90 protein-coding genes, 3 tRNA genes and 2 pseudogenes (1 of these 95 running past the window's edge) are annotated in these 115,343 nt (G+C 61.1%); 33 read left to right on the top strand and 62 right to left on the bottom strand.

Annotated features, from left to right (window positions below; all coding sequences use genetic code 11):
* Positions 1-2,284, bottom strand: partial view of a ribonuclease R gene (rnr, locus tag ABEA58_RS04530; RefSeq protein WP_345549260.1) — the 5' portion only. The gene continues 716 nt to the left of window position 1, outside the view; only the first 2,284 of its 3,000 coding nucleotides appear in the window; the start codon lies at positions 2,282-2,284; its stop codon lies off the left edge, out of view.
* 259 nt (positions 2,285-2,543) lie between these two features.
* Between rnr and ABEA58_RS04525 the strand changes: the two genes are divergently transcribed.
* Positions 2,544-2,630: transfer RNA gene (locus tag ABEA58_RS04525), tRNA-Leu, on the top strand.
* A gap of 239 nt (positions 2,631-2,869) precedes the next feature.
* Positions 2,870-2,956: transfer RNA gene (locus tag ABEA58_RS04520), tRNA-Leu, on the top strand.
* A 150-nt stretch (positions 2,957-3,106) separates the two neighbouring features.
* On the opposite strand, the gene ppc is transcribed toward ABEA58_RS04520, so the two are convergent.
* Both ppc and ABEA58_RS04510 read right to left on the bottom strand, forming a co-directional pair.
* A complete protein-coding gene (gene ppc, locus ABEA58_RS04515) occupies positions 3,107-5,803 on the bottom strand; it encodes a phosphoenolpyruvate carboxylase (protein WP_345549258.1) in 2,697 nt (898 codons plus the stop codon).
* Between the two features lie 168 nt (positions 5,804-5,971).
* On the bottom strand, positions 5,972-6,400 hold the full coding sequence (locus ABEA58_RS04510; RefSeq protein WP_345549256.1) for a YqaA family protein: 429 nt from the start codon (positions 6,398-6,400) through the stop codon (positions 5,972-5,974).
* Between the two features lie 425 nt (positions 6,401-6,825).
* Between ABEA58_RS04510 and ABEA58_RS04505 the strand changes: the two genes are divergently transcribed.
* Entirely contained in the window at positions 6,826-7,842 is a 1,017-nt protein-coding gene (locus tag ABEA58_RS04505) for a succinylglutamate desuccinylase/aspartoacylase family protein (protein WP_345549254.1), read from the top strand.
* 98 nt (positions 7,843-7,940) lie between these two features.
* Here the strand turns inward: ABEA58_RS04505 and ABEA58_RS04500 are convergent, their stop codons facing one another.
* From ABEA58_RS04500 to ABEA58_RS04440, 13 genes are all read right to left on the bottom strand, one after another.
* Positions 7,941-9,146, bottom strand: coding sequence for a lytic murein transglycosylase (locus tag ABEA58_RS04500; RefSeq protein WP_345549252.1), 1,206 nt, complete (start codon positions 9,144-9,146; stop codon positions 7,941-7,943).
* Positions 9,147-9,318: 172 nt separating this feature from the next.
* Positions 9,319-9,996, bottom strand: coding sequence for a PAQR family membrane homeostasis protein TrhA (gene trhA, locus ABEA58_RS04495; protein WP_345549251.1), 678 nt, complete (start codon positions 9,994-9,996; stop codon positions 9,319-9,321).
* Positions 9,997-10,150: 154 nt separating this feature from the next.
* Complete coding sequence (locus tag ABEA58_RS04490) at positions 10,151-11,473, bottom strand: adenylosuccinate synthase (protein ID WP_345549249.1); 1,323 nt, start codon at positions 11,471-11,473, stop codon at positions 10,151-10,153.
* Between the two features lie 205 nt (positions 11,474-11,678).
* Positions 11,679-12,863 carry an ATP phosphoribosyltransferase regulatory subunit gene (locus ABEA58_RS04485; RefSeq protein ID WP_345549247.1) on the bottom strand — a complete coding sequence of 395 codons (1,185 nt, stop codon included), beginning with the start codon at positions 12,861-12,863 and terminating at the stop codon, positions 11,679-11,681.
* A 230-nt stretch (positions 12,864-13,093) separates the two neighbouring features.
* Positions 13,094-13,969 carry a protease modulator HflC gene (hflC, locus tag ABEA58_RS04480; RefSeq protein ID WP_345549245.1) on the bottom strand — a complete coding sequence of 292 codons (876 nt, stop codon included), beginning with the start codon at positions 13,967-13,969 and terminating at the stop codon, positions 13,094-13,096.
* A gap of 10 nt (positions 13,970-13,979) precedes the next feature.
* On the bottom strand, positions 13,980-15,131 hold the full coding sequence (gene hflK / locus ABEA58_RS04475) for an FtsH protease activity modulator HflK (RefSeq protein WP_345549244.1): 1,152 nt from the start codon (positions 15,129-15,131) through the stop codon (positions 13,980-13,982).
* An 85-nt stretch (positions 15,132-15,216) separates the two neighbouring features.
* Positions 15,217-16,530 (bottom strand): ribosome rescue GTPase HflX, encoded by a 1,314-nt coding sequence (gene hflX, locus ABEA58_RS04470; RefSeq protein WP_345549243.1) that lies wholly within the window; start codon positions 16,528-16,530, stop codon positions 15,217-15,219.
* Positions 16,531-16,803: 273 nt separating this feature from the next.
* The gene (gene hfq / locus ABEA58_RS04465) at positions 16,804-17,088 is read right to left on the bottom strand and encodes an RNA chaperone Hfq (protein ID WP_345549241.1); all 285 of its coding nucleotides are present in this window, start codon (positions 17,086-17,088) and stop codon (positions 16,804-16,806) included.
* A 184-nt stretch (positions 17,089-17,272) separates the two neighbouring features.
* Positions 17,273-18,196 (bottom strand): tRNA (adenosine(37)-N6)-dimethylallyltransferase MiaA, encoded by a 924-nt coding sequence (miaA, locus tag ABEA58_RS04460; RefSeq protein ID WP_345549366.1) that lies wholly within the window; start codon positions 18,194-18,196, stop codon positions 17,273-17,275.
* A gap of 115 nt (positions 18,197-18,311) precedes the next feature.
* On the bottom strand, positions 18,312-20,219 hold the full coding sequence (gene mutL, locus ABEA58_RS04455; RefSeq protein ID WP_345549240.1) for a DNA mismatch repair endonuclease MutL: 1,908 nt from the start codon (positions 20,217-20,219) through the stop codon (positions 18,312-18,314).
* A gap of 59 nt (positions 20,220-20,278) precedes the next feature.
* Positions 20,279-21,589, bottom strand: coding sequence for an N-acetylmuramoyl-L-alanine amidase (locus tag ABEA58_RS04450; protein WP_345549238.1), 1,311 nt, complete (start codon positions 21,587-21,589; stop codon positions 20,279-20,281).
* Positions 21,590-21,729: 140 nt separating this feature from the next.
* Entirely contained in the window at positions 21,730-22,215 is a 486-nt protein-coding gene (gene tsaE / locus ABEA58_RS04445; RefSeq protein ID WP_345549236.1) for a tRNA (adenosine(37)-N6)-threonylcarbamoyltransferase complex ATPase subunit type 1 TsaE, read from the bottom strand.
* Between the two features lie 69 nt (positions 22,216-22,284).
* Positions 22,285-23,766, bottom strand: a complete 1,482-nt coding sequence (locus ABEA58_RS04440) for an NAD(P)H-hydrate dehydratase (protein WP_345549235.1) — start codon at positions 23,764-23,766, stop codon at positions 22,285-22,287.
* Between the two features lie 124 nt (positions 23,767-23,890).
* Between ABEA58_RS04440 and queG the strand changes: the two genes are divergently transcribed.
* Entirely contained in the window at positions 23,891-25,003 is a 1,113-nt protein-coding gene (gene queG / locus ABEA58_RS04435) for a tRNA epoxyqueuosine(34) reductase QueG (protein ID WP_345549233.1), read from the top strand.
* A 25-nt stretch (positions 25,004-25,028) separates the two neighbouring features.
* Here the strand turns inward: queG and orn are convergent, their stop codons facing one another.
* Positions 25,029-25,571 carry an oligoribonuclease gene (gene orn / locus ABEA58_RS04430; RefSeq protein ID WP_345549232.1) on the bottom strand — a complete coding sequence of 181 codons (543 nt, stop codon included), beginning with the start codon at positions 25,569-25,571 and terminating at the stop codon, positions 25,029-25,031.
* Between the two features lie 157 nt (positions 25,572-25,728).
* On the opposite strand from orn, the gene rsgA reads away from it, so the two are divergent.
* The 3 genes from rsgA (at position 25,729) to asd (ending at position 28,505) form a co-directional block, all read left to right on the top strand.
* Positions 25,729-26,760 carry a small ribosomal subunit biogenesis GTPase RsgA gene (rsgA, locus tag ABEA58_RS04425; protein ID WP_345549231.1) on the top strand — a complete coding sequence of 344 codons (1,032 nt, stop codon included), beginning with the start codon at positions 25,729-25,731 and terminating at the stop codon, positions 26,758-26,760.
* A gap of 69 nt (positions 26,761-26,829) precedes the next feature.
* Complete coding sequence (locus tag ABEA58_RS04420) at positions 26,830-27,636, top strand: sulfurtransferase (protein ID WP_345549229.1); 807 nt, start codon at positions 26,830-26,832, stop codon at positions 27,634-27,636.
* Positions 27,637-27,650: 14 nt separating this feature from the next.
* On the top strand, positions 27,651-28,505 hold the full coding sequence (asd, locus tag ABEA58_RS04415; RefSeq protein ID WP_345549227.1) for an archaetidylserine decarboxylase: 855 nt from the start codon (positions 27,651-27,653) through the stop codon (positions 28,503-28,505).
* A gap of 148 nt (positions 28,506-28,653) precedes the next feature.
* Here asd and ABEA58_RS04410 read toward each other — a convergent pair whose 3' ends face one another.
* The 11 genes from ABEA58_RS04410 to ABEA58_RS04360 form a co-directional block, all read right to left on the bottom strand.
* Positions 28,654-30,075 (bottom strand): HD-GYP domain-containing protein, encoded by a 1,422-nt coding sequence (locus tag ABEA58_RS04410; protein ID WP_345549225.1) that lies wholly within the window; start codon positions 30,073-30,075, stop codon positions 28,654-28,656.
* 190 nt (positions 30,076-30,265) lie between these two features.
* On the bottom strand, positions 30,266-31,345 hold the full coding sequence (gene hemE / locus ABEA58_RS04405; RefSeq protein WP_345549223.1) for a uroporphyrinogen decarboxylase: 1,080 nt from the start codon (positions 31,343-31,345) through the stop codon (positions 30,266-30,268).
* Between the two features lie 378 nt (positions 31,346-31,723).
* Positions 31,724-33,142, bottom strand: a complete 1,419-nt coding sequence (locus ABEA58_RS04400) for an FAD-dependent oxidoreductase (protein ID WP_345549221.1) — start codon at positions 33,140-33,142, stop codon at positions 31,724-31,726.
* Between the two features lie 12 nt (positions 33,143-33,154).
* On the bottom strand, positions 33,155-37,603 hold the full coding sequence (gltB, locus tag ABEA58_RS04395) for a glutamate synthase large subunit (protein WP_345549220.1): 4,449 nt from the start codon (positions 37,601-37,603) through the stop codon (positions 33,155-33,157).
* Between the two features lie 380 nt (positions 37,604-37,983).
* Entirely contained in the window at positions 37,984-39,075 is a 1,092-nt protein-coding gene (aroB, locus tag ABEA58_RS04390; protein ID WP_345549218.1) for a 3-dehydroquinate synthase, read from the bottom strand.
* Between the two features lie 103 nt (positions 39,076-39,178).
* Positions 39,179-39,703: a shikimate kinase AroK gene (gene aroK, locus ABEA58_RS04385; protein ID WP_345549364.1), complete on the bottom strand. Its 525-nt coding sequence runs from the start codon at positions 39,701-39,703 to the stop codon at positions 39,179-39,181.
* On the bottom strand, positions 39,703-41,877 hold the full coding sequence (locus ABEA58_RS04380; RefSeq protein WP_345549216.1) for a type IV pilus secretin PilQ: 2,175 nt from the start codon (positions 41,875-41,877) through the stop codon (positions 39,703-39,705). The genes aroK and ABEA58_RS04380 overlap by 1 nt, the downstream gene beginning before the upstream one ends.
* Positions 41,877-42,407, bottom strand: a complete 531-nt coding sequence (locus ABEA58_RS04375; RefSeq protein ID WP_345549214.1) for a pilus assembly protein PilP — start codon at positions 42,405-42,407, stop codon at positions 41,877-41,879. The genes ABEA58_RS04380 and ABEA58_RS04375 overlap by 1 nt, the downstream gene beginning before the upstream one ends.
* Entirely contained in the window at positions 42,404-43,024 is a 621-nt protein-coding gene (locus ABEA58_RS04370; protein WP_345549212.1) for a type IV pilus inner membrane component PilO, read from the bottom strand. Before ABEA58_RS04370 ends, ABEA58_RS04375 begins: the two co-directional genes overlap by 4 nt.
* A gap of 33 nt (positions 43,025-43,057) precedes the next feature.
* Complete coding sequence (locus tag ABEA58_RS04365; RefSeq protein WP_345549210.1) at positions 43,058-43,627, bottom strand: PilN domain-containing protein; 570 nt, start codon at positions 43,625-43,627, stop codon at positions 43,058-43,060.
* Positions 43,628-43,629: 2 nt separating this feature from the next.
* Positions 43,630-44,706: a pilus assembly protein PilM gene (locus ABEA58_RS04360; protein WP_345549208.1), complete on the bottom strand. Its 1,077-nt coding sequence runs from the start codon at positions 44,704-44,706 to the stop codon at positions 43,630-43,632.
* A gap of 149 nt (positions 44,707-44,855) precedes the next feature.
* Between ABEA58_RS04360 and ABEA58_RS04355 the strand changes: the two genes are divergently transcribed.
* Positions 44,856-47,513 (top strand): penicillin-binding protein 1A, encoded by a 2,658-nt coding sequence (locus ABEA58_RS04355; RefSeq protein ID WP_345549207.1) that lies wholly within the window; start codon positions 44,856-44,858, stop codon positions 47,511-47,513.
* Between the two features lie 101 nt (positions 47,514-47,614).
* Here the strand turns inward: ABEA58_RS04355 and ABEA58_RS04350 are convergent, their stop codons facing one another.
* From ABEA58_RS04350 to pilG, 6 genes are all read right to left on the bottom strand, one after another.
* Positions 47,615-48,097, bottom strand: a complete 483-nt coding sequence (locus tag ABEA58_RS04350) for a chemotaxis protein CheW (RefSeq protein ID WP_345549205.1) — start codon at positions 48,095-48,097, stop codon at positions 47,615-47,617.
* Positions 48,098-48,116: 19 nt separating this feature from the next.
* Positions 48,117-54,461 carry an Hpt domain-containing protein gene (locus tag ABEA58_RS04345; protein ID WP_345549203.1) on the bottom strand — a complete coding sequence of 2,115 codons (6,345 nt, stop codon included), beginning with the start codon at positions 54,459-54,461 and terminating at the stop codon, positions 48,117-48,119.
* Between the two features lie 136 nt (positions 54,462-54,597).
* Positions 54,598-56,745 carry a methyl-accepting chemotaxis protein gene (locus ABEA58_RS04340; RefSeq protein WP_345549201.1) on the bottom strand — a complete coding sequence of 716 codons (2,148 nt, stop codon included), beginning with the start codon at positions 56,743-56,745 and terminating at the stop codon, positions 54,598-54,600.
* A gap of 163 nt (positions 56,746-56,908) precedes the next feature.
* Complete coding sequence (locus ABEA58_RS04335; protein ID WP_345549199.1) at positions 56,909-57,451, bottom strand: chemotaxis protein CheW; 543 nt, start codon at positions 57,449-57,451, stop codon at positions 56,909-56,911.
* A gap of 17 nt (positions 57,452-57,468) precedes the next feature.
* Positions 57,469-57,831, bottom strand: coding sequence for a twitching motility response regulator PilH (pilH, locus tag ABEA58_RS04330; protein ID WP_345549197.1), 363 nt, complete (start codon positions 57,829-57,831; stop codon positions 57,469-57,471).
* Between the two features lie 252 nt (positions 57,832-58,083).
* Complete coding sequence (gene pilG / locus ABEA58_RS04325) at positions 58,084-58,479, bottom strand: twitching motility response regulator PilG (RefSeq protein ID WP_345549195.1); 396 nt, start codon at positions 58,477-58,479, stop codon at positions 58,084-58,086.
* Positions 58,480-58,845: 366 nt separating this feature from the next.
* Between pilG and gshB the strand changes: the two genes are divergently transcribed.
* The 11 genes from gshB (at position 58,846) to ABEA58_RS04270 (ending at position 71,820) form a co-directional block, all read left to right on the top strand.
* A complete protein-coding gene (gene gshB, locus ABEA58_RS04320) occupies positions 58,846-59,802 on the top strand; it encodes a glutathione synthase (RefSeq protein WP_345549194.1) in 957 nt (318 codons plus the stop codon).
* Positions 59,803-59,866: 64 nt separating this feature from the next.
* Positions 59,867-60,775, top strand: a complete 909-nt coding sequence (locus ABEA58_RS04315) for an energy transducer TonB (protein ID WP_345549191.1) — start codon at positions 59,867-59,869, stop codon at positions 60,773-60,775.
* Between the two features lie 34 nt (positions 60,776-60,809).
* On the top strand, positions 60,810-61,394 hold the full coding sequence (locus ABEA58_RS04310) for a YqgE/AlgH family protein (protein ID WP_345549189.1): 585 nt from the start codon (positions 60,810-60,812) through the stop codon (positions 61,392-61,394).
* 98 nt (positions 61,395-61,492) lie between these two features.
* Positions 61,493-61,915: a Holliday junction resolvase RuvX gene (gene ruvX / locus ABEA58_RS04305; RefSeq protein ID WP_345549188.1), complete on the top strand. Its 423-nt coding sequence runs from the start codon at positions 61,493-61,495 to the stop codon at positions 61,913-61,915.
* An 87-nt stretch (positions 61,916-62,002) separates the two neighbouring features.
* Positions 62,003-62,920, top strand: coding sequence for a hydroxymethylbilane synthase (gene hemC, locus ABEA58_RS04300; RefSeq protein WP_345549187.1), 918 nt, complete (start codon positions 62,003-62,005; stop codon positions 62,918-62,920).
* Between the two features lie 5 nt (positions 62,921-62,925).
* Complete coding sequence (locus tag ABEA58_RS04295) at positions 62,926-63,747, top strand: uroporphyrinogen-III synthase (RefSeq protein WP_345549185.1); 822 nt, start codon at positions 62,926-62,928, stop codon at positions 63,745-63,747.
* A gap of 113 nt (positions 63,748-63,860) precedes the next feature.
* Complete coding sequence (locus ABEA58_RS04290; protein WP_345549184.1) at positions 63,861-65,216, top strand: uroporphyrinogen-III C-methyltransferase; 1,356 nt, start codon at positions 63,861-63,863, stop codon at positions 65,214-65,216.
* Positions 65,213-66,454 carry a heme biosynthesis HemY N-terminal domain-containing protein gene (locus ABEA58_RS04285; protein WP_345549183.1) on the top strand — a complete coding sequence of 414 codons (1,242 nt, stop codon included), beginning with the start codon at positions 65,213-65,215 and terminating at the stop codon, positions 66,452-66,454. The genes ABEA58_RS04290 and ABEA58_RS04285 overlap by 4 nt, the downstream gene beginning before the upstream one ends.
* A 691-nt stretch (positions 66,455-67,145) precedes the next feature.
* Positions 67,146-69,383 carry a TonB-dependent receptor gene (locus tag ABEA58_RS04280; protein ID WP_345549181.1) on the top strand — a complete coding sequence of 746 codons (2,238 nt, stop codon included), beginning with the start codon at positions 67,146-67,148 and terminating at the stop codon, positions 69,381-69,383.
* A 138-nt stretch (positions 69,384-69,521) separates the two neighbouring features.
* Entirely contained in the window at positions 69,522-71,105 is a 1,584-nt protein-coding gene (locus ABEA58_RS04275; protein WP_345549179.1) for a tetratricopeptide repeat-containing sulfotransferase family protein, read from the top strand.
* Positions 71,106-71,247: 142 nt separating this feature from the next.
* Positions 71,248-71,820 (top strand): DUF3833 domain-containing protein, encoded by a 573-nt coding sequence (locus tag ABEA58_RS04270; protein WP_345549177.1) that lies wholly within the window; start codon positions 71,248-71,250, stop codon positions 71,818-71,820.
* Between the two features lie 572 nt (positions 71,821-72,392).
* On the opposite strand, the gene ubiD is transcribed toward ABEA58_RS04270, so the two are convergent.
* The 13 genes and pseudogenes from ubiD to ABEA58_RS04205 form a co-directional block, all read right to left on the bottom strand.
* A complete protein-coding gene (ubiD, locus tag ABEA58_RS04265; RefSeq protein WP_345549176.1) occupies positions 72,393-73,856 on the bottom strand; it encodes a 4-hydroxy-3-polyprenylbenzoate decarboxylase in 1,464 nt (487 codons plus the stop codon).
* 165 nt (positions 73,857-74,021) lie between these two features.
* Complete coding sequence (locus tag ABEA58_RS04260; RefSeq protein WP_091516460.1) at positions 74,022-74,291, bottom strand: RNA-binding regulator; 270 nt, start codon at positions 74,289-74,291, stop codon at positions 74,022-74,024.
* Positions 74,292-74,576: 285 nt separating this feature from the next.
* Positions 74,577-75,836, bottom strand: coding sequence for a transcription termination factor Rho (rho, locus tag ABEA58_RS04255; RefSeq protein WP_345549172.1), 1,260 nt, complete (start codon positions 75,834-75,836; stop codon positions 74,577-74,579).
* 387 nt (positions 75,837-76,223) lie between these two features.
* Positions 76,224-76,553, bottom strand: coding sequence for a thioredoxin TrxA (gene trxA / locus ABEA58_RS04250; protein ID WP_345549171.1), 330 nt, complete (start codon positions 76,551-76,553; stop codon positions 76,224-76,226).
* 128 nt (positions 76,554-76,681) lie between these two features.
* Positions 76,682-77,917: a radical SAM family heme chaperone HemW gene (gene hemW, locus ABEA58_RS04245; protein ID WP_345549169.1), complete on the bottom strand. Its 1,236-nt coding sequence runs from the start codon at positions 77,915-77,917 to the stop codon at positions 76,682-76,684.
* A complete protein-coding gene (gene rdgB, locus ABEA58_RS04240) occupies positions 77,910-78,527 on the bottom strand; it encodes an RdgB/HAM1 family non-canonical purine NTP pyrophosphatase (RefSeq protein WP_345549167.1) in 618 nt (205 codons plus the stop codon). Before rdgB ends, hemW begins: the two co-directional genes overlap by 8 nt.
* A 137-nt stretch (positions 78,528-78,664) precedes the next feature.
* Entirely contained in the window at positions 78,665-79,117 is a 453-nt protein-coding gene (locus tag ABEA58_RS04235) for a DUF4426 domain-containing protein (RefSeq protein ID WP_345549165.1), read from the bottom strand.
* Between the two features lie 185 nt (positions 79,118-79,302).
* Positions 79,303-79,893 (bottom strand): methionine biosynthesis protein MetW, encoded by a 591-nt coding sequence (metW, locus tag ABEA58_RS04230; RefSeq protein ID WP_345549362.1) that lies wholly within the window; start codon positions 79,891-79,893, stop codon positions 79,303-79,305.
* Entirely contained in the window at positions 79,893-81,032 is a 1,140-nt protein-coding gene (gene metX, locus ABEA58_RS04225) for a homoserine O-succinyltransferase MetX (RefSeq protein ID WP_345549360.1), read from the bottom strand. The genes metW and metX overlap by 1 nt, the downstream gene beginning before the upstream one ends.
* Positions 81,033-82,509: 1,477 nt before the next feature.
* A pseudogene (locus ABEA58_RS14400) lies at positions 82,510-83,307 on the bottom strand (dynamin family protein); the annotation flags it as partial.
* A gap of 120 nt (positions 83,308-83,427) precedes the next feature.
* The gene (locus tag ABEA58_RS04215) at positions 83,428-84,036 is read right to left on the bottom strand and encodes a YggT family protein (RefSeq protein WP_345549162.1); all 609 of its coding nucleotides are present in this window, start codon (positions 84,034-84,036) and stop codon (positions 83,428-83,430) included.
* A 146-nt stretch (positions 84,037-84,182) separates the two neighbouring features.
* Positions 84,183-85,019, bottom strand: a complete 837-nt coding sequence (gene proC, locus ABEA58_RS04210) for a pyrroline-5-carboxylate reductase (protein WP_345549159.1) — start codon at positions 85,017-85,019, stop codon at positions 84,183-84,185.
* A 333-nt stretch (positions 85,020-85,352) separates the two neighbouring features.
* Complete coding sequence (locus tag ABEA58_RS04205; protein ID WP_345549157.1) at positions 85,353-86,048, bottom strand: YggS family pyridoxal phosphate-dependent enzyme; 696 nt, start codon at positions 86,046-86,048, stop codon at positions 85,353-85,355.
* A 137-nt stretch (positions 86,049-86,185) separates the two neighbouring features.
* Here ABEA58_RS04205 and ABEA58_RS04200 point away from each other — a divergent pair, with 137 nt between their 5' ends.
* Positions 86,186-87,220 carry a type IV pilus twitching motility protein PilT gene (locus tag ABEA58_RS04200; RefSeq protein WP_345549156.1) on the top strand — a complete coding sequence of 345 codons (1,035 nt, stop codon included), beginning with the start codon at positions 86,186-86,188 and terminating at the stop codon, positions 87,218-87,220.
* Positions 87,221-87,331: 111 nt separating this feature from the next.
* Positions 87,332-88,477, top strand: coding sequence for a PilT/PilU family type 4a pilus ATPase (locus ABEA58_RS04195; RefSeq protein WP_345549155.1), 1,146 nt, complete (start codon positions 87,332-87,334; stop codon positions 88,475-88,477).
* A 129-nt stretch (positions 88,478-88,606) separates the two neighbouring features.
* Here ABEA58_RS04195 and ABEA58_RS04190 read toward each other — a convergent pair whose 3' ends face one another.
* Together ABEA58_RS04190 and ABEA58_RS04185 are read right to left on the bottom strand one after the other, a co-directional pair.
* Positions 88,607-89,353 (bottom strand): LytR/AlgR family response regulator transcription factor, encoded by a 747-nt coding sequence (locus ABEA58_RS04190; protein ID WP_345549153.1) that lies wholly within the window; start codon positions 89,351-89,353, stop codon positions 88,607-88,609.
* Positions 89,350-90,438, bottom strand: coding sequence for a sensor histidine kinase (locus ABEA58_RS04185; RefSeq protein WP_345549151.1), 1,089 nt, complete (start codon positions 90,436-90,438; stop codon positions 89,350-89,352). The genes ABEA58_RS04190 and ABEA58_RS04185 overlap by 4 nt, the downstream gene beginning before the upstream one ends.
* Positions 90,439-90,678: 240 nt before the next feature.
* Between ABEA58_RS04185 and argH the strand changes: the two genes are divergently transcribed.
* The gene (gene argH, locus ABEA58_RS04180) at positions 90,679-92,112 is read left to right on the top strand and encodes an argininosuccinate lyase (RefSeq protein WP_345549149.1); all 1,434 of its coding nucleotides are present in this window, start codon (positions 90,679-90,681) and stop codon (positions 92,110-92,112) included.
* A 383-nt stretch (positions 92,113-92,495) separates the two neighbouring features.
* Here the strand turns inward: argH and cyaY are convergent, their stop codons facing one another.
* Positions 92,496-92,825: an iron donor protein CyaY gene (gene cyaY / locus ABEA58_RS04175; RefSeq protein ID WP_345549147.1), complete on the bottom strand. Its 330-nt coding sequence runs from the start codon at positions 92,823-92,825 to the stop codon at positions 92,496-92,498.
* A 123-nt stretch (positions 92,826-92,948) separates the two neighbouring features.
* Here cyaY and lptM point away from each other — a divergent pair, with 123 nt between their 5' ends.
* The 5 genes from lptM to xerC are packed head-to-tail and all read left to right on the top strand — an operon-like array spanning position 92,949 to position 97,034.
* Positions 92,949-93,230 (top strand): LPS translocon maturation chaperone LptM, encoded by a 282-nt coding sequence (lptM, locus tag ABEA58_RS04170; protein ID WP_345549146.1) that lies wholly within the window; start codon positions 92,949-92,951, stop codon positions 93,228-93,230.
* Positions 93,227-94,480, top strand: coding sequence for a diaminopimelate decarboxylase (gene lysA, locus ABEA58_RS04165; RefSeq protein WP_345549144.1), 1,254 nt, complete (start codon positions 93,227-93,229; stop codon positions 94,478-94,480). The genes lptM and lysA overlap by 4 nt, the downstream gene beginning before the upstream one ends.
* 42 nt (positions 94,481-94,522) lie before the next feature.
* Positions 94,523-95,353 carry a diaminopimelate epimerase gene (gene dapF / locus ABEA58_RS04160; RefSeq protein ID WP_345549142.1) on the top strand — a complete coding sequence of 277 codons (831 nt, stop codon included), beginning with the start codon at positions 94,523-94,525 and terminating at the stop codon, positions 95,351-95,353.
* A 21-nt stretch (positions 95,354-95,374) separates the two neighbouring features.
* Positions 95,375-96,130, top strand: a complete 756-nt coding sequence (locus ABEA58_RS04155; RefSeq protein WP_345549141.1) for a DUF484 family protein — start codon at positions 95,375-95,377, stop codon at positions 96,128-96,130.
* A 7-nt stretch (positions 96,131-96,137) separates the two neighbouring features.
* The gene (xerC, locus tag ABEA58_RS04150; protein ID WP_425563514.1) at positions 96,138-97,034 is read left to right on the top strand and encodes a tyrosine recombinase XerC; all 897 of its coding nucleotides are present in this window, start codon (positions 96,138-96,140) and stop codon (positions 97,032-97,034) included.
* Between the two features lie 26 nt (positions 97,035-97,060).
* Here xerC and ABEA58_RS04145 read toward each other — a convergent pair whose 3' ends face one another.
* The 5 genes from ABEA58_RS04145 to ABEA58_RS04125 form a co-directional block, all read right to left on the bottom strand.
* Positions 97,061-97,285 carry a hypothetical protein gene (locus ABEA58_RS04145; protein ID WP_345549140.1) on the bottom strand — a complete coding sequence of 75 codons (225 nt, stop codon included), beginning with the start codon at positions 97,283-97,285 and terminating at the stop codon, positions 97,061-97,063.
* Positions 97,286-97,605: 320 nt separating this feature from the next.
* Positions 97,606-97,944: a P-II family nitrogen regulator gene (locus ABEA58_RS04140; protein ID WP_067084464.1), complete on the bottom strand. Its 339-nt coding sequence runs from the start codon at positions 97,942-97,944 to the stop codon at positions 97,606-97,608.
* Positions 97,945-98,023: 79 nt separating this feature from the next.
* Positions 98,024-99,283, bottom strand: coding sequence for an ammonium transporter (locus tag ABEA58_RS04135; RefSeq protein WP_345549135.1), 1,260 nt, complete (start codon positions 99,281-99,283; stop codon positions 98,024-98,026).
* A gap of 81 nt (positions 99,284-99,364) precedes the next feature.
* On the bottom strand, positions 99,365-99,703 hold the full coding sequence (locus ABEA58_RS04130) for a P-II family nitrogen regulator (protein WP_345549133.1): 339 nt from the start codon (positions 99,701-99,703) through the stop codon (positions 99,365-99,367).
* Between the two features lie 52 nt (positions 99,704-99,755).
* On the bottom strand, positions 99,756-100,472 hold the full coding sequence (locus ABEA58_RS04125; RefSeq protein ID WP_345549132.1) for a TorF family putative porin: 717 nt from the start codon (positions 100,470-100,472) through the stop codon (positions 99,756-99,758).
* A 568-nt stretch (positions 100,473-101,040) separates the two neighbouring features.
* Here ABEA58_RS04125 and ABEA58_RS04120 point away from each other — a divergent pair.
* The 3 genes from ABEA58_RS04120 to ABEA58_RS04110 all read left to right on the top strand — a co-directional run bounded on the left by ABEA58_RS04120 (position 101,041) and on the right by ABEA58_RS04110 (position 103,475).
* Positions 101,041-101,271 (top strand): accessory factor UbiK family protein, encoded by a 231-nt coding sequence (locus ABEA58_RS04120; protein WP_345549130.1) that lies wholly within the window; start codon positions 101,041-101,043, stop codon positions 101,269-101,271.
* A gap of 158 nt (positions 101,272-101,429) precedes the next feature.
* On the top strand, positions 101,430-102,923 hold the full coding sequence (locus ABEA58_RS04115) for a YifB family Mg chelatase-like AAA ATPase (protein ID WP_345549128.1): 1,494 nt from the start codon (positions 101,430-101,432) through the stop codon (positions 102,921-102,923).
* Between the two features lie 69 nt (positions 102,924-102,992).
* Positions 102,993-103,475: a methyltransferase family protein gene (locus ABEA58_RS04110; protein ID WP_345549126.1), complete on the top strand. Its 483-nt coding sequence runs from the start codon at positions 102,993-102,995 to the stop codon at positions 103,473-103,475.
* Between the two features lie 63 nt (positions 103,476-103,538).
* Here the strand turns inward: ABEA58_RS04110 and ABEA58_RS04105 are convergent, their stop codons facing one another.
* From ABEA58_RS04105 to ABEA58_RS04085, 5 genes are all read right to left on the bottom strand, one after another.
* Complete coding sequence (locus ABEA58_RS04105; RefSeq protein ID WP_345549124.1) at positions 103,539-104,546, bottom strand: D-cysteine desulfhydrase family protein; 1,008 nt, start codon at positions 104,544-104,546, stop codon at positions 103,539-103,541.
* Positions 104,547-104,621: 75 nt separating this feature from the next.
* The gene (locus tag ABEA58_RS04100; protein ID WP_345549123.1) at positions 104,622-105,176 is read right to left on the bottom strand and encodes a GNAT family N-acetyltransferase; all 555 of its coding nucleotides are present in this window, start codon (positions 105,174-105,176) and stop codon (positions 104,622-104,624) included.
* The gene (bla, locus tag ABEA58_RS04095; RefSeq protein ID WP_345549122.1) at positions 105,169-106,062 is read right to left on the bottom strand and encodes a subclass B3 metallo-beta-lactamase; all 894 of its coding nucleotides are present in this window, start codon (positions 106,060-106,062) and stop codon (positions 105,169-105,171) included. Before bla ends, ABEA58_RS04100 begins: the two co-directional genes overlap by 8 nt.
* A gap of 74 nt (positions 106,063-106,136) precedes the next feature.
* Positions 106,137-106,601 (bottom strand): YaiI/YqxD family protein, encoded by a 465-nt coding sequence (locus tag ABEA58_RS04090; protein WP_345549120.1) that lies wholly within the window; start codon positions 106,599-106,601, stop codon positions 106,137-106,139.
* Complete coding sequence (locus tag ABEA58_RS04085; RefSeq protein ID WP_345549118.1) at positions 106,601-106,846, bottom strand: DUF3565 domain-containing protein; 246 nt, start codon at positions 106,844-106,846, stop codon at positions 106,601-106,603. The genes ABEA58_RS04090 and ABEA58_RS04085 overlap by 1 nt, the downstream gene beginning before the upstream one ends.
* 171 nt (positions 106,847-107,017) lie before the next feature.
* Here ABEA58_RS04085 and rep point away from each other — a divergent pair, with 171 nt between their 5' ends.
* The gene (gene rep / locus ABEA58_RS04080) at positions 107,018-109,051 is read left to right on the top strand and encodes a DNA helicase Rep (protein WP_345549116.1); all 2,034 of its coding nucleotides are present in this window, start codon (positions 107,018-107,020) and stop codon (positions 109,049-109,051) included.
* Between the two features lie 235 nt (positions 109,052-109,286).
* Here the strand turns inward: rep and ABEA58_RS04075 are convergent, their stop codons facing one another.
* Positions 109,287-109,700 carry a c-type cytochrome gene (locus ABEA58_RS04075; RefSeq protein ID WP_345549114.1) on the bottom strand — a complete coding sequence of 138 codons (414 nt, stop codon included), beginning with the start codon at positions 109,698-109,700 and terminating at the stop codon, positions 109,287-109,289.
* Positions 109,701-109,898: 198 nt separating this feature from the next.
* On the opposite strand from ABEA58_RS04075, the gene ABEA58_RS04070 reads away from it, so the two are divergent.
* Positions 109,899-109,975, top strand: a tRNA-Arg gene (locus ABEA58_RS04070).
* 97 nt (positions 109,976-110,072) lie between these two features.
* Here ABEA58_RS04070 and ABEA58_RS04065 read toward each other — a convergent pair.
* Positions 110,073-110,225 (bottom strand): hypothetical protein, encoded by a 153-nt coding sequence (locus ABEA58_RS04065; RefSeq protein ID WP_345549113.1) that lies wholly within the window; start codon positions 110,223-110,225, stop codon positions 110,073-110,075.
* Positions 110,226-110,890: 665 nt separating this feature from the next.
* On the opposite strand from ABEA58_RS04065, the pseudogene ABEA58_RS04060 reads away from it, so the two are divergent.
* A pseudogene (locus tag ABEA58_RS04060) lies at positions 110,891-115,343 on the top strand (hypothetical protein); the annotation flags it as partial.

Genomic DNA, 115,343 nt, shown 5'->3' with positions numbered 1-115,343 from the left:
CTTTGGTATTCTCGCGCTTGGGTCGCGGCAATAGCTCCCCGAGCAGGAAATCCACCTTGCGCTCATCCAGGTCCACCCGCGCCACCTGCACCGTCACCGGGTCACCGAGATGGTAGCGAACGCCGCTGCGCTCACCCACCAGCCGCTGGTGCGCCTGCTCAAAGCGATAGTAATCCTTGGGCAGTGAGCTGACATGGATCAGCCCCTCCACGTAGAAGTCCGTCAGTTCCACAAACAGGCCAAAGCCGGTCACGGCACTGACGACACCGGGGTAGGTCTCGCCCACGTGCTCCTGCAGGTATTCGCACTTGAGCCAGCTGACCACATCGCGGGTGGCGTCATCGGCGCGGCGCTCGGTCATGGAACAGTGTTCGCCGAGCTGGGTCATGGCGGCCATGTCATAGGGCAGGATTCGCGCGCGGGGAATCGCCTCGGCGCCGGCAACCGGCTGGACCTTGTTCGCCACCGCAGAATCGTTGGCGCTGCCATTGAGGATCAGCCAGCGCAAGGCGCGGTGCAGCAGCAGGTCCGGATAGCGGCGAATCGGTGAAGTGAAGTGCGCGTAGGCATCGTAGTCGAGGCCGAAGTGACCGCGATTCTCGGGCTGGTAAACCGCCTGATTCATGGAGCGCAGCAGCATCATCTGGATAATGTGCGCATCGACACGCCCCTCCACCTGCTCGAGCAGCAACTGGAAATCCATCGGTTGCGGCTCGGCGCCACCGGGCAGGCGCAGGCCGAGTTCGCCCAGATACTCGCGCAGATTGCTGAGTTTTTCTTCCTTGGGCACGTCGTGCACCCGATAGAGCGCCGGCAGCTCCGACAGTTCCATCAATCTGGCCGCGCAGACATTGGCGGCCAGCATGCATTCCTCGATCAGCTTGTGGGCGTCGTTGCGCTGCACCGGCACGATGCGCTCGATCTTGCGCTGGTCATCGAAAATAATCCGCGTTTCCGTGGTTTCAAAATCGATGGCACCGCGACGGTCGCGGGCACCGCGCAATGCCCGGTAGAGATCGTTTAAGTTGTCGAGATGTGGCACCAGCGCCGCATACTGCTTGCGAATACCGCTGTCGCGATCGTCGCGCTCGGCAATAATCTGCCCGACTTTGCTGTAGGTTAACCGCGCGTGACTGCGCATCACCCCTTCGAAGAAGCGGTAATCGGCGATATTGCCCGCGGTATCGATGTGCATTTCGCACACCATGCACAAACGGTCGACGTCCGGGTTCAGGGAGCAGAGGCCGTTGGAGAGTTTCTCCGGCAACATCGGCACCACAAAATCCGGGAAGTACACCGAGTTGCCACGACTGTGCGCTTCTACATCCAGAGCGGTGCCGGGGCGCACGTAATGGGACACATCGGCGATCGCCACCAGCAACCTCCAGCTGCCGTCAGCCTGCACCTCACAGAAAACCGCATCGTCGAAATCCCGCGCATCCTCGCCGTCGATGGTAACCAGCGGCAGCTGGCGCAGGTCGACGCGGGCCTTCTTGTCCTCTTCAAGCACCTCGTCGGCGATCATGTCCGTCTCGGCCAGCACCGCCGCCGGCCATTCGTGGGGAATGTCGTAATTGCGGATGGCGACATCGATCTCCATCCCCGGAGCCAGGTGATCCCCCAGCACCTCCACCACTTCTCCCTGGGGCAGCACATCGCGGCCCGGCTGCCGGGTGATATTGACCACCACATACTGGCCATCCCCGGCCCCGGCGGTCTTGTCTTCCGCCACCATCACATCCAGGTTGATGCGGGTATTTTCCGGGCGCACAAAACAGATGCCGCCCTCGCGGTGCAGGCGCCCGGCCAACTGCTGGGTATTGTGCTTGATGACCCGCACCACCGCGCCCTCGCGCTTGCCGCGAAAGCCCCCCGGCGTTTCCCGCACCAGCACCTCGTCGCCATCAAAGACCTTGCGCATCTGCCGGTGGGCGAGGAACAGGTCGTCGCCACCATCGCGGGGGGACACAAAGCCGAAGCCATCGCGGTGGCCGATCACGCGTCCGCGCACCAGGCTCATCTTATCGAGCACGCCGAAATCCCCGGCGCGGTTGCTGGCGATCTCGCCGTCCCGGGACATGGCGATCAAGCGCCGGCGCACACCTTCGCGGCGATCCTCGTCGTCGATCTCGAGCGCGTCGGCGACGGACTCCCAGGGCACCGGGCCGGGTTGCTGCTCGAGCAGCTGCAGCAGGAACTCGCGGCTGGGAACCGGCTTGTCGTACTTCTCCGCCTCGCGCTGGGCGTGGGGATCTTCATTCATCTGGGTTTTCTTCTGAGTCAAAACAGCTTCCATTGTCTGGGGCAGCCGCCCCTCTGGGCGACTCCCGGGGGAGTCCCGGGGAAATTGAGGATGCGCAACGGGGGTAATAGGTGACCGGTACAGAACGCCCGGTGTTCAAGTTGCACTTTGGGAGGATTATAAGCGATTTATGCCGCGATCCCGACCGTTGACGACAATGTTGAATTCGGCGCACCAAAAGCGTTGACACCCCCGGGGGAAATCTCTATAGTCCGCGTCCTCAACGGAGCACCGTTGATTTGCCCAGGTGGCGGAATTGGTAGACGCGCTAGCTTCAGGTGCTAGTGACCGCAAGGTCGTGGAAGTTCAAGTCTTCTCCTGGGCACCAATTCCAAAAAAGGCCGACTCGCAAGAGCCGGCCTTTTTTTGTTGTGGCGCCCCCACCCCGCCTGCGCGCAGCAACAACGCATCACGGCGCCAGCGCCCAGACAACGTCCAGACCAATTTCCAGTCAAGGCCCCGACCAACACCCGGGCAACTTTGCGAACCCATGTGGTCACAGTCCGCGATTGACACGCCCGGCAAAACCCTTATAGTGCGCGTCCTCAGCGGAGACACCGTTGATTTGCCCAGGTGGCGGAATTGGTAGACGCGCTAGCTTCAGGTGCTAGTGACCGCAAGGTCGTGGAAGTTCAAGTCTTCTCCTGGGCACCAATTCGCAAAAAGGCCGACTCGCAAGAGTCGGCCTTTTTTGTTTGCGTGCTGGCTATATGTCCCTTACCGGTACAAGGCCCTCGCCATTAACGCCCCTTGGCAAGTGCCCAGCGAGGCGCCCCGGACACCCCCAGATTACCTCAGGCAGCCTTAACCGGTGTTGCGCATACCGGCGGCGATACCGGCGATGGTCACCATCAGCGCGCTTTCCAGGATCTCGTCGGAATCCCGCTCCCGCAGGCGCGACATCAGCTCCGCCTGCAACAGGTGCAGCGGATCGGTGTAGGGATCGCGGACGCGAATCGACCAGCGCATTACCGGGTTGTTGTCCAGCAGGCTCTCCCTGCCGGTAAGGCCCCGCAACGCCTCCAGGGTATGGCCCAGGCGATCGCGCAGCGCGGCACCGAGCCGGATCAGTTCCGGGTCGCGGGTCAGGCGCTCCTCATACCAGGAGGCGACCCGGGTATCGGCCTTGGCCAGCACCATTTCCAGCATATCCACCAGCCCCTGAAAGAATGGCCACTGCGCGTTCATGGTGTGCAGGGTTTCGTTTTCCGCCGGGTTGGCCAGCGCGCACTCCAGAGCCGCGCCGGTGCCCAGCCAGGCCGGCAGCATCAGGCGAATCTGGGTCCAGGCAAACACCCAGGGGATGGCGCGCAGGGTCTCGACGCCGCCGCCGGCCTTGCGCCGCGCCGGCCTGCTACCGAGCGCCAGACGGCTCAGTTCGGTTTCCGGGGTCACCGTGCGCAGATAGGCCACCAGCGCCGGATCGTCGCGCACCACTTCGCGGTAGCCTTCCACTGAGCGCTGCGTGAGCCGGTCCATTTCTTCGCGCCACTCCCGGCGCGGCTGTGCCGGTGGCACCAGCGTGGCCTCCAGTGTGGCGGCGACATACTGCTCTAGGTTGTAGGCCGCCACCGAGGGGCGCCCGTACTTGAAGCGAATCATCTCGCCCTGCTCCGTGACCCGGATACGCCCCGCCACCGAGCCGGGCGGCTGCGACAGCAGCGCCATGCGGGTGGGAGAGCCGCCGCGGGAAATGGAACCGCCGCGGCCGTGGAACAGGGTGAGCGGAATGCGGCGCTCACGGAAAATGGCCGTGAGCTTTTCCTGTGCGCGGAACTGCGCCCAGGCGGCGCCGAGAAAGCCGGCATCCTTGGCGGAGTCCGAATAGCCGATCATGACCTCCTGGCCCTGCCGCACCCGCTCGCGATAGAGCGGTATATCCAGCAGCGCGCCCATGGTGGTGGCGGCGTTGTTGAGGTCGTCCAGTGTTTCAAACAGCGGCACCACCCGCATGGGCTCACGCACGCCGACAATCTTCTGCAGCAGCATCACCGCCAGCACATCCGACGACGCCCTCGCCATGGAGATAACGTAGGCACCCAAGCCCTCCGCTCCCTGCTCGGCGATCACGCGGCAGGTCGCCAGCACTTCGCGCACCTCCTCGTCACAGTATTCACTGCGGTAGAAGGCGTCATCCACCAGCGGCCGGCGCCCGCTCAGCTCGGCCAGCAGAAACGCCTGCCGGCGCGATTCATCCCACTCGCCGTAACTGCCCAGCTCCAGGTAGCGGGTGATGGCATCCAGCGCTGCGGTGTGACGACTGGACTCCTGGCGAATATCGAGGCGCAGCAGGGTAATGCCAAAGCAGTTCAGCCGACGCAAGGTGTCCTTCAGCTGCCCATCGGCGATGGCCGCAAGCCCCACGGCGCGCAGGGAACGGTCAATCAGGCGCAATGCATCGGCGAGCTGGCTGGTCTGGGTGTAGCAATCATCCTCCAACAGCGGCGCGCCGTGCACCCGCGCCTCCATCTGCGCACGGGTCGCGCGCAGACGGTCGCGCACCTGGCGCAGCAGCAGCCGATAGGGCTCGTGGCTGGGGCCGGTGTGTGCCAGCAACTCGTCGCTGGCGCGGTGCATGGACAGATCCGCCAGCAGGTTTTCCACATCCCGCAGGTACAGGTCCGCCGCCATCCAGCGGGCCAGGGTCAGCACTTCGCGGGTGACGGCGGCGGTGACGTTGGGGTTGCCGTCGCGATCACCGCCCATCCAGGAGGCGAAGCGGGTCGGCACCCAGTCCGCCGGCAGCGGGTCCAAGCCAGCAAGCGCCAGCTCGTCCTCGATTGCGCGCATGCCCTGCGGTACCGCCCGCCACAGGGACTGCTCGATGGTGGCGAAACCCCACTTCGCTTCATCCACCGGTGTCGGTCGCTCGCGGCGAATCTCATCGGTGCCCCAGGCGGAGAGGATCTGTTCGCGCAGGTGGCGGCGCAGTTCCTCGCGCTCCTCCGCGTTGAGGTCCGGGCGGTCCAGGTCAGTGAGCAGATCGGCGATGCGATCATACTTGCGGATCAATGTGCGCCGAGTGACCTCGGTGGGGTGGGCGGTGAGCACCAGTTCCACCGACATATCCGCCAATACCTGGCGAATACTCTGCCGATCGACGCCGGCTTTTTTCAGCTCCGCCAACACCTGTCGCAGCCCGCGGTCGGTATCGGGGTCGCCGGGATAGCGCTGGTGCTCGCGGTGCAAACGCTCGCGGTGGCGCTGCTCGGCGATATTGGCCAGATTCAGAAACTGGCTGAAGGCGCGCGCCACTTCCAACAGGGTTGCGTCGTCGAGGGGATCCAGCAATGCGCGCAGGCGCCCTACCTGCATTTCTCCCTCGCCACGGCTTTCCACCGCCGCCTGGCGAATGGTTTCCACCGTGTCGAAGAGTTTTTCCCCGGCCTGCTGCTTCAGCACCGTCCCGAGTTCCTCGCCGAGCAGGCGCACGTCCTCTCGCAAAGGAGCGTTTTGATCCACACTCACGTCATCGACCTCCGCTGCCATCGTTGCCCGCATCTTCCCATACTTTCCCGGCAAGCACACAGGCGGGCAGCAGGAGTACAGCGCCACACTTGGCAGGGCCGACAGGCGAAGGAGAGATGGCCGGGTGCGGAGGCTAAACAGGGACGCCGGCGGATTGGGCAGCACATTGAGTCCCGGGTGTGGAGCGCACTGCCGGCACTATCAGATCGCCGACCAGTCCTGCAAAAACACTACGGAGAGATACCTCAACCCCTTGCCAAGGCCGACCAGAAAAATAAACAACCAGATATTAACGCGCATAATACCGGCGATGAGGGTGAGCGCATCCCCCACCACCGGCATCCACGACAGCAGCAGGCTCCAGAAGCCATAACGCTGAAACCACGCCTGGGCCTTGCCGATCTGTTGCCTGGAGAAGTAGAACCAGCGACGGCCCTGGAAATGCAGCAGGTAGCGACCGAGATACCAGTTCACCACCGCACCGAGGGTGTTGCCCGCGGTGGCCACAGCAACCAGCAGCACCGGGTCGCCACCGCTCCGCAACAGGGCAAAGAGGATCACCTCGGAGTAAAACGGCAGTATGGTTGCCGCCAGAAAGGCCGCGCCAAAAAGAATAAAGACTTCAATCATCACGGCCTCTCCCACACCGGCCAGCGGAATCCTGTGTATTGCGCCGGCTGATAACAGCAGGCCATGGGCGGCGCACTCAAGCGAGCACCGACATGCCCCGGGTATTTCCACCACTCAGGTAAATTCGCCCGGACTCGACAGAGTCCGCACCGAAGCACTGCCCCCGGCCTGTTACTCACGGCCTGGCGGCGGTAATTGCGCGCCAAGAATATGCCAGCCTCGCAAAGTTTCCCACCACGCCGTCGCGGGATGGACGGCACCCTTATCCTTGCCAACGCCCCCGACCAAACAATTCAGCTTCATATCAGCGTGCCAGCCAACCGTAGGGAAGTGGTCAAGGCCACCCCCGGCACGCGATTGCACGCATCGATTTTCTGCGCCCATTGCACCTACAATGATTGGCTGAAGCAGTCAGGAAGCGTGAAATGACAGAGAAGTTTTCTATTGGCGGTGTGGATATCGCCCCAGGGGAGACCCGCCGCATTGAATTGCCCATTGTGCGGCTGCATACCGGCACCGATATGGCGATACCGGTTTATGTGAAGCGCGGCAAAAAACCGGGGCCTACCATGTTTATCTGCGCCGCCATCCACGGCGACGAGCTGAACGGCATCGAAATCATCAGCCGGGTGATCAGCAGTCGCGGCCTCAGAAGTTTGCGCGGCACGCTGATCGCGGTACCGGTGGTGAATGTTTACGGCGTACTGGAGCAGTCCCGCTATCTGCCGGATCGCCGCGATCTCAACCGCTCCTTTCCAGGTTCAGACAAAGGCTCTCTGGCTGCGCGCATGGCGCACATCTTCCTCGAGGAAATTGTCTCCAAATGCGATTACGGTATCGACCTGCACACCGGCGCCATCCATCGCAGCAACCTGCCGCAAATCCGTGCCAACCTGGACGACCAACCCACCCGCGATATGGCGCGCGCGTTTGGGGTGCCGGTGCTGCTGAACAGCACCCTGCGCGATGGATCGCTGCGGCAGTCGGCCGCCGACCTGGGCGTGCAGATCCTGCTGTACGAAGCCGGCGAAGCGCTGCGCTTTGATGAGTTCTGTATCCGCGCGGGTTACAAGGGCATCCTCAATGTGATGCGTCACCTGCAGATGCTGCCGAGGGTGAAGAAAAACGAAAATATCGAGCCCTTTGTGGCCCGGCGCAGCGGCTGGTTGCGGGCCACCGACAGCGGCATCATCAACTTCCGCAAAGGCCTCGGTGACCACGTGCTGAAAGGAGACGTGCTGGCCTCTATTTCCGACCTGTTCGGTGAGGAGATTGACCGGGTGCTTTGCAATGCCGACGGTATCGTGATTGGCCGCCAGAATCTGCCGCTGGTGCAGGAAGGCGATGCGGTGTTCCATATCGCCTACTTTCACGAACCCCAGGAAGTCGCCGAGAATCTGGAGCTATTGCAGGACAGCCTGTTGCCGGATGAGAATTTTTGAGATGGCCGCTGTCGGCCTGTATTTTAACCGTGGGCCTGCCAGATGGGTTCGAGGCGGCTGACCTCTGGCCGCCTCGACTCAGCGGGAAAGTAAAACCGTCAACGGTGTTGGCGCAATTGCTCCAGCACTTCCTCGCTGGGATAGCCCTGCACTTCCACGCCGATGCTCTTCTCGAATTGCTGGATGCCCCTGCGGGTTCCGGAACCCGCCTTGCCGTCGATCTCCCCAGCGTACAGGCCGCGCGCCTTGAGTAACTTCTGCAGCTCCTGCACCTCAGCATGGTCGATGGGTGTAAAGGAGCGCGGCCAGTCCCGCACCAACCCCTTGCCGCCACCGATCTGGTCGGCCAGCAGGCCCACCGCGGTCGCATAGCGATCGGAGTTGTTGTAGCGCTTGAGCACGGAAAAATTCTTCAGCATCAGGAAGGCCGGCCCGCCGCGACCGGCCAGCAGTTTCAGTTCAGCTTTGTCATCAGGGCGCGGAAAGGTGCGGCCATTCACCCGCTTCACACCCAGTTTCTCCCACTCCCGTAGGGTGAGGGTTCCCGCCGGCAATTTACCCTTTGGAATAGTGACCTCATAGCCCCAGGTTTCGCCGCTGCGCCAGCCATTGCTGGAGAGCAGGCTCGCCGCGGTCGCCAGCGCATCCGGTACGGAATTCCAGATATCCCGCTTGCCATCGCCGTCGATATCCACCGCGTAAGCCTGGTAGCTGGTGGGGATAAACTGGGTGTGCCCCATGGCGCCGGCCCAGGAACCCACAAGATGCTTTTCATCCACGTCGCCGCTCTGGAGAATTTGCAGCGCCGCCAACAGTTGCTGGCGACCAAACTTGCTGCGCTTGGGATCTGCGTAGGCGAGGGTAGCCAGGGAGCGCACCACGCTGCGAATCACGGTTTCATTATCCAGAATCGCGCCGAAGCTGGATTCAATCGACCAGATCGCCAGCAGAATATTGGGGTTCACGCCGTAGCGCTGCTGAATCTTGTTCAGCCACGGCTGCAACTCTTTCTTCTTGGCCCGCCCCATGCGCACCGCCCGCTGCTGCACGCGGTTATCAAAGTACTGCCAGACCGGCGCCTTGAATTCCGGCTGATAGCCGGCCTTGTCCAGCACCCACTGGTCCGGTGAATCGACACCGGCAAACGCGCGCTCGAACACCTGCGGTGATATGCCGTTGGCCAGCGCCGTTTTGCGGAAACTCTTTACCCATTGCTGGAACTGCTCGTCGGCGGCGCTGGCAGGGGGAACACAAACCAACAGGAAGGACAACAGCAGGAAGCGAAAGCCGGACAGCCTGTACATAGGGACTCCTCGGGCGTGGGGCTCGGGCAATGATGCGGCGCGATACCGATGCTAATGCGATGCCGCGTCGCGCCCGCTCAAGGGTAGAGCGGGCGAGGCAAAACCGAAAGCCCTATCAGCAGCCGCACTGTGACGAAACACTATGACAGAGTACCAGCCGCTTCCGAGCCTGTCAGGGAATGACGTAAAGCAGAACCGCCAGGTAATGCAGGACCGCGCCGGCCAATACAAACACATGCCAGATCGCATGGTGGTAGGGCAGGCTGCGCCAGAGATAGAAAATGATGCCGCCGGTGTAACACAGGCCGCCAAGCAGCAACAGCAGCAGGCCGCCCGGTGCCAGGGTCTCCAGCAGTGGCTTGGTCGCCGCCACCACGACCCAGCCCATCAGGGCGCTCATGGTGATCGACAGTGCGCGGTATTTTTTCAGCGGCGTGAACTGAATCAGCAGGCCCATGACCGCCAGTCCCCAAATGATGCCGAACAGCCACCAGCCCCAGGAACCCAGGGAGAAGGCCGCGTCGCGCAGGGTCACCAGGGTGAAAGGCGTATAGCTGCCGGCAATCAGCAGGAATATTGAGGAGTGATCCACCGTGCGCAGGATCTGCTTGGCACGGGGGTCGATGGCACTGTGGTACAGGGCCGAGGCACCGAAACACAGAATCAGGGTTCCGGCATAGATGGCGCAGCTGACAATGTGCCAGGCATCCCCGCGCAGGGCGGCAAAGGCGCACAGCACACCGAGTCCGGCGATTGCGAGTACCGCGCCGATGCCGTGGGTGACGCTGTTGGCGATTTCCTCGGCGACGCTGTAACGCGAGTGATAGTTAACGTCCGTAGTGGTCGACATAACCCCCCCTGGCGATGATCGCAGACTGTCACACAAATGTGACCAACTGTCTAATTTGAGTTCCATCATCGTCTGGCGGCGCTGCCGGCGCAAGGTGCATAACCGACTCGCGATTCACGCGCAGGCCGGGCTGACGCCCGACCTGCGGCGCCCGTCAGAGACTGGGGTTGTGGATGCCCATCTCGCACAGGGCGGAGGACTCGCGCACGATGGTTTCGTTGCGGTCCGGGCCGGTGGAAATAATATCGATGGGGGCGCCCACCAGCTCCTCGATACGGGCGATATAGTTCCGCGCCGCCTGCGGCAGCTCGGCCTCGCGACGCACACCAAAGGTGGTCTCGCTCCAGCCGGGCATGGGTTCGTACACCGGCTCCACGCCCTCCCAACCGGCGGCATCGAAGGGTACGGGAATCTCGTTGCCATCGCGGTCGCGGTAGCCCACGCAGATCTTCACCTCTTCGAGTCCGTCCAGCACATCCAGCTTGGTCAGGCACAGCCCGGAGATGCTGTTGATGCGGATGGCGTGACGAACGGCCACGGCGTCGAACCAGCCGGTGCGGCGCTGGCGACCGGTGGTGGCGCCGAACTCGTGACCTTTTTCACCCAGGTGCCGTCCAACTTCACAGTCCAGCTCGGTGGGGAAAGGACCGCCGCCGACACGGGTGGTGTAGGCCTTGGTGATGCCCAGCACATAGTCCAGATACAGGGGGCCGAAACCGGAACCGGTGGCGGTACCGCCGGCAGTGGTGTTGGAAGAGGTGACAAACGGGTAGGTGCCGTGATCGATATCCAGCAGCGAGCCCTGGGCCCCTTCGAACAGGATGTGCTCGCCGCGCTCCCGCGCCTGGTGCAACCAGTCCGCCACATCGGTAATCATCGGCACCAGCTGTTCGCGCCACTCTTTGGCCTGGGCCAGCGTATCTTCGTAGCTGACCGGATCCACTTTGTAGTAGTGGGTCAGGGCGAAGTTGTGATACTCCATCAGCTCTTTCAACTGGGCAGTGAAATTATCCCAGTTGCACAGGTCGCCGAGGCGCAGGCCGCGACGGGCCACCTTGTCTTCGTAAGCCGGGCCGATTCCGCGACCGGTGGTGCCGATGGCATTGTTGCCGCGGGCTTTTTCCCGCGCCTGATCCAGCGCCACATGCACCGGCAGGATCAGCGGGCACGCCGGCGACAGGCGCAGGCGCTCGCGCACTGGTACACCCTTCGCTTCCAGCTCGCCCATTTCTTTCAGCAGCGCTTCGGGGGAGAGCACCACACCATTGCCGATCAGGCAGGTGACGCTCGGACGCAGGATACCGGACGGGATCAGGTGCAGGACGGTTTTCTTGCCATCGATCACCAGGGTATGGCCGGCGTTGTGTCCGCCCTGGAAGCGCACCACCAGGGACACTTTTTCCGTCAGCAGGTCGACGATCTTGCCCTTGCCCTCGTCACCCCACTGGGTTCCGAGCACCACTACATTCTTGCCCATTGCGTAAAATCTCTGAAACGTAAATTCCCGAAGGACTGTCCCGTGCCACCCCTGTGTGGATGGCGGCGGACCCAGGTTGCCAGCGCGGCTCAACCGCTACCGCGCCTTTGAAGATGAGCCGTGGAAAACGCGACGGCCGCGCCCATCCAGCGGCCCGGGGCGAATAACGCTCGCCCCGCGAATCCCAAAATCATAGACGGCGGCATCAGCCCCGTGGCTGCACCACCCAGCTGCCGTCCCGCTTCACCAGTTCGCGGTCGCAGCGCGCGCGGACTTCGCTCTCGGCACCGTCCGCCAGCGCGGCGATGACCACCTCTCCCTCGCTCCGCAGGCGTTCCACCACCTGCCAGAGGGTATCTTCATCGCTATCGGGGGCGAGGATAGCACCGCCTTCTTCCCAGAAGCCGCTGCCGAGCTGGTTAAGCGCCACCAGGTCGGTACTGAAACCGGTGGCCGGGCGCTCGCGACCGAACACCGAGCCGATACCGTTATAGCGGCCGCCGTTGGCCAGCGCCTGGCCGTGGCCGGGGGTATAGGCGGCGAACACCAGCCCGGTCTCGTAGTCGTAGCCGCGCACTTCGCTCAGGTCGAAGAACAGCTCGACCGCCGGATAGCGGCGCGCCAGCGCGTCGGCACAGCGCTGCAGGTCGGCGAGCGCGGCCTCGAGCGCGGGCGGCGCATCGGCAAAGATATCCCTGGCGCGGGCCAGACAGTCAATGCCGCCGGCCAGGTCGGGCAGCGCACGCAACCACTGTGCAGAGCGCGGGTCTTCAATATTTTCCGCCACCCAGCGATGGATATCGGCAGCGGCCTTGCTCTGCAGCAGCGCGAACAGGGCCTCGCGGCGCTCGGCATCGAGGCCGGCGGCCTCGGCGAGGCTGCGGTAAATCGCCACATGGCCGAGATCCAGATGAATCCGCTCAACACCGGCCACCAGCAGAGTCTCCAGCATCAGGGAGATCACTTCGATATCGGCAGCGAGGCTGTCCACGCCGTAAAGCTCGGCGCCGATCTGGATCGGGGCGCGGCTCCCGTTCACGCTGCGCGGGCGCGTATGCAGCACTTGGCCGGCGTAACAGAGCCGGTTGGCGCCGGCACGGGGAAAGCTGTGCGCATCGATGCGCGCGGCCTGCGGGGTGATATCGGCGCGGATGCCCAGAGTGCGTCCGGACAGCTGGTCGGTGACCTTAAAGGTACTGAGGTCGATATCCCGGCCCATGCCGATCAGCAGCGAGTCGGTGAACTCCACCATGGGGGGAATCACCAACTCATAGCCCCAGCGGTGATAGAGGTCCAGCAGTCGTCTGCGCAGGGTCTCGATGCCTTGGGCATCCGCGGGGAGAATCTCGGCGATGCCTTCCGGCAACATCCAGCGATCGGCTTGGGTCATGACTAATGATGGCTCAGGACATTCGCGACGGTACAAGAGAGGGGTTTGCAAACCGCCTCCACCCAGGGGGGACCGCAACCGGCAGTGCCGCTAAAAGCCGGGTCCCACACACGAAAAAACCGGGCGACGCCCGGTTTGCGTGAGTTTACCACCAAGTCCCCGCAATACGGTAGGGGGCGGTGGCCGAGCGCTGGCCGCCGCCAGCGCCCCAGGCCGGGACGGCGGTAGCGCTAGCGCTTGCCGTCGGAGTTTTTCAGGTAGCGGAAAAACTCGCTGTCCGGCTCGATCAACAGCATATCGGCGCGGTCGTTGAAAGAGTCTTCGTAGGCCTTCAGGCTGCGGGTGAAGCGGTAGAACTCCGGGTCCTTGCTGAAAGCGGCAGAATAAATGGATGTGGCCTGGGCATCGCCGGAGCCGCGCAGCTCCTCGGCCTTGCGATAAGCCTCGGACTCGATCTCCACCACCTGGCGGTCGGCGTTGGCGCGAATACGCTCCGCTGCCTCCTCACCCTTGGCGCGGTGGTCCCGCGCCTCCAGCTCGCGTCCGGCGCGCATGCGCTGGAACACCGATTCGGAGACTTCCGGCGGCAGGTCGATACGCTTGACGCGCACATCGATCACTTCCACACCCAGGTTGGTTTTGGCCACCTCGTTCAGGTTTTTGGTGATTTCCGCCATCAATTCGTCGCGCTGGCCGGAAACCACTTCGTGCAGGTCGCGCACACCGAACTGGTTGCGCAGGCGGTCATTGATCTGTTCCGACAGCAGCCGCACCGCGTTGCGCTCGTCACCGCGGGTGGCCACATAGTGGCGCTCCACGTCGAGGATGCGGTACTTCGCGTAGGAGTCCACCATCATGAACTTGTTCTCGGCATTCAGCATCCGCACCGGGCTCGAGTCCACGGTCTGAACGCGGGCGTCGAAACGGCGCAGCTGGTGCACCAGCGGAATCTTGAAGTAGAGACCCGGGGTGAAGTCGCTGCGGACCACTTCACCGAAGCGCAGCAGCACCGCCTTCTCGGTCTCCTTGATCACAAAGGCACTGCTGCCAACCGCCAGGACGGCGAGCAGCAGGCCGGCGATGATGAGTAGCGTTTTATTGTTCACTTTCTACCTCCTAGCGAATGTTGCCGCTGCGGCGATTGTTGCTGGAATCGCTGCGCAGGCGCTCGACCACCCGCTGCGAGACCTCATCGATCATCGCCGGGGACAGCTTTTCGCCACGCACGGATGAGGTTTCAGTGTTGCGCTCAGCCAGCTTGTCCAGGGGCAGATACATCATGTTGCTGCCACCATCGACATCCACCATCACCTTGGAGGTGTTGCTCATGACTTTCTGCACCGTATCCAGGTAGAGACGCTCACGGGTCACCGCCGGCGCCAGCTGGTACTCCTCCAGCAGTTTCTCGAAGCGCACAGTTTCACCGCGGGCCAGTTCCACCACCTGGGTTTTATAGGCTTCGGCCTCTTCGAGAATGCGCTGGGCGCGACCGCGGGCCACCGGGATCACCTGGTTGGCGTAGGCCTGGGCCTCGTTCCTGAAGCGCACCTCGTCTTCCCGGGCCTTGGTCACGTCATCAAACGCGTCCTGGACTTCACGGGGTGCCTTGGCGTCCGCCAGGTTGACACGATCAATGCGGATACCTGTTTGGTAGAGGTCCAGGTACTCCTGCAGGCGCTCCTCGGTATCGGCGGACACCTGGGTACGGTTCTGGGAGATAACACCGTTAAAAGAGGCGGAGCCGACCACATGGCGCAGGGCGCTGTCGGTGGCCTCCTGCAGGCTTTTGAGCGGGTCGCGTACCCGCAGCACGAAGGATTCCGCGTCATCGATATGCCACTGCACGGTGAGCACGACCTCGACGATGTTGGCATCCTCGGTCAGCATCTGCCCGGTGGTGCGCTCGGTACGCAGCTCCGTCACGTTGACGATATCGACATCATCGATGATCGGCGGGTTCCAGTGCAGGCCGGCACCCTCGGTGGAATGGTATTTACCGAGGCGCAACACCACGGCGGATTCGTTGGCATCCACCTGGTAAACACCCCAGAGGCCATACAGCACGGCGCCCACGACCAATACCGGCACCCAGGGAAACTTGCCGCCGGAACCCGGAGCGGAGGAGGAAGGGCCCCCGCCGAACAGTCCCCGCAGCTTGCGCTGCAGCTTGCCCAGCAGCTCATCCAGATCCGGCGGACCGTCGTTGCGGTTGCCGCCACCTCCACCCCAGGGATCTTTGTTATTACCACCCGGCTCGTTCCAGGCCATCGAAATACTCCAAATCAGTTCATTAACCTTGAATACGGCGAGATTCTAGCACCCTTGGGCACCGGAATGCCGCCACGCAACCCGCTCAGTCGGCGCCAACCGCAGCGTCCGGCTGCCAGCGCGGGGACAGGGCGCTGTCTTTGTACGGTGCCAGCAGCCGCTGCAGATCGCCGCGCGGCAAAGTCAGCAGCAGCTCGCAGTCGCCATTGTCCAGATAGCGCTCCTCGCGCACCGCATTGATCTCGTGTAATTGGGCGCGCAGGCGCCCCTGTTGGGGTGGCACCAGCAGGTGACCACTGACCATTTCCTCGCCGAGACGCTCGGCGATGGCCTCTGCCAGCAGGTCGCAACCCTCACCGGTGACCGCCGACAGCCAGACGGCGCGAGGAACACCGTATTCATCGCGGTCAACCCCGGGGCCGCGATCCTCCAGCAAGTCGATCTTGTTGTAAACCAGCAGCTGCGGCAGCTCGCCGGCGCCGATTTCAGTCAGGACCTCCTGCACCTCCTCCATTAATGTCAGGCGGTTCTCGGCGGCCGCATCCACCACGTGCAGAAGCAACGAGGCATTGCTGGCCTCCTCAAGCGTGGCGCGAAAGGCCTCCACCAGCCGGTGCGGCAGGTGGGAAACGAATCCCACCGTATCCGCCAGGATCATGGCGCCGACGTTGGGCAGCTCCACCCGCCGCATGGTCGGGTCGAGGGTGGCAAACAGCTGATCCTTTACATAGACACCCGCATCGGTCAGGCGGTTAAACAGGGTCGATTTACCGGCATTGGTGTAACCCACCAGCGACACCGTAGCCACTTCCGCCCGCGAGCGGGCCCGGCGCCCCTGGGCGCGCTGGCGGCGGACTTTTTCCAGCCGCTTTTCGATGGAGTCGATTCGCGCCCTCAGCAGGCGCCGGTCCGTTTCCAGCTGTGTCTCACCGGGCCCGCGCAGGCCGATACCGCCCTTCTGCCGTTCCAGGTGCGTCCAGCCGCGCACCAGGCGCGTGGACATATGGCGCAACTGGGCCAGCTCCACCTGCAGTTTGCCCTCATGGGTACGGGCCCGCTGGGCAAAAATATCGAGAATCAGACCCGTGCGGTCAAGCACGCGACAGTGCAGCTCGCGCTCGATATTGCGCTCCTGGCTCGGCGACAGTATGTGATCGAAGATCACCAGTTGCGCGCCATGCTCCTTTACCGCGGCATGAATTTCCTCCAGCTTGCCACGCCCCACAAAGATCTTGGGGTCCGGCGTGGCCCGCTGGCCAAAGATAAAGGCCACCGGATCGGCTCCGGCGGAGAGGGCCAGCTCCTCAAACTCCCGCGGGTCATCGGGGCTGTCGATGGCGGACAGATCCAGGTGCACCAGCACAGCCAGTTCGCCGGATTTCGGTCGTTCAAAAAACAATGGTCATTCTCTTTTCGGGGCTACTTCTTGGATTTCTCGGGCTTCTTGAGTTTCTTGAAGTTGTTGCGGCTTCGCGGGGCGTGCGGGGCGAAGCTTGTCTTGTGGTGTGTAGCGCTTGCGTGGGTGGGCTCTGTCGGCCTCGGGTTTCACCTGATTTGGCGTGGGAAGTCAAAAATTCTCGTCGTCAAAATTGCAGCGCCCCGGCAAGCCGGGGCGCTGCAATTGGCAGAGAGGCGATCAATTCGCCTCTTGAGGACGGTGCACGCCTTCGGCTCAGCCGAAAGTATCCCGCTCACCACCCTCGCCGTGTCCCTCACCGCCCTGCTGCGCTGCCGGGTTCAAAAGCGGAACCCGCACCGCCCGGGAGGGCACCACGGTGGAAATCGCATGCTTGTACACCATCTGACTGACGGTGTTTTTCAATAGAACCACAAACTGGTCGAAGGATTCGATTTGCCCCTGAAGCTTGATACCGTTCACCAGATAGATGGAAACCGGGATGCGCTCTTTGCGCAGAACATTGAGGTAAGGGTCTTGTAAGCTGTGCCCTTTTGACATCTTTTTTCTCCTTGTCAAAAGCTGGAAGCAGTATGCATCCCATAATCGCGCCCGCGAAAGCCGCGAGCAAAAGAACGGTTACGGTTGAATACGCGTATCAAAATAGAGCCAAAAACTGGAGGCCCTGTGAAACAAACTGACTGAAAAGGCCACCGTTAGGATGACCCATCCACGTTATGGCTGTTCATGTGAGAAATTTCAAGGCTTCCGACAATATTTCGTCATTTTTGCGTACCTGCCCCACCCCATCATCAGTCACGATTCGCGCCAAATCGGGCCAGCGCCGCAGCCAGGTCAGCTGGCGCTTGGCCAGCTGCCGGGTGGCCGCGATCCCCGCCTCGACCATCGCCTCATAATCGAGCCGGCCGTCCAGGTACTGCCAGACCTGGCGGTACCCCACGGCGCGAATCGCCGGCAGACCCTCGTGTAGGTCGCCGCGCGCGCGCAGGGCGCGTACCTCATCGATAAAGCCCGCCTCCAGCATGCGCCGAAAGCGCAGGGCGATACGCTGGTGCAACAAGGCCCTGTCGCCAGGCACCAGTGCCAGCTGCCTGAGGTTGTAGCGTTCGACCACCGAATCCCGCGCCTGTTCCCGGCGCAGCGCCGATAACGGCCTGCCTGTCAGCCGATACACTTCCAGCCCGCGCTCGATGCGCACCGAGTGATTGGGGTGTAACTCCGCTGCCAGCTCCGGGTCCACCGCCGCCAGCTCGCGGTGCAGCGCAGGCCAGCCCTCTTTCTGCGCCCGCGCCTCGATCTCCGCTCGCACGGCGGGGTCCGCCGCCGGCAGCTCCGCCAGCCCTTCCAGCAGGGCGCGGAAATAGAGCATGGTGCCGCCCACCAAAAGCGGGATGCGGCCGGCTGCGGCGCTTTCGTCCATCGCCTGCAGGGCATCGCGGCGAAACTGTCCGGCAGAATACGACTCGGTGGGCTCGCAGATATCGATCAGCCGATGGGGGTAGCGCGCCAGCTCCTGCGGGCTGGGCTTGGCGGAGCCGATATCGAGGCCCCGATACACCAGCGCGGAGTCGACACTGATCAGATCCACAGGCAAGCGATCCGCCAGCGCCATCGCCAGATCGGTCTTGCCCGAGGCCGTGGGACCCATCAGGAAGATCGCGCGCGGCCTATCGGTTAGCGCACGGCCAGCTGCCGCACTGCCGGACTCGCCAGCGGCCTGTTCGCTACTCAACGCTTCAACTCTGCCATTTCGGTGCGGCCGCTTACTGGCCACGTAAAAACCATTTGTCCATGTCTGCCAGTTTAACCTGCGTCCAGGTCGGCCGGCCGTGGTTGCACTGGCCGCTGCGCTCGGTGCGCTCCATATCCCGCAGCAGTGCATTCATCTCCGGCACTGTCAGTTTGCGATTGGCGCGCACGGAGCCGTGGCAGGCCATGGTGGAGAGGATCTCGTTGATGCGCTCGCCGATGCGGTCGCTGCCGCCCTCGGCCAGCAGGTCCGCCAGCACGTCTCGCACCAGCTGCTCTACCTGGGCACCGTGCAGCATGGTGGGTACCTGCCGCACCAGCAGCGTTTCCGGCCCGGCCCGCTGCAGCACAAAGCCGAGGGAGGAAAACACCTCGCTGCGCTCCTCGAAACAGTCCGCCTCGCGCTGACTCACCGCGAGACTCACCGGCACCAGCAGTGGCTGCGCCTGAATACCACCGGCGGCGTGCGCGGTCTTCATTCGCTCGTAAACGATGCGTTCATGCGCGGCGTGCATGTCCACCACGATCAGACCCTGCTGGTTCTGCGCCAGGATGTAGATCCCGTGCAGCTGGGCCAGGGCGTAGCCCAGTGGCGGGGCATCCTCGCCTTCCTGGGCCGTAGGCATGGCCATATCGATCATGGGGCGTGGCGCCGGCCGGGGCCCCGCCTCCAGACCATTCATACCAGGAGACACCGGGGTGCCGGGAGCGACTTCGGCCACACCCGGGGCGCCGCCGTAGGGCTGGTGCAGGGCGCCATAGCTCTCCATCTGCCGCTGCAGCGCCTCGCCGGAGGGGGCACTCGCCAGGGACATGCGCTGCTGGCCGGCAAACTCCCCCGCGGCCAGCCCCGCCACCGGCTCCGGGCGCGCCCGGAAATTCTCTGCGGTGACATCATCCTCGCCACGGTCGCCCGGACGAACCGACGCCAGCGCCCGGTGCAGGCTGCCGAACAGGAAGTCGTGCACCAGCCGGCTATCGCGGAATCGCACTTCGTGTTTGGTGGGGTGGACATTGACGTCCACCGACGCCGGGTCCAGCTCCAGGTACAGCACAAAAGCGGGGTGGCGGCCGTGGTACAACACATCGGCGAAGGCGCGGCGCACCGCATGGCTGACTACCTTGTCGCGGATCGCGCGGCCGTTGACGTAGAAAAATTGCAGGTCTGCCTGCGAGCGGGAGAAGGCCGGCTCGGCTACCCAGCCCCAAAGCCGCAGGCCGCTGCGCTCCACATCGATATGCAGGGCATTCTGCATAAAGGCGGGTCCGCAGATCTGCGATACCCGCCGCTCCATTTCCACGCGACCACTGCCGGCGCGCAGGTTGTGCACCCCCTTGCCGTTGTGGCGCAGGGTGATGGACACATCGAAACGGGACAGGGCCAGCCGCTTGATGGTGTCATCGACCCGGTTGAATTCGGTCTTCTCGGTGCGCAGGAATTTGCGCCGCGCGGGGGTGTTGAAAAAGAGGTCGCGCACATCCACGGTTGTGCCGCGTGGATGGGCCGCCGGCACCAGTTGCGCCTGCATGTCGCGCCCCTCCGCGCTCACCTGCCAGCCCTTGCCGGAGTCCTCGCGGCTGCTGGTCATAACGAGCCGGGCCACGGAGGAAATACTGGCCAGAGCTTCGCCGCGAAAGCCGAGGGTGGCCACGGCCTCGAGGTCTTCAAGTGCGTGAATCTTGGAGGTGGCGTGGCGGGCCAGCGCCAATGGCAGGTCTTCGCGGCCGATACCACGGCCATTGTCGCGCACCTTGATACGCTTGATGCCGCCGTTTTCAATCTCGACATCGAGGCGCGTGGCACCGGCGTCGAGGCTGTTCTCCAGCAACTCTTTGATAACCGAGGCGGGACGCTCGACCACCTCACCGGCGGCGATCTGGTTGGCGAGGCGCGGGGTGAGCTGCGCAATCTTGTCGTGCATAGATGAACATCGGCCCGCCTGACGGGCTCCTGCAGGAAATTTATCGGCCCCGGTGGCGCTCAGCTGGAGGGGATATTGAGGGTTTGCCCCACCCGGATCACCGAGCTGTCGATGCCGTTGAACTTTTTCAGCGAGGCGACCGTGACATTGTACCGCGCGGCGATACCCGACAGCGTGTCGCCACGGGCGATGGTGTGGCGGAGATCTTGCCGGTCCCTATTGGCGGCCAGCCAGCTGCCCGCCGGCGGGCGCGTAGTGAAGTGCGCCACTATACCTTCGCTGAGTTTTTGTGCCAGCCGGCGCTGGAATGATGGGTCGCGCAGCCGTCGCGCTTCCTGCGGATTGGTAATGAATCCGGTCTCCACCAGGATCGAGGGCACATCCGGGGAGCGCAGCACGGCAAAGTTGGCCTGCTCCACCCGCTTTTTGTGCAGGTGCGTAACCGCCCCCAGCTGCTGCAGGACGCTGGCCCCCACATCCAGGCTGGCGTTCATGGTCGCCGTCATCGAGAGGTCCAGCAGCACCCCGGCGAGGGTATCGTCCTTATCTCCCAGACTCAGGCTGCCGGCACCACCGATCAGGTCCGCCTCGTTTTCCCGCTGGGCCAGGTAGCGCGCCGTCTCACTGGTGGCGCCGCGTGAAGACACCGCGTAGACACCGGCACCGCGGGCATCCTTGCGGGTAAAAGCGTCGGCATGAATGGACACAAACAGGTCCGCGCGCATCTTGCGCCCCCGGTTCACCCGCTCGCGCAGGGGAATATAGTAGTCCCCGGTGCGCACCAGCTTGGCCTTGAAACCGGGCTTAGAATCCAGGGATTTCTGCAGCTGGCGACTGATGGCGAGCACCACGTCCTTTTCCCGCAGGCCGCCGGGCCCGAGGGCCCCGGGGTCTTCCCCACCGTGGCCCGCATCGATGGCGATGACCACATCGCGCTCGCGGCTGACCTGCAGCAGCGTCTTCTCCTGCTGAGCCACCTTGTCATAGAGATCGATCACCAGCCGGTCCGGCAGCTCGCCATGGCGGCGCAGGACAAAACTGCGCGGACTGGCCTGCTGCTTGAGATCCAGAACGACACGCAGGTCGCGTTTATTCTGCCGGGCGTGGCGCAGCCCCTCGATGGGCGTATTTTCAAGCTCCAGCCCCTGCAGCGCCGCTGTCAGCTCTGCGTTGCTGATATCCACCACCACGCGGTGCGGTGAGGAGAGGGTGAAAAGCTTGTGCTCTGCGGGGCCACTGAGGTCGAACACGAGGCGGGTATGATCCGGGGCGCGCCAGAGCCTGACACCCTCGATATCTGCCGCCTGGGCTGGCGGTGTCAGCACCAGGGCCACCACAAGAGCGAACAATCCTAAAGAGGCTCGCTTCATCCTTTCTGTCCCCTTGCGTTATTGCCTTTATCGGGTCGGTTCCTTGTGCTTCCTTTCGCTACCTCTCCGCAATGCTCAATTCCTTTGAGCATATTTCAACACAAATCAGCACATCCCGGCTCAAGCGCCTGCGTCGGCATTTACAGCAGCCGCTCCGCTGCCGCGAGCACAGCGCAACCGGCGTCGGAATGGGCGCTGACGGTCAGCTGCCGGCCGGCACCGGTCACTGCCAGCGCCACTTCCAGATCCGGCTCCGGCAAAATACCCATGCCGCGCTGCGGCCACTCCACCAGGCTCAGCGAGCCGGGCGCGAAGTAGTCCCGCACCCCCATAAATTCCAACTCTTCGGGATCGCCGAGGCGATAGAGGTCAAAGTGATAGACCCGCCAGCTCCCCATCTCATAGGGTTCCACCAGTGTATAGGTGGGGCTTTTCACCGCGCCATCGTGACCAAAGGCCCGCAGCACCCCCCGGCAAAAGGTGGTTTTGCCGGCGCCAAGTTCGCCGCGCAGATACAGAGTCAGCCCCGCCGACAGGCCACTGGCGAGACAGGCTCTGCCGATCGCCGTGCCGGCGGCGACGGTTGCCGCCTCATCGGGTAAATTTCGCTGCAGTGTCCGCTCCAAGATGCACCTCTTAGCTGGCATCGCCATTACCGTTTGCCACTGGCTTCACAGTTCAACCCGCTCTGCGGGTCAATCCACCAGCCGGCGCACCCAGGGCAATAGGTCGGTGGCGAGAAGCCCGCGCTGGCCGTCGGCGGCGGCATGGTCGCCGGCGGCACCGTGCAGCCATACCGCCAGCCGCGCCGCCTCCACCGGCGACAGGCCCTGGCCAATCAGGGCCGCGATAATGCCCGTCAGCAAATCACCCATGCCGCCGGAGGCCATGCCGGGGTTACCCGCATTGATCAGGTCGACCCCCTGCTCGTGGGCGATGAGTGTTCCCGCACCCTTGAGTATCACCACGCCGCTGAATTTTTCCTGAACTGCCTGAGCCGCCGCCAGGGGATCCGCCAGCACCGCAGCGCTGTCCCAGCCCAGCAGGCGAGCCGCCTCGCCCACGTGCGGGGTCAGCACCCAGTCATCCCGGCGCAGCCCGGCCAGCACCCGGCCACCGGCGAGGATATTAAGCGCATCCGCGTCCACCACCAGTGGCACTTCGGCGCGGCCCGCTCGCGCCAGCAGCTGCTCCCCCCAGGGGGCGCGGCCGAGACCCGGGCCCACCGCAATTACATCCGGACTGTCCAGCAGAGGCTCCAGCTCCTGGCCCGAAATCACCGGGTGGGCCATCACCTCGGGGCAGCGGGTCAACGCGGCGGAGAGGTGCTCCGGGCGGGTGGCCAGCGAGATGAGCCCGGCGCCGCTGCGCGCGGCCGATTCCGCCGCCATCAGCGCGGCGCCGCCAAAACCGGCGTCTCCGCCAACCACCAGGATATGCCCGAACTGATTCTTGTAGGCGTCGGCGGGGCGCTCGGCGAGGCGCGGCACGCTTTCGCCCGTATAGCGCCACGCCAGCGGTTCCAGCCCCTGATGCACTTCCGCAGGCGCCCCCAGGTCCTCGAATGCCACCTCGCCACACAGCGCCGGGCCCCGGCCGCAATAGAGGCCCAGCTTGCGCGCGATAAAGGTCACCGTCAGGTCCGCCCTCACCGCCCTGTCGCCATGCCCGGTATCGGCGTTCAGCCCCGAGGGGATATCCACCGCCAGCACCGGCGCGACGCTCCGATTGATCCGCTCTACGGCATGGCCCAGCGGTTCGCGCAGCTCGCCGCTGAAGCCGGTGCCGAGCAGGGCATCGACAATGACGGTATCGCCATCTTCGCTGTCCAGATCTGTCAGCGACTGCACCACCTGCACCCCCTCCCGCAGGGCATATTCATAGGCGGAGCGGGCATCACCGCTGAGCTTCTCCGGCGGGACACAGGCACAGGCGGTTACCGGAATATTTTTTTGCGCGGCCAGTGCCGCCACCACATAGCCGTCACCACCGTTGTTGCCACCGCCGCAGAAAACCTGCACACGCCGCACGTCGGGCCAGCGCGCCATCAGCCGAGCAAAGGCGCGGCGACCGGCGCGCTTCATCAGGGCGAGGGAGGGAACTCCCAGTGCGGTAATCACGCGCCGATCCAGTTCGCGTACCGATTCAGCGCTGTACAGGGGTTGAGGCGTGTCCATGCGGCTCCCGCGGTGAGGTTGAAATTTAATCGTGGCAAAATACCGGGCGCCGAATACGGCCGCCGGAATGCGCCCTGAAGTATACCTTGACGGGCGCGCGAATTGTCCCCCGCAGAGAGAGAGCATGAACCAGGCCGTCCTCGCCGAGCTGGCAAACCTGATCAAATTGTGGGGCCGCGAACTGGGCTTCCAGCAGGTTGGCATCACTGACTGCAACCTGCAGGAGGACGCCGCACACCTGCAGGCCTGGCTCGATGCCGGTCACCACGCCGACATGGACTGGATGGCTGCCCACGGCGACAAACGCTGGCGACCGGAGCAGCTCGAAGCGGGCACGCTGCGCGTCATCAGCGCCCGCCTCGACTATCTGCCAGCGGATACCGAGCCGGTGCGCATCCTCAAGGATTCCAGCAAGGCCTATGTATCCCGCTACGCCACCGGTCGCGACTATCACAAGCTGATCCGCAAGCGCCTCGCCCAGCTGGGTGAGCGCATCGCGCAGTTCTGCGCCGAGCGGGAGATCGAAGTCTCCGGGCGGGCCTTTACCGACAGCGCGCCGGTAATGGAGCGGGCACTGGCACAGAAGGCGGGGCTAGGATGGATCGGCAAGAACTGCATGCTGATCAACAGCGGCGCCGGTTCCTGGTTTTTCCTCGGTGAACTGTTCACCTCGCTGCCGCTGCCGGTGGACACCAGCGGGGAGACAGATCAATGCGGAGATTGCACAGCCTGCCTGAAAGTCTGCCCCACCGATGCCTTCATCACCCCCCACCAACTGGACGCACGTCGCTGTATTTCCTACCTCACCATCGAGAACAAGGGGCCGATCCCGCAGGAGTTCCGCGAGGCCATGGGCAACCGGGTTTTCGGCTGCGACGACTGCCAGATCATCTGCCCTTGGAACCGCTATGCCCGCCCCACCTCGGAACAGGACTTCCACCCCCGCCACGGCCTTGCCGACGGCGATCTGGTGACACTGTTCCAGTGGAGCGAGAAGGAGTTTCTGGAACGCACTGCCGGCTCCGCCATCCGGCGCATCGGCCATCAACGCTGGCAGCGCAATCTGGCGGTGGCGCTGGGCAACGGTGAGCCTTCCGCCGATGCCGTGGCCGCGCTGGAGTCCGCCCTGCCTGATGCGACGCCCCTGCTGGCGGAGCATATTCAGTGGGCCCTGGAGCGACTGCGCAGCGGCCGCAGGCGCCGGCGCAAGGCCCGGCGCGGGGGAAAACCGGGCTGACAGTCAACACCGCAAAGGGCGGCAATCAGGCAAGCCGGAAAAAATACTCCCGGTAGTGCTCGAGCTCTGCAATGCTGTCTCGAATATCATCCATCGCCAGGTGGCTGCTGTGCTTTTTTACCCCCTTCAGCACATCCGGCCGCCAGCGTCGGGCGAGCTCCTTGACGGAGCTGACATCCAGATTGCGGTAGTGAAAATACGCTTCCAGCTGCGGCATGTATTTGACCAGAAAGCGGCGGTCCTGGCCGATGGAGTTGCCGCACATCGGCGAGGCGCCCTCCGGCACCCACTGGCGCAGGAAGTCGAGCGTCTCCCGCTCCGCCTGCCGCTCGGTGACACTGCTTTCCCGCACCCGCTGCACCAGGCCGGAACTGCCGTGCTGCTCGGTATTCCAGTCATCCATTGCCGCCAGCAGCGCATCGCTCTGATGCACCGCCATGGCCGGACCCTCGGCGAGAATATTCAGTTTCGAGTCCGTGATGATGGTGGCGATTTCGATGATGCGTTCTTTTTCCGGGTCCAGTCCGGTCATCTCCAGATCGATCCAGATAAGGTTGTTTTGATCCACTGCCAGCCTCCTGATTTATTGCCGGAACGGTAGCGCAAAGGCCCGGCGAAGCAAAGCGCAGCGGCTGCCGGGTGAAAAACGACGCCTCCAACACCAGCCCGGGCTATAATCCGCGCACACTTTGACCCGGAGCCTCCAGGGTGCAGACACCACGCCGATGAGCAAACGCAAACTCAACCGACGCCAGCAGTGGCGAATTGCCAAGATCCAGGAAGAGCGTGAGGCTCGCGCCCGCAAACGGGCCGAGAGTGCTGAACACGCGGCGGAAGAGGCGGACCTGGGGCCGGAGCAGACTGGGCTGGTGATCGCCAATTACGGCACCCAGGTGCTGGTCGAGAGTGTCGAGGATCCGTCACTGCGCCAGCGCTGCCATGTCCGCGCCAATATCGACACACTCGTCACCGGCGACCGCGTCGCCTGGCGCGCGGCGGTGAGCGAGCGCACCGGCGGGCTGGGAGTGGTCGGGGCAAGGCTCTCCCGCCACTCCGAGCTGCAGCGGCCGGATCGCTATGGTGACCTGAAGACCGTCGCCGCGAATATCGACCGCATCGTAATCGTTATCGCCCCCAGGCCGGAGCCTTTTGCCAATGCCATCGACCGCTATCTTGTTGCGGCGGAGAGCACCGGTATTGCGCCGCTGCTTTTGCTCAACAAAATCGATCTGATCGACGACAGCAACCGCGCACAACTGGCAGAACTGCTCGCCCCCTACCCCGCACTCGGCTACCCGGTGCTTGAGCTTTCCACCAAAAGTGGCGAAGGGCTCGACCAATTGCTGGGTACCCTGGCCACCGGCACCAGCGTTTTCGTCGGCCAGTCGGGTGTCGGCAAGTCGTCACTGGTCAACGCCCTGCTGCCAGAAGCTGGCGCACGCACCGGGGCCCTGTCTGAAGCGACGCAGAAAGGCACTCATACCACCACCGCCGCGGAACTGTTCCATCTGCCGAGTGGCGGCGATCTGATAGACTCGCCGGGAATTCGCGAGTTCGGCCTCTGGCATATGAGCGAACCGGCACTGCTGGAAGGATTCGTGGAATTTCGGCCTTTTATCGGCCACTGCCGCTTCCGTGACTGTCGCCATCAGGGCGAACCGGGCTGCGCCATCAATGACGCACTGGCGCGCGGAGATATCAGCGAGCGTCGTATGCACAGTTTTCTCCACCTGCGTAACAGCCTGCAGGAAGAGTGAGTGAAATACCGCATCACCAAACCACAGCCATTGGGAACAAAAGGTAACTAAAGGAACACGGAGCGCCTCTTGTCACAATCATTACCCTTGATCCTCGAGCCGGAAGCACTCGTTGCGCAACTGGAGCGTGAGGATATTCTGCTGGTAGACCTCAGTAGTCCAGCCAATTACCAGAGCGGCCATATACCCGGCGCCGTCCACGTGCCCTTTCAGGCGCTGATGGCAGGCACACCCCCCGCAGCGGGAAAGCTACCCACCGCCGAGCGGCTGACACAGCTGTTTCGCGCAATCGGCCTGCGCCCTGAGCAGCATGTGGTCGCGCTTGACGACGAAGGCGGCGGCTGGGCCGGCCGTTTTCTGTGGACCCTCGAGGTTATCGGCCATCACAAGTACAGCTATCTGAATGGCGGTATGCACGCCTGGCGCGCTGCGGGCCTGCCCCTCAGCACTGAGCTGCCGACAATCCAGCCCAGCCAAATCGAGCTCAAGATCGACACCTCTGCGATGATCGACGCAGGGGAAATACTCCAACAGCTCAATGATGCCGATTTCCGGGTATGGGATGCGCGCTCTGCGCAGGAATACTCAGGAGAAAGAGTCCTCGCCATGAAAGGCGGCCATATACCCGGCGCGGTGAATTGCGAATGGACCCTGCTGATGGACCCGCAGCGCCACCTGCGCATTCGCGAGGACGCCAGGGAGTTGCTCGCCGGTCTCGGCATCGACTCCAGCCAGCGCATTGTCACCCACTGTCAGAGCCATCACCGGTCCGGGTTCACCTGGCTGGTAGGGCGCGCCCTCGGCTTTAATATCCGCGCCTATCCAGGATCGTGGAGCGAATGGGGCAACCTGCCCGACACCCCCACCGAACAGTAATTTTCGAGTTAAGCATGAACCCCAAATTATTTGCCGCACTGCAGTACCTGACTCCGCAACACACCCTTTCCCGCGCCGCCGGCTGGCTGGCCGAGACCCGCAATTCCTGGATCAAGGACCACTTTACCGGCTGGTTCGTGGATAAGTACGATGTCGATATGAGTGAAGCGGAGGAGCCTGACTATACCGCGTACGCCAACTTCAACGATTTCTTTACCCGGGCTCTAAAAGATGGCGCCCGCCCGATCGCAGAGGGCGAGAAGACGCTCGCCTGTCCGGCCGACGGGCACATAAGCCAGCTCGGCGAAATTCACAATGGCCGTATTTTCCAGGCCAAGGGTCACGACTACAGCCTGCTGGAGCTGGTGGGTGGGGATCCGCAGCTGGCGGCGCCGTTTACCGGCGGCACCTTTGCCACCATCTATCTATCACCTAAAGACTATCATCGGGTTCATATGCCGGTGGATGGAGTTTTGCGCAGCATGGTGCATGTGCCAGGCCAGCTGTTCTCCGTAAATCAGACCACGACCGAGCAAGTGCCGCGCCTGTTCGCGCGCAATGAGCGGGTGGTCTGCATATTCGATAGCCCCACAGGCCCCATGGCGATGATCCTCGTGGGCGCGATGATCGTGGCCAGCATCGAGACCACCTGGGCCGGCCTTGTGACACCATATAAACGTCGCGTCCGCACAACACACTACGGAGATAACAAAACCGTTGCACTGGCTAAAGGCGAGGAGATGGGGCGATTCAAACTGGGCTCCACCGTCGTCCTGCTTTTTGGTGCCGATCAGGTAGCGTGGCTGGAAACTCTAGCAGCAGAGAGCCCCGTAAAGATGGGCGAAGCGCTTGGGGAGCTGACTCAATAGCCCCGCTGACAATCCACCGGAGTTGGGGAGCGTCTACCGCTCCATTCCCGCGCCACGCATGTGGTGCGGGCCAGCTCCAATATCACGGGTGCAGGGTCACAGGGCACAGGTTTCGAGGAGGCTCACCAGGGAGGGGGGGGCAGCGACCTTAGCCAAGAAGACGGGAGAAGAAACCTGGCAGCCGGCTACCGCTATTGTTGGCGGGCGGCTGGCCGAAGCCAGCGCGACCACTGCCGAGAGTCAGGGTGAGCACATTGGCCGCCTGTATCGCGGCGGTATCTACTTCTGGGAAACGGCTCGGCTCCAGATCCCTGGCAATGGTAATCTTTTCCTCAGCGGGCAGCTTGCCTCGCGCCAATAGACGGTCCTTGTGATCATCATCAGCGGCAAGGTCCAGCAGGCGCGGCTTTGGCAGACGCTGCTTATTTTGGTCCAGCACCACCATTACCTTCGGCTTCAAGCGACGCTTATAGGTCTGCTCCAGCACCATGCCGACTTCACCGGTGGAGAGTTCCACTTTGGTGCCCGTCGGATACAGGCCGATGGCCTGGATGAACTCCACCACCAGCTGCTCCTGATAGCTTCTTCCGCGCAGACTATACAGTGCCGCTACCGCCCGGGAAGCCGCAACCGGGAACTGGGCGCCGCGGGGGTTCGTCGCCTCATCGTAAAAGGTCACAATACCGCACATGCGCGCCAGTACCGGAATCTTGTCACCGCGCAATCCGGCCGGATAACCACTGCCATCATGCTGCTCACGATGGCAGCGGACAATCTTGATGATTTCCGGGTCAATGCCGGGGCTGGCCGACAGCATGGTTACGCTGTAACCCACAAATTTACGGTACTCCAGCTCCTGCCGCGCCGTCCTTTCCGCGGCCTTCACTGTTTCCTCGCTCAGGCGCAACTTGCCCACATCTTTCAACAGGGCTGCCAGCCCGAGGCGGATCAAGTTGTCCCGGCAAAGCCCGATATGACGCCCGAAGAGTAACGCCCAGATACTGGTACGAATGGAGTGACGGTAGGTGTACTCATCCATCGCGTGCATGCGGGCGAGCCACGCCGAGGCATCCGGACAGCGGATGATGCTGTCCACCATCTGCTCCATCGAGCCCTTTATTTGATTAATGGGCAGCCTTCCCTCAGCGACCAGCTGCCTCATTGCCTCTTCCATGCCTATCGCAAGCTCACGGTAAAGCTTCTCCGCCTTGGCGGCTTCCTTGTGGGCGGGAATGGGCTTGGGGTGGGCATCACGGCGAACCTGGACCGGGCGACAGAAAGTCAAGGCGGGGGCAACGGGATCGCGGGGTGAGCGCACCCCTCGGGGTTTCTCAACCGCGGCCGTGGACCTGGTCATTTTGCGCAGCTGAATACCCGCGTCGCCTACAGACTTCACTACGTCGACATAGACGAAGCGACAGTATCTCTGCAGCTGGCGCAACTCTTCGAGGTCGCGGATATAGAATCCCTGCAGGGCGAACGGGGTGCGCGTCCATGGCTGATCGAGGCGCGACACATACATGCCGCGCTGCAGGTCCTCCACATAGACTTTCGCTTCTTCAATCGCCACGATGAAATTACTTTTTTGATTGTTTTTTAGTCGATCTCGCTCTCATTTCCATCAAGGGGAGGGAGCTCTGATTACGTTTATATCACGACAGCTACAAAAAAAAACCTCAATTCCAGCGTTTGGCGCACAAAGCCTTTCCGGACCGTGTCACAGTTCACGTGCAACCTGTTTAACTCAGTTTTCGGAACCCTTAGCCGTGGTATTCCACAGAAAGCTCGTGAACCGCGTCGATCATTGCCCTCGCATGATCCGGGTCCACGTGCGGCGTGATGCCGTGCCCGAGATTAAATACGTGTCCAGGGCCCTGACCGAAACTGGCCAGAATCGCAGCCACCTCGTCACGAATTCGTGCCGGGCTGGCGTAGAGTACAGCCGGGTCCAGATTTCCCTGCAGCGCCACCCTCTGCCCGACTCGCGCACGTGCCGCGCCAATATCCGTGGTCCAATCCAAGCCCAAAGCCGCTGCGCCAGTCTCCGCCATCGCCTCGAGCCACTGCCCACCCCCCTTGGTGAACAGGATGGCGGGCACAGGGCGGCCGTCGGCCTCCTTGATCAAACCTGCGACAATCCGCTGCATATATCGCAAAGAGAATTCGCGGTAGGCGCTGTGACTGAGCGCCCCACCCCAGGTATCAAAGATCTGTACCGCTTGGGCACCGGCGCGGATTTGCGCATTGAGGTAATCTGTCACCGAATCCGCCAATACGGACAGCAGCTGATGCATCAGCTCCGGGCGGCTGTAGAGCATCTCTTTGCAGCGGGCAAAATCCCGGCTCGAGCCGCCCTCGACCATGTAGGTGGCCAGAGTCCAGGGACTGCCGGAAAAGCCGATCAGGGGCACACGGCCATTCAGCGCGCCACGGATAGCCGCGACGGCATTCATGACGTAGCCCAGGTCGGATTCGCTGTTGACCACTTGCAGCGCACGGATGTCCGCCTCGGTGCGCACCGGCTTTCGGAATTTGGGCCCCTCTCCCTCCTCAAAATACAGCCCCAGACCCATAGCGTCTGGAATGGTCAGAATGTCTGAAAACAGGATGGCCGCATCGAGCTCGTAGCGCTCCAGCGGCTGCAGGGTCACCTCGCACGCCAGTTCGGTATTGCGGCAGAGGTCCATAAAACTCCCCGCCTGGGCGCGCGTTGCGCGATATTCCGGCAGATAACGCCCCGCCTGGCGCATCATCCATACCGGTGTGCGGTCGACAGGCTGGCGCATCAGCGCGCGCAGGAAACGATCATTCTTCAGTTCTGAGGGCTTGGCTTGGGACATGGTTACCACAGGCTGGTTAAAGGGGGCGGGTGAAAAAGGCGGCTATTGTAGCCGGGAGCCGCCGGGGAAAACAGAAGCGGACGCAAGATGCCGTCAGCCCACACTGGGCCGGTGTTGCCTGTGGCCCTGCTCCCCTGTTACGGCCCTGTGACATAGTGCTGCTGACGTGCTGCTGACCCGCCGTGCTGCACCCGCCCCTATACGGATGCCTGGGCCGGTGGGGAGATTCCTGCGGCAAGCGCAGCGGCCACCGGTACAGACTCATACCGCCCAGCGATCGGAATACCCTGAACAGCCGAAATACACAAAGGGGGCCTAGCCCCCTTTATAGTAATAGCCCGCATATAGCAGTTTTCTCAGCCAGGCCGGCTAGCCCCGTCAGACTTTCAGGTAATCGAGGATGCCCTCGGCGGCCTGACGCCCCTCCCAGATAGCCGTCACCACCAGATCCGAGCCGCGTACCATGTCACCGCCAGCAAAGACCTTCTCATTGCTGGTCTGGAATTTGTAACGCTGCTGCTCCGCCGCAATCACGCCGCCCCAGTCTGCCACCTGGATATCGTGCTCACCGAGCCACTCGGCGGGATTCGGGCGGAAGCCGAACGCTACCAGCACCACATCGGCGGGGATGACCTCCTCGGAACCAGCCACCACCTGCGGACGGCGGCGGCCATTTTCGTCCGGCTCGCCCAGCTCGGTGGTAACGACCTTAACCCCGGTCACCTTGCCTTCGCCGACGATCTCCACCGGCTGGCGATTGAACAGGAAACGTACGCCCTCTTCCTTGGCATTGGCCACCTCACGGCGTGAACCCGGCATATTCTCTTCGTCACGACGATAGGCACAGGTCACGCTGCGGGCGCCCTGGCGAATGGAGGTGCGGTTACAGTCCATGGCGGTGTCGCCACCACCCAGCACCACCACACGCTTACCCTCGACCGAGATGAACTCTTCCGGGTTTTTCTCCCAGCCCATGTTGCGGTTCACATTGGCGATCAGGAACGGCAGCGCGTCGTGGACTCCCGGCAGGTCTTCACCGGGGAAGCCGCCTTTCATGTAACTGTAGGTTCCCATGCCCATGAATACGGCGTCATAGTCCCGCAGCAGCTCCTCCATGCTGATGTCTTTACCCACTTCGGTGTTCAGGCAGAACTCGACTCCCATATCGGTGAAGATCTCGCGACGCTGCTGCATCACGCGCTTCTCCAGCTTGAATTCGGGGATGCCGAAGGTGAGCAGGCCACCGATTTCAGGATGCTTGTCGAATACCACCGGCTGTACACCATTGCGCACCAGTATGTCGGCACAGCCGAGCCCTGCCGGGCCGGCACCAATCACGGCAACGCGTTTGTCGGTTTTCTTCACATGGCTCAGATCCGGGCGCCAGCCCAGCGCAAAGGCGGTATCCGTAATGTATTTTTCGGCACTGCCGATGGTCACCGCGCCGAAGCCATCGCCCAGGGTACAGGCACCTTCACACAGGCGATCCTGGGGACAAACTCGGCCGCACACTTCCGGCAGTGTGTTGGTCTCATGGCAGAGTTCCGCCGCCTCCATCACATTGCCATCGGCAATCAGGCGCAGCCAGTTGGGAATGTAATTGTGTACCGGGCACTTCCACTCGCAATACGGGTTGCCACAGTCCAGACAGCGGTGCGCCTGGCTCGCCGCCTGGCGCTCGCTAAACGGGTTGTAGATTTCCACAAACTCGTGGGTGCGCGTGGTGATGTCTTTTTTGGCGGGATCGATCCGGCCTACATCGACAAACTGGAAGTCATTGTTCAGACGCTGAGTCATTATCGTTACCCCTTACTCGCCACGCTTGCGCACATCGGATAGCAGGCCGGCGAGGCTCGCCGCCTTGGGTTTCACCAGCCAGAAGCGGCTCAGGTAATCGTCGAAGTTGTCCAGCAGCTCCGCGCCCCATTCACTTCCGGTTTCAGCCACATACTCCTCGATCACCTCGCGCAAGTGGCTCTGGTTTGGCTCGAGAGTCTCGCTGTTGATCCGGCGCAGTTCGATCAGCTCGTGGTTGCACTTGTCGAAGAAATCCCGCTCCAGGTCCAGCACATAGGCAAAACCACCGGTCATACCGGCACCGAAGTTAAAGCCGGTCTTGCCCAGCACCGCCACCATGCCGCCGGTCATATATTCACAACAGTGGTCACCGGCACCCTCCACCACGGCAAAGGCACCGGAGTTGCGCACGGCGAAACGCTCGCCGGCACGACCTGCGGCGAACAGCTTGCCGCCGGTGGCGCCATACAGGCAGGTATTGCCAATGATACTGGTATCCTGCGAGGCAAAGCTGCTGCCCGCTGGCGGACGGATGACCAGCTTGCCACCGGCCATTCCTTTGCCCACATAATCGTTGGCATCACCGTCCAGATACATCTCCAGACCGCCGGCGTTCCAGACACCGAAGGACTGGCCGGCGACACCATTGAGGCGCACTTTCACTGGCGCGTCCACCATGCCCTGATTACCGTGGCGCCTGGCAATCTCACCAGACAGGCGCGCACCGATAGAGCGGTCGCAATTTGTGACGGTGTACTGATACTCGCCGCCGGACAGGCTCTCGATTGCCGGCAGCATATCCGCCACCATGCGTTCCGCCAGTTCGCCCTTGTCCCAGGGCGTATTGCGCGCCTCCTGACAGGTCTGCGGCTTTTCGTCCAGCAGGGCATCGGTGTGGAGAAGCGGTGACAGGTCTAGCTTGCTCTGCTTGTCAGTCTGGCCCTCCAGCACCTGCAGCAGGTCCACACGGCCAACCAGTTCCTCCAGCGAGCGCACGCCCAGCCGCGCCATCCACTCGCGGGTTTCCTCGGCGACGAAGCGGAAGAAATTCATCGCCATTTCCACGGTGCCGACGTAATGATCGTCGCGCAGATCCTGGTTCTGAGTGGCGACACCGGTGGCACAGTTGTTCAGGTGACAGATACGCAGGTACTTACAGCCCAGCGCCACCATCGGCGCGGTGCCGAAGCCGAAGCTCTCTGCGCCCAGTATGGCCGCCTTGACCACGTCCAGGCCGGACTTCAAGCCGCCATCGGTCTGTACCCGCACCTTACCGCGCAGGTCATTGGCGCGCAGGGTCTGATGGGTTTCCGCCAGACCCAACTCCCACGGCGAGCCGGCGTAACGGATCGAGGTAATCGGACTCGCGGCCGTACCGCCGTCATAGCCGGAGATGGTGATCAGGTCGGCATAGGCCTTGGCCACTCCAGCGGCGATGGTGCCGACGCCGGGCCTGGATACCAGCTTCACCGATACCAGCGCGTCCGGGTTGACCTGCTTGAGGTCAAAGATCAGCTGGGCCAGATCCTCGATGGAGTAGATATCGTGGTGCGGCGGCGGCGAGATCAGGGTCACCCCCGGTACCGAATAACGCAGGCGCGCAATCAGCTCGTTGACCTTGCCCCCGGGCAGCTGCCCCCCCTCGCCGGGCTTGGCGCCCTGGGCGACCTTGATCTGCAGCACTTCCGCATTCACCAGGTAATGCGGAGTGACACCAAAGCGGCCCGAGGCCACCTGCTTGATCTTGGATACTTTGTCGGTGCCGAAACGCGCCGGGTCCTCACCGCCCTCACCGCTGTTGGAGCGTCCACCGAGGCGGTTCATGGCCTGCGCCAGTGACTCGTGCGCTTCCGGCGACAGGGCGCCAAGAGACATGGCCGCGGAGTCGAAGCGGCGCAGAATGGCCTCCGCGGGCTCAACCTCGTCGACGGAGATCGGCTCCACATCCTCGCGCAGACCCAGCAAGTCGCGCAGGGTGGCGACCGGGCGCTCATTGACCAGCGCAGCGTAATCGCGCCATACAGCGTAATCGCCGCTGCGTACGGCCCGCTGCAGGGTCATCACCACATCCGGGTTAAAAGCGTGGTACTCCTGGCCGTGCACATATTTGTGCAACCCGCCCGGGGAGACCGCTTTGCGCGACTTCCATGCCATCTCCGCGCGCTTTGCCGCATCGACCTGCAGGTCGGTAAAACCGGCCCCCTCGATGCGTGTCGGCGCGCCGGGGAAACACAGCTCAACGACAGCTCGGGACAGCCCCACCAGCTCAAACAGCAGTGCGCCACGGTAGGAGGCGACGGTGGAAATCCCCATTTTGGAGAGGATCTTCAGCAGGCCCTTGATGATGCCATTGCGGTAATTCTTCTGCGCCTCGGCTGCGTCCAGCAGCAGCTCACCGGTTTCAATCAGGTGGTTGATGATGCTGTAGGAGAAATAGGGGTGTACCGCTGTCGCACCCACGCCCACCAGACAGGCAAGCTGGTGCGCATCGCGGGCGCTGGCGGTATCCACAATCACGTTGGAATCGCAGCGCAGCCCCGCGTGCACCAAGTGGTGGTGCACCGCGCCAGTAGCCAGCAGCGCATCGATTGGCAGTTTATTCGGCTGGATGTCGCGATCGGACAGCACCACGAGCACGGTGCCAGCGCGCACCGCGGCTTCCACATCCGCGCACAGCTTGCGAATCGCCGACTCCAGATCCAGCTGCGCCGGATCGTAGTTGAGATCAAAAATCTTTGACTCAAAGCCCGGGCGATCAAGCTCCAACAGCGCCGTGTACTTCATATGGGACAACACCGGCGAGGAAAGGATTACCCGGTCTGCGTGCTCAGGTGTCTCCTCGAATACGGACTTCTCGCGGCCGAGACAAGTCTCCAAAGACATCACCACCGTTTCCCGCAGAGGGTCGATTGGCGGGTTGGTGACCTGCGCGAACTGCTGGCGGAAATAGTCGTAAATGGAGCGGTTGTGGCGCGACAGCACCGCCATCGGCGTATCGTCGCCCATGGAGCCTACGGCCTCCTGACCCGCTTCAGCCATGGGGCGCACCACCGAATCGCGCTCTTCCAGCGAGGAACTGAACAGTTTCTGGTAAACCTTGAACTGCTCGAAGGAGAAATTGTTGTCCACAGGTGCCGTGACCAGCGTGGAGCGAATGCGACGCGCCTTGTCCTTCAGCCAACGCTTATAGGGCTGGCGGGTTTTGAGCATATTGTCGATGTCTGCGGTGTGGTACAGCTTGCCCTCAAGGGTATCCACCGACAGCATCTGGCCAGGCCCGAGCCGGCCCTTCGCCACCACGTCCTCGGGCTTGTAGTCGTAAACACCGATTTCCGAGGCAACGGTAATTACGTCATCCTTGGTTATCACCCAGCGGGACGGCCGCAGGCCGTTGCGGTCCAGGGTGCAGACCGCATAGCGACCATCGGTCATCACCAGACCTGCCGGGCCATCCCAGGGCTCCATATGCATGGAGGCATATTCATAGAAGGCGCGCAGGTCCGGGTCCATGCTCTCCACGTTCTGCCACGCCGGCGGCACCAGCATCCGCACAGCCCGGTGCAGTTCCATGCCTCCGGCCAACAGCATTTCCAGCATGTTGTCGAGGCTGGAGGAATCGGAACCCTCGCGATTGACCAGCGGCGCCAGTTCGGCGAGCTCAGGCAGCAGCGCGCTGGAGAATTTCGGTGTACGCGCTACCGACCAGTTGCGGTTGCCGGTAATGGTGTTGATCTCGCCATTGTGGGCCAGCAAGCGGAACGGCTGCGCCAGCGGCCAGCGCGGCATGGTATTGGTGGAGAAGCGCTGGTGGAAAATACAGATTGCGGTTTCCAGACGGGGGTCCGCCAGCTCCGGGAAGAACTTGGCCAGGTCGGCGGGCATCATCAGGCCTTTGTAAGACACCACCTGTGTCGACAGGCTGGCGATATACGCCCCGTCTGCCAGCTTCTGCTCGGCCTTGCGGCGCGCCACGAAAAGACGGGCATTGAACTTGGCTTCGCCCAATGGCTGCTCGGCGTCATTAATCAGCAGGTGCTCGAAGCGCGGCAGTGATTCCCGGGCAATCGGCCCAAGGCAGTCGGGATTGGTCGGCACCGTACGCCAGCCCGCCACACGCATGCCCTGTGCCTCCAGCTCTGCGGCGAGGATATCTCTGGCAGCCTGCGCCTCGCCTTCATCGAGCGGCAGCATGATAACGCCCACGGCGTATTGATCGGTCAGCTCGGCACCACATTGCTCCCGAGCTTCGCTGCGCAGGAAAGCGTCCGGTTTCTGCAACAACAGTCCACAGCCATCACCGGTTTTACCGTCAGCGGCAATCCCCCCCCGGTGTGTCATGCAGGTGAGCGACTCGATCGCCGTCTGCACCAGCTTGTGGCTTACCTGACCCTTTAAATGTGCGATCAGGCCAAAACCACAGTTGTCCTTAAACTCATCCAACCGATACAGACCGCTACCCATAAAATTCCTCATCGTTTTAATGCCGGGCCCGGCGAAGGGAGTGCAGGGAGTTCTGCGCACTGCGCGCGCTATTTGCGTCGGCGGCGCCATGCTGCCGATCTGGGCGACAAGCAGCAGTCCCAGGCTTCCGGTTCACGGGGCCGGTCGCGCGCTGCGCGACCCTGCCTCACTGACAAAAAAAGCCCGCTAAGGGGCTTTTTTTTATTCTGGCTTCTGGTCCCCCGGTTTTCCCCGGGGGCGCGCAATCTTACTGGCGCCGATCTGGAATTGCAACATGGTGCAGTTTATTCTCCTGAATGACACCCAAAAAACCGACTTATCTTCTTTTTATCCCAGGTTTTGTCAAATAGTCCTCAAGGAGGACGGAAAACAGGGCCTGTTCACACCGCACCACAGAGGACAAGGGCCCGACGGATGAGGGCTGGATCACAATCGGACACGATAGATGCCTCACCCAGCTCCCGCAGTAGAACCAGCCGCAACTGGCCATCGACAACTTTCTTATCCACCGCCATCGCGTCGATGAATTCATCAACGGTCATTCCCTCGGGTGCACAGAGCGGCAGACTGGCCGCCGTCAACAGGCTTCGAATGCGCTCGACCAGCGCATCCGGAATATCTCCGCGCAGTCGTGACAGCTCGGCCGCCATCACCATGCCCGCGGCCACGGCCTCACCATGCAGCCACTGGCCATAACCCTGTACCGCCTCGATGGCATGACCGAAAGTGTGACCGAAATTCAGGATCGCCCGGCGGCCCGACTCGCGCTCATCAGCGGCCACGACATCTGCCTTGTTTCGGCATGAGCGCTCCACCGCAAAGGCCAGTGCCTGCGCCTCCCTAGCCATCAGCTGGTCAATATTGGCCTCGAGCCAACAGAAGAAATCACTGTCACAAATCAGGCCGTACTTGATCACTTCCGCGATTCCGGCACTGAACTCTCTTGCAGGCAGCGTCGTGAGACTATCCATATCGGCCAGCACCAGCCGCGGCTGATAAAAAGCGCCGATCATGTTCTTGCCCAGTGGATGATTGACCCCGGTCTTGCCCCCCACCGAAGAATCCACTTGCGACAGCAGGGTGGTGGGGATCTGGACAAAGTCGACTCCACGCTGATAACTGGCAGCCGCGTAACCAGTCATATCTCCTACGACACCGCCGCCAAGCGCAATCAGGGTGGTGCTGCGATTGTGTCGACGCTGCAAAAGGGCATCGAAAATACGGTTCAGCGTATCCAGATTCTTGAATGCCTCACCATCCGGCAGTTCGATATGATCCAGCAAATCGAGTTCGCAACCCTCAAGCGCAGCCATCAGTGTCTGCAAGTAAAGGGGCGCTATTGTTTCATTTGTCACTACCATGACCTGACGACCGCGCAGGTAAGGAGCAAAATTTGCGGTATCGGACAGCAAGCCCTGGCCGATGACAATTGGATAGCTGCGCTCTCCCAGATCGACCGTTAGGCGATGCATCAGATTCTCTGAAGTGTGCATAGTGTGATATTCGTTGCGTTTTTAACTAGGCGAGGAGTGGATAACGCCCTCCGGGAACCCGGCAGCCGGCGAGGGAAAAAAATCAATCGGCCGGACTTGCAGACATAAGGCGCTCCGCCACACGCACAGCCGCCTGCTTGGGAGTGCAGTGGTCAGTCTCACAGACAAGATCAGCCACTTCGCGGTAAAGCGGGTCGCGCTCTTCCACTAGTTCGATAATGCGTGCGCGCGGGTTAGCCACCTGTAACAGGGGCCGATTGCTGTTTTTGGAGGTTCGCTCCAGCAGCTGATCGATACTGGCCTGAAGGTAAACCACCTGCCCGTGCTTGCGCAGCAGGCGCCGGTTCTCCTCCCGCAATACGATTCCACCACCGGTTGCAATCACCTGAACAGGTCCTTCACAAAGAGCCTGCAGTATCTCGCTCTCGCGGCGACGAAAGCCGGCCTCACCCTCAACATCGAAAATCCAGGGGATATCTGCTCCAGCCTTCTCTTCCAGCACCTTGTCGGAATCGGCAAAAGGCAGCCGCAACTGGGCCGCCAGCAATTTACCGATAGTGGACTTGCCGGCCCCCATGGGGCCGACGAGAAAGATAGAGCGGTTGATCACTTGCTGTAGATGTAGTCTTCTTCCAGGATCCGCGGCGTGATGAAGATCAGCAGCTCCCGGCGGTCGTCAGTGCGGATGGTCTGCTTGAACAAGCGCCCCAGGAAAGGGATATCCCCGAGCAGCGGTACCTTGGTCTCACCCTCGATACTCTGGCTCTCGAAGATACCGCCAAGCACAATGGTTTCACCGTTGGCCACCAGTACCTTAGTCTGCAGGGAATTGACATTGATAGACGGAATCTGGGATCCCGTCACGATATCCGTGATCAACTCGCCTACTGTGTCCTGGTTGATGTCCAGATCCATAATGATGTTATTGTCTGGGGTGATCTGCGGAGTCACATTCAGCTGTAACACCGCCTCACGGAAGGTTACCGATGCCGCGCCCGACGACGTGGCCTCGAGGTATGGAATTTCCACCCCCGATTCGATATTCGCCTCCTGCTTATCACCGGTGACAACCTTAGGCTGCGATACGATTTCGGCCTTACCCACATCTTCCAATGCTGAAAGCTCCAGCCCAAGGAACAAATCGTCCTTCAGAATCGCATAGGCTACATTGCCTGCCGGGGTAGCAACACCCAGATCCACCAGTATCGGATCAAAGATGCCCGTAGGGGCATCGACACTGGGGGTAGAACCTTCGCCACCTCGCAAGCCTGAGAACTGACTGCCCCCGCCCACCCCGACTGTATCGTCGTCGACATTATGGCTCTCACTATAGTCCCAGCGAACACCCAGCTCGCGCAGGAAATCCGTATTCGCATTTACGATCCGAGCCTCGATCATTACTTGTCGTACAGGGATATCTAACGCAGCGATCAGGTCACGAAACTCGGCAATCTTAGCTTCAGTTTCGGTGAGTATGATGGTATTGGTCCGCTCGTCGATGATCACGCTGCCACGGGAGGAGAGGATACTGCGCTCCTTATCACCGCTACCGTCGCTACCTTCACCGGAAAATAGGGAAAACATCGCCCCTGCATCGGCGTAGCGCACCTGGATAAACTCGGTACGCAGCGGCGCCAGTTCTTCCAGCTGCTTGCGCGACTCCAGTTCCTGGCGTTCGCGCTCGGCGATCTCCGCCGCCGGCGCCACCATGATCACATTGCCCTCCTGCCGCTTGTCCAATCCCTTGGCCTTTAGAATCAGCGCCAGTGCCTGATCCCAAGGCACCCCATCGAGACGCAATGTTATGCGCCCTTGCACCGTGTCGCTGGCTACCAGATTTAGGTTGGTAAAATCGGCGATAAGCTGTAATACGGCGCGGACCTCAATGTCCTGAAAGTTCAGAGAAAGTTTCTCTCCGGCGAACTGGAATTGCTGCCGTTGCTCGCGCACCTCCGCCACCGTCAGCGGTTTGACGCTCAGCACATACTGATCATCCGCCTGATAAGCCAGGTAGTCGTAATCTCCCGATGATGGATCCACCGCAATGACAGTATTGCGCCCATCGTAGTCCACGGTGATTGACTGCACCGGGGTGGCAAAATCAGTAACGTCAAGACGCTGACGCAGTGACTCCGGCAATTCGGCTCCGAGGAAGGTCAGCAGAATACGCCCCTTGGTGCGCTCCACATCGATATTCACCGCCGGGTCACTCAAGCTGACTATTACTTTACCCTCACCGGCTTCGCCGCGGCGGAAATCAATGTTATTAATGGCCACGGTGCCAGCAGTGCGAAAGCGCTCCTGCCCCCCCAAATCCAGGGCTTGGTCAGGCTGCGGTGCAGATGCCACAGTGGCGGCTACCGTGGCAGCCTTTGCCGTGTCGGTTCCGATTTCCATCACCACCTGATTACCCTGGCGCTCACTGGTGTAGACAGGTAGTTGATCCAGGCTGACGATCAGGCGCGTGCGATCCTCGCCGGAAACCACCACCGCGCTGCGGGCCCCACCGATGCCCAGAGCATATTTTTTTTGCGGCAGCGCACTCTCCACGCCGTCAAAGTCCATCACGATGCGGGCCGGCCGCTCAATGGTGTAACCACTGGGTTCCGGTGGGATATCAGTGAAACTGAGCCGCAACTGCACCCGGTTACCGGGCAGCTCGGAGAACTGGATATCGTTAAGCTGATTGGGCTGCGCCAGGGAAACTGTAGGCATCAATGCCAAAGCCAACAGCAAGGTTTTTGCACCCGCAATTACTTTGGTGAGTTGCTTTTTTATCATTATGGTTTGTCCTTCTCTTCCAAAGTCAGCGCCCGCGGCCGCTCAATCCAGCCACCGGTGCCGTCCGGTACAATTTCCAGTACATCCAGCTGTGATGCGGAGGCACTCACCACGCGGCCGTGGTTCTTGCCCAGATAGTTACCGACGGTAATCCGGTGAATCCCCCCCTCTCCGTCATCAACCAGCACCCAGATCTGCCCACTGCGTGATAGAGTGCCCACCATCGAGAGTGCGTCAAAGTTAAACCGCTCCAACAGCTCCTTGCGTCGATCCACATCTGGAGCCACATCGAGGCGCCGCCCCATCAAGCGCCGCTCGGAGTCCAATACCGGGCGCGTAAATGGGCTGCGCTTGGCAGCCGCGCTGTAGACGTAGGGGCTATAGGGAGTAAACGTCGGTATCGGCTCAATCCGGCCTTTGGGGCTGGCCTTGACCTCGGCCATGTCCCGGCGCAAGTCGCTGTGACTGCCATCCAAGCTGCAACCGGTGACAGAGACGCTGATGAGCACAAGGGCAAATAGTCTGTTCATCCATTCTCCCCCTGCTCTTTATAGCGATAAGTCTTGGCGCTAATGCTCATACTCAGCATTGCGCTGCCGTCCTTGCTGGTATCGATAGTGAAATCGTGCAAGGTAACAATGCGGGGCATACCTGCGATACCACTGATAAAGGCACCAAATTCGTGGTACCCCCCCTTCACCTCGATGCGAATCGGTAGCTCGACATAGAACTCACCGACCTGCTCGCCTTCAAGCGCAATTTTCTGAATCGCCAGGCCGCTTCCGCGCCCGTACTCGTCGATATCCTCCAGCAGCCCAGGCACTTCGGTATCTTTCGGCAATTGCTTTAAAAGGGCCCCGAAAGTCTCCTCCATCTCTACCAGCTGTTCGCGGTAGGCATCGAGATTGGCCGCTTCAAAGGATTTCTGTTTGAACCTGCTGAAAAGCTGCTCTTCTTTTCTTGTTGCCGACTCCAGCTGCTGGTATCGATCAGCGACCATAAAATAGTAACCACAGCTTACTACCCCCAGCGCAATAACAACCAACAGCGCAATGCGCCCGGCCAAAGGCCAGACGCCCACGCGCTTAAAATCAATACTTTCGATATCGAAGTCTTGCAGCTGCTTGAGCGTATCTTCCCACGCCATGATTTGAACCCTTTGTTCAGCGGCCGCCGCTGATTATTGTTGTTCTGCGTCTTCCTGCTTCTTGCGATCACTTACCATGACCGACATCTGGAAAGCACTTGCCTGCTCGCCAAACTCGGGCTTTGCGGTAACGCCCGTAAGATTCGGAGACTCGTACCAGTCAGACTGGTCCAAGTTGCGCATAAATGACGAAACCCGGTTGTTGGATTCGGCAACACCGGTGATCTGGAGCGCCTTTGCTTCTCGCTTGAGACCGGTCAGCCACAAGCCCTCGGGCGTAGCGTGCACTAGGTCATCGAAATAACGGACAGCGAGGGGGCGGTTGCCCTGGAGCTCCTGAATAACCCGCATGCGGTCAATCAATTCCTGTCGGCGCTTCTTCAGGTCCTTGATCTCACGAACCTGTTTCTCCAGTGCGCTGATTTCGGTCTGCAGCAGACTGTTGCGCTCGTTCTGATTAGAAACTTGCCCGTCGACCACCGTCTTCCAGGAGAACACTAACGCTGCGGCGATACCCGCAACCACCACTGCAATCTGCTGGAACTCTTTCTGCTTTTGCGCACGATACTCAACTCGCCAGGGCCTTAGGTTAATCTTGGCCATAATCAGTACTCCTTCTCGCGCATGGCGAGACCCGCCGCAATCATCAGAGCGGGCGCCTCATTAGCCAGAGCCTGACGATTAACCCGTGAGGCCACCGCCATATGCTGGAAGGGGTTGGCGACCACCGCGGGCTTACCCAGCTTTTCACTCACCAGGTCAGAAAGCCCCTCCATGGCCGCAACACCGCCACCGAGGAGGATGTAGTCCACATCACTATACGAGGTAGAAGAATAGAAAAACTGCAGCGAGCGGGTCACCTGCTGCACCACCGCGTCGAGGAAGGGCTCCAGCACCTCGGGATAGTAATCATCTGGCAGGCCGCTGCCGCCCTGACGCTTAGCCAGGCCAGCCTCCTCCGTGGAGAGACCATAGCGCCGCTGAATCTCATCGGTCAGTTGGCGGCCACCAAATAGCTGCTCGCGGGTGTACACCGTTTTACCATCTACCAGCACCGAAAGCGCTGTCATGGTGGCCCCGATATCAATCACAGCGACGACCAGCTGCTCCTGCGGAGGAAACTGCCGCTCCATCAGCGTGTAGGAGCGCTCGATGGCATAAGCCTCGACATCCACAACTTCGGTTTTAAGCTCCGCCTCCTCCAGAGTCGCCTCGCGCTGCTCAATTGTCTCGCTGCGACAGGCCGCAAGCAGCACCTCCACCAACCCCTCTCCCTTCTCTGAGGGGCCTTGCACCTCAAAATCCAGGTTGACCTCATCCAACGGGTAGGGAATGTACTGCTCGGCCTCAACCGCGATCTGCGCCTCGAGGGCTTCCTCATTCATGTCTGCGGCCATATCCAGGGTCTTGGTGATCACCGCAGAGCCGGATACCGCGACAGCGGCCTGACGCAGACGGGTCTTGGAGCGGCGCACCACCTTGCGGATGGCCTCAGCGGTCGCGCTCACGTCATTGATATTCTTGTCCACCACGGCGTTGGGCGGCAGCGGCTCTACCGCGTAACATTCGACCCGGTATTTGTCACCGTTGCGACTGAGCTCCAGCAACTTGACCGCGGTGGAGCTGATGTCCAGCCCCAGCAAGATCTTAGGGCCCTTGTTGAGAAAAGGGAGCATACCCATTTTTCTTATCTTTTCCGTGGGTTATGGAGATTTGATGTTATAGCACTTTAAATTGCAGCTGCAACCGGCAATTGCATAGGTATCATCGTACAATATTCGTATAATTATTCACCCGTTCTGATTCAGACGTAAACCAGAAGCTCAGCTACATGTCCGAAAAAGCCCGCAATCGCCTGTTTTCGCTGTTATGGCTCGCCCTTGCAGGGGCTGCCGCCACAGCCATGGCCTTTGCCAGTATTTACCTGTATCTCAACCCTGGCCTCCCTTCCGTCGAGAGTCTTCGCGACATCCGCCTGCAGACGCCGCTGCGCGTCTACTCTCAGGACCTCAAGCTGATTGGGGAGTTTGGCGAGAAACGCCGCGACCCCATCGGTATCGAACAGACCCCGGAACTCTTTATCAAGGCCATCCTCGCCGCTGAGGATGATGGGTTCTACTCCCACCCAGGTGTTTCCATCAAAGGGCTTATGAGAGCGGTATCGCAGCTGGTACAAACCGGCTCCATCCAGTCCGGCGGCAGCACATTGACCATGCAGGTGGCCCGCAACTTCTTCCTGAGCCGTGAACAGCGCTTCGTGAGGAAGTTCAACGAGATACTCCTCTCTCTGCAGATTGAGCGTGAGCTGAGCAAGGACGAGATTCTCGAGCTGTATATCAACAAAATCTTCCTCGGCAACCGTGCCTATGGATTTCAGGCCGCTGCACAGGTCTACTACGGTCGCGATATCGCCGAGCTCAATCTGGCCCAGCTGGCAATGATGGCGGGCCTGCCCAAGGCCCCCTCCACCTACAACCCCCTCGCCAATCCCAGCCGCGCCCTGGTGCGTCGCAACTGGATTCTGCGCCGCATGCTGGAGCTGGGCCATATCGACCAAGCGGACTACCAGAACGCCATCACGGCCCCGGTCACGGCCCGTCACCACCCCCGTGATCTCGATCTTGATGCCCCCTATATCGCCGAAATGGCGCGCAAAGAGGCTGTAGAGCTCTTTGGGGACAGCGCCTACACCGACGGCTACCAGGTCATCACCACGGTGGACAGCCGGCTGCAGCAGGCGGCTCAGGATGCACTGCAGCGCGGTCTTGAGACCTACGACAGTCGACACGGCTACCGCGGCCCCGAGCAGCGCCTTGACCAAGATCTGCTGCAGGACAGCGACAGACTTATCGACCTCCTCAATCAGATTCCCCCTCTCGGCGGGCTACAGCCGGCGGTGGTTACCGCGGTTGAGCCGAAGAAATTGCAGGTACAGCTGCGCGATCGCCGTATCGTCGAGGTATCCTGGGAGAACGGCCTCGACTCTATCCGGCCATTTCTTTCTGAAAATGCCCGCGGGCCTCGCCTGAAATCCGCCGAGGAGATGTTCGCCCCGGGTGATGTCATCCGTCTGCGCAGGGTAGAAGTTGACACTGACGATGACACGCAAGTAGCAGGCGGCATTAGTGACAGCCAGCTTCCCCCGAGCCGCGACCCTTTTGCCGACCCCGGTGAAGCGGCTGCGCCGCTGGAAAAACCACAAATACGCGAGGAGTGGCACCTGGCCCAGGTCCCCGCAGCTCAGGGAACCCTGGTCTCCCTGGCTCCCGGAGACGGCGCGATACGAGCATTGGTGGGGGGATACGACTTCCGCCAGAGCCATTTCAACCGCGCCATTCAAGCCGCTCGCCAACCCGGCTCCAGTTTTAAGCCGTTCATTTACGCCGCTGCCATCGAGCGGGGTTACACCGCGGCCAGCATGATCAACGATGCACCGATCATCTTCGAAGAGACCAACGTGCAGGATGTCTGGCGGCCCGAGAACGATACCGGCACCTTCCTGGGACCCACCCGACTGCGCAAAGCCTTGTACAAATCCCGCAACATGGTCTCCATCCGGCTGTTGCAGGCCCTCGGTATCGACAACGCGCTGACTTTTGTTGAACGCTTTGGCTTTGAGCGCAGCAAGCTCGCCCGCAACCTCACCATCGCGCTCGGCAGCTCGGCATTGACACCGGTAGAAATGGCCCGCGGTTACGCGGCTTTTGCCAACGGCGGCTACCGCGTCGAGCCCTACCTTGTCGACCGTGTTTTGGATGTGAATGGCGATGTGGTCTATCAATCCCTGCCGCTCACGGTGTGCAGAGACTGCCCGGAGCCGGGCAAAGAAGTACTGCAGAGTGAACCACTGGACCTTGAGGCGGTGCAAATGGAAGCTGCAGCAATCGAACCGAGCCAAGAGCCTCTAAACTTGCGCACCCTACACGTAAGTCCACTCCATAATGAGTCCGCTGAGCAGGCCCTTCCTCGTGCACCACGGGTCATGTCTGCCGAGACCTCCTTCATCATGGACTCCATGCTGAAGGATGTGGTCAAGAAAGGCACCGGGCGCAAGGCGCTGGCCATGAAGCGCGGCGACATTGCCGGCAAGACGGGTACCACAAACGGCCCCAGAGACGCCTGGTTCTCCGGTTACAGCCCACATCTGGCGACCAGCACCTGGGTTGGTTTCGACTCCAACGAAGAGCTGGGCAAGAACGAATACGGCGGCTCTGCCGCCCTGCCCATCTGGATAGACTATATGACCGTCGCACTGGAGGGCCAGCCGGAACGCCACCTGCCGCAGCCGGATAATATCGTTACCGTTCGCATCAACCCTAACACCGGTCGACGCACTTCCGCTGGTGGTATGTTCGAGATCTTTCGTGCCGATCGAGTCCCGGGACGGGAAAGCTATCGTTCTATAGCACCGGTTTACTCCAATGACAGGGACTCCGGCAACCCGCAACCCCAGCAACAACAGGAGTCTCTTCCTGACGAACTGTTCTGAGACGAGCATTCATAGACATCACCTGTCATAAAAAACGGGGCCTGATGGCCCCGTTTTTTATTGGCAAATGGCTGGCAAGTAACCGATAAATAAAACCCTGGCTAACCCCCGCGGTGATATTGCAGGCAGGCAGTCTCAAGCGCCTGCAGGTCCGGTATTACCGCCTCCTCACCTGACAATGCCACGTGCATCAGCTCGCCACTCTTACAGGATTGGTTGCGGCCGGCCAAGTCACTCTGAACAACCCGCACCAAGCGCGGAGTGCCCCTGAGCATCAGGGCCACAAAGGGCAAGCCCCCTTCCGCATTGCCGGTATTCAGCACGGCAATACGGCCACTGTCGCCACCCATTGCCAGAGAACTGCCGCGCAGCACCTCAAAGGAAACCAGCGGCAAGCGCTGCTCACGCCACTTCAGTTCACCGAGATACCAATCCGGGGCGCCATAGACAGATAGCGGCGCCTGCACTCCAATAACCTCCACCAGGGTGTCAACCGGCACCAGCAGCTGGCCATCCGCCAGCGGCAGCAGCAGGCTGCTCACCTCTCTGGGGATATTGACCGGAAGGGCTTGTAATCCACTCATCGCCATTCGCTCTCTCTATTCACCGTTGGTCCTCAGCCAGTTCAGGCAGGTGCTCATGGATGGCCGCCAGCAACACCTCCTCCTGATAGGGCTTGCCGAGGTATTGATTAACCCCGAGTGAGAGGGCGTGATCCCGGTGCTTCTTGCCTGTCCGCGAAGTGATCATCACGATGGGGATATCCCGCAGGTCACTTGTGGAGCGAATATGCCGCGCCACTTCAAAGCCATCCATGCGCGGCATTTCGATATCCAGCAGGATCAGGTCCGGCTTCATATCCTGTAGCTGGATGACCGCATCCTGACCGTCTTTGGCTGTCACCGCGATATAACCCTCACGCTCCAAGAAGCGCGTGGTCACCTTGCGGACTGTCACCGAGTCATCCACAACCATAATGGTCTGCGGTCGCTCTTCCTGAGGCTGCGACTGCGGCACCGGTCGCACGACGCCCTGCGGCAGCTTCGCGCTTTCCGGGCGCGCCAGCTGCGCAGCATGACGCCGCAGCAGCGCATGGGCATCAAGGATCACCACGACAGTACCATCGCCGGTGATCGTGGCGCCCGAAAGCCCCTGCACACTGGCAAACTGCGGACCGAGGCTCTTCACCACAATCTCGTGACTGCCGAGAATCTCATCCACCTGCAGCGCCATGGCGTTGTCTTCAGAGCGCACCAGCAGTACCGGAAGCTGCGCATCTTCGACGTTCAGCTTCGGCTGGGCCTCGGACTGCAGCAGCCGGCCGAAATAATTCACCTGGTAGGGCTCTCCGGCGTACTCAAAACGGCTATTGCTTGAGCCGTAGTAGTGCTCAAGCTCATGGGGACTAATGCGGACAATACCCTCAATGGTGTTCAGCGGCAGGGCAAACAGGTCCTCGCCAATACGCACCATCAGCGCCCGGTTTACCGAGACTGTGAACGGCAATCGCACCACGAACTCGGTGCCATTGCCTGAGCGCGAATTGATATGGACAGTACCGCCAATCTGTTTGATTTCCGCACTCACCACGTCCAGTCCCACACCGCGCCCGGAAATCTGGGTCACCTTTTCGGCGGTACTGAAGCCTGCATGCAGGATAAACTGCAGAATCTCACTGTTGGACAGTTCGGCATCCGGCCGCATCAGGCCGTTTTCCACGGCCCGCTGGCGCACGCGCATCAGGTTGATGCCCGCACCATCATCGCTGATGGTCAATACCACCTCGCTGCCCTCGCGCTGCAGCGCTACGGTAATTCGGCCTTTTTCCGACTTGCCCGCCGCCACCCGCTGTGCGGGCATCTCAATGCCGTGGTCCACGGCATTGCGCAGCATATGCTCAAGAGGGGCCACCATCCGCTCCAGCATAGAGCGGTCAAGCTCGCCTTCGACATTGGAGAAAACCAGCTCCACCTGCTTGCCCAACTCGGCGCTCACCTGGCGCACGATACGGCGCAGGCGAGGCACCAGACGGGAGAAGGGCACCATGCGGCTGCGCATTAGACCTTCCTGCAGCTCGGTGTTGACCCTGGACTGCTGCAGCAGCAGGGTTTCCGTATCACGCGTCTTGTTGCCCAGAGTGGCTCGCAGCTCCATCAAGTCAGAAGTCGACTCCATCAGCGAGCGGGACAACTGCTGAATGGACGAATAGCGGTCCATCTCCAAGGGATCGAAATCATCGTCCTTTTCCGCCAGCTGCTCCTGTCGAAACAGAATCTGCGCCTCGGTTTCCAGGTCGAGACGACGCAGCTGTTCGTTCAGGCGCTGCATCGTCATATCCATTTCGTCCAGTGCCAGACCGAACTCACTGACCTGCTCCTCAAGTCGTCCACGGGAAATGGAGGTCTCACCGGCGAGGTTAACCAGTTCTTCGAGCAGCTCCGCAGCCACCCGCACCATTTCCTGTGGCTGCCCTCGGTTCGGCTTGTTGACCTGCCCCGGCTGCACCACGCTTCCCTTGCGCACAAATGGCAGCACATTGCCGCCATGCTGCGCCGGGACCAGCTGCTGTGCCGAGTCTTCGTCAATGCTTGCGGGCGCAGGGGCTTTCGCCTCGGCGGGCTCTTTCGGCGCGGAGGCTTGCGGGGCCTGCGCGCGCTCAGGCTGCATAGGCTGAGGGGGCGCATCCGGCGCATCGATTCCATAGTCAACCGGTGTGGTACTCTCAACCAACTGCTCGTCGGCCCAGCGCGTACTCAGCAACCGCCCGAACGCTTCCTGCTCGTTGCCCACCATCCAGGCACGGACAGTCTCCACGCCGCCGGCGAGGCGGTCATAGATGGCGTGCGCATCGGCAAAAAATTCCGCGGTGGGTTCGGCATTTGACTGCATCCCCTCGATGACCGTTTCAAAACGGTGCGCGACTTCGCCGAGCCCCATCAATCCCGCCATGCGTGCGCCACCCTTGAAGGTATGCAATACACGCTTGAGCGCTTCCGCCTGAAGGGTATCGGAGGGGGTCTGTTCCCAGGCCTGAATCAGCTCTTCGAGTTCATCGATGAGATCGCCGGCCTCCTCCATAAAGACCTCGACCACGTCGGGATCAATATCCGACAGCAGTGCCTGCAGCTCGGCGGTATCGCCGGAGCCCGCTGCCGCTTCAGGTAGCGCCACCTTGGCTTTCGGCTCAGGGGCGCGGTCAGCGGACTCATGGGGCAGAGTAGCTCCTGCAGCCGGTTTATCGCTGACAGTATTGTCTTTCTCTGCCGGCCTGGAATCTGGAATGGGCTTGCTGTCGGACTCGAAAAGTTCCCCGGCATCCCCGCTGGAAATCAGATCATCAAAACCCAGGTCGTCTAAATTCAGCCCATCCAACCCGGAACCGGTTTCAGCAGCGGCAGGCACAGCCGGCAGCGCTTCATCCACCAACTCCAGGCCAATCTCGTCTTCGGCTGTCTCCGCCGTGACTGGCGGCAGCGGTTCCTCTTCCCGCACACCCGACGACAACTCCGGCAGGTAGTCTTCATCCCGCGCTCCAGGTGCCGCGGGAATATCCTCTACAGCCTCTAACGCAGGATTGCCATCGTCCGCTGGGGGCAAATCGGCAGTGTCGATACCCAGCTCAGCCCAGTCGTAATCCTCTTCCCCGGTCGATGGGCTTTCATCCTGCACCAGATAGCGCAGCGCTTCCTCCACCACCTCACTGACCCTGGGCAAATCCTGCGCTGCGGCAACCGCATCGACCAGGTCCAGCAGCTCGTTGTGCCCCTGCTCCAGAGACGACCAGAGTGCGGGCTCCACCTCCAGCCGGCCGTCAATCACCTTGCGGTAGACCGCCAGCAGCAACTGCGATAGCTCCGCCAGCGTCGGCAGCTGTGCGCGGGTGGCTGCATCTTCCAGTATCTGGAGTTCTTCGGCTACCGGCTCCAGCAGGGCAGTATCGTCAGGGTTGGAGCGCCATTGGTTGAGCATCTGGTCCGCGTCCAGAAGCACTTTCATACCGTCGGCCATGATCACCGCCAGCAATTGAGGGTCCACGGCCCGGGGGGCATCACCCTCGCGCTCTCGGATCAGGTGCCCGACAGCGCGCTCCTGCAGCTCTTCCACGCGCGCCAGGAACTGGTCGATCCTGTCGATAATCAGAGGTTCACCAGCGCGAATCTGGCTCAGTGTCATGCGCACATAGTCTGCGCCATCACTAATCAGCTCGAAAATGTCGTCATCGATGGGTACCTGGTAAGTGCGCAATTCCTTGGCAAACCTTTCGAGCGGACCGATGACCTCTGCGACGGACTTCACCTCCGCCATGTGCGCGGAACCCTTGAGAGTGTGCAGTGCACGATGGAGAGGGTCCGAGGGCACACCATAGACAGGCGCACTCTCGCGCATCTCGTTGAGGAAATCACTGACCACCACCAGGTGGGTCTCAGCCTCTTGGGCAAAGATTTCCCACAGCTGATCGACTTCCTCGCCAGCTTCCTGCACGGGGGGCTGCGGCTCCACAACCTGCTGCTGGGGGTCAGTAGTGTCGAGATCCTCAGGAATTTCGCCGCGAGACAGCTGTCCTGCCCAGGATTCAAGCTGGGCGGTGCGCTCGGGCTCGGGATCAGTGCGGCGCTCGCGGAAGGCCTCGATCATCGAGGGCAGCTTCTGCGTGACTCGCTCTACCAGTTCGGCATGTACCCGCTGGGGCTTGACCGTGTTGTCGATAACTCGGTTGAGCATATTCTCAACCGCCCAGGCCAGCTCGCCGATATCGGCGGCCTCGACCATGCGCCCGGAACCCTTCAGGGTGTGGAAACCACGGCGGAATTCCACCAAGGCATCCCGGTCGTTGAAGTTGGCCGCCCATTTGGGGAAGTATTCCGCAATGGTCTCAAGGACCTCGCCCGCTTCCTCGAGAAAAATTTCGATGATTTCATCATCAATCAGGCTGTCGTCATCTTCCAGCGCCGCCGCTGCTACCGGTGCCTCATTTGCGGCCTCTATGAGCGTTTCAACCGGCGCTTGGGATACTTGCGGCTCGGAGGTATTGTCCGCATAGGTCTCCTCGGCGACACCAGATGGGAGCTCCTCGGCGGGCTCGCTGGGCTCAACGGGGGAGGGCGCTTCCACCGCAGCGAGCTCTTCAGGCTCGGCAGGCTCGGCAAACCAGCCGCTCTCTTCTCCGCTGCCTTCGATATCCGCGCTGGCGGTTTCCAATTCCAAATCGAAGCCGGCAGGCCCAGCCTCTTCTTCTGCACGCTCCTCGAGTTCAAGGGCCGGCTGAGTGCTGGTCAGTACCGGGTCTTCCACACCGGATACCGCAAAGCCCAGGGCCTCGACACTGTCCTCGGCCATTGCCAGCAGCATATCGGCGTCCTCGATACCCTCTGCGCGCCGCTCCAGATAATACTCCACACTGGTAATGGCATCGGCGAGGGTATCGAGCAGCTTCCACTCGGGCTGCGCGGCGGCATCGATCAGCTCCTTGCTGATGTAATGCCGACAGGCGCTGACAATCTCGCCGGCACGGCGATACCCGACCATATCGAGTCCACCGCAGACCTCCTGCAGCCGATCCGGCACCTGCTGCAGGTAACCCACATCCCAGTGACTGGCGATAAACTCGACCACGGCCTCCTTGACCTGCTCGAGACCCGCACGGGCCTCCCGCAGGACAGACTCTGTGGCATCGCCCATCAACGGCTCGGTGCTGCTTGAACCCCTGTTGCGGCTCATCGCCGACTGCAGGGCCGAGTCCAGCTGTACCAGCTCCCCCGCCGCCTGCATTAGCAGATCCTCGGGATCCGCACTGCGGGAAGCATCCCGCAGGGATTCGTAAATACTGCGCGCGCGAAGGCGCTGCTCTTCCAGCCCCAGCACACCGAGGGTATCGGCAATTCTTTTTGCCACTACTGAGCTGTCGGAAAGTGGCGCACGCGTTCCACCGGCAGCTTCCGGATCCAGCCCCTCACGCAAGCCGCGCAACTCTTCCCGCAACGCCGTTACGGCGGTTCCAAGGGCCTCAGGGCCCATCGCCAGGGCATCGCCGGTATCGGGCCGCGGGGTGCCGGGGACTGCGCGATCGAGTGAGTAAACCCGGTACAGGGTCTCCCGCTTGCTGCCGTTGGGGCCACTCAGGTAAACATAGAAAAGAAGATTGCGAACCAGATCGCGATCCAGCTTTGCATCCAGGACAGCTGCGCCACGCCCCAGCAAAAGGCGGAACTCCACATCCACCCGGCGCAGCAACTGGCGCAGAGCGGGCATGACACTCAGCTGGTGGGCATCGATGGCATCGAAAATTCCATCGAGAATCTGCCACAGCGGCTGTCGAATACTGCCGCTGTACAGCAGTGACATCTTTTCGCAGACCTTCTTCAGGTAGGCGAGGTTGTCACCACTATTGACATCTCGTATGAGGCCGGCCGCGGCCACGTGATACATTTTGCGGAGCTTCGTCACCAGATCCTGGAGACGCGCGTTGTCTGCGGTAATCGGCTGGCGCCTGCCCGCCACCGTATCCAGTGATGACAGGTCCGGCGCGAAGATTGCACCTTCGGTAATCAGGCGCTCTCGGCGCACGGCGCGCAGGTCATTCAACAGCGGCAGCAGGAGCACCGGGTTGTCGCGGCGCTGGAAAGCGACCTTTTCCAGATAGAGCGGCAATTCAAGCAGAGCCCGCATCAGGAACTCACGTGTCTCCTCGGTGTTTTGCGTCTCACCGGAAGCCAGCGCCTGCAACAGCTGCTCCATTTCTTCGGCCAGCATGGCCGCGCCGGTAAGCTCGGCCATATGCAGACTGCCGTGGACCTGGTGAACCAGAGCCATACCGTTCTGTAACACACTGGTGTCACCACCTGCATCCGCAGCGAAATGCTCGAGAGACTGACGCGCCTGCGCCAGAGACTCATTAATCTCTCCGGACAGCCAATCCAAGGCCTGAAAATTGGGATTGTCGTGACTCACGCCAAGTCCTCAGTAATTCTGTCTGTACGCGGGTTTCCGAATCGGGCCGTCGCGCGTGGCAGGCCTGACGTCATACACCGGCCGCATGCAAAAGGCTGGGCTAAAACGCCTCGCCCTTCGCCCCCAGGCGTCCTCATCAGGCCAGAGCGCGCTCCTCCTGGCTGGGCTCGCCCAATTCAGATTCGTCATCGAGCATCATCGGGAAGTCGTCATCGGCCATATCGGGCAGTTCCACATCGTACAGCTCACTGCCCTCGACAGCGGTCTCGCCTGCCGGCAGCTTGAAGCCGGCAACGGAATCGCGCAGGGCGTTGGCGGTCTCGGCCAGGTTACCAATAGACTGCGCGGTAGCCTGGGTACCGGCGGAGGTCTGAGAGGTAATCTCCTGAATCACGTTCATCGTGTTGGAGATGTGACCCGCGGAGGAGGCCTGCTGGCGGGCAGCGTTGGAGATGTTCTGAATCAATGCGGCCAGATTGGTGGATACGCCTTCAATTTCTTCCAGGGCAACACCGGCATCCTGCGCCAGGCGCGCACCACGCACCACTTCTGTGGTGGTTTGCTCCATCGAGACAACGGCCTCGTTGGTATCCGACTGAATCGCTTTTACCAGGCCCTCAATCTGCTTGGTCGCAGCGGCCGAGCGCTCCGCGAGCCGCTGTACTTCGTCCGCAACCACCGCGAAGCCGCGTCCCGCGTCACCAGCCATGCTGGCCTGGATGGCGGCGTTCAGGGCCAGAATATTGGTCTGGTCGGCAATATCGTTAATCAGGCTAACGATATCGCCAATTTCCTGGGAGGACTCACCCAGGCGCTTGATCCGCTTGGAGGTGTCCTGAATCTGCTCGCGGATGGTATCCATGCCCTTGATGGTGTTGCGTACCACCTTGGCGCCGTTGTTGGCGATCTGTACCGAGCGCTCGGCCACCTGGGCAGATTCGGCGGCGTTGGCAGATACCTGGTCGATGGTCACGGCCATTTCGTTCACAGCCGCCGATGCCCCGGCAATTTCCTGCGCCTGGTGCTCGGAGGCCTCAGCCAGGTGCAGGGCCGTCTGCTGGGTATCCTGGGAAAGGGTGGATACTTCCTGGGCCGCATTGTTGATTCGCGACACCAGAACCCGCAGCTGGTCGATGGTGTAGTTGATGGAGTCGGCGATGGCGCCGGTGAAGGCCTCGGTTACCGTTGCCGAGGTGGTGAGGTCACCGTCGGCGAGGTCGGCCAGCTCGTCCAGCAGCTGCATAATGGCCTGCTGGTTGCGCTCATTGGTCTCGGACTCGGCGCGCAGGCTGCGGCGGGTGCCGGAGAAGGCCACGATCATCATGATGAAGATCAACAGCACGAACACACCAGCGATAATCGCGATAGTCAGGTTGTTTGGCTGGCGCTCACTGGACAGGTTAACGATGCGATCGTTGAGGGTGTTGAGCGCTTCAAGCAGCTGCGGCGAGGAAATCAGAATACCGTCTGCGGCTTGGCGAGTTGCAAACAGGGCCGGCGTCGCCTCGAAGATTTCCCTTACGGACGAACTCACAAATTCGAAAAGCTCGGTAATCTCCTCCAGAGATTCCCGTGCCTCTTCATCGGTTACGCGGGAGATTCCCATGACCACGTCACCGTTTTTCATCCCCTCCACGACTTTACCGAACAGGCTGGCGTCCGTGTTGAACTGATCAGCGGCGCTCTCGGCGTCGGCGCCACCCTGCAGCATCTTGTCAATATTGCGGCCGATACGCTCCGCGCGCCAGACCTGCAACTGGGCCTGCTCAACCTGATTCGCCGGTGCGTCGTTGGCCAGCAGGATTTCCACAATATTGTTGTGCTCAGCCTGCAGCTCCGGCAGCGAGTCCTTCAGGGTGATGGCCACATCGTTGAGCAGTACAATCTGGTCTTTGTTGCCAACGATGGTGTCGACCCTGTCGCGCAGCTCGCGCCAGACCTTATCGTAATCGGAGAGCTCCTTGCGCAGCGCTGTGCGAGTGCTCTCATCCGCTCCCGCAAGCTTGGCCGATATGGCGTTCATCTCCCTAACCACCTGCTCAAGGCCGGCAAATGCGCGCTCGCTGCCTGAAGTGGCCGCCGGTGCAAAGGAAACAATCTGGTAAGACAGTGCGCGCAACTCTGCGACCTGCTGCAGGTATTCCTTGTCTCGATCGCCCCGGGTCTGCACCAGGTAGATACTGACGATCAGTGCCGCCAGCGTGGCGAGCACCAGCAGACCCATAAACAGCGCGGCGGGATTACTGCGCAGCGCGGAAAAGGAACTCTGGGAGCCTGTTTTCATAGTTTACTCCTGGCGGACCTGTTGCTCAGGCCAATTCTTTTTATCACCACAGTGTGTTTAACGATTTACCCGCAGAGGATTGCAGCTGCCGAATACCGGCGCAATCTGCCAACCTCTGCCACCCCCATTGCAAACCCGGCGGAAGCGACCGGGTAACGCGCCACTAGTGAGCGGCAACGTCCATAAACTGAAAATCATCGAGAAGCGCGCGAACATCAAAAACCAGCCAGCGATCCTGCTGCAGCTTGAACTGGCCATTGACCATCGGGGCAAACGGCTCGGTCAAGTCGCTGGGAGCGTGATCCGCATACTCAAGGGCGAGGTGCTGCATGCCGTGCAGCTCGTCGACGATCAATCCGGCGTAGACCTTACCCCACTCGATCACCAGCACACGCCGTCGCTGGCGGGTTGTGCGCATTGGGCCACCAAAAAAGGCCGTCATGTCGAACAGGGGCAGCAGGCGGCCACGCACGTTGGCCACCCCGCGCACCCAGGGCTGCACACCGGGAATAAAAGTGTGCTGCGGAACTTCAAGCAGTTCCGCAACATCGTCCATGGGCACCACAAACTTGTGCCCGAGAAGAGAAAAACCGACACCACTCCAGTACGGCTTAACCTCCTGACGCCCAGGCAGGCCTCCGACCTGAGCCTTGGCGCGCGCGGCCATTTCAACCAGCGCGAGATAGGGAGTCTTGTTTGACTGCACAGGTTTTTGTGGCTGGCCTAGGCCAACACCTCCTCAATGGTGCCGAGCAGCTTACTCTCGTCCACAGGCTTGGTCAGGTAGGCGCGGGCGCCCTGGCGCATCCCCCAGACCCGGTCGGTATCCTGGTCTTTGGTGGTAACCATAATGATCGGGATACCGCTGGTATCGCCGTTTTTGCTCAACTGACGAGTGGCCTGAAAGCCATTCAGTCCCGGCATAACGATATCCATGAGGATTACGTCAGGGCGCTGCTGCCGCGCCACATCCACACCGTTCTCGCCATTGGTGGCAGTGATCACCGCGTGGCCGTTTTTTTCAAGAATGGTGGTCAGTTTGTGAGTCTCGGTAGGAGAGTCGTCAACAATGAGTACTCGTGCCATAAGTTCCCCGCAACTTTGATTTGGTCTGCCGCACCAGCAAGGGTGCGGCGATATTGTGTTGTCGTTATTTGCCGGCGCAATTCCGGTAATTCCGGCCCACGCCGCCCGTCAATCCTTTTTTTCGTTATTTACGATCCAACCGCAGAGCCCCGAAGCCCCCCCCTGGAGAGACTGCAGATTATTGCTGCGCAGCCTTCAGTAAGAACATTCTATGCCGTGAGCGCAGCATGCTCATAATCTGTTGCCAATATTTCAGGCGGCGTGGTGCGGCTTGGCATGCGCAGAAATCGCATCGAGCAGCTCGCTCTTGCTGAATGGCTTGGTCAGGTATTGATCGCAGCCCACAACGCGCCCCTTGGCCTTGTCGAACAGGCCATCCTTACTGGACAGCATGATCACCGGCGTCGAGCGGAATTCGCTGTTGTTCTTGATCAGGGCGCAGGTCTGATAACCGTCGAGACGCGGCATCATGATGTCCACAAAGATGATATCGGGCCGCGAGTCGGCGATTTTTGCCAGAGCATCGAAACCATCCGTAGCAGTCACCACGGTACACCCGGCTTTTTGCAGCAGGGTCTCAGCGGTGCGACGAATCGTCTTGCTATCGTCGATCACCATTACCGTCAGGCTTTCCCAGTTCAGGTCCATAGTGTTCTTAAATCCCCTGTTTACTTATTTTCGGGCCGCGCATCCGCGACTTTCGCGGACCCTATTTTGCGGACCCTTATTGTCTACCACGTCAGGGTCTGGACGCCTCGCCGACAGACTTCACCAGTCGGCACCCGCATCCATCGCGGCAGGCACCATCGCCGAGGTCGCACAACAATGGCAACTTTTATCACAGAAGCCACACTGAATCTACCTGGTACGCTGGTAAGGTACCCGCAAACTGCGGCCTAATCCGGCGCGGGGCTGCGAATGTGGCAAATGGTTGCACCGCCGCCGAGCAGCTCTTACCTTATCCCGACTCCGGCCCAGCCGCCTGTCGTTTATTTAGCCAGCACGGAACACGCTATGAGCCATACTCTCGGGGTGGTGATGGACCCCATCGCCAACATCAACTTCAAGAAAGACACCACCCTCGCCCTCCTGCTGGCAGCCCAGCACAGCGGCTTTACGCTCTATTATTTCGAGCAGTCAGACCTCTATCTCGACGGCGGCAAGGCCATGGGCTCTGGCCGCCCGCTGCAGGTGTTTAACGACCCCGAGCATTGGTATGCCCTCGGTGCCCGGGCCCCAATGCCCCTCGGCGAGCTGGATAGCATCATCATGCGGGTCGACCCGCCGTTCGATAATGAATATGTCTATTCAACCTATATCCTAGAAGCCGCTGAAGTCGAAGGGGCCCTGGTGGTCAACAAGCCCCAGTCACTGCGGGACTGCAACGAAAAGATTTTCGCTACGCGCTTCCCCCAGTGCTGCCCGCCCCTGATCGTCAGCCGGGATATGGCCAGGCTGCGCGCCTTCCACGCCAGCCACCAGGATGTCATCTTCAAGCCGCTCGACGGCATGGGCGGCAGCGGCATCTTCCACTGCAAGCCGGATGGGGCCAATCTGGGCGCGATCCTCGAGATGCTGACCGAGCATGGCCGCAAACAGATCATGGGCCAGCGCTACATTCCTGAGATCAAACAGGGCGATAAGCGTATTCTGGTGGTCGATGGTGAAGCGGTGCCCTATTGCCTGGCCCGGATTCCCGAAGCCGGCGAAACCCGCGGCAACCTGGCTGCCGGCGGCCGCGGCGAGGCACGCCCGCTGACCGACCGGGACCGCTGGATTGTCGAGCAGGTGGCGCCCACACTGAAAGAGAAAGGGCTGCTTTTTGTTGGATTGGATGTGATCGGGGATTACCTGACCGAGATCAACGTCACCAGCCCCACCTGTGCGCGAGAAATCGATGCGGCATTCAACACCGATATCGGCGCCCTGCTGATGAGCGCCATCACACAACGACTGGCACAAAAGGGGTAAACTCTACCCCCACCCGCAATGCGGGCTTACTCGCGGTAATTTGAGCAGTAACAAAAAAGCAATAATGACTTCCACCGCCAGACCGAACCAGCAGCAGGCTGCCCAGCACGATCGCTTCGTGTTTGCCCTTTTTCTCGCCGGAGCTTTCCACGCCCTGGTGATCTTCGGTGTGGCCTTCACCGCACCGGAGGGCAGCCAAGCGCCCCCAACGCTCGAAGTGACCCTGGCTCAGCACCACACAGCCGCAGCCCCCGAAGATGCCGACTATCTGGCCCAGCACAATCAGGAGGCCAGCGGTACAGCGGAGGACCCCCGGGAACTCTCCACCAACCGCCGCGCCGAGATCGCCGATACTGTGATCAGGGAGGTCAACCCCCTGCCGCAGCAGCGGGCGGCGCGCCCGGCCGATCAGCGCCGGCAGCTGGTCACCACCATCGGCGAAAGCCCCCAGCGGGCGCCGGAACTGACGGCGGAGGACAAGCCCTCCAAAGAGCGCGAAGGCAACGCCCCCAACGACCTGCCGCTGTCACACCCGGAAATCGCCAGCCTGCAGGCGCGACTCGACAAAATCCGCCAGACCATCGCCCAGCGCCCGCGAGTGCGGCGGCTCACCTCGGTGGCCACGCGCGCTTCCGCCGATGCCGAATATCTGCACGGCTGGCGCCAGAAGGTGGAGGCCATTGGCAATGACAATTTCCCCGAGGCGGCCCTGCAGCAGCAGATCACCGGTAAGCTGCGCATGATGGTCCGACTCCTGCCCACCGGCGCCGTGGAAGAGGTGCGTATACTGCAATCCTCCGGTGAGGCCGTACTCGACGACGCCGCGCAACAGATCGTGCGTCTGGCGTCACCCTTTGCTCCCTTTCCAGCGGAGATCCGCAAAGAAGCCGACCGCCTCGAGATTATCCGCACCTGGCGCTTTGAAATGACCGGATTTACCACCACCGCGGAGGCGGCGCCGCCAAGAGGCTGAGCCAGGCAGCCCGGGTCCACACTAAACTGAGCTTATGCACAGACAAAACATCGACAGCGACCTCACCCACAACAGCCTGCGCGGTCAGTTCCTGCTGGCCATGCCCGGCATGGAGGATCCCCGCTTCCAGCACGCCATCGCCTTTGTCTGCGAGCACAGTCCCGAGGGCGCCATGGCCATCGTGCTTAACGTGCCCAGCAAGGTGCAATGGCACGATGTATTTCGCCAGCTGTCCCTGGCCGACCGCAGCCTGCGCGGAAGCGAGCTGGTGCTGCTGGGTGGCCCACTGGCCCCGGAGCAGGGCTTTGTACTGCACGGTACCGGCATGCAGTTTGACTCCACAGTGCCGGTCAGCGACGACATCAGCCTGACCGCCTCCAAGGATATTCTGGAGTCACTGGCGGCCGGCCGCGGCCCGGATGATGTATTGGTGGCGCTGGGCTATTCAGGCTGGGAAGGCGGCCAGCTGGAGCAGGAGCTGCTGGAGAATGCCTGGCTGACCCTGCCGGCTGAACCGGAGATCCTGTTTGCCACCCCTTCGGAGAAGCGCTGGTATACCGCCGCCGCGCGCCACGGCATCGATCTGAGCGGTATTGGCTCTCAGGCCGGGCATGCCTGAAGCCGTTGCCATAACGCCCTACGCCCCGCCGACAGAGACGCAACGCCCAACAGGCCCCTATCCCCAGCCACCCCTCACCAACCCGTCATGAAGCGCCTATGAAACCCCTAACCGCCCTCGCCTTTGACTTCGGCACGCGCTCCATTGGCACCGCCTATGGGCAGAGCGTCACCGACAGCGCCCGCGAACTTAAGCCCCTGCCCGCCAGGGACGGGCAGCCGGACTGGACCCTGCTGCAGCGCCTGATTGATGAATGGCAGCCCGCCCTGCTGCTGGTGGGCCTGCCTCTCAACATGGACGGCAGCGAGAGCGAGCTGAGCCAGCGGGCGCGCAAATTCGGCAATCGGCTGCACGGGCGCACCGGGCTTCCGGTGGAGTTTATCGACGAACGGCTCAGCACCCGCGCCGCCAAGGAAGAGGCCTACGAACGCGGTCATCGCGGCAACTTCGCCGAGGACCCCGTCGATTCCATCGCCGCACGCATCATTCTCGAGGACTGGCTGCGCGCCCGCGCCTCCTGAAAGCACGCCTTCGCATCTGCCCCGCTACAGCCGGGGAGTCTCTCTGCTAGAATTGCCGCCCATTTCCCAAGCGACCGATATTCCAGCATGTCCATTTCCCGAATCCGCATCGCCACCCGTGAGAGCGCCCTGGCACTCTGGCAGGCCGAATTTGTCCGCGCTGAACTCGAGAAGCACCACCCCCAGCTAAAGGTCGAGCTGCTGCCCCTGACCAGCCGCGGCGACCAGCTGCTGGATATACCGCTGGCCAAGGTGGGCGGCAAGGGGCTGTTTGTGAAAGAGCTGGAAAAGGCCATGCTGGAAGGCCGCGCCGATATTGCCGTGCACTCCATGAAGGACGTACCGATGGAGTTCCCCGAGGGGCTGCACCTGCCGGTGATCTGCGAGCGGGAAGACCCGCGCGACGCCTTTGTGAGCAATCACTTCGCCGATATCGACGCACTGCCACAGGGTGCCGTGGTCGGCACCTCCAGCCTGCGCCGCCAGTGCCAGCTGCTGGCGCGACGGCCGGACCTGCAAGTCAAATTCCTCCGCGGCAATGTCAACACACGCCTCGCCAAACTGGACGCCGGTGAATACGACGCGATTATTCTGGCCACCGCCGGCCTGCTGCGACTGGAAATGCGCGAGCGTATCCGCGACTTCCTGGCGCCGGAAATTCTGCTTCCCGCCGGCGGCCAGGGCGCTGTCGGTATCGAGTGCCGCCGCGACCCCGAGCTGGAAGCCCTGCTGCGCCCCCTGCACCACGAACACACCAGCGCACGCCTTGTGGCAGAACGCGCCCTGGTGCGCCGCCTGAACGGCAGCTGCCAGGTGCCCATCGGCGGCTACGCCGTGCTGGAGGGCGATCAACTCTGGCTGCGCGGACTGGTCGGCAGCCCGGACGGCACCCGGATGATTCGCGCCGAGCGGCGCGGCCCCGCCAGCGAAGGCGAGGCAATGGGCATTGCCCTGGCCGAGGAACTGCTGGCCAATGGTGCCGACCGGATCCTGGCGGCTGTCTGAGCGCCGTGGACAGGCCTCACACAAACAGACCGCGAACAGACCGGTCGCCCGCTGACGGGGCGCTCGCCCAGCGGCGTATTCTCGTCACCCGCCCCAGAGCCCAGGCGGCAGAATGGTGCCGGCTATTACAGGAAGCCGGCGCCATCGCCGACTGTATTCCGATGCTGGCCATCGAGCCCGTGACGGACGAGAGCGGCTGCCAGGCAATCAAACAGCGTATTCTCGATTTCGATCAGGTGGATCACGCCATCTTCGTGTCCGGCAACGCGGTGCGCTTCGGCCTTGAGTGGCTCGACAGCTACTGGCCGCAGCTGCCCATTGGGCCACGCTTTTACGCCATCGGCAGCGCCACCGCGCGCGCGCTTATTACGGCCGGTATTCCATGCCATAGCGGCGGTGACACCATGGACTCGGAAGCGCTGCTGGCGCTCCCCGCCCTGCAGCGCCCCGGGAACGACAAAGTCCTGATATTCCGCGGTCGCGGCGGCCGCCCGCTGATCGGTGAAACCCTGCGCCAGCGCGGCGCCGATGTGCGCTACTGCGAGCTGTATCATCGGGCCCTGCCGGAAAACGCCGCCGCCCAACTGGGCGCTTACCTACACAAGCCAGACGCCATCACCGTGCACAGCGGAGAGACACTGCACAACCTGGCCCGCTGTGTGGACGCCGCTGAGAAGCACAGCCTGCGCGAAACTCCGCTGATCTGCCCCAGTGCCCGGGTCGCGGCCTTAGCCGGTGACCTCGGCTTCACCCGCCCAGCCGCCGCGACCAATGCCGGCGATCAGGCCATGCTCAAAGCCCTGGAAGACACCCTCAGCGGACCATAAGCCGTTTACGCCGCCCTATTTCAGTAAATTTTTTTAATTGCACGCCACCCTTTGACTATCGTGTGTCTCCACTCGCTATAATTTGACGACATTTTCCACCTTTCTCGGCCACCATGACTGATAAAAAACCCGCCAAGACCCCATCGAGCGAATCGTCCAGCAGCGACTTGCCAGCAGCCAAGAAAACAGTCACCGAACAAAACGAGCCGAAAAGCAATTTTGCCAAGGCTGAAAAAGCGCGTGGAAGCAAGGCGTCCGCCGACAAGGCCGGCCAGTTGAGCCAGACAAAGAGCGGCAGGCACTGGCTGTGGCTACTGGCCACCATAGGAATTCTTGCCGGCGCCGGCGTTTTGGCCTGGTTTACGGTGCCGCAGGTTCAGCAGGGGTTTGCCGAACTGCGCGCCAAGCTGCCCGGCAACCACAAGACCGAAAACGGCGCCCGCGATTTAACCCAGACTACCGATGTGCCGGCGGCTGGCTCCCCGGCCACGCCCCCAAGCCCCCCTTCCCCAACCTCCAACGCCTCAAGCCAACCCCCACTGGCCCAACCGGCGAACTCCGCTGCACCCACCCAGCAACAGGCCCTCGCACAGGCCGCCGCCGCTCTGGCGGAAGAAGTCGAGCGCCAGGATCTTGTTATCGCCCAGTTACAGCAGCAGATGGCCCGCATGCAGCGGGCGCTGAACGCCCAGGCGAGCCGCCTGGGTGAGCTTGGCAATGTCAGCCGCAAGGACTGGCAGCTGGCGGAGGCGGACTACCTACTGCGGCTCGCCAACCAGCGCCTCCTGCTGGAGCGGGACACGCGCGCCACGCTGGGCCTGCTGGAGGAAGTGGACAGCATCCTGCGCCGCATAGACCTTCCGGACCTCTTCGCTGTGCGCCAGCAACTGGCCGAGGAAATCACCGCGCTCAAACTGGTGGACAACATCGACCGCGAGGGCATCTTCCTGCGCCTGCGCGCTCTGGAAGAGCAGCTGCTGCGCACCAACATCCAGCCAGAGTTCGACCTGGCCACCCCCGACACCATAGTGATCGCGGAAGATGGCAGCAGTGAGCAGAACCAGAGCCCCCTCTCCCGCAGCTGGAACCACTTCCTGCAATTCATGCAGGACTCGGTGCGTATCCGCGATGGCGATATCGATCCGGTGCTCCTCTCCCCCCAAAGCGAGGCGCGCTTCCGCCAGAGCCTGCGCCTCAACATGGAACAGGCCGAGCTGGCATTACTGCGCGAGAATGACACCGTATTCCGCGACTCGCTGCTGCGTGCGCGACAGCTGCTGCTGGATTACGGCATCCCCAGCCACCAGCGAGAGGTACTGGCAGAGCAGCTCAAGGAGCTGTCAGAGCTGAATATCGAAGTGGAACTGCCCAGCCTCGGCGCCTCCCAGAGCGCACTGCAAAATTATATCGAACGTCTGCACAAGACCCAGGGCGTAGAGCCGACTGAACGCGGAGGTGACACGCCGTGAAGCGTTTTCTCTTCTCCGCCCTCGCCTTCCTGCTGTTCGGCGCCTTCCTCGCCGAGATGATCCGCAGCTACCCGGGATATCTGCTGCTGGCCGTGGGCGGCAAGCGCATCGAGATGAACCTGTGGGTCGCCATCGGTGCACTCGCCCTGGGGCTGCTGCTGGCTTTTCTGGCCATCTGGTTACTGCGCAGCCTTTACCGCGGTATCGCGGGCGCTATCAGCCGCATCCGCTATGGCCGCAACCGGGTCGCCCGGCGCCGACTTACCAGCGGCCTGGTTGAGTTTATGGAGGGCAACTGGGCTCGCGCCCGTCGCCAGCTCCTCAAAAGCGCACCGCGATCGGATGCCCCACTGATCAACTATCTCGCCGCCGCCCGCAGCGCCTACGAGCTCGGCTACCGGGATGAAGCCAATGAACTGCTGGCCAAGGCCGAAAGCAGCGGCGAGGACACCCGCCTGGCAGTGGCCCTCAGCCAGGCCCGCATGCAACTCCTCGACAAGCACTACGAACAGTGCATCGCCTCCCTGGAGCGAGCCAAACAGGTGGAACCCAAACACCCCGCCGTATTGCAGCTCCTCAAAGAAGCCTACTATCGGCTCGGCGACTGGAACCGCCTGCGCGCGCTGCTTCCCGAGCTCGAGAAGCACGCCAACATGCCCGACGAGCAGATGGAGCAGCTGGAACTCGAAGTCTATCAACAGCAGCTGCGTGAAGCCGTCAGCCGCCACGCGCCGGAAAAGCTCGGCGAAACCTGGCAGGGTTTAAGCGGCCGCTGGCAGCGCAATATGAACCTGCGCAGCCTCTACGCCGAACTGCTACACGATATCGGCGACGACCTGGAAGCGGAAAAACATCTGCGCTGGCTACTCAACCGCGAGTGGCGCCCGGAGCTGGCCCGACTCTATGGTTGCCTCACCGGAGCCGACGCCAGCGAGCAACTGACCGTCGCCGAAGGCTGGGTGAAGGAATATGGCGAGAGCGGCGATCTACTCACCTGCATCGGCCGCCTGTATCTGCGTAACGAGCTCTGGGGCAAGGCGCGACAGACCTTTGAGAAAAGCCTGCAACTGCGCTCCGATCCCGCCACTTCAGCGGAACTTGCGCGACTGTTATATGCACTGGGGGAAAAAGATCGGGCCGCGGAGCTCTACAAGGAAGGACTGATGCAAGCCATCTCCGACCTCCCGCAACTGCCACTGCCCGGGGAAGGCACACCGGCACTGCAAGCCCACGGCTGAAACCAAACAGCAAAATATATCAGCCCGGAGTGAAAGCTCACCAAGCACTCCGGGTTGAACACCAATTTACCCCATCAGCCGCCAGCCGACACACCAACCCGACTTAACTGCCATTCACTGCAAAAATTTATCCATCTTCGCTTAGCAACCGGCAAACAGACTTTAACCCGTTGCACAACGCTGAAGATTAAAGTAAAACCTTAAATCGTACTTAATTGCAGAATATCCGCATGTATCTAACCACTATCGTTCCGGGCGACCTCCTCTGTCAGCGCTCAAGCGACTACCACCTCAGCGAATGGTTTAATAATTAAGTCTCCGCTACCGAGTTTGAAGCTGGCTGAGAATTATCCTTTCAAGTAACTCATTGAGCGTTACTTTTTAAGAGCCCGCTTTAAAGAGCTCTTTGCCCCTACGCCAGCCTCCTCACTAACAACCTGGGCTTTTCGTTCCCGAAGTAGGTTTCCGTGTTGAAATTCTATTTTCCTCAGAACTGTAACTGTTTAATGATGCCACTGCTTTACTCTGCGGACAGCGCCCTTTTATTTAAAGCGAATATTTTCGCACCGCTTTTGTGCGCATATTCCCGAGCCACGTCAAAGTAGTGCATTCCTTAACGAATAAAAACACACAAATAAAAACAACAACTCACACAACAACAACTAAGCAACGACACATCAAGGGTACCCTTATGATCAGATACAACAAGAAACTCATTGCCCTGGCCATCGCCGCCAGCCATGCAGTACCTCTGGCCGTCCAGGCACAGGACAATGACCAGCAGCAGTCTCAAGCTCTGGAAGAAGTGATGGTTACGGCCAGCCGCCGTGCCGAGTCCATTCAGGAAATCCCTTACAACATCACCGCGGTAACCGGTGAAGATCTCGCGGCTGCAGGCGTTGACGACCTAACCAAGATGGTTCAGTTCATCCCCGGTATGCAAATGATCGATGCCGGCCCCCGCAGCAATGGCCTGGTAACCCTGCGCGGTATGAACGTGGGTGGCTTGGAGGCATCCGAAAACCAGGGTGGCAAGGACATCATCTCCCGTTACATTAACGACACACCACTGCTGATCGACTTCAAACTGGTGGATATCGAGCGTGTCGAAGTACTGCGCGGCCCCCAGGGCACCCTGTACGGTCGCGGCGCTATGGCAGGCACCCTGCGCTATATTCTGAACAAACCCTCTACCGAAGGCACCGAGGGCTCCGTCAGCACCGAGCTCTATCAAAACAGCGAGAGCGATGGCATCTCCAACCAAGTGAGCGGCGTCTTCAACCTGCCCCTGTCCGATACGTTGGCACTGCGGTTTTCCGGCACCCGGGTCGATGATGCTGGTTTCGTGGATTACAAGAATGTATTGGTCGAGCCGGGTATCAGTAACGCCGAGCGCAGCGTCGACGATGCCAATACCGAAGAAACCAATTCCGCACGGGTTTCCCTGCGCTGGGAGCCCAGTGATGAAGTCTTCGTACAAGCCAACTACTTCGTGCAGGACTCGAAGGCTGGCGGTCGCCAGGCCGTAAACCCCGAGTTTACCGGTGATGATTTCGCCTCCGCCCTGCGTTACGAGGAAGTCCGCGAAAACAAGGACACTCTTTACAACCTGGAGGTTGGCCTCAACACCGACGCCATCGAGGTCTTCTCCACCACCTCGCTGGCCAAATATACGGGCACTGGCAACCGCGACCAGACCGATCTGCTGTGCGTTGATATCTGGCCAGACTACTGCGACTTCCCGGAATTTTCGAGTTTCACCGTCGAGAATGACGAGTCCAAATCCCTTGTTCATGAAACCCGCGTTCTATCCACAGACGACAACTCCCCCGAGTGGCTGGACTGGATTGCCGGGGTTTACTATGAAAAATCCGAGGGGCAAGGGGACTCCCGTGAATTCACACCGGGTTACCAGGACTGGGCCGGTGTCGATACCGGCTATGGAGAGCTGGAATATTGGGCCTTTTCCGATGGCACTTTCACTGAGCACGCGGTCTTTGGCGAGACCACCTTCCACGCCAACGACCAGCTGCAGGTCACTGTGGGCGCCCGCTATTTCACACAAAAAGAGTCGTTTGCGTATGACTGCACCTTCCTTCCCCTCCTCAAGAGCGAGCCGGACTGCGTGGGTGGTTCTGGTAAGATCGATGATACCGTCTTCAAGCTGAATGCCGCCTACGACTTCAACGATGATGTCATGTTTTATGCCACTATCGCCGAAGGCTTCCGCAGCGGCGGTACCAATGCCGGACCCCAGTTGCTTGACAGCGAGAGGACCTTTACCTCCGATTCCGCCGTCAATTACGAGCTCGGCTGGCACTCCACCCTGGCGCAGGGTGCGGTGATCTTTAACGGCGCCGTGTTCGTCATCGACTGGAGCGACCTGCAGGTGCCCACCAAGTCCCAGGAAGCGGCCATCAATATCACCAAGAATGCCAGCCGGGGCGAGATCAGAGGCGTAGAGCTCTCCACCCAGGCAGCGGTGACCGATAACCTGACACTGAGCGGTTGGATTACCTACTACGACCACGCCCTGAAAGGGGACGCAGCGGAAATTGGGGGCATCGACGGCAACCGCTTCCCCGGCGTCCCCCTCCTGCAGGCCAATATCGGCTTTGACTACGCAATTGAAGTACCCACTGGCGAATTGACACTGCGCGGTAACGCCTACTACAAGGATGATATTCAAACGCGTCTCAACAGTTTCGGCGACAACTTCGACAACGAAACGCTTGACGACTATGTAATAGCCAACCTGTCCGCCGACTACCGCCTGGACCAGTGGCGCGCATCCCTGTTCGCCGATAATGTCACCAATGAGTACTACTTTTCCGGCGTGCGCAGTGAAAAGCGCTATGGTGAACGAGGCCAGTTCTACTATGTGGGCCAGCCTCGCACACTCGGCCTGAGTGTTGCTTACGAGTTCTAATCCAACTCTCTAGACTCTTTTAACCGGTCGTGAGGCGGGGCTATGCCCCGCCTTTTTATTCCAGACTTATAATGCCTTTCCTCCACATCCCCAAAAATACCCAAAAATCCCCAACTCTCCCCCCTTGCCGAGGTAACCATGGCCCAGCCAGACATCCAAGCAAAGCTGAATCTGGTACATGACGCGTTAGCGCGCAAGGATTGGCGTACTGCAACCGCACTCTGTATCGAGATTCTCAAACACGCACCCCGTCAGGCGGATGCGCATCTCGTTCTGGGACTCGCCTCAGCAGAAGCGGGCAAGATCGACATGGCACTGCGCGCCTTTGACACAGTACTTAAGATTGACCCTAAGCGCTTCGATGCTCGCATCCAGAAAGCCCGCTGCCTTGTTCAGGCCGGACATCATGCAGCAGCGGAAGCTGAGGCGGAACAGTGTATTGAGTCCGCACAGCTGAACTCCAAACAGCTGGATCTCCTCGCCACGATTTACAGCCATATCGGCAAGCAGGAAACTGCGGAGCCGCTGATTCATCACGCTGCTAAACTGGCCCCTAACGATGCCGCCATCCTCTCGAATGCCGCTGCCATTCAGTTGTTTGTCGGCCAAAAGCAGCGGGCAGTAGCTAATCTTGAAAGGATTCTGGAGCGCTATCCCGACCACTGTCGCAGCCACTGGCAGCTTGCTAAAGCCCGCAGCGCCGAAGATATTCAACACTGTCTGGCCATGGAGTCGCTGCTGACTAACTCCGACCTCTCCCCGCAAAGCAGGGTTTATCTCCATTATGCTTTGGGGAAAGAGTACGAGGACCTGCAGCACTGGCCGCAAGCTTGGGAGCACTATGCTCAGGGCGCAGCCCTACAGCGACAACATACCCACTATCAAGGCCGAGACGACCAGGCTCTGTTTAACACCCTGGCACAACACTTCGATCTGCACTGGTTTGATTCAACCGCAGAGAGTTCACGCTCGGACAACGCCGCGCCGGTCTTTATCTTCGGACTGCCCCGCTCTGGCAGCACGCTGGTGGACCGGATCCTATCCAGCCACAGCCAGGTCCAGTCGCTGGGGGAGCTGGCGCAATGGCCTCTCACGGTTAAGCGCCTAGCTGAAATACGAGAACCCGGCCTCTTTCGCGTGGATATCGCTACGCGCGCTTCCAAACTGGATTTACGTTCCGCCGCGGAAAATTACCTTCGGGATATCGTCTTCCTTAGGGGGCACAGCGCGATGTTCACTGATAAGCTTCCCGCAAATTTTCTCTACGCGCCCCTTTTGGCCAAGGCCTTCCCGAACGCCAAACTGGTGCATGTCCGTCGCAATCCCATGGACAGCTGCTTCGCCATGTACAAACAGCTGTTCGCAGATGCCTACCCTTTCAGCTACACGCTGGAAGAGCTTGCAGACTATTACATTGGCTATCACCGCCTGATGGCTCACTGGCGCAACCTGCTTGGAGATCGGTTGATTGAAGTCGACTACGACACCCTGGTTCAGGCGCAGGAAACCCAGACCCGCACACTGATCGACAGGCTTGGGCTGCCCTTCGAGCCTAGCTGTCTGGAGTTTCACCACACCCCCGGTGCATCCGCGACCGCCAGTGCGGCGCAGGTCCGACAGCCGATGCACCGTCAATCCCTCGGTCGATGGCGTCAATTTTCGGAGCAGCTGGAACCATTGCGGGAACGGCTTCAGCTTGCAGGAATTCCTTTAGACGATTAAATCAGCAGCCGATTTGCAGGCTCAATACCCCCATCGCCTTGTGACAATGAGTGGGGTAGGCTTGGTGCTTCTGTCGGCCCGCCTCATCCATACCGGGTTCGCAATCGTATGGAAAACAAACGCAAATCAAGGAAGTTGAATCATGCCCCCCCTTAGCCGAATACTGCCCAAGCGCCTGAGATTAGCACTCCTCGCCGCCCCCCTCTCGATACTGCTTGCAGCCTGTGGCTCCGCCGGTATCGAGCAGTACCGTGACGCCAAGCCCGCCATGGTTCCCGAGGAGTTTTTCAACGGCCCTCTGACCGCCCACGGTATCCTCAAGGATCGCAGTGGCACTGTCATCCGTCGCTTTAATGCGGAGCTCAATGGCAGCTGGAACGATGGATCCGGCCTGCTGGCGGAGCGATTCGTCTTCGATGACGGGGAAATTCAATTCCGCGACTGGCAGCTGATTCCCGTCGGCAGCGATGCGTCCGGTGTCCGTAATTACATCGGCCGCGCCGGCGATGTTGTGGGGGATGCGAAGGTACAGGTGAGCGGCAATGCCATGTTTATCCGCTATGTGCTCGAAGTGCCCTATAACGGCGATACCATCGAGGTGGAAGTCGATGACCGCATGTATCTGGTTTCTGACCGGGTATTGATTAACGAATCCAAATTGAAGAAATTTGGTATCTCGGTTGGCGAGATAGTCCTGACCATCATCCGGGAGTGAGTAAACCGGGCACCGATGGGTATTGTTCAGTGCTGGCCCGTGCAACTATATGCCGCGGGATCAGCCAGGCATTCCGTTATGCGCCTGTAGGCCTATGGGTTTATGGGCCTGTGGCGCTGGTATCCGAGTACTTCGTGGTGATCGCTTCTCGAAGCCACACTCACCCTCACACTCACCCTCACCCTCACCCTCACTCTCTCAGGTCGCATGTGCCAACTCGCGGCCTAAATGTTTAGCTAAAACTTATTGCAGCGATATGGCACTTTCTTTTTCCACTCCCAGTGCATACCCAACGAAGCATGCACGGTAGGTCAAAATGACCGGGCACCGGTTTATAACGCTCATCATGGTCATGGTCATGGTGCCAAGCGCCGCTCACCACACCGGACTTTGTAGTAAAAGGCCGGAAAAACTGTTTGTGAAACCGAGAGCCATAGTTAGAGCCAGATCCTGACCGCGAGCAGGTTTTTTAGTCCGTCAATGCGCCGGTCAAGTTCAGCCAGCGCATTGCTTTATTCTGCCGCAGAGTGCACTCCACGGCTCACCAGCCACGTTCCCAAATCCTCAGCGCTTCAAATTCCCAGCTGATCCCATATCTCGTCGATTTTCTTCACGATTGCCGGGTCCCGCTCGATCGGTTGACCCCACTCCCGGTCTGTTTCCCCGGGCCACTTGTTGGTGGCATCGAAGCCGATCTTTGAACCCAGCCCCGAAACGGGGGAGGCGAAGTCCAGGTAATCGATGGGCGTGTTTTCCACCATCACCGTGTCCCGGGCCGGGTCCATACGGGTGGTCATGGCCCAGATCACGTCTTTCCAATCGCGGGTATTCACGTCGTCATCGGTAACAATCACGAACTTGGTATACATAAACTGACGCAGGAAAGACCAGACTCCCATCATTACCCGCTTGGCATGCCCGGGGTACTGCTTTTTCATACTAACCACCGCAAGCCGGTACGAACAGCCTTCCGGTGGCAAATAAAAATCCTCGATTTCCGGAAACTGTTTTTTCAAAATCGGCACAAAGACCTCATTCAGGGCCTCGCCCAACACGGCGGGTTCATCCGGTGGCCGGCCGGTGTAGGTACTGTGGTAGATGGGGTCTTTGCGGTGGGTGATCCTCTCGACGGTAAACACCGGGAAACGATCCACTTCGTTGTAATAACCGGTGTGATCTCCGTATGGCCCCTCGTCGGCCATGTCATCCGGATAGAGGTGGCCCTCGAGAATGTATTCCGCGCTGGCGGGGACCTGCAGGTCGCTCAGGGCGGCTTCGGCCACTTCGGTCTTGTCTCCGCGCAGCAGGCCAGCAAAGGCGTACTCGGAAAGGGTATCGGGTACAGGGGTCACCGCGCCGAGAATGGTGGCGGGGTCGGCACCCAGCGCCACCGCCACCGGATAGGGCTTGCCGGGGTTACGCTGGCACCAGTCGCGATAATCCAGTGCGCCGCCGCGATGGGAAAGCCAGCGCATGATCAGGCGGTTCCTGCCGATCAGCTGCATGCGATAAATGCCCAGGTTCTGGCGTTTTTTCTCGGGGCCTCGGGTAATCACCAACGGCCAGGTCACCAGTGGCGCGGCATCCCCCGGCCAGCAGGTCTGAATCGGCAGCTTGTAGAGGTCCACCTCTTCGCCACTGAGTTCAATTTCCTGGCACGGAGCTTTCTTCACCACTTTGGGGCCCATATTCAGCACCTGCTTGAACACCGGCAGTTTTTCCCAGGCATCGCGCAGGCCTTCCGGTGGCTGCGGCTCCTTGAGAAACGCCAGCAGCTCCCCCACTTCGCGCAGTTCACGCACTGACTCGCGGCCCATGCCCAGCGCCACCCGCTCGGAGGTTCCGAACAGGTTAGCGAGCACCGGCGTATCAAAGCCGATAGGGTTTTCGAACAGCAGTGCCGGGCCACCGGCGCGCAGAACACGGTCGGCGATTTCTGTCATTTCCAGATTGGGGTCGACGGGGTGCTGGATGCGTTTCAGCAGGCCGCGCTTTTCCAGCAGCCTGATAAAGTCGCGCAGGTCTTTGTATTTCATGGTGCTCCGGTGCGCAGAAAAGCGTAACGCGCAGTGTAAAGGAGTCGGATCAAAATAGGGAATTTAGAGCGGCTAGGAGCGTGAGTGTGGGCAGGCAGGGGGGGGAGGTTTTGAGGGACCCGCAGCGGATGCTACGGGCCACCGAACGCTTAAGCTGGAATCAGCTTAGAAGCGGGGACGACGCGGACGATCTTCGCGCGGCTTGGCTTCGTTAACACGAATGTTACGGCCAGACAGCGGCTGATCATTCATTTCTTCGATCGCCTTGCGAGCTTCATCATCGTTCGGCATTTCAACGAAACCGAAACCTTTAGAGCGGCCAGTCTCCCGGTCGGTGATAACAGTCGCGCGAGAGATTTCTCCGAAGGCACCAAATGCTTCCTGCAGGTCGTCAGAGGTTACCGCGTAGGCCAGATTTCCAATATAGATATTCACAAAAAGTTCTCACTAGATATGTGGGCTGTCGTGCAGTCACAAATGGATAACCAGCTCCACCAGATCATCCATCTGAGATTGGCCTGAATTGTGCCAGTCGGTTTGCTGACTGGCACTGGCCAATTCGGTCGGGCGTTGTTCGCAAAATTCACAGGCAGCGCCACAATGTGGGACTTTATATGCCTATCGGCCCGCCTTTTCAATCAGTTTCTGCGCAAATAATCGCCGCTTTCTTCGCTTTGCAAAAACAAGGCGCCGGAAACGGCTCCTTATTTCGATTCGAAATTACTTACGCTTCATAGACAGGAAAAATTCATCATTGGTCTTGAAGTCTTTCAGGCGGTCAATCAGGAATTCCGTGGCCGCAAGGTCATCCATATCGTGGAGCAGCTTGCGCAGAATCCATACCCGCTGCAGTTCGCCTTCCGGCATCAGCAGCTCCTCGCGACGGGTGCCGGAACGGCGTACATTTATGGCCGGGTAGACGCGCTTCTCGGCAATCTTGCGGTCCAGTTGCAGCTCCATATTGCCGGTGCCCTTGAACTCCTCGAAGATCACTTCGTCCATCTTGGAGCCGGTATCCACCAGGGCCGTGGCGATAATGGAGAGGCTGCCACCTTCTTCGATATTTCGCGCGGCGCCGAAGAAACGCTTCGGACGCTCCAGCGCGTGCGCATCGACACCACCGGTCAGCACCTTGCCGGAAGAAGGCACAGTGGTGTTGTAGGCGCGGGCCAGACGGGTAATGGAGTCAAGCAGGATCACCACATCTTTTTTGTGTTCCACCAGGCGCTTGGCCTTCTCGATCACCATCTCGGCCACCTGCACGTGACGCGCCGGCGGCTCGTCGAACGTGGATGCAACTACTTCGCCGCGCACGGAGCGCTGCATCTCGGTGACCTCTTCCGGGCGTTCATCAATCAGCAGAACGATCAGGTGGCACTCGGGATTATTGCGGGTAATGGCCTGGGCCATGTTCTGCAGCATGATGGTCTTGCCGGCTTTCGGCGGTGCGACGATCAGGCCCCGCTGCCCTTTGCCAATCGGTGCAACCAGGTCGATGATGCGGCCGATCAGGTCCTCGGAGGAACCATTGCCACATTCGAGCGTCAGTCGATTGTTGGGGAAAAGCGGGGTAAGGTTTTCAAACAGAATCTTGTTGCGGGCGTTTTCCGGCTTGTCGAAGTTGATCTCGCTGACTTTCAGCAGCGCGAAGTAGCGCTCGCCTTCCTTCGGTGGGCGGATTTTTCCGGAAATGGAATCGCCCGTGCGCAGGTTGAAGCGGCGAATCTGGCTCGGGGAAACATAAATATCATCCGGGCCCGCCAGGTATGAGGAATCGGCGGAGCGCAAAAAACCAAAGCCGTCCTGCAAAATCTCCAGCACACCCTCGCCGTAAATATCCTCACCGCTTTTCGCATGGCGCTTGAGGATATTGAAGATGATGTCCTGCTTGCGCGAGCGGGCCAGATTCTCGAGGCCCATGCCCTTGGCGATTTCAATCAGTTCTTCGATCGGTTTGGTTTTTAATTCGGAGAGGTTCATACCAATTGCTTTATTAAGGTTTCTGTTTGTATTTGGCGCGGACGCACCGGAATTGTTCGGGGAGGGATTTGCAGTTTGAAATTGCTCAGTCTTGCCCATGCACAGAGCGCCCTTTCATGCTGATCATGCTGGTCCGGAATCGCGATAGCTCAGGGGGAACTCATAAAACTGCCTCAACTGGCCGGTCGGCCGCGCAGTTTGGCTCTGGATAAGTTCAACTCGAGGAGTTAACGCGCCGGGGGTGGTCTACGACCGTGCGGAGGGGCGACTTCGTTCAGCTCGGCCAGGAATCGTTTTCGACTCGTCTGAATGATTTCAGATTACCAGCCAGTATAACGGTAGTTCGCCATCCTGCAAGGGAAATTGTCCCGCAGGATGGCGAGGCACTTACAGCTGGCTATCGATGAATTCGGTCAGCTGGGCGCGGGACAGGGCGCCGACTTTGGTGCCCTCCACATTGCCGCCCTTGAACAGCAGCAGGGTGGGTATTCCGCGCACATTGTACTTGGCCGGGGATTCCTTGTTGGCATCCACATCGACCTTGACGATCTTCAGCTTTTCACCGTAATGACCAGCCAGGTCTTCCAGTACCGGAGCGATCATCTTGCAGGGGCCGCACCACTGCGCCCAGAAATCTACCAGTACCGGGCCCTCGGCCTTGAGTACTTCGGCCTCAAACTCGGCGTCAGTCACGTTGACGATTGCGTGGTCGCTCATATTGCTTTCCTGTTGTCTAGGTTACTCGGTACGGTCAGCCCCGCGGGCAGGGTGCCACATGATAAGTATTGCCCCCCGCCTCTCGCAAGGCGCCATTTGGCCTGTTAATGGGGGCGCCAGTGGGGACTTCAAGGTCGAGAGCTGTTCGGCCTCTTCTGCGGCTGCTCCAAGAAACGCTGCAGTATCTCGTCTATGTAGTCAAAGCCGAAAACCGATGCGGCGACTCGCGAGTCCAGTGGCTCCACCAGCTCCATTTGCTCAAGGGCAGGCCAAACAGCTGCCAGTGCCGACAACGGCAGGCCGGTATAACGCTTGAATACGTCAACGGGAACGCCTCGGACCAGCCGCAATGCGTTCATCAGAAACTCCAGCGGCAACTCTTCCTTAGCCACGGCCTCGCCCTGCGGGGCCGGCAACAGCCCATCTCGCCCGCCAGCGAGAGCAAGATAGTGTCGCGGGGCGCGGGTACGACGGGTGCGCACTACCCGCCCCTCGCCGGGTAGAGTCAGCTTGCCGTGAGCCCCTGCGCCAATGCCCAGGTAGTCACCAAAACCCCAGTAATTGAGATTGTGGCGCGCCTCCCGCCCTTCGCGGGCATAAGCGGAAACTTCGTAACGGTGATAACCGTTGCGGGCCAGCAAGTCGCGCCCGGCCCCCTGCATGGAGACGATATGGGCAGGCCCGGGCACCAGCGGCGGAGCACTGTAGAAGGCGGTATTCGGCTCGATAGTGAGCTGGTACCAGGAAATATGCTCCGGGGCGAGATCCACCGCCCGCTCCAGATCCGCCAGCGCCTCGGCTTCGGTCTGCTGTGGCAGGCCATGCATCAGGTCCAGATTGATATTGTCAAAGCCGGCGCGCCGCGCCATCGCCAGTGCGCCGGCGGCCTCCGCCCCCGAGTGGATGCGGCCCAAATTGTCCAGTTGCTGCGCATCAAAGCTCTGCACACCGATGGACAGCCGATTGACCCCCGCGTCGCGGTAGCCGGCAAATTTCTGCTGCTCGAATGTACCGGGATTCGCCTCCAGGGTGATTTCGATATCCCGCGTAAAACCTATCAGCTCCTCCGCGGCGCCGAGGATGTCGGCAATGGCAGCGGCGGAAAACAGGCTCGGCGTACCGCCGCCAAAGAAGATTGAGGACAGCCTGCGCCCCTGCACCCAGGGCAGCTGACTGTGTAGATCGCGCCGCAACTGCTGCACATAATCCGCCTCCGGCAGGGTTTCACCAGCAGCGTGGGAATTAAAGTCGCAGTAGGGGCATTTGCGCACACACCAGGGAATGTGCACATACAGGCTCAGCGGCGGCAGGCTCAGCTGCGCGGCGCCGGGTTCAGGCCCGGGGTCGGACTCGGGCTTAGACAAGTGCGGCCTCGCTGCCCATGGCTTCCTGCCAGAGAGCCCGAAAACTTTCCACCGCCTGGCCGCGGTGGCTGATGCGGTTTTTGACTTCCCGCGCAAGCTGGGCCGAGGCAACTCCCTCGGACTCAACGTAGAACAGCGGGTCGTAGCCAAAGCCGCCCTCACCCACGGCTTCGCGCAGGATGCGTCCACGCCATTGGGCAGTGACCACTAAGGGCACCGGATCGTCGTGACGGCGTACAAACGCCAGCGCGCAATGGAAGCTGGCGCCGCGGCTTGCGTCGGGGGTATCGGCGAGTTCCGCCAGCAGCTTGCGGTTGTTATCACCGTCGGTGGCGTGGCTACCCGCATAGCGCGCCGAATAGATCCCAGGGGCACCCTGCAGGGCATCCACCGCCAGGCCGGAGTCATCCGCCAGTGCCGGCAGGCCGCTCAGGCGGCTGGCGTGGCGCGCCTTGATCAACGCATTCTCGATAAAACTGAGGCCGGTTTCCTCGGCGTCCGCTATCGCGAACTGCGACTGCGGGATCACGTCGATCTGCCAGCTGGAAAAAAGCTGGGAAAATTCCTGCAGCTTGCCGGCGTTGCCACTGGCGAGCACGATCTTGTTCAAGTCTGCCTCCCGGGCAAATCCCCTCGATGGGTGCACCGATGTCAATGTGAAATCCAAAATAAAAAGTGAAACAAGAAATAAAACGAAAAAACGAGCGCGGGGCGCTCGCTTTTGCTCTCTAAACCGCGGTATCGACGTTACATCTTATCGAGCTGGCGACGGAAGGTCAGCTGCTCGCTGCGGCCATTGGGCAGCTTTAAGTCGATTTTGAAAGTCAGCACTTCTTCGTCTTCAAAACGCAGTGGGGCCAGGTAGTAAACGGCTTCGCCGTCACGGATCTCGCGGAAGTCCAGTGGGCGCGACTGCTGGATCAGGTTGGTGGCCGTGCCACTTATCTCACTGGCGAGCCCGAGTTTGCCGGCCCCCTTCTCCACCACCGATATGTTGACATAGGCGCGATCATCGGCGCGCACCAACTGATATTGCTGTGCGATTTCAGGCTTGAGAAAGCTGCTGTTAAAGACTGTATAGATTACCCGGTAATCACCAAAGTCTTGATGACTCTTGATGATCTTGGCTCCCTGGGCGGCGGCGCTGGCCGCCCAGAGCAGCACTGCAGCCGCCGCCATCAAGGACAAAATTCGTTTCATAGCCTCACCTCCAACTGTTGTGAGAATCGCTGCCACCGCCTTCGAGCACCGGGGATATTCAAGGCCATCTGCACTCTTTGCACCAGAAGCCAGAAGCTAAGGCATGGCGGATCAAGCCGAGCCGGGCCGCGCCAACAAACCCGCGACGCCGCGAAGTGCGGCGGCTGGCGCCATCTCCATTCAGTTTAGCGAGTGAGATGGTAGATCGCCGTCTCGCCGAACAGATTGGGTAAAAAATCCTTGAGCGCGGCGCCCAAAGAGGTTTCAGATACTACCTGCCGGTGAAGAATAGTCCAGCCACGCTCGCGGCAGAGAAGGTCGAAGTCCCGGAAAGTACAAAAGTGAATATTGGGTGTGTCGTACCATTCATAGGGTAATAGGTCAGACACCGGCATGCGGCCGGATACGGCCAGATGCCAGCGCGCCTTCCACTGGCCGAAGTTGGGGAAACTGATGATGCACTCACGGCCGACCCGCAGCATCTCCTGTACCACCAGGTGCGGCTGGTGCAGGGTCTGCAGCGCCTGGGTCATCACCACGGTGTCGAAGCTGTCATCGGCGAAGTTGCCGAGACCGCGATCCAGGTTCTGCTCCACCACATTAATGCCACGAGCCACGCAGCGCTCAATCTGCTCTGGATCTATCTCCAGGCCGTAACCATTGACCTGCTTGTTGCGGCCCAGCCGCTCTAACAGGGTGCCGTCGCCGCAGCCCAGGTCCAGTACACGGCTCTGCGGTGCGATCCAGTCATGAATCACATCCAGGTCGATTCGCATCACGGCGCATCCCTCCCGACACACTCGGCCGCGACCCGCTTCATATAGGCAGCGAATACCCGCTGGTAGCGATCATTCGGCAGCAGAAAGGCGTCGTGACCCATGGGGGATTCGATCTCCGCATAACTCACCGGCACATTGGCGTGCATCAGCGCATCGGCAATTTCCCGCGAGCGCTCGGGGGAAAAGCGCCAGTCGGAAGTGAAGGACATCAGCATAAAACGACAGCGGGCATTGGAAAATGCCGCTACCGGATCGTCGCCGTATTCCCGCGCCAGGTCGAAGTAGTCCAGCGCGCGGGTCATGAGGATGTAAGTGTTGGGATCGAAAGTGCCGGAAAAGCTGTCGCCCTGGTGGCGCAGGTAGCTCTGCACCTGGAACTCAACCTCTTCTTCTGCGCCAAGATCGAAGGTGCCTGAGCGCAGTTCGCGGCCAAATTTCTTGCCCAGTCCGTCGTCGGATAAATAAGTGATATGGCCGATCATCCGCGCCACCGCCAGCCCCCGGCGAGGCAGTTTGCCCTCGGCGAGATAGCGGCCATGGCAGAAATCCGGGTCCGAGGTGATCGCCTGGCGGGCGGTCTCATTAAACGCGATATTCTGCGCGGACAACTTCATCGCCGAGGCGATGACGACGCAGTGGCGCAAACGCTCCGGGTACTCCAGCGACCAGCGCATCGCCTGCATGCCGCCGAGACTGCCACCGATCACCGCCGCCCACTGCCCGATCCCGAGCAGGTCGGCGAGACGGGCCTGGCTATGGACCCAGTCCCGCACACGCAGCATGGGAAAATCCGGTCCCCATGGCGCGCCAGTCTGCGGGTTGATGGAGGCGGGGCCGGTGGAACCGTGGCAGCCGCCGAGATTATTCAGCGACACGACAAAAAATTGATCGGTATCGATGGGCTTGCCCGGGCCAATGTAGCTGTCCCACCAGCCCGGACGCTTGTCCGCTTCGCTGTGCCGACCGGCAGCGTGGTGATGCCCGGAAAGCGCGTGGCAGATCAGTACCGCATTGTTTTTCTCGCGGTTGAGCGTGCCGTAGGTTTCATAGACCAGAGTGTATTGGTCGAGCGTGCGGCCACAGGCCAGGGCCAGCGGCTCGACAAAAGTGTGCTGCTGAGGCACGACGATGCCCACAGAGCCGGGATCATCGCTGGCGTCCTGCCGCTGTTGCGCAGGTGGTGAAACTTTTTCCGTGGACAAAGTAGTGCGCTATCCGGGTCAGTCGATGTTAATCGGGGGAAGGCGGGCAAGTTTACGGGAGCGTGGCCATGCAAGACAAATTTCCCGCATGCCGCATGGCCATACCAGACAGTGAGCCCTCTGCAGGGGGCCGCCGAGCCCCCTTGCACGGGGGCTTCTGTGCGGGCGTCGACTATCGAAGCTAGCGGCTGACTAAAGCTAGATAGATAGCCGCAAGTGCCGAAATAACCTGTTGCGGGCCCTAGACTGCGGTGGGCGCCTTGATCGGTGTCACGTTATCCAGCCGTGGCGCGGGGGCGATCGGCTGTGGTGCCGGTGCGTTCTGTCGCAGAAGCTCCTCAAGGCCGGCAAGGGCCGTATCGTTGCGCAGGATCTCCTCCTCCAGCGCGCGCAGGTCGGTGCGCTTGCTCTGGGTCTTCTGTTTCAGCTCAGTCAGCTTGATCAGATGCCGGTTCAACAGGTGCTTCTGATACTGCACATGCTGTTTGATCGGCTCCAGGGCCTGGTCCAGCCAGCCGTCGGCGGCAGAGATCAGCTGGCTGTAGAGACGTCCCACTTCGCTGGCCAGGGTGGCCATAAAGCGCTCGGTAAGGCGGTTGCGGCGCGCCAGCAACAACTGTGGTGAGCGCCGCAACTGGGCCGCCTGACGGTGCAGGCCGCGCAGGTTGAGGCGGAAGGCGTCGATTTTGAAATGCTGGTCAGTGCTGTCGAGGCTCTTCAGCGACGAGCGCGCGAAAATGGCATCCACCAGCCGGTTGGCCGCATCAATCTCCCGCTCCATATTGGCCAGCTGGTGATCCACGCCCTCCATAAAACCATCGATGGCGCGGGCCAGCCCCAATGGGGTCCAGCGCTCATTCAGCGCGCGATTGGTGTTGTCGATCAGAGTCTGCAGTTGCTGACTGGAAACCGGCGCCAGTAGCGCGGTGCGCTGGCGAACCAGAGTGCGGTGGCTGGATTTGAGCGTCAGCAGCTCATGGTGGCAGACCTTGTGCTGCTGCTGCACTGTCTGCTGCAGCAGGGCCAGCTCCTCCAGCTGCTCAGCGCTGGTGCCGCCCTGCTGCTGCAGGTGTTCAAGGGCCGAGCGGCCGCTGTTCAGACGGCGCTTGAGCAGATCGCGGGTGTCCGCCATCAGGGTCAGCGCCTGGTGCAGGCAGCGGTGCTCGGCCACTCGCTGCCGGTGCTCCATCAGGCGTTGAACCAGCAGTTTTTCAAACTCGGCGAAGTAACTCTGCTCCAGCAGCGCCGCATCCTGGCTCTGCCGCGCCAGCAGCGCCTTTTTGGCGGAAACGCCAACCACGCTCTCCTGTGGCAGATCCAGCAGTTTGCTCACCTGGGCGCGCATGCGACGCACCAGCAGCTCCGGATCCTCATCCGGATCGTCCCACATCGAGTCGATTTTGTTCAGAACCGCCATCACCGCGGTACCGCGATGCTGGCGCAGGGGAACCAGGTGCGTCTCCCACATATTCAGGTCGGTGCCGGTAACGCCGGCATCGGCAGACAGCATAAACGCCACTGCCTGAGCGCTGGGCAGCGTGCTCAGCGTCAGTTCCGGCTCGTTGCCGAGGGCGTTCAGCCCCGGAGTGTCGATAATACGCAGCCCCTGCGCCAACAGGGGGTGCGGCAGACAGATCAATGCATAGCGCCAGGCGGGAATTTCTACTAGCGAACCTTTGCTGTCCAGGTGGCGGCGATCAAAGCCCAGGCGGGTCGCCTCATCCGGCGGCACTGACTTGCTCGCGGCCACCTTGGCAAGGGCCTCGCGAGTCGCATCGGCATCCTCCGCATCAAATTCGTGGGAGACCCACTTCTGAGGGATGCGGCGGAAACTCTCGAGGCTGGTATTGGTGGCGAGCGTCTCGATGGGCAAGAGGCGCAAGCTTGCCTGCTGGCTGCCATCGCTGAAGATTTCCGTCGGGCACATCGTGGTGCGCCCGGGGCGGGAGGGCAGCAGGCGCTTGCCGTAGGTGTGTGATAACAGGGCGTTGATCAGTTCGGTCTTGCCGCGGGAGAATTCCCCGGCCAGAGCCAGCGTGAACTGATCTTCGGTGAGTAACGCACGGGCCTGCTGTACTACCTGACGGGCACCGGCGGAGTTGGGAAAGCTCTGCTCCAGCCACTGGTTAAAGGCGGCAAACTGGGCATCCAGACCTTTTTTCCAGCGGTCGTAGTCGGCAATTTGCTGTCGCAGGAGGGCATCTTCCATGGCGTTCTTTTCTTCTTGTTTTTTTGCTTTCTAGATTGGCAACCATTGTCTGTCAACAAGCGCGATAAGAGAAGCGTCATTCCGCCGGAAATGCGACACAGTTGACACATTAGGCGCCAATCAGAATCCAGGAATCTGCCAGAACAATCCGTAAACGAAGGCGGGCATATTGGCCATCTGGGCGAAACCAAGCAGCAGTTTGTCGGCCACGGTCAGCAGGATAAAGACGAAAATCGGGCTGATATCGATCACCCCCAGCGGCGGAATCAAGCGGCGTACCGGCGCAAAAAAGGGTTCCAGCAGCTGTCGCAGCAGCATCAATGCCGGATGGCCACTCTGCGGGGCAATCCAGCTGAAAACGATGGAAATCAGCATCCCCACAAAGACAATCGCGATGACCGTACTGATGCAGCCAATCAGGGACCACAGCAGCGCCGCCAATGGATTGAGAAGACCGCCACCGGCGAGCAGGCCACAGGCCAGAATCATCACCCAGCCCACCAGAATCGCCAGCACCAGCGAGGCCATATCCAGGCCAAAGAGCCCGGGCACCGCCTTGCGCAGTGGCAACAGCAGCGGATTGGTGACCTTTACAATCCCCTGCGAAATAGGATTGTAAAAATCCGCCCGCGCCAGCTGCAGTAAAAAGCGCATCAGTACCGCGAACAGAAAGAGCATGCCAAGGGTGGCGACGAGAAATACACCGATATTGGTGAAGGTGCTGGCCATCTAAATTTCCTGCTGAATTTTCCGCCCAATTTTCTGCGACGGCATGGGGTTCATTGGCGGCGCCGGCTTCTGTGCCCCCTGCGGCGACTGCCGGCCACCATTATTCTTGGCTGTGCACGCAAAGCGCGCTCCGAAACGCTCTGCGCTCAATTATCCAGTTCCCGCGCCATCTCCGCTGCGCGCGCCGCGCAATCGTGCATGGCCTGCGCCACCAACTCCGGCAGCCCACCGGACTGAAAACATTGAATGGCGCGCTCGGTGGTACCGTTCGGCGACATGACATTGCGCTTCAGTTGCGCAACATCCACTTCACTGGCCATAGCCAGTTTTGCTGCCCCAAGCGCGGTTTGCAAGGTAAGCCGCTCGGCATCAGCGCGGGACATGCCCGCCTTTTCCGCCGCGTCAATCATCGATTCCATAAACTGAAAGTAATAGGCCGGGCCGGAGCCGGAAACGGCGATGACCTGGTCAATGCCCGCCTCCTCATCGACCCACAGGGCAATACCCACAGCTTCGGCCATCTGCTCGGCGATGTGCTTTTGCGCCGCCGAAACGCCCTCGCCGGCGAACAGCCCGGTGGCACCGGCACCCACCAGCGCCGGCGTATTAGGCATCGCCCGCACGATGGGCACCCCTCTGCCCAGCCAGCGCTGGTAGGCCGCCAGTGGAATTCCGGCCGCCAGGGTAATCACCAGCGGCTTGCGATCACTGACCGCCTCGGCAAGCTCCTGACAAAGCGCCTTCATCATCTGCGGTTTCACCGAAAGCACCAGTACATCCGCCCCGGCCACCGCGGCGACGTTATCCGCTGAGACCTCGACGCCATGGCGCGCGGCGAACTCCGCGAGCTTCTGCTTGTTGCGACCAGTGGCGACAATCCGCTCTGCCGGGTAACCACTCCCCACAAGACCGCCTATCACAGCGCCGGCCATATTGCCGGCGCCGCCGATAAACACCATTTTCGGTTTTCCCGCTGCTGTCACTGGCTCCCCCACAGACTGTCTGATGCGTTGTTGCCGCAAATTATGACTGCCGCCCCCAATTATTGAAAACCTGTCACAATCTTTTGCCGCCAGCCACGGGCATCGCGGCGTGCCGGCCAGCAACAGGGCATCTTACATGGAGGCGAAAACGGCGATCACAAGGAATGCCGGGGACAGGCGCGGGTAAATACTTCAGACAGAGTGACCGTCAGCCGGGCGGGTCAGATTGGTTAGGGTCAGGCCGAACTGCTGTCAAGGCCAGGCCGAGCTTCGCACTGTCCGCACTCAATCCGTACTGACCATAAAGTGACGGCCAAGCCACTGCGGTCACGACTACTCCCGACGCCCGAAAATATCAGTACCGATCCGTACCACCGTGGCGCCACAGGGGATAGCGGCTTCCATATCCCCTGACATGCCCATGGAAAGGGTATCCAGCGGCTGATCCGGCAGGCGCTCGCGCAACTGGGCCAGCAGACTCGCCAACGCAAGGAACGGCTGTTGCCGCTCTTCGGCGGTTTGCCGCGGCGCCGGGATGGCCATCAAACCGCGCAGGCGCAGGTTGGGCAGCTGTGCCACGGCCTCCGCCAGTGCTCCCGCCTCGTGCGGGGCCACACCGGACTTGCTCGCCTCGCCATCGATATTCACCTGCAGGCACAGATTCAGCGGCGGCATGTCCCGGGGCCGCTGGGCGGAGAGCCGCTGGGCAATTTTCAGCCGATCGACACTGTGCATCCAGTGGAAGTGCTCGGCCACGGCCCGGGTCTTGTTGGATTGCAACGGGCCGATGAAATGCCAGATGATGGCCAGATCGGCCAGCGCGACCTGCTTTTCCAGCGCCTCCTGCAGGTAGTTCTCGCCGAAATCGCGCTGACCCGCCTCGAAGGCCAGGCGCAGGTCTTGCGCGGGGCGCGTCTTGGATACCGCCAGCAGTGTCACTTCACCGGGATCGCGCGCGCAGGATACGCAACTTGTGACAATGCGCTCGTGTACGCGATTCAGATTTTCGGTGATCTCTTCTTTGCGCATATACTAACCCGCCAACACAGAGTGTAGATTGTACGTAAATCCCGCAGCGAGGCTAACTCCACCCTGAGCGGACGATCGGACTCCCCGGCTGCGGGCCGTCACAGCCCATGCAATCAGAACAATAAAAGGTAGTAGTTATGGACATTACGGAACTCCTCGCTTTCAGTGCCAAGCAGAACGCTTCGGATCTTCACCTATCCGCAGGACTGCCGCCCATGATCCGCGTCGACGGAGATGTCCGCCGCATCAACCTGCCCGCCATGGAACACAAGGATGTGCACTCGCTGATCTACGAGATCATGAACGACAAGCAGCGCAAGGATTACGAGGAGTTTCTGGAGACTGACTTCTCCTTCGAGGTGCCCGGCGTGGCCCGCTTCCGGGTCAACGCGTTCAACCACAACCGCGGTGCCGGCGCCGTATTCCGGACCATTCCCTCCAAGGTGCTGAGCATGGAGGACCTGGGCATGGGGACGGTTTTCCACCAGATCTGCGACACCCCGCGCGGCCTGGTGCTGGTGACCGGGCCGACCGGCTCCGGTAAATCCACCACCCTGGCGGCGATGATCGACTACATCAACGACAACAAGTACGAGCATATCCTCACCGTCGAGGACCCGATCGAATTCGTGCACGAATCGAAGAAGTGCCTGGTCAACCAGCGCGAAGTGCACCGCGACACCCACGGCTTCAGCGAAGCCCTGCGCTCCGCGCTGCGGGAAGACCCCGACATCATTCTGGTGGGCGAGATGCGGGATCTGGAAACCATCCGCCTGGCACTGACTGCGGCGGAAACCGGACACCTGGTTTTCGGCACCCTGCACACCACCTCCGCCGCCAAAACCATCGACCGGGTTGTGGACGTCTTCCCGGCGGAAGAGAAAGCCATGGTGCGCTCCATGCTATCGGAGTCTCTGCAGGCGGTGATCTCGCAGACCCTGCTGAAGCGCAGCGGCGGCGGCCGGGTAGCCGCCCACGAAATCATGCGCGGCACCCCGGCCATCCGCAACCTGATCCGCGAGGACAAGGTCGCGCAGATGTACTCCGCCATCCAGACCGGCGCCAGCCTGGGCATGCAGACCATGGACCAGTGCCTGCAGAACCTGGTGGACCGGCGCGTGATCACCCGCGAGGTGGCCCGCGAAAAGGCCAAGATGCCGGAGAACTTTTAATCACCACCCTGCCCGGCACACCGCCAGGCAGGGCTGCATCCCCCCACATCGAGCGAAGCGCCAGCCTCTGTCTGAGTGCGGTAATAGGTAAAAAAACAAGCGGTAAACTGTATGGAAATCGAACGACTCTTGCAGCTGGTAGTGGAAAAAGGGGCATCGGACCTGTTCGTCACCGCCGGGGTTCCGCCGTCGGTCAAAGTCCACGGCAAAGTGGTCCCGGTCAGCAGCAGCTCCCTCACCCCGGAGAAGGCCCGCGAGATGGTAGTGGGCATCATGAACGAGAAACAGCGCCGGGAGTTCGCCGAGCACAAAGAGCTGAACTTTGCCATTGCCGTGCGCAATGTGGGCCGCTTCCGGGTTTCCGCCTTCTTCCAGCGCAACCTGGTGGGCATGGTGCTGCGGCGCATCGAGACCCGCATACCCACCGTGGACGGGCTGGGTCTGCCGGAGGTTCTCAAAGACCTGGCCATGACCAAGCGCGGCCTGATCATCTTTGTGGGCGCCACCGGCACCGGTAAATCGACCTCGCTGGCGTCCATGATCGGTCATCGCAACGAGCACTCCAAGGGTCACATCATCACCATCGAAGACCCCATCGAATTCATACATCAGCACCGCGGCTGCATCGTCACCCAGCGCGAAGTGGGGCTGGATACAGAGTCCTTTGAAGTGGCCCTGAAGAACACCCTGCGGCAGGCGCCGGATATTATCCTGATCGGCGAGGTGCGCTCACGGGAGACGATGGACCACGCCATCGCCTTCGCCGAAACCGGCCACCTGTGCCTGTGTACGCTGCACGCCAACAATGCCAACCAGGCGCTGGACCGCATCATTCACTTCTTCCCGGCCGACCGCCATCACCAGCTGTGGATGGACCTGTCGCTGAACCTCAAGGCAATCGTCGCCCAGCAGCTGGTGCCGACACCGGACGGCGAGGGTCGCCGCGCCTGTCTGGAAATCCTGATCAATACCCCGCTGATGGCCGACCTAATCCGCAAGGGGGAGGTCGACAAGATGAAGGAGCTGATCAAGCGCTCCAACGAGCAGGGCATGCAGACCTTCGACCAGGCACTGTACGAACTCTACGAGCGCGGCGAGATCACCTACGAGGATGCCCTCTCCCACGCCGACTCCGCCAACGACCTGCGCCTGATGATCAAGCTCAAGTCCGAAGCCGATGCCGAGCATCTCAACAGCGCAGCGGATGGACTGAGCCTCGAGGGCAGCGATCCGGACAGCGAGATTCAGATTTACTGAAGCAGTCTGGGTATGTCCATGCGGACATGCTGGCAATGACGGCCTGGGAATAGTAGGCCTGGAACTGCTGGCCCACGAACCAGTCGAGTACCGCCTCAATGAAGTGAGGAGGACGCCAGTTCGGAGGCCTCAGGCCAGCTCCTCAATCAAGGATTTGACCTGCGCCAACAGTCGGCGGCTCACCTGTGGCCGCTCGTCGACACCATCGAGCAGCACCCGGTAGTGAGCGCCATCCCGCAGCAGGCCGGTAATAAACGCCTCAGCCACCAGCGCGTTGCGGTGCACCCGCACGAAGGTGCCGGCGAATTCCCGCTCCAGGTCCTTGAGGGACTCGTCCAGAATCGTCTCGCCGCCTGCGTGATGGGCGACCACATATTTCTGGTCGGCGATCAGACAGCGAATGCTGTCGACCTTTAACAGCTCCACCCCGCGGCGGCTGACCGCCTTGATCTGCTGCCGCGCCTGACTCCTTTCCCCGGCATCAACCTCGGCCCGCAGCCGCTGCGGCTTGCTCAGCCGCTGCAGCTTTTCGATTGCCGCCGCCAGCTGCTCCCGCGACACGGGCTTGAGTAGATAGCCGGCGGCAGCGGTAGCAAAGGCCGGCAGGGCGAACTCGTCGTGGGCGGTACAGAAAATGAGCGCCGGCGGAAATTCACGGGCGGAGAGCTTTTCCGCCAGCACCAGCCCGCTTTCGCCGGGCATTTCAATATCCAGCAACACCAGATCCGGATCCAGCGCGTCTACTTGTGCCAGGGCCGTATCCGCATCCACCGCTTCGCCCAGCAGCACGCAGTTGTCGAGGGTGGCAAGCTGGCGTGCGAGCCGGGCGCGAGCCAGCGGTTCGTCATCCACAATCAATACACCGAGTTCGGTCATAGTGCGGGCTCCGTAGCCTCGGGGTTGAACTTCGCCTTGCGCTCACCGCGGTGCGCTGCCATTTTGTCGCGCTCTGTGGCCATGGCGGGAGCCTTCTCGATCGGCAGGGTCACCGTTACCCGATAAGCCCCGCCCTCCAGCTCACTGTGGAAGCCGTAACGATTGCCGTAGTGGGCAGCCAGGCGCTGGCGGATATTCTCCTGCGCCATGCCATTGCCGCGCCACTGCCGCTGCACATCGTTGTCGGGTGCCGGGTTCTCGATCAGCAGCTGCAACTGGCTGCCCTGGCGGCGCAGGCAGATAGCAACCCCGCCCCCGCCGGGAAGGCGCGCCACACCGTGCAGCACGGCGTTCTCCAGCAGGGGCTGCAACAGCATGGACGGTATCAGTGCGCCGTTAAGATCTTCGTCCACCTCCCAGTGCTGCTGCAGGCGGGCGCCCAGTCGCAGCGCCTCGATCTGCAGGTAGCGTCGCGCCAGGGCCACTTCCTGCGCCAAGGGCACCAGCTTCGAATCGGCGAGACTGGCGCGGAACAGGGCGGAGAGATCTTCCACCAGTTTCTCCGCGCGCTCCGGGTCGACGGCGATCAGGCTGGCCAGACTATTGAGGCTGTTGAACAGGAAATGGGGGCGGATTCGCGACTGCAGGGCATCGATGCGGGCTCCCAGCTCCGCCTGCTGCTGGTTGCGCAACTGCTGCTGCACATAGGCGTAACGCAACACCACCCCCACGCAGATGGCACCGAGCAGCGTGTTATTCAGCAGGTGCCAGTAATCAAAGCCCTGGCGTAAAAGCGATGCGCGCATCCACTCCTGAAAAAGCAGCACCAGCATCAGCACGCCCATCACCACCGCGAAACTGATTGTTCCCGCCAGCCGATGGGACAAGCGAGCCAGCCACGGCCTGAGCCGGCAGAGAATGCCGGCGGAGGGGAGAATCACCCACTGCACCACCAGTGAAACCAGCCCCAGCCGCTGCCAGCTGAACTCCCGCAGCCCGTCCACCGCCAGCACCAGCACCAGGGCCAGCATCTCGCCCATCAGTATCAGCACCGTCAGCGCCGACACGTGGCAGAGATCCGGCATAAACTCCAGCCGTGCAGAATCTTCACTTTCCGGTAAAAATTTGCGAATTTGCTGCGTTATACTGCCCGCCGGCTGCGCGGACGGTGTGTTCGTCATACCACTGTTATTCTTCATGGCCTGTTACCGGGTCCAACTTGACTCCGCTTAACGCGGCGCACCCTTGAAGATACCGCCATCGCCAGACCACTTCCACTACCCCGCGCCTGCGCGGGGCGAGACTGCGAGAGACTGCGACACGACATGAGCGACAAGAAAGACCCGGCCAACGAGGCACTGAAGACCGATGCCAACCCCGCCGCCAAACTCTGGGGCGGACGCTTCAGTGAAGCCACCGACGCCTTTGTGGAGCGCTTCACCGCCTCGGTGATGTTCGATCAGCGCATGGCCCTGGAAGACATTCAGGGCTCTCTGGCCCACGCGCGGATGCTGTCTGAAGTCGGCGTGTTGACCGCCGACGAGTTCAACCAGATCGAGGGCGGCCTCAAAGATATCGCCGAGGAAATCAAGGCCGGCGAATTCCCCTGGTCGGTGGCTCTCGAAGACGTGCACATGAACATCGAGGCCCGGCTGACCGACCGCATCGGCGCCACCGGCAAGAAGCTGCATACCGGCCGTTCCCGCAACGATCAGGTGGCCACCGATATCCGCCTGTGGCTGCGCAACCGCATCGACGCCATCGGCTCCGAGCTCACCCGCCTGCAGAGCGGACTGGTGGAACTGGCCGAGAGAGAAGCCGCCACCATCATGCCCGGCTTCACCCATCTGCAGTCCGCGCAACCGGTCACATTCGGCCACCACCTGCTGGCCTGGAACGAGATGCTGACCCGCGACTACGAGCGCCTGATGGATTGCCGCAAGCGGGTAAACCGCTCCCCGCTGGGTGCCGCCGCGCTGGCGGGAACCAGCTACCCCATCGATCGCGCGCGCACCGCGGCGCTGCTGGGCTTTGACGCCCCCACGGAAAACTCACTGGATTCCGTCAGCGACCGCGACTTCGCCATCGAATTTTGCGCTTTCTCGGCGCTGCTGCTGACTCACCTGTCCCGTGCCAGCGAGGAGCTGGTGCTGTGGACCTCCAGCCAGTTCGACTTTATCGACCTGCCGGACCGGTTCTGCACCGGCTCGTCCATCATGCCGCAGAAGAAAAACCCGGATGTCCCGGAGCTGGTGCGCGGCAAGACCGGCCGCGTCAACGGACACCTGATCGCCCTGCTGACCCTGATGAAAAGCCAGCCGCTGGCTTACAACAAAGACAATCAGGAAGACAAGGAACCGCTGTTCGATGCCGCCGATACCGTCCTCGACTGTCTGCGGGCCTTCGCGGACATGGTGCCGGCACTGAGGGCAAAGAAGGAAAACATGCTGGCGGCCGCCGCCAAGGGTTTCTCCACCGCCACCGACCTGGCGGATTACCTGGTGCGCAAGGGCGTGGCCTTCCGCGATGCCCACGAGATCGTCGGCAACTCCGTGGCATTCGCCATCGAGCGGGGCTGCGATCTCGCCGACCTGAGCCTCGCCGAACTGCAGAAATTCTCCCAAGTCATCGATGACGATGTCTTTGATGTGCTGACTCTTGAGGGTTCAGTCGCGGCCCGCAACCATATTGGCGGCACCGCGCCGGAACAGGTGCGGGCGGCCTGCGCCCGCGCACGCAATACGATCGCGGCACGCTGATCGCGGCGGCGATGGTGGAGCGGGCACTCAGCCGGCTCCACCAACCTCCACTTGTCCAGCCTTTTCTCCCTTCCCATCCTCGCTCTCCCTTCACCAGCCCCCTCACCGCATTATTCGTATCGAGGCTTCAGGACCTGCGAGGTGAGATCATCTGAACACGGTCCTGAGTACCGGTCGACTGGGATCTGAAAAACGAAAAAGACTGGGGATTATTTTTTAGCGAAGAAGGCGCTGCAGGCTCCCAGATTAGCGCACGGAATCAAGCGGCCAGTGGTAAAGGTCTGCAGTGAGAGAGCGGAGGAAGACATGAGCGGTGGATTGAACAGCCTGCATGCCAGCGGCGGCTCATCGCCGCCCCCCGGCTAGCTGAATCCTTGGCAACCCTACTTGAGCCCAAGCGATACCGGTTCGCCCTGCTGCTCAGTCAGCACTCTATCCAGCAGGGTCGGCAGGTCTTCACCGGTGGTGCCGCACTTCCAGCCCGGTGGCTCAAAGGCAAGGTGGTAACCACCGGAGCGCGCCGCCACCCACAGCTCCCGATTGGCGCTCTGGCGCGACAGAATAACCTGACTGCCGTTGTCCTCAAGGGTCAATGTCAGTACCGCATCGGCACGCTCATAATCGATATCCCATTCACAGTCATCCAGCGCATCCTCGATTTCAATCAGGGTGCGCTCGATGGCCGCATCAAAGTCTGCCTGGCTCGCTGTCATAGTTACTTCTGTTACAGTGTTCATCGGGTGGAGGAGCTGGCTATACTAGCAGGCTTTCTTTTCCGCAGAACCCTATGTTCGCGGTGTCCACGAGTCCGCAGATCAATGTGCAGGAAGCCGTCGATGTCACAACCAAGCTTACCCTTCGCCGCCATCTTGCTGGCAGCGAGCCTCCTCGGCGGCTGTGGCCAGAAAGGCCCGCTGTATTTGCCACAGGAAGCGGCTGTTCCGGCTCCTGTTCAGGCACAATCCCCTGCAGCTGCTTCGTTACCCGTCACATCGGCAGAGTCACCAGCACAACAGCTGGAACAAGAATCGGAACAGCAACAAGAGAAAACCAAAACGCGGCGTGATAACGATAGCGAAACCGCCGCCGAGCAGTTGGAGCCAGTAGTAGAAAAATGACCCATTTCCAGTATCGCGATGGCACTCTCCAGGCCGAAAATGTCTCCCTGACAGACATTGCCGAGCAATTCGGCACCCCCACTTATGTATACAGCCGTGCCCACTTCGAGCGCCAGTATCGCGACTACGCGGATGCGCTGGGTGATCACCCGGGGCTTGTCTGTTATGCAGTGAAAGCCAACAGCAACCTGGGCATTCTCTCCTTGCTGGCGCAACTGGGGGCGGGTTTCGATATCGTTTCCGGCGGCGAGCTGGAGCGGGTGCTGATGGCCGGTGGCGACCCGGCCCGAGTGGTCTTTTCCGGTGTGGGCAAAACCGCCGCAGAAATGCGCCGCGCCCTGGAAGTGGGTGTTCACTGCTTCAACGTGGAATCGGATGCGGAACTCGAGCGCCTGGAATCCGTGGCCGCCGAGATGGGCGTGCGCGCGCCGGTCTCTCTGCGCGTCAACCCGGACGTGGATGCCAAGACGCACCCGTATATTTCCACCGGCCTCAAGGAAAACAAGTTCGGTATCGCCATCGATACCGCCATCGATACCTATCGCCGCGCGGCGGCATCCGAACACCTGAACGTCATCGGTGTCGATTGCCATATCGGTTCGCAGCTGACCGAGGTAGCGCCCTTCCTCGATGCGCTGGAGCGCTTGTTGCTGCTGATCGACGAGCTGGCGGCCGAGGGTATCCATCTCAAGCACCTGGACCTGGGCGGCGGCCTGGGTGTGCGCTACCGCGGCGAAGAGCCCCCGCCCGTGAGTGACTATATCGGCGCGGTAAAAGAGCGCCTCGGTGAGCGCAAACTGCAACTGGTACTGGAACCCGGCCGTTCCATCGCCGCCAATGGCGGTGTGCTGCTCACCCGGGTGGAATTCCTCAAGCGCACAGAAGAGCACAATTTTGCCATCGTCGATGCGGCCATGAATGACAACCTGCGCCCGGCGCTCTACCAGGCCTGGCAGGATATTGTCGCGGTACAGCCGAGCGACGACAAAACCGAACTCTGGGATATAGTCGGCCCGGTGTGTGAAACCGGCGACTTTCTCGGCAAGCACCGCGAGCTCTCCCTGCAGCCGGGGCAGCTACTCGCCATGCTCTCCGCCGGCGCCTACGGTTTTACCATGAGCTCCAATTACAATTCCCGCCCACGCGCCGCCGAGGTTCTGGTGGACGGCGACAACACCTATCTGGTGCGCGCCCGCGAGAGTATGGAAGACCTGGTGCGCGGCGAGAGCAAGGCGCCAGAAAAGCGCTGAGAGTCAGCGAGCGGCAGGACCAGCGCAGTACAGAGGAATCCGATGCGGTTGAAGTTCACCAAAATGCACGGCCTTGGCAATGACTTTGTCATGCTCGACGCCATCAGCCAGCGCATCAAACTGTCGCCGGACAAAATCCAGCGGCTGGCCGACCGCCACCTCGGCGTCGGCTGCGACCAGGTGCTGGTGGTGGAGGCGCCGCGCAACCCCGATGCGGACTTCCGCTACCGTATCTACAACGCCGACGGCAGCGAAGTGGAGAATTGCGGTAATGGTGCCCGCTGCTTCGCCCGCTTCGTGCGCGAGCGCCGCCTGACCGGCAAGCACCGGCTGACCGTGGAGACCGCCGCCGGCCTGCTGAAACTCAACCTGCAGGAAGGAGATCAGGTCAGCGTAGACATGGGCGCGCCGGTATTGGAACCGGCTGAGGTGCCTTTTTCAGCGGATCTGCAGGCCCCCACCTACCCATTGGATGTCTCCGGCGATGTTTATACCGTCAGCGCGGTGTCCATGGGCAACCCCCACGCCGTGCTGCTGGTGGACGATGTGGCCAGCGCGCCGGTGGAAAAACTCGGCCCGCTGATCGAAAGTCATCCCCGCTTCCCCAACCGCGTGAATGTGGGCTTCCTGCAACTGGAATCGCGGCAGCTGGCCCATCTGCGGGTGTTCGAACGCGGCGTCGGTGAAACCCGCGCCTGCGGCACCGGCGCCTGTGCCGCAGCGGTTGCCGCGCGCCTGCGGGGCCTGGTTGACGACACCGTCGAAATTCATCTGCCCGGCGGGCCGCTGACAATCCACTGGAGCGGACCGGGGCAGCCGGTTACCATGACCGGACCCGCCACCACCGTGTACCATGGGCAGATCGTTCTCTAGCAGCAGGCAGCAATCCCGACGATGACGGAACCAAGCGACGTTTCCCTGGACAGTCTTCACAGTGACAATGGCTCTGGCAGTGATCGCAGCGGCGCCAGTCAGCGTGATCACAAGCTGCTGGCGCGACAGGTGGCCCGCTACCTGATCCAGAACCCGGATTTCTTCGCCGAGCATATGGAGCTGCTGGAAACCATCAAACTGCCACGGCAAAGCGGCAAGACCGTGTCACTGATGACCCACCAGACCCACTTGCTGCGCGAACGCAACATTGAAATGCGCCAGCGTCTCGACCAGCTGCTGCACAACGCGCGCGAGAACGATCAGCTTTTTCTGCACAGCAGGCAGCTGATTCTGGCGCTACTGGAGGCGAATACCGTGGCTGAAGCCGGTGCCGCCCTCTACCCGAGTTTTTCCGGCGACTTTGGCGTCGAGTTCACTTCACTGATCCTGTTCGGCCCCCTTCCCAACGGCCACAGCCCCCTCGGCGAGGTGCGCTCTACCCCAAGATCCGCCGCCGAGAACGCCATCGGCAGTATCCTCCGCAACGGCCGCACCGTGTGTGGCGTACTGCGACCGGCAGAGAAGTCGTATTTATTTGGCAAGGACGCCGACACGGTGGCGTCCGCCGCGGTGGTACCCCTCGCCAACCAGCTCGGCGTACTCGCGGTGGGCTCCAGTGACCCACAGCATTACCGCTCCAGCCTGGGCACCCTTTTCCTGTCCTATATCGGCGAAGTGCTCGAACGGATACTGCCGCGCCTGCTGACACCGCGGTGATGTCTCTGTGCAGCTGACGGCGGCCATCGGCCACTTTCTTCGTCACCTCGAGAGCGGCAAGCAGCTCTCCCCCCACACCATTTCCGCCTACCGCCGCGACCTCAACCGGCTGCAGGCGTTTGCCGATGCCCATGGCATCGAGCGGATCGATGAGCTGCGGGAGATGACATTGCGCAGCTGGCTGGCTGAACTGCACCGGCGCGGACTGGCAGCGAAGAGCCTGCAGCGCTGGCTCTCCGCTGTGCGCAGCCTGTGCAATCACGCTTTGCGGGAGCACTGGCTCGGCGCCAATCCCGCCGCCGGCCTGCGCCCGCCCCGGGGCGAAAAAAAACTACCCAGGGTCATGGACGTAGATGCCGCCACAGATTTCGTGCAGGCGCCGGATAACGACAACGACCCCCTGACTTTGCGCGACCGCGCAATACTAGAGTTGTTTTACAGCAGCGGGCTGCGCCTGAGTGAATTGACGGCCCTCAACTGGAGCGACCTGGACCTGAGTGCCGGGGAAGTGCGGGTGACCGGCAAAGGCAGCAAGACACGCGTGTTGCCAGTTGGCTCTGAGGCGCTGGCGGCACTGCGCAACTGGCGGGTCGCTGCGCCACAAGCCGCCGATGGCGCCATATTCACCAGCCTGCAGGGCCGGCGTCTCGGCAACCGGGCTGTGCAGGCGCGTCTCGCGCACTGGTCCAGGGCCAGCGGCGCGGAGCAGCGGGTTCACCCGCATATGCTGCGTCACTCCTTTGCCAGCCATATGCTGGAATCCAGCAGCGATCTGCGCGCCGTGCAGGAATTACTCGGCCACGCCGATATCAGCACCACCCAGATCTACACCCATCTGGATTTCCAGCATCTTGCGCGGGTTTACGACAGTGCCCACCCGCGCGCCAAAGACAAGAAATCCTGATTTCGCCCGACCTTACTGCCTAACGGTCAGATCGGTCGGCTGCCATATTTCGGCTGCGGTTTGCGCGGAGGATCTGCGGTTACCTCAGGGTCAATTTCGGCAATAGCCCCGCCACTGGCGAGGTACTCCTCGATATCGTTATTGAGTTGGCTGCGGGCGCGTTCGCGGGAGGTGATGCTGCGCTCTTCGGCAAAATCCTCATTGTCCTTTGCCCGGGAAGAGCTGTTTTGATCCTGATAACCGTCTTTCATGTTGAAACCCTGTAACTGCTACATCTGTTACAGAGGAAGTACCCCTGTGCCGCACTGCACCATGCATTGTTGCGCGGCGATTAATATATAGGCAGCTTCGCCGAATCGTGCCAGCGGCAGGTGTCGACAATCGTAGAGTTTTTTGTTGCAGATGCGCGATTGCTTTATCGCTCCTGGTTATGGAGCAAGCTACGTCAGACAGTTTCTCCGTGGGACAAAGAGAAACTAAGAAAGGCTAGGGCGCCAAACGGCGCGCAATAAAAAAGCCCCCGAGGGGGCTTTTTATCTGAAGCAACCTGTAACGAGTGTGCTTGCAGAGATCAGACCGCTTCGCTGCCGGTCTCACCGGTGCGAATACGGATCACTTCTTCCAGCGCGGTGATGAAAATCTTGCCATCGCCGATTTTGCCGGTCTGCGCCGCCTTGGTGATCGCCTCCACGGCGCCGTCCACCATGCTGTCGTCCACAGCCAGCTCCAGCTTTACCTTGGGCAGGAAATCCACCACATATTCTGCACCGCGATACAGTTCAGTATGGCCCTTCTGGCGACCGAACCCTTTGACTTCGGTAACTGTCATGCCCTGCACACCCACTTCGGAAAGGGCGGTACGCACGTCATCCAGTTTGAAGGGCTTCACCACAGCCGTAATTAATTTCATTCGTCTTATTCCCCTGATCTTTTGTTTCTGCGGGAAGTTCAGCCGCCAGCTCCACTGAGCCGGCGGCGGGTGCGGACACTTATTTGCCCATGAATTCCGGGTAAGCTTCCATTCCGCACTCTACCAAGTCAACACCTTGTTGCTCCTCGTCCTCGCTGACGCGGATACCGGTGATGACCTTCAGCAGGAACCATACGGCGAAGGAGGCGGCAAATACCCAACCGAAGATGGTCGCGGCACCGATCAGCTGGCCGCTGAAGGTGCTGCCATCGTTGGTAACCGGTACCAGCAGCAGACCCAGCAGACCCACCACACCGTGCACGGAAATGGCGCCGACCGGATCGTCGATCTTCAGTTTGTCCAGAGCCACGATGGAGAAGACCACCAGCACGCCACCGATGGCGCCGAACAGGGTAGCCTGCAGGGCAGTCGGAGTAGAGGGCTCAGCGGTAATCGCCACCAGACCGGCCAGGGCGCCGTTCAGCAGCATGGTCAGGTCGGCCTTGCCAAACAGGATGCGCGCGGTCAGCAGCGCGGCAATGGCACCACCGGCAGCGGCGGTATTGGTGTTCAGGAACACCATGGCCACAGAGTGCGCATTGGCGGCATCACCCAGCTTAAGCACGGAACCGCCGTTAAAGCCGAACCAGCCCATCCACAGGATGAAGGTACCGAGGGTTGCCAGCGGCAGGTTGGCACCGGGGATGGCGTAAACCTCGCCGTTGGGACCGTACTTGCCCTTACGAGCGCCCAGCAGCAGCACGCCAGCCAGGGCAGCAGCGGCACCGGCCATGTGTACGATGCCGGAACCGGCAAAGTCGGAGAAGCCCAGGTCGCCCAGGTTGTAGAGGCCAAACACATCCTTGCCACCCCAGGTCCAGGCACCTTCCATCGGGTAGATGAAGCCGGTCAGCACTACGGCGAAGGCGAGGAAGCTCCACAGCTTCATGCGCTCGGCAACCGCACCGGAGACGATGGACATGGCGGTAGCCACGAAGACCACCTGGAAGAAGAAGTCGGACGCACCGGAATAGACCGAGCCGCCTTCAAAGCCGTTTTCGGCGGAACTGGCGAGCACTTCGTCAATATCGAACGCCTCGATGCCAGACAGCAGATAGCCACCGTCATACATGATGGCGTAGCCAGTCAGCAGGTACATGATGCAGGCAATGGCGAAGAGCGCCACGTTTTTGGTGAGAATCTCTGTGGTGTTCTTGGAACGCACCAGGCCAGCCTCCAGCATGGAGAAGCCCGCTGCCATCCACATCACTAGTGCGCCACACACCAGAAAATAGAAAGTATCAATTGCATACTGCAACTGAAAAATTTGGTTTTCCATTATTTGCTCCGTTCAATCCCGAAAGTATCGTGTGTCAACATTTCAAGACCAGCGCCCGAGCGACGCCAGTCCCTGTTTTCTTCAAATCGCTTCTGCGCCGGTTTCGCCGGTGCGGATTCGTATCACCTGTTCCAATTCAGATACAAAAATCTTGCCATCTCCGATCTTGCCACTCTGGGCGGCGGTGCCGATGGCTTCCAGAACCTCGTCCACCCGGTCGTCGGCGACCGCGATCTGCAGCATTGTCTTGGGTAGAAAGTCCACCACATATTCTGCACCGCGGTACAGCTCGGTATGCCCCTTCTGGCGACCAAATCCCTTCACTTCACTGACCGTGATACCGGTAACACCGGCTTCGGCGAGTGCATCGCGCACCGTGTCCAGCTTGAAGGGCTTAATTATTGCTGTAACCAGTTTCATCTGTGATTCCCCATAATATTGCGGCCCCGCACCGTGGAGCGGGGCCCAGCGGTTACCAGCTGTAAGACGCTCCAGCCAGAATGGACGGCTCGCACCAGTCCAGGCCGAAGCATTCGCTCTCGCTGATGTCAGTTCCGACAACGGAAGCACTCAGACTCAGCGCACCGAACTCCTTGCCCAGAGTGATCGAGTAATCCAGGTAGGTATCCTCTCCCTCCAGGAAGCCCACCTCGTCGAATAGGTTAGCGCCCACATGCAGTCCCAGGCTCATATCCGACGGCAGCGCGAAGCTGTACTCGGCGTATGGGTAGTAGAACTCACCGGTACTATCCCAGTAGTCATCGGAATAGGCGAGACCCAGGGTCAGGTCAGAAATACTGATGCTGCCGTAAATTTCCTGGTAGTCCTCGTCCTGGTTGCTGCCGTGGTAGGCGTAGTAGATGTAGCCGACGTCGTAGGCGATACCGGAGCTGAGCTCACCGGAATAGCCCAGATAGAAGTCCTGCTCGAAGTCCGTATTCTCCTCGCCAGCAGGTTCTGCAAAGTCCACCTGGGAAGCCCAGGTACCGAGATAGATGCCGTTGCCGAAATCGAGATCGACGCCGCCCTGTATCGCCGGATTGCCATCAGTCTGTGACACACCGCGGAACTTATAGTCGGTGACGACGCCCAGATTCGCGCTCGCCGAAAGACCGGCTTCCGCGTTTACTGCCGAGGATGTCGCCAGAGCCATAGCGCCGGCGGTCAGTGCGAATGCGATTTTTTTCATATTATTTCCCACCTTATTCTCCTTGGTATCTCTTCTGTCAGTTTATTGTTCTGTCAGTTTGATTTTTTGTATTACAGCCTTATTAGCATCGGGTACCGACCATTGGATGGATGTCGGCTAAGCTGTTTCGCCTTGTGAGCGGTCCATGCCCGAGGCTTAAGCACCCTCCGAACTCGCGTTCCGAAAGAGAGGCTGCTGGTGGATAAAGTGCACGGTTGATGCCAAGTTGAATTTTTTACATTAAATCAATGAGTTAGATGACCACCGAGGAATGATCCAAAGCAGTCGCTACAGCGCGCTCGGGTAAGAGCACAGCAGCCAGCGAAAAGATGCACCAAAAAGATGCGCCTGTCGGCGCCACGCACGGGATTAGGGCTTGCCGATGGCGCCGCGAACCAGAAAGGCGCAGGAATGCTCTTCATTGCGCCAACGCGAAGCAGGGAGGAGGCAAAGCCCGGCAGATCGTTTCGAAGCCATCGGTGGCTGGTTTAGAATGGGGCGCTTTCATGGTGCTCATGCATAGCGACGAGCCCAATCCCGCAGGAAATAGGAAATAGGGGAATAGAATTTGTCGTCGGACAAACTAGAGCAGTTGCTGAAGGAGCTCAGGGAACAGGGCGCGGTGATCACCGACGACCTGCGCGACGCGCTGACCGTAGCCATGGGCCGGCTGCCCCTGGTCTCCCAGCGAGAGTTCGACACCCAGGTTGCCATCCTCAAGCGCACCCGGGAAAAGGTGGCGGCACTCGAGGCCCGCATAGCGGAGCTGGAACAGGCTCTCAGCCACAACCGCGACTAACCCGCAGCCACCGACCTGACACCAGCCGCCAGAATCCTTTAATGTGTTCGCTACAGGACCTCTGCTTGTGTATCACCCAGGCGCTAGCGCATCGGATTGTGCAGGGCCTCATCAGGCAGTAGCGGGCCGCAGAACAACCAGATTTCAGGGAAGAAATTGTGAGCCTCTCCGTCACCCACGCCCGCGCCCAGCTGGGCGTCTCGGCACCACCGGTCACCGTCGAGACACACCTGGCCAACGGCCTGCCCGCTTTCAATATTGTCGGCCTGCCGGAGGCCGCGGTGCGCGAAAGCCGCGACCGGGTACGCAGCGCCCTGATCAACAGCCACTTCGACTTTCCCCAGCGGCGCATCACGGTCAACCTCGCCCCCGCCGACCTGCCCAAAGAGGGTGGCCGCTACGATCTGGCGATTGCCATCGGGATTCTCGCCGCCTCCGGGCAGGTCCCCGCCGAGGCGCTGGAACAACTGGAATTTATCGGCGAACTGGCTCTCACCGGCGGCCTCCGGCCCGCCAGCGGTGCCCTGCCCGCCGCCATCGCCTGTGCCGCCGCCGGCCGCACGCTGATCGCCCCCCGGGACTGTGCCGACGATGTGGCACTGGCCGCTGGTGGCGCACAGGTCGCGGGGTCCCTGCTCGAGGTCTGCGCCCAGCTGCACGGCCGCGAGCAGCTGAACATTGCCGAGGCCAGCGTCGCCCATGCGCCTGACCACTACCCGGACCTCGCCGATGTGCGCGGCCAGCTGCGGGCACGGCGGGCGCTGGAGGTGGCGGCAGCGGGCAACCACAATCTGCTCTTTTACGGCCCGCCCGGCACCGGCAAAACCATGCTGGCCAGCCGTCTGCCGGGGATACTGCCGCCGCTGACGCGAGAGGAAATGCTCGATGTGGCGGCGGTCTATTCCAGTGCCGGGCTGCCGCGCCAGCGCCAGCGGCCATTCCGCGCGCCCCACCACAGCGCCTCGCCCACCTCACTAGTGGGCGGCGGCAGCAATCCGCGCCCGGGGGAAATTTCTCTGGCCCACCGGGGAGTGCTGTTTCTCGACGAGATGCCGGAATTCCCCCGCCAGGCGCTGGAGCTGTTGCGGGAACCGCTGGAAAACGGCGAGGTGCGCATTTCCCGCGCCCGCGCACAGGTCACCTACCCGGCGCGCTTTCAGCTGGTGGGCGCCATGAATCCCTGCCCCTGCGGCTATCTGGGGGAATCCCGCTGCCGCTGCACCCCGGACCAGATCGACCGCTACCGCAACAAGCTCTCCGGTCCGTTGTTGGACCGTATCGATATGCAGGTGGAAGTTGCGGCAATGAACGCCGCCGAGTTGCAGGATGCCCCCGCCGGTGAGCCTTCCGAAACTGTCCGCAGGCGTGTGCTGGCGGCCCGTGAAAGGCAGCTGGCGCGACAGGGTATGGTCAATGCGCAGCTCGCCGGAGGCGCACTGGAACAACACTGTGCCCTCGGCCAGCAGGAGCGCGCCATGCTGCGCGCCTCGGTGGAACAGCTGGGGCTCTCCGCACGCAGCTATCACCGGGTGCTGCGGGTCGCCCGCACCCTCGCCGATCTCGCGCAACTCGAGCATATCGGCACCGCGCAGGTGGCCGAAGCACTGGCGTATCGCAACCTGGACCGGCGCCCTGTGGCTGCCGGTGCCTGAGCAGTCCGGCCGGGTCGGACAGTTCAAGACCACAATACTGACAACAACATGGCCTGCAGGAGCGACGGGATGAAAGCGGACAAACAGCGGATGCCGGATCACGCCAATGTCATTGCCCTGCCGCCGCTGATTTATGGCGGCTTTTTGTTGTTGGCCGCCGGGCTGCACTGGCAGCTCCCGCTGGGTTTGGGGGAACGATCAAGCTGGCACTGGGTTGCGGGCGCGGTGCTGATCAGTGCCGGTGCAGTACTCGCCCTATGGGGCAAGATCACCCTGGACCGGGCCGGTACCTGTGTCCATCCCGGCGGTTCCACCCGCGCCATCGTCAGCGACGGCCCCTTTCGCTTTAGCCGCAATCCGCTCTATGTGGCGCTGACGCTGATCTATCTGGGACTCGCCCTGCTGCTCAGCAATGCCTGGGCGCTGTTGCTGCTGCCACTGCTGCTATGGCTGATCCATACCGGTGTAGTGCGACGGGAGGAGCGCTACCTGGAGCGAAAGTTTGGCGAGGAGTATCGACGGTACCTAAGGCAGGTGAGGCGCTATCTTTGAGGGATTTTCTTTAACACGGATTCTTTCACCGCGCTCTTTTGCTTACTTTCTTCCGAGCGCTTGCTACAGCGGGGGTGCATCGCCGAGGCCCAGCTGATCGCCATAGGCAAACAGGGCCGGCGCGCCGCCGGTGTGCCAGAACAACACCCGGTCAGACGCTTGGAAAGCGCCGCCGCGCACCAGGCCCAGCAAGCCGGCCATAGCGCGGCCGGTGTAGACCGGGTCGAGCAAAATCCCCTCGGTACGCGCCAGCAGGCCGATGGCCTCGCGTTCCGCATCGCCGACCACGCCATAGCCCTCGCCCAGGTAGCCGTCATCCAGAATCAGATCCCCGCGACTGAAACTTTCCGCCACCCCCAGCCGCGTCGCCGCCTGTTCGCTCAGGTCGAGAATATGCTCCGCGAAAGGACGCTCGCCGCCGGCGCCCTTGTCGATATTGATACCGACTATTTTTGTCGGCAGGCCCAGCAACCTCGCCCCCAGCATCAGGCCGGCGTGGGTGCCGCCGGAGCTGGACGCGAACACGATATGGGTGAAGGGGCCGCCACAGTCGGCCCACTGTGCCCGCAGCTCCTCAAGAGCGCCGACAAACGCCAGGGCGCCGAGATCACTGGAGCCGCCGTAGGGCGCCACGTAGGGTTTGCGACCCGCCTTTTGCAGATAGCGCAGCACCTGGTTCAGATCCTCGCCCTTGCGGTGGCCGGGAGTCCAGTGGATATGGCAGCCCAACAGCTGATCCAGCAGCAGATTGCCCTGCGCCTGTTGCGGCGCGTGGCCGCCCAGCAACAGGTGGCATTCCAGCCCCATGCGCGCCGCGGCGGCGGCGGTCTGCCGGCAGTGATTGGACTGCGCGGCACCGGCGGTGACGATGGCATCGGCGCCCTGCGCCAGGGCGTCGGCGAGGATGAATTCCAGCTTGCGGGTTTTATTCCCCCCAAAGGCGAGACCGCTCTGGTCGTCGCGCTTGATAAACAGCTGCGGCCCTCCGAGTACCGCGCTCAAGCGCTGCAGCCGGTGCAGGGGGGTGGGGAAAAAGCCGAGGGATTGCCGGGGCAGTTTTTGCGTGAACATTCGCACCAACCTGTAATTGTCTGCAATAAAGCGGGGACTGATCCAGTCGCAGCCCGCGCCTCTCTAAGGCGCTTTTCAGCGGCGCCATTTATTCACACGGCACCGGTACAGGCAGTGTCGCCGCAGCGGGCTGCCCACGGGCAGCAGGGGATGGTCAAAAGTCAGTGGTTCGCGCTGCATGCCCAGACGCTCCATCACCCTCTGCGAGCGCAGATTAGTGAGCGCGGTGAAAGACACCACTTCGGCCAAGTCCAGTTGCTCAAACGCCACCGCCAGTGACGCCCGCGCCGCTTCGGTAGCATAACCATAGCCCCAATAGCGCCGCGCCAGGCGCCAGCCGATTTCCACCGCCGGCGCGCACGGCAGCGCCGCCGACACATGCTTCAGGCCGGCAAAGCCGACAAAAACGCCATCCACACGCCGCCGCAGCGCCCAGAAACCCCAGCCGTGCCGTTCGATATGGGCGGCAAGACGCTCAAAACCCGCATCGCTGTCGGCGCGGGTGAGCACCGCGGGAAAAAACTCCATCACCTCCCCGTCGGCGTTCATGGCTGCCAGCGGTGCGCGGTCGCTGTCTCGCCACTGGCGCAACCGCAGCCGCGCGCTGGCGGGCTCGATCAGCTCAACCACTCTTGGCGCGGGCCTCGGCGAGCTGCTGGTCCAGTTTCCTGCGCGCATTGTCGGCATAGGCGGCACAGCTCACTTCCTGCTCCCGCACCGCCTCAGTCGCGTATTTCCAGCCGCTGCGGCGGGGGTGGGGTGACAGCAGCAGGTCGCAGGGGAGCTGCGCCACACGCTCAAACGCCGCCCGGTAATCGTCGACGATCTTCGGGTAGCGGGGATTGCCCAGCAGCCGGTAACGGGGCGCACTGAGGCTGTCCACATAGGCGATCCGCACCGGCTTGCCCGCGCGATTATCGCTCCAGGTCCAGCTCATGCTGCCGGGGGTATGCCCGGGGGTGAAGTGCGCCTGCAGGCTCAGGCTGCCCAGTTTCACCACCTCGCCATCCTGCACAATGCGATCGGCGTGCACCGTCGGGTAGAGCAGATCGCCGAAGTGAATGTCATTGGCACCGCCGCGGGCGAGCAGTACCGCGGACTCGGCGTTACTGACCAGCTGCGCGCCGCTTGCGCGCTTGATGGCGGCCAGCGAACCGACGTGATCGGCGTGGGCATGGCTGTGCAGGATCAGTCTCAGCTCCGCGGGCTGCACCCCCAGCTTGCGCATATTGTCCAGCAGCAGGTCGTCCATCTGCGGCATGCCGCCATCGATCAGCACGGCGCCGGCGTCGGTCTTGATCAACAGGGCGCTGAGACCGGCAGTGCCGATCTGCCAGGTATGCTCGGCGATCTGCAGCGGCTCTCGGGGCTGCAGCCACCTGTCGGGCACCTTATAGGCGCGCAGCTGCGGCAGCTGGGGTTGCTCGGATTGCCCGGGTTGTGGCGCAGTTTCGGCGCTGCCCACTGCGGAACTCAGTGCGAGCAGGGCGAGGAAAAGGAAATTTCTTGTTGTCATGACGGGGTTGTACCTCTTACCCATAATTATTCGTCCGAGACATGCGGCGGGCAAAACAGCCCGGCCGCACGCCATCAGCCGCCTGCGGCTCTTTTCTGCTTGGCCAGCCAGCGATCCAGCTGGTCGGCGAACGCCTTGCGGTCGGCCTGGTTCAGCGGCGGCGGCCCGCCGGTGTGCATACCGCTGGAGCGCATGGTGTCCATAAAATCGCGCATATTGAGGCGCGCGCGGATATTGGCCTTGGTGTGCCTTTCGCCCCGGGGGCTCAGCGCCTCGGCACCTTTTTCGATGACCTCTGCGGCCAGCGGAATATCGCTGGTGATGATCAGGTCGCCGTCGCCGCTGCGCTGCACTATCTCGTTGTCGGCCACATCGAAGCCGGAGGTCACCTGCAGGGACTTGATATAACGGGAGGGGGGCACCCGCACCGGCTGGTTGGCCACCAGTGTCATTTCCGTGCCGGTGCGCTCGGCGGCGCGGAACAGAATTTCCTTGATCGCCACGGGGCAGGCATCCGCGTCCACCCAAATTCTCGCCATCAGTCTCTGCTCTCTTGGTTTTGATCCGCGTCTTGATGCGAGTCTTGATCCGGCGGCGCGCCCGCGTCGCACTTCCTGCACTCGAGGCTCGCACCGAGCCGCTCCTCGCGCCCCTCGGCGGTGAGTACCCAGGGCCGGTTCTGCCAGGGCGGGTCGTGGCGCACATGCTGGAAATGCCCACAGGCCAGCTCCGCCACCCAGTGGCCTTCACCGTCCCGGTGGTAACCGTTGATCACTTGCTGCATGGCGCCCCTCTGTGTCTGCAGCCGCCGTTATAGCCAATCGCCGCCCCAAAGTATATGAACGGAGCCGCCACCATCGGTCGGCCTCCATCAGGGGGACCATCCATTCAGTCGCGCAAGTAACCCGGCTGCGCTGGTAGAATGCCCGACCTCGACGCGGACCAGATATCTACCATGACCAAGCTCAACCCCCGCCAGGCGGAGGCGGTAAAATATATCGACGGCCCCTGCCTGGTACTGGCCGGCGCCGGTTCCGGCAAGACCAGCGTAATCACCCGCAAGATCGCCTACCTGATCGAGGAGTGCGGTTATGCGGCGCGCAATATCGCCGCACTGACCTTCACCAACAAGGCCGCTCGCGAGATGAAAGAGCGGGTCAGCAAGCTGCTGTCCGGCGCCGACGGCCGGCGCTCCAAGGCCGCCCACGGCCTGACCGTTTCCACCTTCCACAACCTGGGCCTGAATATCCTCCGCAAGGAGCACCGGGCCGCGGGCTTCAAACCGGGCTTCTCCATCTTCGACGCCGAGGACGCGCGCGCGCTGATCAAGGAGCTGATGCTGCGCGACGGCGATCTGGATACCGATCTGCTGGACCGGGTGCAGCACCAGATCTCCAACTGGAAAAACGACATGCTCACCCCGCGCCAGGCCCTGGAGCAGGCCCAGAGCGCCGGTGAGCAGGCCATCGCCATCGCCTATGCCCGCTACTGCGACGCCCTCAAGGCCTACAACGCGGTGGACTTCGATGACCTGATCCTGCTGCCGGTGCAGCTGTTCGAGTCCGATCCCGAGCTGCTGCAGCGCTGGCGCAAGAAAATCCGCTACCTGCTGGTGGACGAATACCAGGACACAAACAATTCCCAGTACCTGCTGGTGAAACTGCTGGTGGGCGGGCGCGGCGGCCTCACGGTGGTGGGCGACGACGACCAGTCCATCTATGCCTGGCGCGGCGCACGGCCGGAAAACATGAGCGCGCTCAAGACCGACTTCCCCAGCCTGCGGCTGATCAAGCTGGAGCAGAACTACCGCTCCACCAGCCGCATCCTCAAGGTGGCCAACCATCTCATCGCCCACAACCCGCACGAGTTCGACAAGGCCCTGTGGTCCGATCGCGGCCTCGGCGAGGAGATCCGCGTGATCAAGGTGGCCAACGAAACCGAAGAAGCCGAGCGGGTCGCCAACGAGATTTTTCTGCAAAAGAGCCGTCGCGGCGCCAAGTTCATGGATTTCGCCGTGCTCTATCGCGGCAACCATCAGGCGCGGCTGATCGAAATGAAACTGCAGGAACACCAGATTCCCTACCAGATGTCCGGTGGCACCTCGTTTTTCGCCCGCGCCGAGATCAAAGACGTCATGGCCTACCTGCGCCTGCTGGTGAATCCGGACGATGACAACGCCTTCCTGCGCATCATCAACACCCCCCGGCGGCAGATCGGCACCAGCACCCTGGAAGCGCTGGGCAACTATGCCAAGGGCCGCGAGGTCTCCATGTTCAACGCCTGTTCCGAGGTGGGCTTCCGCGAGCACATCAACGAACAGGGCTACGAGCGCCTCAACCGCTTTGTGTTGTGGATGGAGGGCGTGCAGCGCAACTGCCGCGACAACAGCCCCGATGCCGCCCTGCGGGAAATGCTCGATGACATCGACTATGCCGGCTGGCTGAGCCAGAACGCCAGCAGCGAAAAGGTGGCGGAAAAGCGCATGGAAAACGTCTACTGGCTGCTGGAAAGCCTCAACAAAACCATGGAGGGCACCGACGACGAGCTGGAGCAGGATGTGCGCCTGGAACAGGCCATCTCCAAGCTGATCCTGCGCGACATGCTCGACCGCCAGGAAGAGGAAGAGGTCACCGACAAGGTCAGCCTCATGACCCTGCACGCCGCCAAGGGTCTGGAATTCCCCCATGTGTTCATGATCGGCATGGAAGAAAACCTGCTGCCGCACCGCAACAGCATCGAGGACGACAACATCGAAGAGGAGCGCCGCCTCACCTACGTGGGCATCACCCGCGCCCAGCGCACCCTCACCATGACCCTGGCGGGCAAGCGCAAACAGTTCGGCGAAAATCAGGACACCACCCCCAGCCGCTTTATCGACGAGCTGCCGGAGGAGGATATTGTCCTCGAGGGCTTCGGCCAGGCCACCCCGGAGCAGAATCAGGCCCGCGGCGAGGAGACACTCGGCTCACTGCTCAGCATGTTCGACTGATCGGCCGGGGCGAGGGGTCAGTGGCGGGGGCGATGGCAGCGCGGGCGGTCGTAGGCATGGTCGCAACGTGAATACCGGCAGCGCCGGGCAAGCCCTGTCACTCGGTCGAGGCGTGCCCCAAAGGCCAGCCGAGCGGGAATAAAACCAGCGGGCACAAAAAAGGCCGCTCACTGAGCGGCCTTCTGGCAAGCGGAGTAAGCATTCCCTTACTCGGCGCCTGTATAGCTAACGGCCCTTACTGAGCGCTTTCCACCATGTAGTCCACGGCAGCCTGAATCTCCTCGTCGGAGCAGTTCGAACACAGGCCCTTGGCCGGCATGGCGTTGAAGCCGTTGATGGCGTTGGAATACAGAGTTTCCACCCCTTTGGCGACACGCGGAGACCAGTCAGCCGCACTGGCGAACTTCGGCGCACCGGCAACGCCCACCGCGTGGCAGGTGCCACAGGAGCCGTTGTACACCTCTTCACCGGAGCGGGCGCCACCGGCGGAAGCGGCAGCCGCAGGAGCCGCAGCGGCGCACTCGTCACCCTGCATGCATATACTGTCCGGCGCGGTCAGGCGCTCGGCAATCTGCTCATCCACGGACTGCGCCACCGCTACTGCAGCACCCAGAGCCAGGGCCGCCACGATACCTACCATACTCTTCATTTCTCTCCCCCTAGAGGCCGTCATCGCAGCCCGTAGACTTCCGGCGTTCTGCCGCACATTTGCACCAGCCGCGCATTATAAGCATTGTGCCCGCCGCTGCGAAGGGCGATGCCAAAGGAATTGCCCCACAAGCACTTTGCCCGCCCCCACCCCTTCTGTATAATCCGCGTCCTCGCCGCCCTCAGGGCCATACGAGATCCGCCCCTAGCTCAGCTGGATAGAGCGTCGCCCTCCGGAGGCGAAGGTCAGAGGTTCGAATCCTCTGGGGCGGGCCATATAAAAGAAAGGCCACCCATTGGGTGGCCTTTCTTTTATATGGCCTTCTCCGGCACCCATCGACAGCCCCCCGGATTTGAGCAGCAACTGACAACGTCAGTCCAGGCTATATAGCTCCGAAACCCCAACACTCACAAAAGGGTAAAACGGATTTCCAACTGCCTCCTTCTCCCGGTCTTTTCTCTGCCTCTTCTGCCTCTTTCCATCTTTCCATCTTTCCATCTTTCCATCTTTTAGTTGGATCTTCATATATAGCTTGCTCCAAGGCCCGACCGAAACTCAGGGCTTTGACCCGCAATAAATAAAATCATCAGAGTGGGCAACCTGCGTGGCCTTTTTCCCCTGGAGTTTCAAAAGCGGGAACACATCATGCTCTGCTTAGCCCCCATGTATTAGCGTGGTTTTAAAACTCGTGCGGCGTCTACGCCTAAGTGGTACAACCCTTAAAAATCGCTCTTTTTTTCAGCGCCCGCAAGGTGTTGCTCTTTCTATCTGTGTCCTCCTTATCTGGCCTCTTCATTAATGCCTCTTCCATAAGGCAGGTATCGTCACACCCGCTCACGCAGTCCAAAAAATAGTGTTGATGCGTTTTATCGGGAACCATTTGCGTGTTGTTTTTATCGCCCGCCAGTTAAATCCCAACAGTCCAGCAAATACGCTGTGACCCCCCTCCCAGACTTACACCTTGGGGTTGCATTCCCCGACGTTGTTATCAAGTATCGATTTCTATTTTTACGCCAGCGGAAGGTATCGCCGGCTACTATAACCCCGCGTATGGAGACAATAATTTCATGGGGAATTCATCGTCGACTCGTTTCAGGATTTACGCCCGCCGGCTCGGGTATTCCTTGCTTGTACTCTCCCTGAGTAATTTCACGTTCGCCCAAAATGAAAAGGATAGCGACGGCGATGGGATGCCCGACTACTGGGAACAAAACAACGGCCTGGACCCCTACTCCAACGACTACAAGGAAGACCCGGATCAGGACGGGCTAAGTAATAGCCAAGAGTTTCGCGCCGGCACCTTCCCGCAGAACCCCGACTCCGACGGCGACAAGGTGCTTGACGGAAAAGATCCCTCCCCCACAGATCCACGCTATTCCCTCGACAGCGATGGCGACCGGATGCCTGACTACTGGGAACAAATCAACGGCCTGGACCCCTACTCATATGAATACAAGGAAGATCCAGATCAGGACGAACTCGACAATATTCTTGAGTTTCGCGCCGGTACCTTCCCGCAGAACCCCGACTCCGACGGCGACAAGGTACTCGACCGCGATGATCTCTGGCCCACCGACCCCCGCTACTCCCATGATACCGATGGCGATGGTATGCCTGACAAATGGGAGCAAAACCATGGCCTGGCCGCTGACTCTAAAGACGCAAAGAAAGACCCTGATGACGACGGCCTAAGCAATATTGAGGAGTTTCGCTCCGGCGCCTCCCCGCAGACCCCCGACACCGATGGCGACAGCGTGCTCGACGGCGATGACCTCTGGCCAACCGACCCCCGCTATACCAGCGATCACGATAGCGACGGTATGCCGCATGAGTGGGAGCAGCTGGTTGGCCTTAACGATAAAGAAGGCTTGGATGCCGCTTTGGACCTTGATGGCGACAACGTCGCCAATTTGCTCGAATTTACACTCGGCACCCGGCCAGACATGCCCGATTCCGACCACGATTTCGTGCCGGACAACGAAGATCTGTGGCCCCTCGACCGCACCCGCGCCCTCGACGACGACCGCGACGGCATGCCGCTGTGGTTCGAGTCAGTCTTCGGCTTAGACGACCAATATCATGGCGATGCGAAGCTGGACCAGGATGGAGACAACCTCACCAACCTGCAGGAATACCTCGCCGGCACCAACCCCCTTAAAGGAGACTCGGACAACGACGGGGTGACCGACGATATAGACGTTGCACCACTGGATGGCCGCTACCGTTTTGATAGCGACAGCGACGGCTTGCCGGACGCGTATGAAGAAACTTACTCTGGATCGGCCACAACCGATGTCTCCGACGCCAATGGCGACGCTGATGGCGATGGCCTCAGTAACCTGCAGGAATACCTCGCCGGTACCAACCCCTTTATTGCGGACTCAGATAACGACGGTGTGACCGACGGTGCGGATATTGCGCCGCTAGACAGCCGCTACCGCCTCGATGCGGACGGTGATGGCATGCCGGACAGCTACGAGGCAAAAAATAATTTCCATGAGTTCGATGCCGCCGACGCCCATGGCGATCAGGACGGTGATGGAATCACTAACCTGCAGGAATACCAGCTCGGAACCGACCCCGGCAACCCGGACAGTGACTTCGACCAAGTGCTGGACGCCTATGATCTCTATCCCACGGATGAGCGCTACACCCGTGACGATGACCGCGACACCATGCCCTATGAGTGGGAAGAGCGTTTCGGCCTCTCTGACAGCGATCCTTATGACGCCAGTATGGATCTAGACAAGGATGGCCTCCCCAACTGGCAGGAGTTCACTGCCGGCACCCGGCCAGACATGCTCGATTCCGATGGTGATTCCTTGCCGGATGGAGAAGACCCATTCCCCCGAGGTCCAACCAACAGCCCCGCCACCGATACCGATACCGATACCGATGGCGATGGCATGCCGGACGGGTACGAGGAAAAGTATGGTTTCCGCGACTACGACCCCGCTGATGCCTATGGCGATCAAGATGGAGATGAGCTCACCAATCTTGAGGAGTACCAGCTCGGGACCGACCCTCGTAACCCCGACAGTGACGGCGACCAAGTGCCAGATGCACATGACCTCTGGCCCCTCAATCCGACCCGCGCCATTGATGATGACCGCGACGGCATGCCGCTGAGCTTCGAGTCTCGCTACGGTCTCGATGACCTCGATCCGCGGGATGCAGAGTGGGATTTCGATGGCGACAACCTCACCAACCTGCAGGAATATCTCGCCGGCACCAATCCCCTCAAGGATGACTCGGATAACGACGGTGTGCTTGACGCTAAGGACGTTGCCCCGCTGGATAGCCGCTACCGCTACGACCATGACGGCGACGGCTTACCGGATGCCTATGAGGCGTCACATCCCCAGTTTTCAGTTACCGATCCCTCCGATGGCCAACGGGACAGTGACGGCGACGGTCTCACCAACCTGCAGGAATTCATCGCCGGCACCAATCCCCTGATGGAGGACTCGGATAACGACGGAGTGCCTGACGGTGTGGATATTGCGCCACTGGACAGCCGCTACCGCTTCGACCAGGACGGTGATGGCATGCCGGACGGGTATGAGGCAGAGCATGGTTTCCGCGGCTATGACCCCGCTGATGCCTATGGCGATGAAGATGGAGACGAGCTCACCAACCTTGCGGAGTACCAGCTCGGAACCGACCCCCGCAACCGCGACAGCGATCATGATGGGGAGTGGGATGCCCTCGATCGCTACCCGTTGGATGGGCGCTATACCCGTGACGATGACCGCGACACCATGCCCCGCGAATGGGAGCAGCGTTTCGGGCTATATGACAACGATCCCCGCGACGCTGGTAACGATCTGGATGACGACGGACTGCTGAATTGGCAGGAATTCGCTGCCGGCACCCGCCCGGATAGGTTCGACTCTGATCGCGATTCTGTACCGGATGGGGAAGACCTGTGGCCACTTGACCGGACCCGCGCCTTCGATGACGACCGCGACGGTATGTCGCTGACCTTCGAGCTCCTCTATGGTTTCCATGACCACGATCCCAACGATGCGGAGTTGGATTTCGATGGCGACAACCTCACCAACCTTCAGGAATACCTCGCAGGCACCAATCCCCTCAAGGAGGACTCGGACAACGACGGTGTGACCGACGAAATAGACGTTGCACCGCTGGACAGCCGCTACCGCTTCGACGAGGACAGCGACGGCTTACCGGATGCCTACGAGGAAGCGCACTACCCACTTTCCCCTATCGATCCCTTGGATGCCCTGGAAGACAGCGACAGCGACGGGCTCAGCAACCTGTCGGAATTCCTCGCCGGCACCAATCCCCTGATGGAGGACTCGGATCACGACGGCGTGCCTGACGGTGAGGACATTGCGCCGCTGGACAGCCGCTACCGCCGCGACGAGGACGGTGATGGCATGCCGGACGGGTACGAGGCAGAGCAGGGTTTCCGCGACTACGACCCCGCTGATGCCTATGGCGATGAAGATGGAGACGAGCTCACCAATCTTGAGGAGTACCAGCTCGGGACCGCCCCCCGCAACCCCGACAGTGATCATGATGGTGAGCGTGATGCCATCGATCGCTACCCGCTGGATGGGCGCTATACCCGCGACGATGACCACGACACCATGCCCCGCGAATGGGAGCAGCGTTTCGGGCTTTCTGAGTGGGAGCATAAAGACGCAACTGAGGATCTAGACGGCGATGGACTGCTGAATTGGCAAGAATTCGCTGCCGGCACCCGCCCGGATAGGTTCGACTCTGATCGCGATTCCGTACCGGATGGGGAAGACCTGTGGCCACTTGACCGGACCCGCGCCATCGATGAAGACCGCGATGGTATGCCGCTGAGCTTCGAGTCCCTCTACGGTTTAGATGACCACAACCCCACCGATGCAGAGCAGAATTTCGATCAGGACTTTCTCACCAATTTGCAGGAATACCACGCCGGCACCAATCCCCTTAATCACGACTCGGATCACGACGGTGTGCTCGACGTTGAGGATGTTGCCCCGTTGGATAGCCGCTACCGCTACGACCTTGACAGAGACGGTTTACCGGATGCCTATGAGGAGTCACATCCCCAGTTTTCAGTTACCGATCCATCCGATGGCCAACGGGACAGTGACAGCGACGGCCTCAGTAACCTGCAGGAATACCTCGCCGGCACCAATCCTTCTGTGGTGGATACCGATGGCGACGGTGTGATCGACGGCGTGGATATTGCGCCGCTGGACAGTCGCTACCGCTTCGACGAGGACGGTGATGGCATGCCGGAGGGATATGAGGCAGAGCATGGTTTCCGCGACTACGACCCCGCTGATGCCTATGGCGATGAAGATGGAGACGAGCTCACCAATCTTGAGGAGTACCAGCTCGGGACCGACCCCCACAACCGCGACAGTGATCATGATGGTGAGCGGGATGCCTTCGATCGCTACCCACTGGATGCCCGCTATACCCGTGACGATGATCGCGACACCATGCCTCGCGAGTGGGAAGAGCGTTTCGGGCTCTATGACAGCGACCCCCGCGACGCGGGTATGGATCTGGATGACGACAGACTACTGAATTGGCAGGAATTCGCCGCTGGCACTCACCCACATAAATTCGATACCGATTACGATTCCGTCCCGGATGCGGAAGACCTGTTCC

Origin of the sequence: Microbulbifer aestuariivivens, from assembly GCF_039545115.1 — a bacterium.
GTDB lineage: Bacteria > Pseudomonadota > Gammaproteobacteria > Pseudomonadales > Cellvibrionaceae > Microbulbifer > Microbulbifer aestuariivivens.
This window is presented reverse-complemented; position numbering and strand designations above follow the sequence as displayed.

Excerpts from the sequence above, each read along its gene's own strand:
- ppc (WP_345549258.1), bottom strand. The coding sequence starts at position 5,803 with ATGCGGGCAACGATGGCAGCGGAGGTCGATGACGTGAGTGTGGATCAA.
- ABEA58_RS04510 (WP_345549256.1), bottom strand. The coding sequence starts at position 6,400 with ATGATTGAAGTCTTTATTCTTTTTGGCGCGGCCTTTCTGGCGGCAACC.
- ABEA58_RS04505 (WP_345549254.1), top strand. The coding sequence starts at position 6,826 with ATGACAGAGAAGTTTTCTATTGGCGGTGTGGATATCGCCCCAGGGGAG.
- ABEA58_RS04500 (WP_345549252.1), bottom strand. The coding sequence starts at position 9,146 with ATGTACAGGCTGTCCGGCTTTCGCTTCCTGCTGTTGTCCTTCCTGTTG.
- trhA (WP_345549251.1), bottom strand. The coding sequence starts at position 9,996 with ATGTCGACCACTACGGACGTTAACTATCACTCGCGTTACAGCGTCGCC.
- ABEA58_RS04490 (WP_345549249.1), bottom strand. The coding sequence starts at position 11,473 with ATGGGCAAGAATGTAGTGGTGCTCGGAACCCAGTGGGGTGACGAGGGC.
- ABEA58_RS04485 (WP_345549247.1), bottom strand. The coding sequence starts at position 12,863 with ATGACCCAAGCCGATCGCTGGATGTTGCCGGAAGGCATCGCCGAGATT.
- hflK (WP_345549244.1), bottom strand. The coding sequence starts at position 15,131 with ATGGCCTGGAACGAGCCGGGTGGTAATAACAAAGATCCCTGGGGTGGA.
- hfq (WP_345549241.1), bottom strand. The coding sequence starts at position 17,088 with ATGTCAAAAGGGCACAGCTTACAAGACCCTTACCTCAATGTTCTGCGC.
- miaA (WP_345549366.1), bottom strand. The coding sequence starts at position 18,196 with ATGGGTCCCACGGCCTCGGGCAAGACCGATCTGGCGATGGCGCTGGCG.
- mutL (WP_345549240.1), bottom strand. The coding sequence starts at position 20,219 with ATGCACGACAAGATTGCGCAGCTCACCCCGCGCCTCGCCAACCAGATC.
- ABEA58_RS04450 (WP_345549238.1), bottom strand. The coding sequence starts at position 21,589 with ATGAAGCGAGCCTCTTTAGGATTGTTCGCTCTTGTGGTGGCCCTGGTG.
- ABEA58_RS04440 (WP_345549235.1), bottom strand. The coding sequence starts at position 23,766 with ATGGACACGCCTCAACCCCTGTACAGCGCTGAATCGGTACGCGAACTG.
- queG (WP_345549233.1), top strand. The coding sequence starts at position 23,891 with ATGAACCAGGCCGTCCTCGCCGAGCTGGCAAACCTGATCAAATTGTGG.
- rsgA (WP_345549231.1), top strand. The coding sequence starts at position 25,729 with ATGAGCAAACGCAAACTCAACCGACGCCAGCAGTGGCGAATTGCCAAG.
- asd (WP_345549227.1), top strand. The coding sequence starts at position 27,651 with ATGAACCCCAAATTATTTGCCGCACTGCAGTACCTGACTCCGCAACAC.
- hemE (WP_345549223.1), bottom strand. The coding sequence starts at position 31,345 with ATGTCCCAAGCCAAGCCCTCAGAACTGAAGAATGATCGTTTCCTGCGC.
- ABEA58_RS04400 (WP_345549221.1), bottom strand. The coding sequence starts at position 33,142 with ATGACTCAGCGTCTGAACAATGACTTCCAGTTTGTCGATGTAGGCCGG.
- gltB (WP_345549220.1), bottom strand. The coding sequence starts at position 37,603 with ATGGGTAGCGGTCTGTATCGGTTGGATGAGTTTAAGGACAACTGTGGT.
- aroB (WP_345549218.1), bottom strand. The coding sequence starts at position 39,075 with ATGCATCGCCTAACGGTCGATCTGGGAGAGCGCAGCTATCCAATTGTC.
- ABEA58_RS04380 (WP_345549216.1), bottom strand. The coding sequence starts at position 41,877 with ATGATAAAAAAGCAACTCACCAAAGTAATTGCGGGTGCAAAAACCTTG.
- ABEA58_RS04375 (WP_345549214.1), bottom strand. The coding sequence starts at position 42,407 with ATGAACAGACTATTTGCCCTTGTGCTCATCAGCGTCTCTGTCACCGGT.
- ABEA58_RS04370 (WP_345549212.1), bottom strand. The coding sequence starts at position 43,024 with ATGGCGTGGGAAGATACGCTCAAGCAGCTGCAAGACTTCGATATCGAA.
- ABEA58_RS04365 (WP_345549210.1), bottom strand. The coding sequence starts at position 43,627 with ATGGCCAAGATTAACCTAAGGCCCTGGCGAGTTGAGTATCGTGCGCAA.
- ABEA58_RS04360 (WP_345549208.1), bottom strand. The coding sequence starts at position 44,706 with ATGGGTATGCTCCCTTTTCTCAACAAGGGCCCTAAGATCTTGCTGGGG.
- ABEA58_RS04355 (WP_345549207.1), top strand. The coding sequence starts at position 44,856 with ATGTCCGAAAAAGCCCGCAATCGCCTGTTTTCGCTGTTATGGCTCGCC.
- ABEA58_RS04350 (WP_345549205.1), bottom strand. The coding sequence starts at position 48,097 with ATGAGTGGATTACAAGCCCTTCCGGTCAATATCCCCAGAGAGGTGAGC.
- ABEA58_RS04340 (WP_345549201.1), bottom strand. The coding sequence starts at position 56,745 with ATGAAAACAGGCTCCCAGAGTTCCTTTTCCGCGCTGCGCAGTAATCCC.
- pilH (WP_345549197.1), bottom strand. The coding sequence starts at position 57,831 with ATGGCACGAGTACTCATTGTTGACGACTCTCCTACCGAGACTCACAAA.
- pilG (WP_345549195.1), bottom strand. The coding sequence starts at position 58,479 with ATGGACCTGAACTGGGAAAGCCTGACGGTAATGGTGATCGACGATAGC.
- gshB (WP_345549194.1), top strand. The coding sequence starts at position 58,846 with ATGAGCCATACTCTCGGGGTGGTGATGGACCCCATCGCCAACATCAAC.
- ABEA58_RS04315 (WP_345549191.1), top strand. The coding sequence starts at position 59,867 with ATGACTTCCACCGCCAGACCGAACCAGCAGCAGGCTGCCCAGCACGAT.
- ABEA58_RS04310 (WP_345549189.1), top strand. The coding sequence starts at position 60,810 with ATGCACAGACAAAACATCGACAGCGACCTCACCCACAACAGCCTGCGC.
- ruvX (WP_345549188.1), top strand. The coding sequence starts at position 61,493 with ATGAAACCCCTAACCGCCCTCGCCTTTGACTTCGGCACGCGCTCCATT.
- hemC (WP_345549187.1), top strand. The coding sequence starts at position 62,003 with ATGTCCATTTCCCGAATCCGCATCGCCACCCGTGAGAGCGCCCTGGCA.
- ABEA58_RS04290 (WP_345549184.1), top strand. The coding sequence starts at position 63,861 with ATGACTGATAAAAAACCCGCCAAGACCCCATCGAGCGAATCGTCCAGC.
- ABEA58_RS04280 (WP_345549181.1), top strand. The coding sequence starts at position 67,146 with ATGATCAGATACAACAAGAAACTCATTGCCCTGGCCATCGCCGCCAGC.
- ABEA58_RS04275 (WP_345549179.1), top strand. The coding sequence starts at position 69,522 with ATGGCCCAGCCAGACATCCAAGCAAAGCTGAATCTGGTACATGACGCG.
- ABEA58_RS04270 (WP_345549177.1), top strand. The coding sequence starts at position 71,248 with ATGCCCCCCCTTAGCCGAATACTGCCCAAGCGCCTGAGATTAGCACTC.
- ubiD (WP_345549176.1), bottom strand. The coding sequence starts at position 73,856 with ATGAAATACAAAGACCTGCGCGACTTTATCAGGCTGCTGGAAAAGCGC.
- rho (WP_345549172.1), bottom strand. The coding sequence starts at position 75,836 with ATGAACCTCTCCGAATTAAAAACCAAACCGATCGAAGAACTGATTGAA.
- trxA (WP_345549171.1), bottom strand. The coding sequence starts at position 76,553 with ATGAGCGACCACGCAATCGTCAACGTGACTGACGCCGAGTTTGAGGCC.
- ABEA58_RS04235 (WP_345549165.1), bottom strand. The coding sequence starts at position 79,117 with ATGAAACGAATTTTGTCCTTGATGGCGGCGGCTGCAGTGCTGCTCTGG.
- metW (WP_345549362.1), bottom strand. The coding sequence starts at position 79,893 with ATGCGAATCGACCTGGATGTGATTCATGACTGGATCGCACCGCAGAGC.
- ABEA58_RS04215 (WP_345549162.1), bottom strand. The coding sequence starts at position 84,036 with ATGGCCAGCACCTTCACCAATATCGGTGTATTTCTCGTCGCCACCCTT.
- ABEA58_RS04205 (WP_345549157.1), bottom strand. The coding sequence starts at position 86,048 with ATGCGCAAAGAAGAGATCACCGAAAATCTGAATCGCGTACACGAGCGC.
- ABEA58_RS04200 (WP_345549156.1), top strand. The coding sequence starts at position 86,186 with ATGGACATTACGGAACTCCTCGCTTTCAGTGCCAAGCAGAACGCTTCG.
- ABEA58_RS04195 (WP_345549155.1), top strand. The coding sequence starts at position 87,332 with ATGGAAATCGAACGACTCTTGCAGCTGGTAGTGGAAAAAGGGGCATCG.
- ABEA58_RS04190 (WP_345549153.1), bottom strand. The coding sequence starts at position 89,353 with ATGACCGAACTCGGTGTATTGATTGTGGATGACGAACCGCTGGCTCGC.
- ABEA58_RS04185 (WP_345549151.1), bottom strand. The coding sequence starts at position 90,438 with ATGCCGGATCTCTGCCACGTGTCGGCGCTGACGGTGCTGATACTGATG.
- argH (WP_345549149.1), top strand. The coding sequence starts at position 90,679 with ATGAGCGACAAGAAAGACCCGGCCAACGAGGCACTGAAGACCGATGCC.
- cyaY (WP_345549147.1), bottom strand. The coding sequence starts at position 92,825 with ATGACAGCGAGCCAGGCAGACTTTGATGCGGCCATCGAGCGCACCCTG.
- lptM (WP_345549146.1), top strand. The coding sequence starts at position 92,949 with ATGTCACAACCAAGCTTACCCTTCGCCGCCATCTTGCTGGCAGCGAGC.
- lysA (WP_345549144.1), top strand. The coding sequence starts at position 93,227 with ATGACCCATTTCCAGTATCGCGATGGCACTCTCCAGGCCGAAAATGTC.
- dapF (WP_345549142.1), top strand. The coding sequence starts at position 94,523 with ATGCGGTTGAAGTTCACCAAAATGCACGGCCTTGGCAATGACTTTGTC.
- ABEA58_RS04155 (WP_345549141.1), top strand. The coding sequence starts at position 95,375 with ATGACGGAACCAAGCGACGTTTCCCTGGACAGTCTTCACAGTGACAAT.
- ABEA58_RS04145 (WP_345549140.1), bottom strand. The coding sequence starts at position 97,285 with ATGAAAGACGGTTATCAGGATCAAAACAGCTCTTCCCGGGCAAAGGAC.
- ABEA58_RS04140 (WP_067084464.1), bottom strand. The coding sequence starts at position 97,944 with ATGAAATTAATTACGGCTGTGGTGAAGCCCTTCAAACTGGATGACGTG.
- ABEA58_RS04135 (WP_345549135.1), bottom strand. The coding sequence starts at position 99,283 with ATGGAAAACCAAATTTTTCAGTTGCAGTATGCAATTGATACTTTCTAT.
- ABEA58_RS04130 (WP_345549133.1), bottom strand. The coding sequence starts at position 99,703 with ATGAAACTGGTTACAGCAATAATTAAGCCCTTCAAGCTGGACACGGTG.
- ABEA58_RS04125 (WP_345549132.1), bottom strand. The coding sequence starts at position 100,472 with ATGAAAAAAATCGCATTCGCACTGACCGCCGGCGCTATGGCTCTGGCG.
- ABEA58_RS04110 (WP_345549126.1), top strand. The coding sequence starts at position 102,993 with ATGAAAGCGGACAAACAGCGGATGCCGGATCACGCCAATGTCATTGCC.
- ABEA58_RS04105 (WP_345549124.1), bottom strand. The coding sequence starts at position 104,546 with ATGTTCACGCAAAAACTGCCCCGGCAATCCCTCGGCTTTTTCCCCACC.
- bla (WP_345549122.1), bottom strand. The coding sequence starts at position 106,062 with ATGACAACAAGAAATTTCCTTTTCCTCGCCCTGCTCGCACTGAGTTCC.
- ABEA58_RS04090 (WP_345549120.1), bottom strand. The coding sequence starts at position 106,601 with ATGGCGAGAATTTGGGTGGACGCGGATGCCTGCCCCGTGGCGATCAAG.
- ABEA58_RS04085 (WP_345549118.1), bottom strand. The coding sequence starts at position 106,846 with ATGCAGCAAGTGATCAACGGTTACCACCGGGACGGTGAAGGCCACTGG.
- rep (WP_345549116.1), top strand. The coding sequence starts at position 107,018 with ATGACCAAGCTCAACCCCCGCCAGGCGGAGGCGGTAAAATATATCGAC.
- ABEA58_RS04075 (WP_345549114.1), bottom strand. The coding sequence starts at position 109,700 with ATGAAGAGTATGGTAGGTATCGTGGCGGCCCTGGCTCTGGGTGCTGCA.
- ABEA58_RS04065 (WP_345549113.1), bottom strand. The coding sequence starts at position 110,225 with ATGAAGATCCAACTAAAAGATGGAAAGATGGAAAGATGGAAAGATGGA.